A 110,916-nucleotide genomic window follows, 5' to 3' on the forward strand; every position below is an offset into this window, starting at 1 on the left:
CCGGTGAGGAGCTCAAGCTCGTTCAGCATGAGCTGGATCTTCTCGCGGGCGAGGTCCGGCGCGATCTTCTGCGGGCAGGTGCGGGAGTGGCCGTTCCATTCGACGTCCAGCACCGGCGGCAGCGCATCGGGGTCGTTCGGAATCTGCTGCTTGAACCAGACCGCCTGCTCATGTGCCGGGCGGCACCAGTAGACGAAATGGTAGGCGCCGCGCGGAATGCCGGCGCGGCGCGCGCCTTCCCAGTTGCGCTGGAAGGCAGGGTCGACATGGTCGCCGCCCTCGGTCGCCTTCATGTAGACGAAGCGCGTGCCGGCGGCCTTGACCGAGGCCCAGTCGATCTCGCCCTGCCAGCGCGAGATGTCGATGCCGTGGATCGGATAGTTGTGAGCCGCCGCGACGCCGGGGTGGGGGCGGGCGTCGCCCTTCGACGGATAGTTGTCGAGCGCCACGCAGCCGCCGAGGGCCGCGAAAGCGGCAGCAGCCAGAAAGGGCGGGAAGCGGAAACGTGACATGCGGCGGGCGTTCATCTCGCCGAGAATTGCGGAGAATGCTTGACGGCGGGTTTACGTTACCAAAGTTCTGCCGCCTGTCAGCCGAATCTGAGGCGCTGGCTCGACTTTCCTGTTCCTCAGTACCGATTCGCTTTCGCGCAAAGGGTGAGGCTTTCGCTTCAAGGCCTTCCAAACAGGCCAGAAACGCGAAAGGCGACCCGAAGGTCGCCTTTCGCTGGACTTACCGTCCGAATTTGGTGCGGTCGAGAGGACTCGAACCTCCACGGGTCTCCCCGCTACCACCTCAAGGTAGTGCGTCTACCAGTTCCGCCACGACCGCAGCTCGGTTCCGGTTGCAGGCGGTGCACCCGGTGAGCGGCGCCGATCTAGCAAATCGAATCCGTTGCCACAAGTGCATCCGCGCGGAAAAACGAGCGATCCCGGTTTTTCCCCAGATTGGCGGCTCAGGCGGCCTCGGCCACGCTCTGCAATGTGTAGATCGTCGGGCGCTTCAGCATCTGGGTGATCTCGACGGAAATCTTGGCGCCGCTGACCACGACGATTCCCTTGGCGAAGGGGTGGTTGTTCGCGAGAATCTGGACTTCGTCGGTCTCGCTGGTGTTGAGCTCGATGATCGCGCCGCGGCCGAGGCGCAGCAGCTTGTAGATCGGCATCTCGGTCTGGCCGAGCACAACGGTGAGTTCGACAGGAACGAGATCGAGATCGGCCTTCAAGTCCTGCCTCCGGAACCCTACTTCAGAATTGGACCAGCGAAACTTGCCTGCCCGCCGGTTTTGGGCGCAAGAGGCTTGGCCGTGGTCGCGCCGGATGTCTCCGGTACGGAAAGCTTGGACGGAACATGGTTAAGCCATGGTGAAGATGCGTGAGGAACTCGCCGTGTCCTTCCTTTCGGAAGCGGTCGGCGAGCCGGTCGAATGGGTCGTGGCCGAGGGGCTGATCGGCTATGACGAGGCCGTCGCCGAGATGGAGATGCGCGCCGGGCTGATCGCCGACGGAGAGGCGCGCGAGCGCGTCTGGCTGGTCGAGCACCCGCCGCTCTACACCGCCGGCACCTCGGCGCGGGACGAGGACCTGATCGCGCCCGAGCGATTCCCGGTCTTCCGCTCGGGGCGGGGCGGGCAGTTCACCTATCACGGCCCCGGCCAGCGCGTGGCCTATGTCATGCTCGACCTGAAGCGGCGTCAGCCGGATTTGCGCCGCTTCGTCGCCGCGCTCGAAGGCTGGCTGATCGGCGCGCTTGACGATTTCAACATCCGCGGCGAGCGGCGCGAGGATCGCGTCGGCGTCTGGGTCCGCCGCCCCGACAAGGGGGCGGATGTCGAGGACAAGATCGCTGCGATCGGCATCCGCGTGCGCCGTTGGGTCTCGTTCCACGGCATCTCGCTGAATGTAGAGCCGGAACTCTCGCACTTCGACGGTATCGTGCCTTGCGGCGTCAGCCAGCATGGCGTGACCTCGCTCGTCGATCTCGGCCTGCCCGTGACGATGCCTGAGGTCGATTCGGTGCTGCGCGAGGCCTTCGAGCGGGTGTTTGGCCCAACCGTCCCAGCCTGATTTACCTTTCGTTAGTCATGCCGCACCCATGCTTTCGGCCTGTTTCGAGCCAGACATGGGAATGACAGATGCGCGCTTTTCTTCTCGCCGGCGGCCTCGCTGTGCTGCTGGCGGCCTGCAACACCACCGACCAGCGCATTGCCGGCGCAGCCGCCGGAGCGGGGGCGGGCGCCCTCGTCGGCGGGCCGATCGGCGCGGTTGCGGGCGGCGCGATCGGGGCCGTCGCGGCGCCGTCCGTGACCGGGTCGATCAACAAAGCGCGCGAGTAGCATCTTCCGCCGGCGCGGATTTGCCCGGCCGCATGCGTGCGTCCGTGCCGGTTGGCGTTTTCGATACGGCGCGCCATAACCTCGGCCGAGGATTCCGCCGAGGGAGCGCGCCGTGCCGGTCATCGAAAGCAAGGTCGATCTGAATTCGGCCGAGACGCGCGCCAATGCCGACGCCTGGGCGGGCTTGCGCGACGAACTTCAGCAGCAGCGCGCGACCGCCGCGCTCGGCGGCAACGCCAAATCCCGCGAACGCCATACGGCTCGCGGCAAGCTGCTGCCTCGGGAGCGCGTTCTGCGCCTGCTCGATCCGGGCTCGGCCTTCCTCGAGATCGGCTCGCTCGCCGCCTTCGGCATGTATGAGGGCGATGTCCATGGCGCCGGCATGATCGCCGGCATCGGCCGCGTCGCCGGCCGCGAGTGCATGATCGTTTGCAACGATGCGACGATCAAAGGCGGCACCTACTATCCGATGACGGTGAAGAAGCATCTGCGTGCGCAGGAGATCGCCCGCGAGAACCGTCTGCCTTGCATCTACCTCGTCGATTCAGGTGGCGCGAACCTGCCGCACCAGACCGAGGTCTTCCCCGACCGCGAGCATTTCGGCCGAATCTTCTACAATCAGGCGACGCTCTCGGCCGAGGGCATTCCGCAGGTCGCGGTGGTGATGGGCTCCTGCACCGCTGGGGGCGCCTATGTGCCGGCGATGTCGGACGAGACGATCATCGTCAGGAAACAGGGCACGATCTTCCTGGGCGGCCCGCCGCTGGTGAAGGCCGCGACGGGCGAGGTCGTCTCGGCCGAGGATCTCGGCGGCGCCGACGTGCATGCGCGGCTTTCGGGCGTCGCCGATCACTATGCCGGCGACGACACCCATGCGCTCGCCATCGCCCGGCGCATCGCGGGCAATCTCAACAGCGTCAAGCGCCCGGATATCGACATCGCCGAGCCGGTCGAGCCGCTCTACGACCCGGCCGAGCTGGAAGCCGTGGTGCCGACCGATCTCAAGAAGCAGTACGACATCCGCGAGGTGATTGCGCGGCTGGTCGACGGCTCGGAGTTCGACGAGTTCAAGAAGCTCTATGGCACCACGCTGGTGACCGGCTTCGCCCGCATCCACGGCATCCCGGTCGGCATCATCGCCAATAACGGCATCCTGTTCTCGGAAAGCGCGCTCAAGGGCGCTCATTTCATCGAACTGTGCTGCCAGCGGCGCATTCCGCTGCTCTTCCTGCAGAACATCACCGGCTTCATGGTCGGCCGCGATTTCGAGACGCGCGGCATCGCCAAGGACGGCGCCAAGCTCGTCACCGCCGTCGCCTCGGCGCGGGTGCCGAAGATCACGGTGCTCGTCGGCGGCTCCTTCGGCGCGGGTAATTACGGCATGTGCGGGCGAGCCTACAGCCCCCGCTTCCTGTTCACCTGGCCGAACTCGCGGATATCGGTGATGGGTGGCGAGCAGGCGGCGAGCGTGCTCGCCACCGTGCGCCGCGACAACATCGAGGCCGAGGGCAAGAGCTGGCCGGCGGCCGACGAGGAGGCCTTCAAGGCGCCGATCCGCAGCCGGTACGAGGAAGAAGGCTCGCCCTATTTCGCCACGGCACGGCTCTGGGACGACGGCATCATCCTGCCCTCCGAGACCCGCCGCGTGCTGGCGCTGGCCGTCTCCGCTACGCTCAACGCGGAGATTCCCGAGACGAAGTTCGGCGTGTTCCGGATGTGAGGAGCGGGGCGCAGCCTCCGTCATGCTCGGGTCAAGCTCGAGCATGACGGCAAGTCCTACCGCAGCTCGATTCTCGTGACTTCGTAGACGGCGCGCGCGCCGCGCTTGTCGCCGGGCGCGACAAGGCGCCAGCCGCCATCCAGCGGCTTGCCATCGACTTCGGCGACGAGGATGAGGGGCATGTTGCCGAAGTCGGGATGGATTTCTCCGATCGAGAAGGCGATCTGATAGCCGTCCTTTGCGCTCGCGATGAACGTCTTCCTGAGCTGGTCACCGGGCTTGAGGCCGTCGAGGGCCTTGTGCGCCTGCAGGACATCCCAGAACAGGACACCCTTGTAATGGCGCGTTGCCGGCCCCTTCGAGGTCTCGAAGGTCACGTCGCGTTCGGCGACGGGCAGGCTCGACAGGGACTGCGACGAGAGCCGGATCGTATCGGCTCCGATACCGACGATCTCGATCGCGGGCTCCTGCGCGCGCAGGGGCGGGGCCATCGCCAGCATGACGATCAGAATCAGCAGGGAGCGCAGCAAGGCGATGATCTCCGTTGGATGTCCGACGATAGCATGCCGTCGTTTCTCGGGTGGCTTGGATGACCCGAGTGCTTCGTCTGCCCGGGTTGAAGCAGGCGCGGTTCAAAGCGCGGGGTCCTGCGACCTGACCGGGCTCCGAAGTTTTCTGTTTTCGGCCTAGGCGGATGAGGCAGAGGACAGTTTCGCGGCAGCCGCCGATCGCACGGCCTCGGTCAGGCGGTCGAGCAACCGAGCGGCCAATCTGGTGCGCTGCCAGTAGAGCGTGACGGCGATCCGCGTGTGCGGCGGCAGCTCGACCAGTCGGCCGGCCTCCAGATGTGGCGCGGCGAGCGACAGGGGCGCCATCGACCAGCCCAGCCCGGCGAGGGTCATGTCCAGCATGCCTTGAGTCGACGGCGTCCAATGGGTTGGGGGCGAGATGGATGTTCCCCAAGCGGCCTGAGCCCATCGCGCCTGAAGCTCGTCGCGGCGGTCGAACCGCAGCATCGGCACCCTTTGAAGGCTTGCTGCGTCGACGCCGGCGTAAAAGCAGCGGTTCATGAAGTCGGGATTGGCCACGGCCAGATATTCGATGGCGCCGAGGGGATAGATCCTGCACCCGACGACGGTGGCAGGATCGGCCGTGACGGCGGCGAGGACCTCTCCGCTGCGGAGCCGCTGCGCGGTGTGGGCTTCATCTTCGAGGACGAGATCGAGCATCGCGCCGGTTTCCGTTGCGAACTGCGCCGCTGCCTGCGGAAACCAGGTGCTGACGCTATCGGCGTTCACGGCCACCCTCACCGAGGAGGGGCCGGGCTCCTGTCCCGCCAGCCCAGGCAGGTTGTCGACGACTTCGCTTTCAAGCAGGCGGACCTGCTCGACATGGGCACAGAGCTTGGCGCCGGCTTCGGTAGGGCGGCATGGCGCGCCTCTGGTGAGCAGGATCGCCCCGAGCCGTTCCTCGATCCCCTTCACGCGCTGGGACACTGCCGAGGGCGTGACGCCCAAGCTCGCCGCCGCCTTCTCGAAACTGCCCTCGCGTGCGACCGCGGCCACCGCCGCCAAAGATAGATAATCCAACATTAGCCCGCCTAATTCAGGGTAAGCAGGTTTAGTTAGACTACATCTGCGGCGCCCGTCATCAAGCCCGCATGACCAGCACCCTTCTTCCTGCCTTCACCAAGGGCTTTGCTCTTTCCGCCGGCCTGATCGTCGCCATCGGCGCGCAGAATATGTTCGTCCTCCGGCAAGGCCTGAAACGCGAGCATGTCTGGCCGGTCGTCCTGTTTTGCGCTGCGGCGGATGCGGCGCTCATCATTGCCGGGGTCAGCGGCCTGGGTGGCATGCTCGCTCTCGTCCCGGGGCTGTCGCTCCTTCTCGGCCTGGGTGGTGCGGCCTTCCTCAGCTGGTACGGCGCTCTCGCCTTGCGGCGGGCCGCCAATCCCTCAGTGCTCATCGTGGACCATCAGGCCAGCATGACGCTCGGGGCCGCACTGGCAGGAACCGCCGCCTTCACCTTCCTCAACCCTCACGTCTACATCGACACGGTGATGCTCATGGGGGCGGTCGGGGCGAGCCTTCCGCCTATCGAACGACCTCTCTTCATGGCGGGGGCGGCGAGCGCGAGCTTTGCCTGGTTCGCCTCGCTTGGCTTTGGCGCCCGCTTCCTTGCTCCGATTTTTACGCGCCCGGTGGCCTGGCGCATCCTCGACCTCGGCATCGGCCTCATGATGCTGGCGCTTGCCGTGAGCCTTCTCCGCGGCGCGCTGATCGATTGATCGTCGCGCTTCAGGGTGCGACGTAGAAGGATCGGCTGCTTGATCGCGCATCGCGAACGGAGATTTTCATGACTGCTGGTTCGGTTTTCAGCGGGTTGTCCGCATTTCCGCTGACCCCCGCCGATGCGGATGGAGTGGTCGATACCGAAGCCTTTGCCGCGATGCTCGAGCCGCTCGTCGCGGCCGGGGTCGATTCCATCGCCGTGCTCGGAAGCACTGGCACCTATGCCTATCTGGAACGCACCGAGCGGGCGCGGGCGCTGCGCGCCGCCGTGGAAACGATTGCCGGTCGCGTTCCGCTGATCGCGGGTATCGGATCCCTGCGAACCTCGTGGTCGACCGAGCTTGCCAGAGATGCCGAGCGGGCCGGGGCCGATGCGCTGCTTCTGGCACCGGTCTCATACACGCCGCTGACCGAGGCAGAAGTGTTCGCGCACTTCCAAGCCGTCGCGAGCTCATCCGGCCTGCCGCTGTGCATCTACAACAATCCCAGCACGACCCATTTCACGTTCTCGGCGGAACTGATCGCTCGGCTCTCGCTGATCCGGAACATCGCGGCCGTCAAAATGCCGCTGCCCGGCAGTGGCGACTTTGCAGGCGAGATCGGCCGATTGCGCCCGGCCTGCCGTGAAGGATTCACGGTCGGCTATAGCGGCGACTGGGGAGCGGCTGCGGCGCTTCTCGCGGGCGCCGACGCCTGGTACAGCGTGGTCGCCGGTCTGTTGCCGGCGGCTGCACTGCGACTGACCCGCGCGGCGAGGGCCGGCGATCGCGATGCGGCGCTGGCTGCCGATGCCGCCTTCGAACCTCTGTGGTCGCTGTTCCGGGCGCATGGAAGCCTGCGCGTGATGTATCTCATCGCAACGCGCCTTGGCCTCCGGCCGGGCTTGCCGCCACTGCCCATCCAGCCGCTCGATGCCTCCGTCGAACACGCCGTCGCCGAAGCGTTGGAGGCCGTCAGGCAGTAAGCGCCCTCGCAGAAGCACCGAGGGGGCTCACCCCAGCGTGAAGGCCTCGTGCACCGCGCTCTGCACGCCGCCGCCCATGATCGGACCGCCGCCGGCGACGTGGATCGCGTCGCCGACGAGCGCGGCGCCCAACCCGTGGCGAGGTGTGACCATCGGCGCATATTGCTCCCAGCCATCGGCCGCCGGGTCGTAGGCCTCCATCTGGCCGAAGACGCGGTTGGTGCCTTCCCCGCCCATCACGAAGACCTTGCCGCGATAGAGCACGGCGCCGTGGCCGGAGCGGCCCGTCGGAGCCGGCGCGCGCATCGTCCACTTGTCCGCCGCCGGGTCGTAGGAATGGTGCAGGTTCGAGTTGGTGTGGAAGGAATCGACCCGGCCGCCGATGACGTGGATCAGCGGGCCGATAGCGAGCGTGCCGGTGTGGTCGCGCGCGGTGGGCAGGGGCGTGCGCTCGCTCCAGCGATCGGCTTTGGGATCATAGACCAGATGCCAGTCGACCGAGCGTTTCGTCTCGGTGGTCTCGCCGATCGCGCCGCCGATGACATGCAGCACGCCGCCGAGGCCGACCACGGCGGTCGAGCCGGCCGGGCGGGGCAGGGCGGCGATCTCGGCCCAGCGATCGGCCTTGGGATCGTAGACGAAGCAACGCGGATGCGGCTTGCGGTTCTGCTCGAGGAAGCCGCCGATGGCGTAGAGCCTGCCGTCGAGGAAGGCGACGCCGACATGGTTGGCGCCCTGAGGCAGCGGCGCGCCATCATCCCATTTGTCGGCCTTGGGATCGTAGACATGGTGATAGGCCCGGTCGGTGCGCTGCTCGCCATAGCCTCCGACGACATGCATCCTGTCTTCGAAAGCCGTCGCCCAGGCCATCTCCGAGCGCGGCAGCGGCAAGGGCGCCTTGGCGGTCCAGCGGCCGGGCGTGGCGGCCTTCGGCGCGGGTGAATCGAAGACGTTCTGGGTCGTCGCAAGCTCAGGCTTGCCGATCCGCCCCGGCTGGGTGAGCCGCTCATATTGCGGGCCGTGATGCTCGTGCCCCGGCTGCTGGGCGCGCGCCGGGCCGGCGAGCGTGGCGGCGCCGGCAGCGAGCAGGTGGCGGCGGTTCAGGCTGGTCATCGCGTCGTCCTCCCGACTACAACGATAAGGCAGAGGCGCCGGGCGGCAAGCGCATGAATTGCCGATGGTTGCGCAGTTTCCCCGCGCGTTCTCGCCCGCTATGGTCGGTTGCCATCTCAAACGATTTAGGCTGCAGGAAACACGGGGAAACGCATGTCTGGGCATAACAAGGTCGCGATCATCACCGGTGCCGGTTCGGGCGTGGGCCGGTCGGTCGCCATCGCCTTCCTGAAGGACGGCTACCGCACCGTGCTGGCCGGTCGCCGGGCCGATGCACTGGAGGAGACGATCGCTCTCTCCGGCGCCGACAAGGGTCGGGCTCTCGCGGTCTCGACGGATGTCACCGACAAGGCCTCGGTCGAGGCGCTGTTCGCGAAGACGAATGAAGCCTTCGGCCGGGTCGACGTTCTCTTCAACAATGCCGGCGTCAACGCACCGGGCGGCGTGCTGCTGGAGGACCTCTCGCTGGAGGACTGGCAGAAGGTCGTCGACACCAACCTGACCGGTCCGTTCCTCTGCACCCAGGCGGCCTTCAAGGCGATGAAGACGCAGGAGCCGCGCGGCGGGCGCATCATCAACAACGGCTCGATCTCGGCGCAGGCGCCGCGGCCGAACTCCGCCGCCTACACCGCGACCAAGCACGCCATCTCCGGCCTGACCAAGACCGCCTCGCTGGACGGGCGCAAATACGACATCGCCGTCGGCCAGGTCGATATCGGCAACGCGCTCACCGACATGGCCAAGAAGATGACGACCGGCGTGCCGCAGGCTGATGGTTCGGTGAAGGTCGAGCCGGTGATGGATGTCGACCACGTCGCGAGCACGGTGCTGCACATGGCCGGGCTGCCGCTGGAGGCCAACATCCTCTTCGTCACGGTGATGGCGACCAAGGCCCCGCTCGTCGGGCGCGGGTGAGGCTACCCCTCTTCCGTCATGCCCGGGCTTGACCCGGGCATCTCGTCCAGATGGATGATGAGATTCTCGGGTTTCCGCTGCGCTGCGCCCGAGAATGACGGGAGGTCGCATGGCCGCGATTGACAACGGTTCTGATGCCGCCTCGGGCCCGGCCACCCACCCCTCCATCGCCCGCGCCTATACGCTGACGATCTGGGGCATCGCGCTCGGCATCCTCATCCAGGCGGCGGCGACCGTCGTCTGGGCGCTCACCATCGGCAATGCCCAGCTCTTCAAGGACGGAGTCGACTGGGTCTACGACGTCGCGCTCTACGGCATCGCCGCCATCGTCTTCGGCCGCGATGCGCGGGCCGAGCGGCTGGCGGCGGTCGCGATCGGCGCGGTGATGGCCGTCGCCGGCCTGCACTCACTCTACGATCTCTGGGACAAGATCGTCCGGCCGCGGCCGATCGAAGTGTGGACGCTCGGTTTCGCGGCCGCGAGCGCCATCGTCATAGCGCTCATCGTCATCGGCGTGCTCTGGCGCTTCCGCCGCGAGGACAATCCGGTGATCAAGGCGACCTGGCTGTCGAGCCGCAACGACGCGATCTCGACGACCGGCTTCGCGCTGGTCGGGCTCGCCGCGCGTGTCGCGCCGGTGCGCTGGCCGGAATACCTGTTCGACCTCATCGTCGCCGGGATCTGCTTCCAGGCGACATGGGCGATCTGGCGCTCGCTGCGGCAGGGCCCGGATTCGGAAGCGGCCCAGCCGGGTTTGCGCAACAAGGCGCAGACAGACGCGGCGGGCGGGCTATAAAGGCGGCAACCCTTTCGAGGACGCCGCCGCCATGACGATCGCCGCCAAGCTGCCTTCCATCCTGATCGCCAATCGCGGCGAGATCGCCTGCCGCGTGATCCGTACCGCGAAGCGGCTCGGGCTGCGCACCATAGCGGTCTATTCGGATGCCGACGCGGAGGCGCTCTTCGTGCAGATGGCCGACGATGCCTACCATATCGGGCCCGCCCCGGCCCGCGAGAGCTATCTCGATGCCGGCAAGATCCTCGCCGTCGCCAAGGAGGCGGGTGCCGCCTGCATCCATCCGGGCTACGGCTTTCTTTCAGAGAACGCCGACTTCGCCGATGCCTGCGCCAAGGCCGGGGTCGTCTTCGTCGGCCCGCCCGCCTCGGCGATTCGGGCGATGGGTTTGAAGGATGCCGCCAAGGCGCTGGTCGAGAAGGCTGATGTGCCGGTGGTGCCGGGTTATCACGGCGCCGAGCAGGGCGTCGATTTCCTGAGCCGGGAGGCCGAGCGCATCGGCTATCCCGTGCTGATCAAGGCGGTCGCCGGCGGCGGCGGCAAGGGCATGAAGAAGGTCGAGCGGCCCGAGGAGTTCGCGGACGCCCTAACCAGCGCCCAACGCGAGGGGCAGAATGCCTTCGGTGACGCCCGCGTCCTCGTCGAGAAATACGTGCTCTCGCCCCGCCATGTCGAAATCCAGGTCTTCGGCGACAGCCACGGCAATGTCGTCCATCTCTACGAGCGCGACTGCTCGCTGCAGCGGCGCCACCAGAAGGTTATCGAGGAGGCGCCGGCACCGGGCATGAGCGCGGAAGTCCGCGCCGCCATGGGCAAGGCTGCGACCGAAGCCGCGAAGGCGGTCGGCTATGTCGGGGCCGGCACGGTCGAGTTCATCGCCGATGGGCGCGACGGTCTGCGGGCCGACCGCTTCTATTTCATGGAGATGAATACGCGGCTCCAGGTCGAGCATCCGGTGACGGAGGCGATCACCGGGCTCGATCTCGTCGAATTGCAATTGCAGGTCGCGGCCGGCGAGCCGCTCGGATTCACGCAGGCCGAGGTGAAGGCAAACGGCCATGCGGTCGAGGCGCGGCTCTATGCCGAGGACCCGGAGAAGGGCTTCCTGCCGTCGACCGGCAAGCTCTGGGCGCTGCAATTCCCGGAAAGCGAGGGCATCCGCATCGATACCGGCGTCGAGGCCGGCGATACGGTGACGCCGTTCTACGATCCGATGATCGCCAAGGTGATTGCCCATGGCGCGACGCGCGACGAGGCGCTCGACCGGCTGGGCGCGGCGCTGGGCGAGACGGTGGTCGCCGGCCCGCGCACCAATCTCGCCTTCCTGAAGAAACTGACCGAGGCGGAGGGCTTCCGAAAAGGGCCGTTCGACACCGGTTTCATCGACCGCAACATCAGCGCGCTCGGCGCCGAGCCGCAGCCGCTCGATGCGGCAGCCGTCGCGGCGGCTGCCTTGCAGCTCGAAGAGGAGCGCCAGGCGGCGGGCATGATCGAGGCGGCTGGCCGGGCGGAAGGCGAAGCGCGCTCACCCTGGCTCGATCCCGACGCGTTTTCGCTGATGCCGCGCCAGCCGCTCGGCCTTCCGCTCACGGTCGATGGCGAGCGCATCGAAGCGCGGATCGAATGGCATGGCGAGGATGCGCGCGTCAGCCTGCCCGGCCACGAGATCGGCGAGGGCGAGCATGAGATCGCTCTGGCCGAGGGTGAGGGCGGCATCTGGTTCGCGCTTCATCGCGGCAGGCAGACCGCCGTGTCGCTGTTCGATCCGTTCTCGGTCGATCTCGATGCGGCTGCGGGCTCCGGCGGCGTGATCAAGGCGCCGATGCACGGCAAGCTCGTCGCGGTCTTCGTCGCGCCGGGCGAGACGGTGCTCAAGGGCCAGAGGCTCGCCATCGTCGAGGCGATGAAGATGGAGCATGTGCTGACCGCCCCGCGTGACGGCACGGTGAGCGAGGTTGTCGGCGAGCCGGGAGCGCAGGTCGCCGAAGGCGCGAAGGTCGTGGTGCTCGGCGAATAGGTGAATCGGTGGAATCGCTTGCGGGCGATGGTTGAGGTTTTGATTCAGGGCTCTGCCGTCATGCTCGGGCTTGACCCGAGCATCTCGGAAACACGAGCCTTCTTGTCCTGAGATTCTCGGATCCCCGCTTCGCTCCGTCCGAGAATGACGAGGGTTGGGAAAGCGGAAGCCTCATTGGCCCAACGCTGCCGCCGCCTTTTCCAAGATCGTGAGATTGACCTTCGCCAGCGGGTCGTCGTCACCCAGGAACCAGGCCGCCGAGAGGCCGCACCAGGCGACGATCCAGCGCAGCAGCCGCTGCCGCTCCAGCCCCGATTTTGCCAGCACGATCGCCAGTCGCCGCTCGAAGGTGCCCGGCATGATCGCGACGGGCGGTTCGGGGTCGGCGAGGTCGGGGTCGCAGAACAGGATGGTATATTCGAAGGCGCGATCGCCGATGACGCCTTTCGGGTCGATGGCGAGCCAGCCGCGCTCCTCGAAATCGAGCACGTTGTCGTGGTGGCAATCGGCATGGAGCGGCAGGATCTCCCGCTGCGCCACCAGCAATTCGCTCGCTACCGCTGCCGAGCGGGCCAGCAATCCGCCGTGCTCCGCCGCCATCGGGAAAAGATCCTTGAACCAGGTTTCGAGCGGGATCAGCCCGGCCGGGGCCGGGCCGCGCGGCTTCTGCAAGGCGGCGATGGCGTCGCAGAGAATCGCGGTCGCCTCGTCGTCGGCGCCGTTTCGGGCCATCGCGGCGAGCGACCGGCGGCCCGTGGCGCGCTCGATCAGCATCGCGCTGCCCTCGTCGCCTTGCGCCAGCAGGCGCGCGGCGCCGTCGCCGCTCCAATATTCCAGCAGCCGATAGCCGAGGCGTTCGTCCTCGACCTCGGGCAGCTTCAGCATGGCGGGGGCGCCATCTTGCCTGACCGGCAGCAGGCGGCTGGCATGCGTCCTGACCGGCTTGCCGTCAGGGACCAGATGCCAGCGCGACAGCCAGGGCTCGAAGTCGGCCCGGGAAAGACCGCTCATCCGCGGCCGATGATGGGGAACTGCTCGGCCTCGTAGATCTGGCCGGAGACGGGCGCGCTGTCGTCCGAGAGCCAGAAGGCCGTGTGGGCGGCGATCTCTTCCGGCTGCATGATGCGCCCGGTCGGGGCGTGGCGGAGCGGCACATGGTTCTGCCAGCCCGGCGGCTGGCCCTCGCGCTGCTGCGTCGCGTCTTCGTTGGCGGTCCAGGTCCAGCCGACATTGAGCTGGTTGGCGCGGATGCGCTCGGGGCCCAACGTATTGGCGAGGTTGCGCGTCATCGTCATCAGCGCGCCCTTCGACATCGAATAGACGGTGAGGTTGGAGAGCCCGCAATAGGCGTTGATCGAGCCGACGGTGACGATGGCGCCGCCCGATTTCTGGGCGCGGAAAGCGCGGATCGCGGCCTCGGCGCAAAGCAGGGGCGCGCGGGTGTTGATCGCGAACATATGGTCGAAGAAGGCGGCGGTGGTCTCAGCCAGGATGCCGCGCGGATAGATGCCGGCATTGTTGACGAGGCCGTCGATGTGGCCGAAGGCGGAAACCGTGGCGTCGACGATGGCCTGTGCCGTCGCGGGATCGGCGAGATCGCCGGTTGTCCCCTGGGTGGAGGAGCCGAGGCGGGCGACGGCGGCATCGACCTCTGTGGGATCACGGCCATGGATCAGCACTTTCGCACCCTCGGCGATCAGCCGCTCGGCCATCGCATGGCCGATGCCGGTCGAGGAGCCGGTGACGAGAATGACCTTGCCTGCTAGTCCGCGCATGGGGAGCGTCCGTGTCTCAATCGGGAGGTCGGGATGACTGTGAAGCGCATCGTGGCCAACATGGCAACCGGGGAACCGGGGCTGGCACGCGCATTCTACGGCGGCATTTTTGACATGCACCCCGTCATGAACCACGGCTGGATCCAAACTCTCGCCGCGGATGGCGAGCGGGCCGGGCCGCAACTCAGCTTCGCCAGCGAGGGCGGCTCGGGCGCGCCGGTGCCCGATCTGTCGATCGAGGTCGACGATCTCGACGCCGTGCTGCGCAAGGCCGAGGCGGCGGGCCTCGCGATAGAATACGGGCCGGTTGACGAGCCCTGGGCCGTGCGGCGCTTCTTCCTGCGCGACCCGTTCGGGCGGCTTGTCAACGTGCTGGCGCACCGCGCCTGAACCAGCTCTGTGGAGAAACCTCCGAAAGGCTGGCCGACCGGTCTGGCCGAGCCTATTTTACCCGCCATGTCGCTTCATATTCTCAAGCTCTGCGTCGGCGCGGAATCGATCGTCGATCTCGAGGAATGGATCGAGGAGCGCATGGCGCTGGAGCGTCGCCTTGGACGGCCGCAAGAGCAGACGCATACCACGCGCATGGTGCCGAAGAGGATCGAGGAGATCCTCGATGGCGGCTCGCTTTACTGGGTGATCAAGGGGCAGGTTTCGGCCCGCCAGCGCCTGACCGATATCCGCCCCTTCACCGATACGGACGGCATCGGCCGCTGCCATCTGGTGATGGAGCCGGTGGTGATCCCGGTCGAGCCGCGTCCGTTCCGCCCCTTCCAGGGCTGGCGCTATCTGCAGGCGAAGGACGCACCGCGCGATCTCTCCCACCATGGCGGCGATGTCGGCGAGATGCCGGAGGCGTTGAGGCGGGAGCTGGCGGGGCTCGGGCTGCTGTAGTTGCAGGTCATGGTCGGGATTGACCCGACCATTTCGGAAACCAGCGTTATTAGTCGGGAGATTCTCGGGTCTTCGCTTCGCTGCGCCGAGAATGACGCCAGCTCACACCGCGATGTTGTCGATCAGCCGCGTGCTGCCGATGCGGGCTGCGAGGATCAGGCGCACCGGGCCATCGGCCAGCGAGGTGAGCGGTGCCAGCGTCTCGGCGTGGCGCGCTTCCAGATAGTCGAGCTCGAATCCGGCGGTGATGATCGCGTTCTGTGCATCGGCGACCGCCTTGAACAGGTCGTCGCGGTTGCGGATGCGCGCGGCGAGATCCTGCATCACGCGATGAAGCGCAGGCGCCAATGCCCGGTGCTCGGCCGAGAGGTAGCAGTTGCGCGAGGACATGGCGAGACCGTCCGCCTCGCGGATCGTCGCGAGCGGAACGACGGTGATGCCGAGGTCGAGATCACCAGCCATGCGGGTGACGACCTTGAGCTGCTGGTAGTCCTTCTCGCCGAAGATCGCGAAATCGGCGCGCGATTGCGTGAAGAGCTTGCAGCAGACCGTGGCCACGCCCTCGAAATGCGTCGGGCGGAAGCGATCCTCCAAACCGACGGCAGCCGGGCCGAGCAGCAGCACGCGGGTGGCGAAGCCGGCCGGATACATCTCCTCGACCGGGGGGAAGAACACCGCATCCGCACCGGCCGCGACAAGCTTGGCGCAGTCGTCGTCGAAGGTGCGCGGATATTTCTTGAAGTCCTCATGCGGCGCGAACTGCGTCGGGTTGACGAAGATCGAGACGATGACGCGCCGCGCATGGCGCTGGCCCTCAGTGACCAGCGCGATGTGGCCCTCGTGGAGCGCGCCCATGGTCGGCACCAGCGCGACCTTCTCGCCGGCCGCATGCCAGCCGGCGACGGCCTCGCGCATTGCGGCGACCGTCTCGAAAATCGTGATCCCAGCCATGGCCTTCTCTTTCTCGTCTGCGTCGATCTTCGGCCTGCATCGTGAGGGCCGCATGGCAGCGTCTCGCAGGGTGCTTCAGGAGGTTGCGGAACCATCTGAAACAGCCTTCGAGACGCGGACTTCGTCCGCTCCTCAGGATGAGGGCCGAGAGGAACAGGCCAACCCCTGTCCGGGACGGGTAGCAAATGCGGCGGCGATGGCCAATATCAGGAGGATGAGAACGATTCAGCCGGATCGAAGGGATTGATGAGCGACAGGAACGAGCGTGCCGTCGGCAAGGCTGCTGCGACCGCGCCAGCCGAACATTCGCAGCCGGGCGAGATCGACCGTTTTCTCGGCGCGGCGAAGCGGCTGGCGCCGTTGGCGACGGGGCAGGCGGGTCGGCTCGTCTTCGCCCTCGACGCCACGATGAGCCGCCAACCGAGCTGGGACCTCGCCTGCTCGCTGCAGGCGCGCATGTTCGAGGTGACCGGGCAGAGCGGTGGGCTCGCGGTGCAACTGGTCTATTTCCGGGGCATCGGCGAGTGCCGTGCCTCCGGCTGGGTCGGCGAGCCCGAGCGGCTGACCGGGCTGATGCGCAGGATCGCCTGCGAGGGCGGGCAGACGCAGATCGCGCGCGTGCTGCGCCATGTCCGCGATGAGGCGAAGAGCGTGCCGCTACGCGCTTTCGTCTTCGTCGGCGACGCGATGGAGGAGGATGTCGATGCCCTCGCGGCTCTGGCCGGCGAGCTTGGCCTGCGCGGCATCCGCGGCTTCGTCTTTCAGGAAGGGCAGGAGCCGGCGGCAAGCGCGGCCTTCGCGACGATCGCGCGGCTGACGGGTGGGGCGCATGCGCGTTTTGACGTTAACGCACCTGCCTCGCTTCTCGAGCTTCTGCGCGGAGCGGCCGCCTATGCAACTGGGGGGCGCGAGGCGATGCTGCGGCTAGCCGGATCGAGCCCCGCGGTGAAGGGGCTGATCGCGGCCATGGATGGAGGCCGGCGGTGAGCCTGCTCTACGGCGTTGCCGTCCTGATCCTGATCTGGTGGCTGGTGAAGCTGTTCGCCGGCGCCAACCCTAAGGTCGTGGCGCGGCTGGCGAAGACGGTCGGGGGCGTGGCCTCGCTCGGCGTCGCCGGGCTCCTGATGGTGCGCGGCCGGCTGGACATGGCGATCTTTCTCGGTGGTGTCGGCGCTTGGCTGCTCGGCTGGAGCGCGACGGGACCGGGGGGCATTCGCTTCCCCTGGGCCGATCGGAGCGGCCCGACGGCGGGTACGACCTCGCAAGTGCAGTCCGCGCTGCTGGATATGGAGCTCGACCACGACAGCGGCGCTATGAAGGGTCGGGTCAAGGCCGGCGCCTATGCCGGCCGCGACCTCGACGGCCTGGGCATGGCCGATATCAGCGCGCTGCTGCGCGAATGCCTGGCGCGCGACCCGGATGGGGCACGCCTGCTAGAGGCATATCTCGACCGCCGGTCGCCCGGCTGGCGTGAAGACGCTCAGCGTGACGGCGACACGGGGCAGGGCGGCACGCCGGGCACGGGCGCGATGACGCAGCAGGAGGCCTACGAGATCCTGGGGCTTCAGCCGGGGGCGGGCGAGGAGGCGATCCGCGAAGCCCACCGGGCTCTGATGAAGCGCATCCACCCGGACGCCGGGGGCACCAGCGGTCTTGCCGCTCGCGTCAACCAGGCCAAGGACGTCCTTGTGAAGCAGCGATAGCGAGGGGTTCGGGAAGTGCGTCTGCGACATGGCGGGAACTCCTTTCCCTGACCGATCAGCTGCGGGTTGCGAAGCAGGAGAAGCCGCCGCGCTTCAGCTGCGTGCAGGCGTTCTGCGCGTCCTTCGAGTCGTCGAAGCCGGCGAAGCGGGCACGGAAGAGCGTGGAGCCGCCCTTCTCGACCTTCTCGGTGAAGGGCGAGGCGCTGGCGAGCGAGCCGATAGCCTTGGCACGGGCGCGGGCCAGGATTTCCTTGGCCTTGCCCTCGTCATCGGTGGCGCCGAGCTGGATCACCCATTTCCCGGAGGAGACGACGGCGGCCTGGTGGGACATCGCAGGGGTGGGCTCGGGAGCCTGCACCTTGGCCGGGGCGGCCTCTGCCTTGCGGGCGACGCTGGTGGCCGGAACTTCGATCGTGGCGTCGGCGACCTTCACCGGCTCGGCGACGGGTTCCGGCGCCCTGGCGATCGAGGAGGTGACGTCGACATTCGCCGGCGGACGCAGGACCTTGGCATCGGCCGGCTGGGCGCCGATCGACCAGCGCATGGCTGATGGCGTCGTGGTCGCGGCGACCGGCCGCATGCCGGAGAGCTGGACCGGCTGGCCGGCGGTAGCGACCGGACGCGGCGGGGCGATCGGAGTCGTCGTCGGCATAGGCGCATAGGCGCGGGCGGCGGCCGGCAGGGGCTGCTGCTCCTCGACCTGCTGGCGCGGACGCGGCACCGGCACCGGGACCGGCATCGGCTCGGCGACGGCGGCCTGCTGAACCGCTACGGCGCGTGGACGCTCTTCCATGCGCGGGCGCTCTTCCGGCTCGGGCGCCTCGGCGACCATCACGGAGGAACGGCCGCTGGTCGTGGCGCGGGGCAGGCTGGCCAGCACGAGATCGGTCATGATCTTGTCGCGGGAGGCGCCGGAGCGGCCGCCGAGCACGACCGAGACGATGTGGCGGCCTTCCGCCTTCGCCGAGGTCATCAGGTTGAAGCCGGAGGCGCGGGTATAGCCGGTCTTGATGCCGTCGACGCCCTCGACCTTGCCGAGCAGGCGGTTATGGCCGCGGATGGTGCGGCTGCCGTACTGGAAGGCGCGCATCGAAAACAGCGGATAGTATTTCGGAAAGCGCTCCTGCAGGGCGCGGGCGAGGATGGTGAGATCGCGTGCCGTGGTCAGGTTGGGCGGGGAATGCGGCAGGCCGTGAGGATTGTAGAACCGGGTCGAGCCCATTCCGAGCGCGCGTGCCCTGCGCGTCATCTGATCGGCGAAGGCCTCCTCGGAGCCGGCGATGTTCTCGGCGACGACGACGGAGGAGTCATTGGCCGAGAGCGTGATCATGCTCTTGATCGCGTCCTCGACCGAGATGGTCGAACCGGCGCGGAGGCCTAGCTTGGTCGGTGGCTGCGAGGCCGCATAGGACGAGACCTTGAGCTCGGAATCCATCGAGAAGCGGCCGCGCTCCATCTGCTCGAACAGCATATAGAGCGTCATGACCTTGGTGAGCGAGGCCGGGATGCGGGCGGCATCCTCGTTGACCGCGTGCAAGGTCCGGCCGCTCCTGGCGTCGACCACCATCGCGGCATAGGGCGGCGTGTAGCCGCCGCCTCCTGCGTGATGACGGCGCTTGCGCGCCTCGGCAGGGGAGGTCGCGATCGTCGCCGCCACAGCGGCGATGCCGATCAGCCCGACGACGGCCCGCAGACGCGGCCGCTGAAACCCAACGCAACCCAGAACCATGAACTCGCCTCGAACTCGTACTGTTTGGTTCTGCCCCGCTGCCGGCTCCATCGTGGCGCGCAGGACACAGTAGAAGGAGGTTAGGTGGATGCGGTTACGGAGCCGTTAAAACTTGAACGGTTGCGATCGGAACGATCTGCGTTTGGTGCATTGCAGCGTTCTCTTGACATTCATGTTGCAATGCACAATATACGGGCAGTCCCCGGTGATGATCTCTTCATACGACCTTGGGGCGATACATCCGGCCGTATGGCCCATTCACCTAATGGGGCACCTCAGGTGCTCAGGAGACGACCCATGATCCAGCAGTTCGACACCATCCAGAAGGCTTCCAAAGAGAACGTCGATGCCGCTCTGAAGGCTTTCGGCGCCACCTCCAAGGGCGTGCAGACGATCGCCGTCGAGGCGACCGACTACGCCAAGAAGTCCTTCGAGGCTGGCACCGCCGCGCTCGAGAAGCTCGCCGGCGTGAAGACCTTCGACAAGGCGCTCGAGATCCAGGCCGACTATGTCAAGACCTCGTTCGAGGGCGCCGTCGCCCAGCTCACCAAGATGGGCGAGCTCTACACCGCTCTGGCCAAGGACGCCTACAAGCCGTTCGAGGGCATCGTCTCGAAGGCTGTCCCGGCCGTGAAGGCGTGATGCCTGCCGGCCGCCGAAAGGCGGCCGAGACCGAGTGAGTTCAGTTGCGTTTGAAAACCCCGGCCCCCAAGGCCGGGGTTTTTCACTGGCTGGAGTGGCTCTTCGTGTCCGAATGTCCGCCACTACAGGTTTCGGATATTCCCGCGCGGCGCGGCCTGGTTGCGCGTAGACGGTATCCCATGCACTGATTGGGCTTCGTCGGGAGGCCAGCATGGTAATTCGATCGCAGATTTCCGCTTTAGCGCTATGCATTTTCATGGTCGGCGCGGCCCACGCCCAGACGCCAACCTCCAAGGCCGCAGGCATCCCGGTGACGCCCGACAATTTCGCGCGCGCCGAGACGGATATGTACTTCGGCAATTTCGTGAAGGATGGGGCGCTCGGGAAATTCATTCATACGCGTGAACCGGCGTCGATCGACAACCAGACCGTGATCCGGATGAACCGCGACACGCTCTATTCGTTTGCTGCTTTCGATCTCGATGCGGGACCCGTCACCGTCACGCTTCCGGATGCAGGCAAGCGTTTTCGCTCGGTGCAGGTCGTCGATCAGGATCAATTCACCCCGCGCGTGATCTACAAGTCCGGCACATACACCTTCACGCGAAAGGAAATCGGCACGCGCTACATGGCGCTGCTGATGCGCACGCTGGTTGATCCGGCCGATCCGGAAGACGTGAAGAAGGTCCACGTCCTGCAAGACGGGGTGCGCGTGACTCAAAACGGGCCGGGCAAGTTCGAGGTGCCGAATTGGGATCAGGCAAGCCAGAAGAAGGTGCGCGAAGCGCTGCTGGTGCTGGCGTCCACGATGAAAGACTTCAAGGGCTCGTTCGGTCCGAAGGGAGCGGTCGATCCGGTCCATCGGCTGATTGGCGCTGCAGCCGGCTGGGGCGGAAATCCGGACAAGGATGCGACTTATGTCGGCCTGACGCCTGAGAAGAACGACGGCAAGACAATCTACAAGCTGAATGTGAAGGACGTGCCCGTCGACGCGTTCTGGTCGATCAGCGTCTACAATGCGCAGGGTTATTTCGAGAAGAACCCGCAGAACGCCTACACGATCAACAATATCACCGCGAAGCGTGAGCTCGATGGCTCGGTCAATGTCCAGTTCGGCGGCTGCGACGGCAAGATCGTCAATTGCTTGCCCATCACGAACGGCTGGAACTACCTTGTTCGGCTTTACCGCCCGCGCGCAGAAATCCTGAGCGGCAAGTGGACGTTTCCGGAGGCCAAACCAGCCAACTAAGCCTTCCGGCTTTGGGGTGATCTACGGGGCCGCGACGGGTCGAAAGCCGGCCAAATGACAAGCCACTGGCTTTACGCCTTATCACGACTGCGCATGGCCGTTTTCTCTTTTGAACCGATTGAAAACGCGGCTCGATGAGCGCATTTCTATGAGGACGCGCTTTTTTCGCGCCCAGAGGTTTCCGGTCCCGCCATGCTCGACAAATCAGTGCCGCCCCGCACGCTCAAGCTCAACGCCGCCGACAATGTCGTCGTCGCGGTCGATCCGGTCGATCTCGGTGTGAGTGCCGCCGGCGTCGAGGCGCTGAAGCGCATTCCGCGCGGGCACAAGATGGCGATCGCACCGATCGCCAAGGACCAGCCGATCCGCAAGTTCGGGCAGATCATCGGCTTCGCCACCGTCGATATTCCGCCGGGCGAATGGGTCCACGAGCACAATACCGGCTTCCATGCCTTCGATCGCGACTACGCCTTCAGCGCCGAGGCCAAGCCCGAATTCGTCCTGCCGGTCGAGCAGCAGGCGACCTTCGAGGGCTTCCGCCGCGCGGGCGGCAAGGCTGGTACGCGCAACTATGTCGGCATCCTGACCTCGGTGAACTGCTCGGCCTCCGCCGCGCGCTTCATGGCCGAGGAGGTGAAGCGCTCCGGCCTGCTCGACGATTATCCGAATGTCGACGGCGTGATTGCGCTGACCCACGGCACCGGCTGCGGCATCGACTACAATGGCGAGAGCTTCGAGGTGCTGAAGCGCACCACCTGGGGCTATGCCTGCAATCCGAACATGGCGGCGGTGCTGGTCGTCGGCCTCGGCTGCGAGGGCTTCCAGATCAGCCGCATGAAGGAAGCCTATGGCATCAGCGAGAGCGACGTCTTCCGCACGCTGACGATCCAGGAGACCGGCGGGACGAAGAAAGCGGTCGCGGCCGGTATCGATGCGCTCAAGGTCATGCTGCCTATCGCCAACCGGGCGAAGCGCGAGACGGTGCCGGCCTCGGAACTGATGCTTGCCCTGCAATGCGGCGGCTCGGACGGCTATTCCGGCATTACAGCCAACCCGGCGCTCGGTGCGGCGGTCGACATCCTGGTCGAGCATGGCGGCACGGCGATCCTCTCCGAGACGCCGGAGATTTATGGCGCCGAGCATTTGCTGACCCGCCGCGCTGCGACACGCGAGGTCGGCGAGAAGCTCGTCGGCATCATCAAGTGGTGGGAGGATTATACCGCCCGCGCCCGGATGGACATGAACAACAACCCCTCGCCGGGCAACAAGGCGGGCGGGCTGACCACCATCCTGGAGAAGTCGCTGGGCGCAGCCGCCAAGGGCGGCACCAAGACGCTGGCGGCCGTCTACCACTATGCCGAGCCGGTGAAGGACAAGGGCTTCGTCTATATGGACACGCCTGGCTACGACCCGGTCGCGGCGACGGGGCAGGTGGCCGGCGGCGCCAATATTCTCGCCTTCACCACCGGGCGCGGCTCCGCTTATGGCTGCAAGCCCACGCCTTCGATGAAGCTCGCGACCAACACGCCGATCTACGAGAGGATGATCGACGACATGGACATCAATTGCGGCGACGTGCTCGACGGCGTTTCGCTGGAGCAGAAGGGCCGCGAGATCTTCGAGAAGCTGCTCAAGGTCGCCTCCGGCGAGAAGACCAAATCCGAGCAACTCGGCTATGGCGACGCCGAATTCGTGCCCTGGCAGATCGGCGCGACGATGTGACATCGGGCTTGGTCGATCCCGGGCCCATTGAACCCGACCGAAGTCTGGCGCGACCTATGCACAGGGGCCGGAACCGCTGCAAAGCGGGCCGGCCCTCTCATTGTCGGTTGGGGTTATCATGAAGACCATTCTGCTCGTCACCATCCCGCGTATCCTGCTCGGGTTGCTTTTCCTCGTCAGCGCCATCGACGGCTTCTGGTGGCTGGCGACCGGGACCAATTTCATCCATCCGCCGACCAGCGAGCGCGGGCTCGCTTTCGAGGCTGCCTTGCAGAATTCGGGCTTCATCTGGCCGATGATCAAGGTGGTGAACCTCATCGGCGGCCTTAGCCTGCTGTTCAACGTGGTGCCGGCCTTCGGCCTGGCGCTGATCGCGCCGATCATGACGGTGATCGTGTTCTTCCACCTCGTGCTGAATCCGCAGGGCCTGCCGGTCGCGGCCATTCTCGTCGTGCTGGGGCTGCTGCTGGTCTGGGCCTATCGGGATCGCTACGCGGCGCTGTTCCGGTAAGCTTGCGCGTCATTCTCGGGCGAAGCGGAGCTTCGATCCGAGAATCTCGTTCAGGAAGAGGCGGTTGGTTTCCGAGATGCTCGGGTCGAGCCCGAGCAGGACGTCGCCGAGACTTTAGACCGAGAAGCCCTTCAGCCGCTCGCCGAGCAAGCCGATCCGCTCGGCGGCGACATTGGCGATGGCGATGCGCAGGTGGTTCTCCTGCCCGGGGCCGAAATAGGGACCGGGCAGGGCGAGCACGCCGCGCTCCTCGACCAGCCGACGGACCACATCGGCCGCCGGTGCGCCCTCGAAGGGATGCGCGACATAGGCGAAATAGGCGCCGGCCGAGAGCACCCGCCAGTCGTTCAACGGTGCCATCGCCGCACGGAAGAGCGCGGCGCGGTCGTTGATCTCGGCGCGGTTGCGCTCGCGCCATTCGCGGATGCCGTCGATGCCCCAGGTCACAGCTGCCTGACCGGAGCGGACCGGGCTGATCTGGACGCAGTCGAGCACCTTGCCGATCTGCGCGATGACCGGCTCGCTGGCGGTAATGGCCCCGAGCCGCCAGCCCGGAACGGCATAGGCCTTGGAGAAGCTGTAGAGACCGATCACGGAATCCCGCCAGTTGCTTGCGGCAAAGACTTCGTGTGGCCCGGCAACCGTGGCCGGCAGGAAATCCCGATAGGTCTCATCGAGCACGAGCCAGATGCCGCGCCGGGCGCAGAGCGCGGCAAAGGCTGCGATGGTTTCGGGAGGATAGACAGCGCCGGTCGGGTTGTTGGGCGTGACCAGCACGATCGCGCGGGTGCGGGCGTCGATCAGCGCCTCGGCCGTCGCGACATCCGGCACGAAGCCGGCCTCCGGCGCGCAGGGCAGCGGCCGGGTCTCGACGCCGAGCATGGTCAGCGTCATCTCGTGGTTGAAGTACCAAGGCGTCGGCAGCAGGACGTTGTCGCCGGCGCGGGCGAGCGCCATCATCGTCACGACATAGGCTTGGTTGCAACCCGAGGTGATGGCGACCTCGCCGGGCGTGAAAGAAGCGCCGTAAATCCGCGATATCTCGGCCGCATAGGCCTCGCGCAGGCTGGCGTCGCCGGTGATGCCGCCATAGCGCGTGGCGGAGGGATCGGCGGCGGCTTCCGCGAGCTTGTCGAGCAGCTCCTGCGGCGGTGGCGAACCGGGCACCGCCTGCGAAAGATCGATCAGCGGGCCGAAGCGGCCGTCATAGGCTCGCGCCCAGCCCTGCGCCTCCGGGATCGGCGGCGTGCCGGTGTCGATGAGGTCGGGGTTGAGCGGGGCGTGGGTGGTCGTCGACATGGTTCGTCTGCTTTGCGGCGCGCATCGGTTTCCGTCAATCGCCTTGGAAGCGTCGCAGGTCCGGTCCATATCTGGAAGGCTTCCAGTTCAACCACGGGGCCGGCCCATGCAGGACGAGACCGAGGACGCGATCGCCGAGCTCCATGCGATGCTCCAGCGAGCCGACAGCATCGTCAGCTTCACCGGCGCGGGCATCTCGACGGAATCGGGCGTGCCGGATTTCCGTACGCCCGGCTCGCCCTGGATGGTCAACAAGCCGATCCCCTTCGAGGCCTTCGTAAAGAGCCCGGAGGCGCGGATCGAAGCCTGGCGCCGCAAGTTCGCGATGGACGACCATTATCGCGATGCGCGACCGAACATCGGTCACCAGGCGCTCGCGCGGCTGGTGACGGAGGGGCGTTCGCCCGCGATCGTCACCCAGAACATCGACGGGCTGCACCAGGCCTCGGGCGTGCCGGACGAGCAGGTGGTCGAACTGCACGGCAACGGCACCTACGCGACCTGTCTGAACTGCGGCTGGCGACACGAGCTCGACGCGATCCGCCCAGTCTTCGAGGCGACAGGAGAGCCGCCGAGCTGCATCATGTGCGCCGCGCCGGTGAAGTCGGCTACGATCTCCTTCGGCCAGGCGATGCCGCAGGAGGCGATGATGCGGGCGCAGGCGCTGGCGCTGGAGTGCGACCTGTTCATGGTCGTCGGCTCCTCGCTCGTCGTCTACCCGGCGGCGACGCTGCCGGTGATCGCCAGGCGGCAGGGGGCGAAGCTCGTCATCCTCAACCGCGAGCCGACCGAACTCGATCCCATCGCCGATCTCGTCATCCGTGCCGAGAGCGGTGTGGCGCTGGCGCCGTTGCTGGATTGACCGGGCTTAGTCGCGCGATGCGAGCGCGAGCCTGATCGCGAGACCGCCGAACACGGCGCCCATCAGCTTTTGCGGCATGCGCGCCAATGAGGGCCGGTTTGCCAGCACGCGCCCGATGCGGCTGGCGGCGAGGATGACGACGCCGTTCGCCAGCAAGCCCATCGCGTTGAGGATCGTCGCGAGGACCATGACCTGTAGCGCGATGGAGCCGGCTTCCGGCTTCAGGAACTGCGGCAGCAGCGCCAGCATGAAGAGCGCCATCTTGGGGTTGAGCAGGTTAGTCCAGAGCCCCTGCAGGAATATCCTCCGCAAGGAGACGGCCGGCACACGGCCCGGCGCGAAGAGCAGCGCCTGCGAGCGCAGGGTCGTCCAGGCGAGATAGGCGAGATAGGCTGCACCCAGCCAGCGCAGCACGTCATAGGCCGTCGGCACGAGGATGAAGAGCTGCGACAGGCCGAACGCCGCGGCGAAGGCCTGCAGATAGCTGCCGACCGCGATGCCGGCATAGGTGAGGAATCCGGCCGCCCGCCCCTGGCCGAGACTGCGCGACGCGATAAGCAGCATGTCCGGCCCCGGCGTTGCCGTGAGCACCGCCGCCGCGGCGGTGAAGAGCGCGAGCGTGGACAGATCGAGCATGGGGCCTCGGCGGGATGCATCGGGCGCTGGCGACAGGCTAGCACGCAGCCGGCGATTGGATCAGCGCTGCACGCGCAGCGGGCCGATGCGTTGATGTGGACGACCTGATGCGGGCTGTAGCCCGAAACCACAGCAGTGTTATCTTGATGGCGCGAATCAAGCGTTGCGCATGGGGGTGAGCGGTACATGTCCGACGAATTCGGTGAGAGCGGGCGGCCACCGATGGGTCCCATCCAATCACTCAATCGTGTCGTAAGGCTCGATGGGCCGAGCAGCCAAGCGACGGAAATCGCCGTCGAGGTCGCTGGCTACGTCAAATGGTTCGACGTCTCAAAGGGCTACGGCTTCGTGGTTCCCGAGTCGGGCGGCACCGATATCCTGCTGCATGTCACGATCCTGAAGCGCGATGGATTCAACACGATAGCCGAGGGTGCTCGCATCGTGCTCGAAGTGATCGATAAGGCGCGGGGCCGCCAGGCCGTGCGCGTACTCTCGATCGACACCTCGGCCGGGCGGCATCCTTCCGAAATGCCGATGGCCCGCACCAATGTCGCGGTGACGCCGACGAGCGGTCTCGAGCGCATGGTGGTGAAGTGGTTCAACCGGCTGCGCGGGTTCGGCTTCGTCTCGAAGGGTGAAGGCGCGCCGGACATCTTCGTCCATATGGAGACGCTGCGGCGCTACGGTCTCGTCGAGCTGATCCCGGGGCAGGCCGTGCTGGTGCGCTACGGGCCCGGTCCCAAGGGACTGATGGCAGCCGAGATCCGGTTGGAACAGGGCGGCCCCGCCGCTTCGCATTGACGAACGGCTAAGCATAATCGCGGGATCGGACGTTTCGCCGGCCTGCTGGCGCCGATTTTTCGGCGATTAGGCGAAGTGGCGCCGTAGCTTTTACGGTTCCTCAATTGGCACGGCTATGATGGGGCCTCTTCGGAGGCCCTCATCATTTTCCTCGTCAGCGATCACGATGGTCGGCGCCAGTCGCTGCAGCGCACGCTCTCCCTCTGGGGATCGTGCCGGCCATGCGATCTGAGCGAGCTCGCGGGCACGGGCTCTCAACCAGGCCGGCTGCTCGTCGCTGATCTCGATCTGTCGAGGCGGGAAACCATCGAAGCGGCACGTCTTGCGCTTACGCCCTATAGGCAGGCAGGAACGCCCTGCCTCTTCCTGTTGAGGGATATGTCGCCGCGCTGCCAGACGCAGGCGAATGCGCTTGGCGCGACGGCGATCCTGCCGGCCGAAACTCCGCGCGCCGTCCTGCTCGACAAGGTCGATGCGATGCTGGGTCCGGGCGCGGCGAACGCGCCCGCCGGGCTGCACCGCCGTTTCATCGCCGCCTCCGCTGCTCTCGGCGACCTGCTCGATTCCGCTGCGAGCGGCGGTCATTTGCCGGCCTCGGCGATCGACGACAGCGTCGAGGCCCTCAACCGGGCGGCCGAAGGCGGCGATCTCGACGCCTGGCTCGATCTCGTATGGCAGCATGACGATGCAACCTACCAGCATTGCCTGCTGGTCTCAGGCCTGGCTGCCGCCTTCGCACATCGCCTTGGCTTCGGCGAGGCCGACCGAAGGCTGATCACCGGCGCGGCGGTGCTGCACGATATCGGAAAGGCTCGGATCCCGCTGGATATCCTGCGCAAGCCGGGCAAGCTGAGCGCTGAAGAACACGAGATCATCCGGCAGCACCCGCGCATCGGGCACGAGATGCTGACGGCGCAGGGGGGATTTGCCCCGATGGTTCTGGCTGCGGTGCTCTCGCACCACGAATATCTCGACGGCACCGGCTATCCGCAGGGGCTGCGGGCGGGTCAGATTCCCGACCCGGTCCGGATCATCACGATCTGCGACATCTATGCCGCCCTGATCGAGCGGCGATCCTACAGGGCACCCAAACCCCCTGAAGAGGCTTATGCCATGCTGGTCGGGATGGCGGAGAAGCTCGATCTCGATCTGGTGCGGGTTTTCGGAGAGGTGATCGTGGCGGCCTCCGCAGCCAGGCTGGGCCGGCAGGCCGAAGCCACGACGGCTTCGGGCCGTCGAACCGGGACCGCCGCCTAGACGGCGAAGGAGGTTCCGCAGCCGCAGGAGCTCGTCGCGTTCGGGTTGGTGATGCGGAAGGACTGGCCGATCAGGTCGTCGACGAAGTCGATGGTGCAACCTTCGAGCAGATCGAGGGAAGTCTCGTCGATCAGCACGGTCGCGCCGTCGCGCTCGATGACGAGATCGTCCGGGGCCTGCTCGCGATCGACGTCGAAGATGTACTGGAAGCCGGAGCAGCCGCCGCCGGCGACGCTGACGCGCAGCATCGAGCCCGGTGGCTCCTTGGCCATCACCGAGAGAATCCGCTTGGCGGCGTTCGCGGTCACCGCGATGCCGCGCGGGTTGACCGCAAGATCGGTCGACATGATCAGACTCCTCGGGCAGATGCTCCTTGCACCCTGCTTGCCCGCAAAGGTAATGGCCCCGGAGCGCCTCTACAAGCACGGGGCCGCGACGGGGCAGCCATGCCGCATCCACAGAGCCCGCCTTTCGGCTTTTTTCCTGCGCCCGGCGCCGAACCCGGCGAGCGCTGGCGCGCGCCCTATGCGTGCCGTTCCAGCAGGAGCCGCGGGCGTCTCGTCGCCGAACCCGCTTCCGCGACGCGCGGCGAGTTCCAGCGCGACCGCGACCGCATCATCCACTCGACCGCCTTCCGGCGGTTGAAGCACAAGACGCAGGTCTTCGTCTCGCATGAGGGCGATCATTATCGCACGCGCCTGACCCATACGATCGAGGTGGCGCAGATCGCCCGTGCGCTCGCCCGCGCGCTCGGCCTCGACGAGGATCTGGCCGAGGCGCTGGCGCTGGCGCACGACCTCGGCCACACGCCCTTCGGCCATACCGGCGAGGATGCGCTGGAAGAGTGCATGGCCGGCTTCGGCGGGTTCGACCATAACGCGCAGACGCTGCGGATCGTGACGCGGCTGGAGCGGCGCTATGCCGATTTCGACGGGCTTAACCTGAGCTGGGAGACGCTGGAAGGGCTGGTCAAGCATAACGGCCCGCTGCTCGATGGCCATGGGCAGCCGACCGCGCGCTATGCGAAGGCCGGCATCCCGGTCGCGATTGTCGAGTACCAGCAGCGCCAGGATCTCTGGCTCGACAGCTATGCCTCGGCGGAGGCGCAGGCGGCCGCGCTGGCCGATGACATCGCCTATAACGCGCACGACATCGATGACGGCCTGCGGGCCGGGCTGTTCGGCCATGCCGAACTGCGGGCCGTGCCGTTCCTGGCGGATCTGCTGGACGAGATCGAGCGGCTGCATCCGGGGCTGGAGCGGGCGCGTGCTACCAACGAACTGGTCCGGAGGGTCATCACGCGCTTTGTCGAGGACGTGATCGGTGAATCGCAAAAGCGCCTGACGGGGCTGGCGCCTGTGGATGCCGACGCGATACGGCGGGCTGACGGGCCGGTCGTCGCCTTCTCGCCGGCGATCGAAGCCGCCGACCGCGACATCAAGGGCTTCCTCTATCCCAACATGTACCGCCATCCGCGCATCGCGCCGATCCGCAAGCAGGCCGCGCAGGTGGTGCGGGACCTGTTCGCGCGCTTCAGCGCCGACCCTGACGCGATGCCGGCGGAATGGGCGGCAGGCTGCGACCCCCTCGACGAGCACCGTCGTGCGCGGCGGATCGCCGACTATATCGCCGGCATGACCGACTGGTACGCGCTGGACGAGCACCGGCGCCTGTTTGACGCCACCCCCTCGCTGCGATAGGGCCGGGCGGCTTTCCTTCCGCAACCGTGGCCGCAATGAACCTGTTCGAGATCTATTCCGCCCGTCTTCACGCCGCGCTTTCGGCTCTGGCCGAGCGAGGAGCGATCCCGGCCGGCCTCAATCTCGCGCGCGTCGTGGTCGAGCCGACCAAGGACCCGGCCCATGGCGATCTCGCCACCAATGCGGCGATGGTGCTGGCCAAGGATGCCGGCACGAACCCGCGCGCACTGGCGACGCTGCTGGTCGAGGAGCTTGCGAAGGACCCGGAGATCACCAAGGCCGAGATCGCCGGCCCCGGTTTTATCAACCTGACGCTGCAGCCTGCGGTGTTCACGGCGGTGCTCAAGACAGCGATCGAAGCGGGGCTGGATTACGGCCGCGGCACGCCGAAGCCCGAGCCCAGGGTCAATGTCGAGTACGTCTCGGCCAACCCGACCGGGCCGATGCATGTCGGCCATGGCCGCGGCGCGGTGTTCGGCGATGCGCTGGCGAGCCTGCTCGCCTTCGCCGGGCATGACGTCACCCGCGAATACTACATCAACGATGCCGGCGCGCAGGTCGACGTGCTCGCCCGCTCCGCCTTCCTGCGCTACCGCGAGGCGCTGGGCGAGGATATCGGCGCCATTCCGGAAGGGCTGTATCCGGGCGATTATCTGAAGTCGGTCGGCGAGGCGCTGGCGAAGGCGCATGGCCCGGCGCTGAAGGACAAGCCGGAGGCCGAGTGGCTGACGCTGGTCCGCAAGGCCGCCATCGACGGAATGATGGCGATGATCCGCGACGATCTCGCGGCGCTCGGTGTCGTCCACGAGATCTTCTTCTCGGAGCGCTCCCTGCAGAAGATCGACGGCAACAAGGATGCGGTCGCCGAGACGATCGAGGACCTGCGCTCGCGCGACCTCGTCTATGAGGGCCGCCTGCCGCCGCCGAAGGGCCAGAAGGACGAGGATTGGGAAGATCGCGAGCAGACGCTGTTCCGCGCCACCGCGTTCGGCGACGATGTCGACCGGCCGCTGCTGAAGTCCGACGGCAGCTACACCTATTTTGCCAACGACATCGCCTATCACCGCTCCAAGTTCGTCCGCGGCTTCCCCGAGATGATCGACGTCTGGGGCGCCGACCATGGCGGCTATGTCAAGCGCATGCAGGCGGCGGTGAAGGCCGTGACCAACGGGCACGGCGCGCTCGACGTCAAGCTCTGCCAGCTCGTGCGGCTGCTGCGCAATGGCGAGCAGGTGCGCATGTCCAAGCGCTCCGGCGATTTCGTGACGCTGCGCGAAGTCATCGACGAGGTCGGCCGCGACGCAGTGCGCTTCATGATGATCTTCCGCAAGAACGACGCGACCTTGGACTTCGATCTTGCGAAGGTGGTCGAGCAGTCGAAGGACAACCCGGTCTTCTACGTCCAGTATGCGCATGCGCGCTGCGCCTCGATCTTCCGGCAGGCGCGCGAGGTCTATCCCGATCTCGACGTTACGCCGGAGGCCCTGGCCCAGGCCGACCTCTCGATCCTGACCGACGAGGCCGAGGTCGGCATCGTCAAGTCGCTCGCGGCCTATCCGCGAATCATCGAAGCCGCGGCGGCGGCGCATGAGCCGCACCGCGTGGCATTCTTCGTGCACGAACTGGCGAGCGCTTTCCACTCCTTGTGGAACAAGGGCAAAGACTCGCCGCAATTACGGTTCGTTAATCAAACTGATCGAAAGTCGACCTTGGCAAGATTGGCGTTTGTGCATGCAGTGCGCAGCGTCCTTGCTTCCGGTCTGGCTGTCGCCGGAGTTGCGGCGCCGGAAGAGATGCGCTGACGGACGCTTTCCGGCGGCGCGCACAAGGTCAGGTTGACCGCGCGGGTTATCGCTTTCTCCGTAGGGGAGGCGGCTTGTGCTGGAATGGATCGTACCATGAGTGAGCCCGCTAGGAATCGTTTCGCGCTCGATCTCGAAGATCTTGAGCGCCAGCTTCGTGGAGCCGGGCAGGCGCCGCGTCCCGGCCAGTCGCCCGATCCGCTGGCGGAGCTGACCCGCATCGTCGGCCAGGACGATCCGCTGAAGGACATCTTCGCCGAGCGCCGCGCGCAAGCACCGCGTCCGGCGATGCGTCACGAGCCGAGCTTCGAGGTCGTGCCGCAGGCGCCGGCCCCGCTCGCCCCCGAGCCGGCCGCTCCGCCGGCCGAGCTGCGCGGCGCGCTCGACGAGTTCGAGGCTCTGCTCCGCCGCACGGAGCCGAAGCGCCCCGAGGCCGCTCCGGTTGTGCAGCAGCAAGCCTACATCGCGCCGCAGTACGACGATTTCGATCAGCCCGAGCCCGTGCCTTATGCGCGGCCGGTGCCGATGCAGGGCGCTGCGCCGGTCCGCGACCTCGACGAGGAAGCCCGGGCGCATGCGATGCCGGCCGCCTATGACGATGAGCCTGCCCATCATCAGTATGCGCAGGCCCAGTACGGCGCCCCGGTCCATGAATATGCCGAGGACGACCTGCCGGATCTGGAGCCGCGCCGCTCGCGCAAGGGGCTCTGGGCTGCTGCGGCCGTCATCGCCGTCGGCCTCATCGGTGTCGGCGCGACCTTCGCGTTGCGCGGCGGCGGTTCCGCGGCCAACAACGGCCAGCCGCCGGTGATCGCGGCCGATCGCGGCCCGGTCAAGGTCGAGCCGGCCAATCCCGGCGGAGCCGAGATCCCCAACCAGAACAAGCAGATCTACGAGCGCAGTGCCGAGGCCCCGCAGGGCCAGAGCAAGATGGTCAACAACGAGGAGCAGCCGGTCGACGTCCAGCAGGCTGCCCGCTCGATGCCGCCCCGCGTCGTCATGCCGGGGCCCGGCTCCGCCCTGGCGGCTGCCCCGACTGCACCCGATCGCAGCATCACGCCGGCCGAGCCCGGCCTGACCCCGATGCCGCCGGTTCCGGGGCTCGGCGAGCCGCGCAGGGTCCGCACGGTCGCGATCCGCCCCGACGGCACGCCGGCCGGGAACCCCGTGGCGGTCGACCAACCGATCGCGACCGGCTCGGCGCCGACCCGTTCGATCGGCAACGCGCCTTCGAGCACGCTGCCCGCGGCACAGCGCCCGACCACGGCGGCAGCACCCGCCGCTCCGGCCGCCCCCAAGGTCCAGGAGCGCGCGACGACACCGCCGGCCGCGACGACACCGGCCACTCCGCTGCGGCTCGCCAGCGCGGCCCCGGCACCTGCCGCTGCCCCGCCTGCTCCGGCGACGGCAGCCATCCGGGCCGGCACGGGCGACTTCGTGGTCCAGCTCGGCGCGCCGGGCAGCGAGTCCGAAGCGCGTGCGACCTTCGCGGCGCTCCAGCGCAAATATCCGCAGCAGCTGGGCGGGCAGGCGCCGATCGTTCGCAAGACCGATCTGGCTGGCGGCAAGACCGTCTATCGCCTGCGCGTCGGCCCTTATTCCCGCGAGGATGCCTCCTCGATGTGCACGGCGCTGCAGGCTGCCGGCGGACAGTGCTTCATCGCGAAGAACTGACGCCGCGCGAAACGACTTGGAAAAAGGGCGGCGGCATCCGGCAGGGTGCCGCCGTTCTGCTTTGAATCCGACGCATGGCACGATGCGGGGCCGTGCTTGTTTCGCCGGCCGGCCCATGCGAGTAGCCTCCCAACAACAGAAGCCGCTCCGCTCGTCGGGCGCTCGTCTTAAAGCTGGAGGTTACCCATGGATCGCCGTCGTTTCGTCAAGGTCGCGGGCGCTGGCGTGGCCGGCAGCGCGGCCATCGCCGCCCCCGCTATCGCCCAGTCACAGCCCAAGGTCTCCTGGCGCCTGACCTCGAGCTATCCGAAGAGCCTCGACACGCTCTACGGCATCTCGACCCATGTCGCGAAGCGCGTGGCCGAAGCCACCGACAACAATTTCCAGATCCAGGTTTTCGCGCCGGGTGAGATCGTGCCGGCGCTGCAGGCGCTCGATGCCGTGCAGAACGGCACCGTGGAGTGCAGCCACACGCTCGCGAGCTTCTATATCGGCAAGGACCCGGCCTTCGCGTTCGAGACCTCGCTGCCCTTCGGCTTCAACGCCCGCCAGCAGAACGCCTGGCTCTATCAGGGCGGCGGCCTCGAACTCTGCCGCGCCTTCATGAAGGGCTACAACGTCTACACCATCCCGTCGGGCAACACCGGCGCGCAGATGGGCGGCTGGTTCCGCAAGGAGATCAAGTCGCTGGAGGATTTGAAGGGCCTGAAGTTCCGCATCGCCGGCCTCGGCGGGCGGATCATGGCGCGCCTCGGCGTCGTGCCGCAGACCATCGGCGGCGCCGACATCTACCCGGCGCTTGAGCGCGGCACGCTCGATGCCGTCGAGTTCTCCGGCCCCTATGACGACGAGAAGCTCGGCTTCGTGAAGGTCGCGAAGTATTACTACTATCCGGGCTTCTGGGAGGGGAACGCCAATGTCAGCTTCCTCGCCAACCAGGACAAGTGGAACGAGCTGCCCGCATCCTACAGGGCGATCGTCGAAGCGGCCTGCGCCGAGGCCAACGCGCTCTGCCTCGCGAAATACGACCATCACAATCCCGATGCGCTGATTCGCCTGGCCGGCACCGGCGCCGAGCTGCGGCCCTTCCCGCAGGAGGTGATGGCGGCGGCGTTCAAGGAAGCCTATGCGATGTATGGCGAGCTCGCGGCCAGCAACCCGAACTTCAAGACCTTCTACGATTCCTTCCTGCCGTACTGGAAGAAGGAGCAGCTCTGGTTCCGCATCGCCGAGCTGCCGTTCGACGCGTTCAACGCGCAGAACTACCAGCAGGTGAAGTGAGGGCGCGCTTCCGTCCCATCACATGTCGTCCCGGGCGACCGCAGGTCGACCCGGGTTTCATGCCTGAACTTTCGTCGGGAGCGCTCCGGCATGGATCCCGGATCGGCGCCGCCGAAGGCGGCTTGTCCGGGATGACGGGGATGATGCGAAGGCCGTGCTCGACCGCGCCATTGCCTTGCGGCGCATCGACGTTATCCGAAAACCGCATTCCCCTTTTCGGGCCGATGCCCTAACCCGGTGCCATGACCTCGCGCGCCTTCATCGCCGGCTGTCTCGGCACGAGCCTCACCCCGGATGAGCGGGCCTTCTTCCGCGACGCCCGGCCCTGGGGCTTCATCCTGTTCAGGCGCAACACGCAGACGCCCGAGCAAGTCGCGGCGCTGACGGCGGAAATGCGCGAGACCGTGGGCTGGCACGCCCCGATCCTGATCGACCAGGAGGGCGGGCGCGTGCAGCGCATGGCACCGCCGAACTGGCCGAAATACCCGCCGGCGCGCGCCTTCCTCGCCATCAACGACCCCATCCGCCAGCGTGAGATCGTCCGGCTCTCGGCGCGCCTGATGGCGCACGACCTGAAAAGCGTCGGCATCGATGTCGACTGCCTGCCGGTGCTCGACGTGCCGGTCGCCGGCAGCCACGATGTGATCGGCGACCGCGCCTATGCCCATGACCCCGACCAGGTCGCTCGGCTAGGCCGGGCGGCTGCGGAGGGGCTGATCGCCGGCGGCGTGCTGCCGGTCGTCAAGCACATGCCCGGCCATGGCCGGGCGCGGGCCGACAGCCACCACGACCTGCCGGTCGTCGATGCGACGCTCGACGAACTCAGGGCGCATGATTTCCGCCCGTTCCGGCACCTCGCCGACATGCCGCTCGCGATGACGGCGCATGTGGTGTTCACGGCGCTCGACCCGAAGCATGCGGCCACGGTTTCGCGGACAATCGTGCGCGAGATCATGCGCGGCGAGATCGGCTTCGACGGGCTGATCATGACCGACGACATCTCGATGAAGGCGCTTTCAGGCTCGTTCGAGGCCAAGGCCCGAGCCGCCATCCGCGCCGGCGTCGACGTGGTCCTGCACTGCCACGGCATCATGGACGAGATGGTCGCGATCGCGGGCGCCGTCCCGGAGATGACCGGGGCACGGGCGCGCCGCGCCGCAGCCGCGCTCGGGCGCATCCGGCACGAGCCGGAGCCGGTCGACCTGGCGGCCGCGCGTGCGGAGCTGGTCAGCGCCCTTGCGCTGGACGCCTGAACGGCGGAACCTGCATCCTCGGGGATGACAGGCGGGGCAGGGCCTCAGATGACGGCCGAATTGCCATTCGAGGAGGATAACGGCCGGCGCGCGGGCGAGCCCTCGCTCGTCGTCGATGTCGATGGCTATGAAGGGCCGCTCGATCTGCTGCTCGATCTCGCACGGCGCCAGAAGGTCGACCTCCATCGCATCTCGATCCTGGCGCTAGCGGAGCAGTACCTCGCCTTCGTCGAGGAGGCGCGGGCGCTGAGGCTCGAACTCGCGGCCGACTATCTCGTGATGGCGGCCTGGCTCGCCTATCTGAAGTCGCGTCTGCTGCTGCCGGAGCCGCCGAAGGGCGAGGAACCGAGCGCGGCGGACCTCGCGACCGCGCTGGCGCTGCGCCTGCGCCGGCTGGAGGCGATCCGCGCCGCCGCCCGCAAGCTCGCCGCGCGCGAGCGGCTGGGGCAGGACGTGTTCGCCCGCGGCGCGCCCGAGGACATCGTTGCGGGCGCGCGGCCGGTTTGGGAGGCCGAGCTCTACGATCTGCTCGCGGCCTATGCACAGCAGCGTCAGAAGCGGGTGCAGGGGCATATCTCGGTCGGCCATCGCGTCGTCTGGTCGCTGGTCGAGGCGCGTGAGGCGCTGCAGCGCCTGATCGGCGAGGCCGGGGACTGGACCGAGCTCGACGGCTATCTGACGCATTACATGGCGGCGCAGGGCCTGCCGGTGCGGGAGATGCGGGCGACGGTGCGCGCCTCGGCCCTGTCGGCGATGCTCGAAATGGTCAGGGAAGGGGTGCTCGACCTGCGGCAGGACGAGGCCTTCGCGCCGATCCAGGTGCGCCGCCGCTCGGAGCGGCCGGCGATCCTGCCTTTCGCCGGCCGGGATGCGTCATGACGCGTGCGACGGCCGAGACCATCGAGGAGGAGGATGGCGGCGGGGCGGAGGCTTTCGCCCAGGCGCTGCGCATCGTCGAGGCGCTGCTCTTCGCCTCGGCATTGCCATTGTCGGCGGAAGTGCTGGCCCGATCGGTCCCGGCCGGCATCGTGGTCGAGCAGGTGATGGCCCGGCTCGCGGAGGCCTATGCCACGCGCGGCGTCAATCTGCGGCAGGTCGCGGGCGGCTGGGCCTTCCGTACGGCGCCGGACCTCGGCTACCTGCTCGCGGCCGAGGCCGAGCCGCCACGCAGACTCTCCCGCGCCGCGCTCGAGGTGCTCTCGATCATCGCCTATCATCAGCCGGTGACACGCGCCGAGATCGAGGAGATACGGGGCGTGGCCACCGCCAAGGGCACGCTCGACATCCTGCTGGAAGCCGGCTGGGTGCGTCTGCGCGGACGTCGCCGTTCGCCGGGGCGCCCGGTCACCTACGGCACGACGCCGGGCTTCCTCGACCATTTCGGGCTGGATCGTATCGACGATCTGCCCGGGCTGGAGGAGCTGAAAGGCACGGGCTTCATCGAGGGCCAGCTGACGCGGGACCTCACCATGCCCGTGCCGGACGATGATCCTGGCTTGCGCGACGACGAGGACCCGCTCGGCGATCTATTCAGCCCGCTTGACGATGGCGAGGGCGGACCGCAACAGGACGGTTGAGCAAGCGCGGAGGGCTTTCCGCACTGGCCGTCATCCCGGACAGCCGCGAAGCCGCGCCGATTCGGGGTTATCGCAGGACTCCGGAGCTCAGCGATGGATCCCGGATCTCCGCTTCGCTGCGTCCGGGATGACGGCGCGGTTTGTGAAAGGTGGGACAGGGATTGGCGCGCAGCGACATCAAAGCGGGATGGCTCGGCTGGGGCCGGCGCGGGACGGCCGGCGCCGCGATTCCGATGGCGCTCGGTTTTGAGGGCGTGACGCAGCGCTTCGGCGCGGTGACGGCGCTCTCCGATGTCTCGCTTGCCGTCAAACCCGGTGAGATCGTCGCGCTGCTCGGCCAGTCGGGCTGCGGCAAGACGACGCTGCTGAGGCTTGCAGCCGGTGTCGAACGGCCGAGTGCGGGCAGGGTGCTGCTGGAAGGGCGGGACGTTTCGGCGCCCGCGAATTTCGTCGAGCCGGAGCATCGCGGCGTCGGCTTCGTCTTTCAGGATTATGCGCTGTTCCCGCATCTGACCGTGGGCGAGAATGTCCGCTTCGGCTTGCGTGGCCGGAGCGCTGCGACGGCGGAGGCCACGGCCCTCAGGGCGCTCGAGCGCGTCGGACTCGCCGATTTCTACGGGGCCTATCCGCATATGCTGTCCGGCGGCGAGCAGCAACGCGTGGCGCTGGCACGCGCCATCGCGCCGCGGCCGGGCGTGCTGCTGATGGACGAGCCCTTCTCCAATCTCGACCGGCGCCTGCGCGACGTGGTGCGCGACGAGACCGCGGCGCTGCTGGAGGAAACCGGCGCCACCTCGATTATCGTGACGCATGATCCCGAGGATGCGATGCGCATCGCCGACCGGATCGTGCTGATGCGGGCCGGGCGCATCGTCCAGGTCGGCACGGGCGAGGAGCTCTACCGGAGGCCCGGCAGCCTCTTTGCCGCCCGATTTTTCTGCGATTTTACCGAGATCGAGGGCCGCGTTTCCGGCGGGGCGATCGATACGGCGTTCGGCCGCTTTGCGGCGCCCGGGCTGGCTGATGGCGAGGAGGCGATCGTCTGCATCCGGCCGCACCGGGTCCGGATCGTGCCGAAGGGCTATTATCTGCCGGGCCGGCTGGTGGCGCGGCGCTTCCTTGGCGAGGTCGATCACCTGCTGGTCGCGATCGAAGGCTTCGACCGGGCGCTTTCGGTGCGCGCGCCGCTGTCGGACGAGATCGAGGTGGGCGACGAGGTCGGGGTCGAGATTCCGTCGGACGAAGTCCTTGTGTTTCCCGCGGCGGATCAATAGGTTCCGCCGCCGAGCAATCGACCGGGTCAGGACTTGGTTGGGGACGGCCCCCGGTCGGAGCAATTTCGGAGGAGTTCGCCATGGGTGGCGTGAGCATTTGGCATTGGATCGTCGTCGGCGTCATCGTGATGCTGCTCTTCGGGCGCGGCAAGGTGTCCGAGCTGATGGGCGATGTCGCCAAGGGCATCAAATCGTTCAAGAAGGGCATGGCGGAGGATGACGAGCCGGCGCCGAGCGCGACCAATGTCGATCCCAAGGTGATCGACCACACGCAGGCCAGCAACGCGGCCGCGCAGACTCAGGCCAAGGCCGAGAACAAGGCCTGATGCCGCTGCGCTGCAACGGCGTAGCCTGAGAGGACGAGCCGTCGATGTTCGACATCGCCTGGAGCGAAATGGTGCTGATCGGCGCAGTCGCGCTCGTCGTGATCGGCCCCAAGGATCTGCCCAAAGCCCTGCGCACGGTCGGCCAGACGATCGGCCGGGTCCGGCGCATGGCGTCGGAGTTCCAGGGGCAGTTCAACGAGGCGATGCGCGAGGCCGAGCTCGCCGATCTGAAGAAGCAGGTCGAGGATGTCGGCGGATCGGTGTCGAGCGCGCTGAACAACGACTTCAAGCCGATCGATCCGATCAAGGATTTCGAGGCTTCGAAAACCGATGCCGCGAAGCCGGACGATGCCGCTCTGAAGGAGGCCGAGGCCAAGCTCGCTTCGCTGCCCCCGCCGGGTCCGCTGCCGCCGGTCGAGATTGCCCCGGAAACGCAGAAGCCGAAGCGGGTGCGCAAGGCCAAGGTGGAGGCTGCGCCTGTCGCTGAGGCGCCACCTGCGCCTGCTCCCGTGGTCGAGCCCGCTCCTGCCGAGCCGATTGTCGCCAAGCCTGCCCGCCCCCGTTCCGCCAAGGCTTCTGCGCCGGTTGAAAGCGCCGTCGCTGCCGAGCCGGTGAAGGTGGCAAAGGCTGCGCGCAAGCCCAAGACCGCGAGCGCTGCTGCGGCACCTGCCGAGCCCGTAGTCGAAGCTGCCAAGCCTGCCCGCAAGCGCAAGACCGCCAAGGGCGAGGAGACTTCTGCATGAGCGTCGCCAATCCTCGCGATGGCGAAGACGAGATCGAAGCCTCGCGCGCACCGCTCATCGAGCATTTGATCGAGCTGCGCTCGCGGCTGATCAAGTCGCTGATCGCTTTCCTGATCATGTTCTTCATCTGCTTCGGGTTCTCGACGCAGATCTACAACATCCTCGTGCTGCCCTATGTCTGGGCCGCCGGCAGCGCCGCCAACGCGCAGCTGATCTATACCGGCCCGCTCGAGCTGCTGTTCACGCACATCAAGGTCGCGGCCTTCGGTGCCGGCTTCTTCGCCTTCCCGGTGATCGCGACGCAGGTCTACAAATTCGTGGCGCCCGGCCTCTACAAGAACGAGAAATCGGCCTTCGCGCCCTATCTCGTGGCGACGCCGGTGTTCTTCACGCTCGGTGCGGCGCTGGTGTTCTTCTTCGCCATGCCGGTGCTGATGAAGTTCTCGCTCGGCATGCAGCAGGCCGCGACCGAGACGCAGGCCGGCATCGCCCTCCTGCCGAAGGTCAGCGAATATCTATCGCTGATCATGACGCTGATCTTCGCCTTCGGCGTCGCCTTCCAGCTGCCGGTGATCCTGACGCTGCTGGGGCAGGCGGGCATCATCGATTCGCAGTTCCTCAAGGACAAGCGCCGCTACGCCATCGTCTTCGTCTTCGTCGTGGCGGCGGTGCTGACCCCGCCGGACGTGATCTCGCAGCTCATGCTGGCCGTGCCGATGCTGCTGCTCTACGAGCTCTCGATCTTCTCAGTGCGCCGGGTGGAGAAGAAGGGCGCGGCGGTAAAGGCCGAAGACGAGGCAGCGGAATAGGGCGCTGTTGTCATGCTCGCCCTCGTGGCGAGCATCCATGTCTTGAGCGCTGCTCGTCAGCGACGAATACGTGGATGGTCGGGACAAGCCCGACCATGACGGGAGAACCGTACGCAACGCCGACGAGAGTGGTTCCCTCGCGCGTCGTCCCGGTCTAGAGCATCCTGCGCTGTATTCCGCAGCGATGCATGGCCGGACGACGATGTACGACATCAGATGGATTCGCGAGAACGCCGCGGCGTTCGATGGAGGCTTGACGCGACGGGGCCTGGAGCCGCTGTCGTCGTCGCTGCTCGCGCTCGACGATGTCCGCCGCTCGGCTATCGCGAAGGCTCAAGGCGTGCAGGAACGCCGCAACGCGCTCTCCAAGGAGATCGGCAAGGCGATGGGCGCGAAGGATGTCGCGCTCGCCAACCAGCTCAAGGCCGAGGTCGCGGCGCTCAAGGAAGAGCAGCCGGCACTCGAAGCCGAGGAGAAGGCAGCCAAGGAGGCGCTCGACGAGACGCTCGCGGCGATTCCGAATGTGCCTTTCGACGATGTGCCGGATGGTGCCGACGAGCACGGCAACGTCGTGTCGCATGTCCATGGCGTGAAGCCGGAGGAGCGCGGGCTACTCAGGGGCATCAACGACCCCAAGCAGCATTTCGAGCTCGGCGAAGCGCTCGGCCAGATGGATTTCGAGAAGGCGGCGAAGCTTTCCGGCTCGCGCTTCGTGGTGCTGCAGAACCAGATCGCGCGGCTCTCGCGCGCGATCGGGCAGTTCATGCTGGATGTGCACACCGAGGAGCACGGCTACACCGAGGTGAATCCGCCGCTGCTGGTGCGCGACGACGCCATGTTCGGCACGGCGCAGCTGCCGAAGTTCCGCGACGACCAGTTCCGCGCCGGCGATGAGCATTGGCTGATCCCGACCGCCGAGGTGCCGCTGACCAATCTCGCAAGGGAATCAATCCTTTCCGAGGAAGAGCTGCCTTTGCGATTCACCGCGCTCACGCCCTGCTTCCGGTCGGAAGCAGGCTCGGCCGGGCGCGATACGCGCGGCATGCTGCGCCAGCACCAGTTCGAGAAGGTCGAGCTCGTCTCGATCACGGCGCCGGAGAAGTCGCGGGAGGAGCATGAGCGCATGCTCGCCTGTGCCGAGGCGGTGCTGAAGAAGCTCGACCTGCATTATCGCGTGATGACGCTGTGCACCGGCGATATGGGCTTCGCCTCGCAGAAGACCTGGGACATCGAGGCCTGGTTGCCCGGGCAGAAGACCTATCGCGAGATCTCGTCCTGCTCGGTCTGCGGCGATTTCCAGGCGCGGCGGATGAATGCCCGCTACAAGACCAAGGACGGCAAGGGGCCGTTCTTCGTGCACACCCTCAACGGTTCGGGCACGGCGGTTGGCCGCGCGCTGATCGCGGTGATGGAGAATTACCAGAACGCCGACGGCTCGATCACCGTGCCCGACGTGCTGGTGCCTTATATGCGCGGCGTGACGAAGATCGAGAAGGCTGCCTGATATGCGTATCCTTGTGACCAACGACGACGGCATTCATGCCGAAGGCCTCGAGGTGCTGGAGCGGATCGCGCGCCAGCTCTCGGATGACGTCTGGGTCGTGGCGCCGGAAAGCGACCAGTCCGGCGTTGCGCATTCGCTGTCGCTGTCGAACCCGCTCAGGCTGCGCCAGATCAGCGACAGGCGCTTCGCCGTGGCGGGCACGCCGACCGATTGCGTCATCATGGCCGCGCGCTCGATCCTGGCCGAGGCGAAGCCCGATCTCGTGCTCTCGGGCGTCAACCGCGGCTCGAACGTCGCCGAGGACGTGACCTATTCCGGCACGATCGCTGCGGCGATGGAGGGCACTCTGCTCGGCATTCCCTCGATTGCGATCAGCCAGGCCTATATGCCGGGCAATCGCGACGTGATCCATTGGGACTGCGCCGAGCACCACGCGCCCGGCATCATCCGCCGGCTGCTGGAGGAAGGCATTCCGGAGGACGTGCTCTTCAACCTGAACTTCCCGAATGTCGGGCCGGGCGAAGTGAAGGGCGTCTCCGTCACGGTGCAGGGCCGGCGCGACCAGGAACTGGTCAAGCTCGAACCCCGCAAGGACGGGCGCGGCAATCCCTATTACTGGATCGCCTTCCAGCGCTCCCGCAAGGAGCCGGCGAACGGCACCGACCTGCGCGCCATGGCCGAGAACCGCATCTCGATCACTCCGCTCGAACTCGACCTGACGCATGAGCCGACGCTGACGCGCTTCGCTCAAGTCTTCGCCTGAGAGGCGGCGGGGAGGGGACATGAGCGAAGAGGCGCCGGCCAGCGAGGGCGAGCGCACCGTTGCCTTCCTGCTGTCGCTCAGGGCGCGGGGCGTGCGCGATCTGCCCCTGCTGCGCGCGATGGAGCGGGTGCCGCGCGATCGTTTCGCCCCCGCGCGCTTCGCCGATCTGGCGCGCGAGGACGTTTCGGTGCCGCTGCCCTGCGGACAGACGATGACGGCGCCCTACACCGTCGCGAATCTGCTCGGCGCGCTCGACATGCAGACGGGCGCGCGCGTCCTCGAAGTCGGCACCGGCTCCGGCTATGTCTCGGCGCTGCTCGCGGCACTGGGCGGCGAGGTGGTTTCGCTGGAACGCTATCGCTCGCTCGCGCTTGCCGCGCATGAGCGCGTCAGTGCGAGCGGCTTCGGCAAGATGATCGATCTGCGCCATGCCGACGGCTTCCAGCCCGACCGCACGCTCGGCCGCTTCGACCGCATCCTCGTCAACGGCGTTACCCATGCGGTGCCGGAGGCGCTGCTGATGCGGCTGTCCAATGGCGGGCGGCTCGTCGGCGCCTTGCGCATCGAGGGCGTGGCGCGGCGCGTCGTGGTCACGCGGCTCGATGACGGGCAATTCGACCACGCGACCGGGCCGGTTCTGCGCCTGCCGCCGCTGACGCCGGGGATTTCCCGCGCGCTTTGAGGTTCTGCCGGGCAACCGAGCTGCCTTGCAGGAGCATGATGGGCGCCGGTGGCTTCCGCCGGAAAATCCAAAAAAGTGAAGACGGCTTCGCGAGCGAAACGCTTTCGTAACCTCAACGGGACTTTAATGGCTCCCATCGAGTTGCGTCGTTCGCGAGTACTCTGTTCATGCGTAGCCAAGCCGAATCGATCAATCATCGCGCATTCCGCCGCCTGTCGACGGTCTGCCTGCTTGCCGTCGGTGTCAGCGCCTGTTCCTCGGACACGATGCGCTTCACCGAAACCCCCTTCGACAATCCGTTCAGGACGGCGCAGGCGCCTGCTCCGGCACGCGACCCGGCGACCACCGGCTCGATCGGCCGGTCCGCCAGCGCGCCGCTGCAGCCGGTCGCGTCTTCGCCGGTCGTGAGGGCGCAGCCCCTGCCGCCCCCGCAATCGGCCGTCGCGCTGAGCGCCGCGCCGCCGCAGGCAGTCTCCGGCAGCGCTGCCGGCTGGTCGGCGCAGGGCGGTACGCCGATCGTGCTCGCCCAGGGCGAAAGCCTCGACATGATCTCGTCGCGCTACGGCGTGCCCCGTGCGGCGATCATGTCCGCAAACGGGCTCAGCAGCGCCAATGTCACGCCCGGCACCCGCATCATGATCCCGGTCTACAATGCCGGCGGTGGCTCGGCTTCGGCTGCGCCTTCCGCGCCGGCTCCCCAGGTTGCGCAGGCTCCGGCCACGTCGCAGCGCTTCGTCGCCGGGCCGGCCCCGTCCCGCCAGCCCGCTCCGGCCGTCGATCCGAAGGCTCAGGCCAAGGCCGCTGCCGAGGCGAAGGCCGCTGCCGCCACTGAGGCCAAGACCAAGGCGGCCGCCGATGCCCAGGCGATGCGCGAATCGCGTGCCCGTTTCGCTGCCGAGGCGAAGGCCAAGGCCGACGCCCGCAAGGCCAGCCCTGCGGTGCCCGCCACCAAGCCCGTCGCCGAGGCGAAGCCTGCCCCCGCTCCGCAGCCTGTGAAGACCGCTGCGCCTGCGCCGGTTAAGCCGACCGTGGTGGCGAGCGCGCCTGCCACCGAGCCGAAGCCGGCCGCGATCCCGCGGGCGGAGCCTGTGGCCGAGCCCAAGACCACCGCCAGCCTGCCGAAGCAGGAAGAGGAAGCGGGTTCCTCGGCCGACAAGGCGGATTTCCGCTGGCCGGCGCGCGGCCGCGTGATCTCCGGCTATACCAAGGGCAGCAATGAGGGCATCAACATCGCGGTTCCCGAGGGCACGCCGGTCAAGGCGGCCGAGGGCGGCACCGTCGCCTATGCCGGCAGCGAGCTGAAGGGCTACGGCAACCTGGTGCTGATCCGCCACCCAAACGGCTACGTCTCGGCCTATGCCCATAACGGCGAGCTGAAGGTGAAGCGCGGCGACACCGTCAAGCGCGGCCAGGTGGTGGCGAATTCCGGCCAGACCGGCAACGTCTCCTCGCCACAGCTGCATTTCGAACTGCGCAAGGGCTCCAGCCCGGTCGATCCGACGCCTTATCTGAACAACTGAGCCGGATTCGAAGCGACCAGAGTTTCAAATTTCGATCGGTTCGCGAGACCCTCCCGATCGAAAAAGGAACGGGGCGGCCCCAGAAAGGGCCGCCCCGTTCTTGTTCTTTGCGCCACCGTCATGCTCGGGCTCGATCCGAGCATCTCCTGAGCGAGTTTCTTGGAGCGCGCTGCATCTTCATAGAAGCGCTGGTGATCCCTGACGCAGCGAAGCGGAGATCCCGGACCATGCCTGAACCTCGTTCGGACAGGCTCTGGCATGGCTCCCGGGTCAAGCCCGGGATGACGGCGTAGCTCCGCGAAAAATCAGCATGCCGTAGGGCTCGGCCGTTGGTCCGTCCGGGAATGCGCCGAAGGCGTCGACCAGCGGCTAAGACCTCACGGGGGCTCAGCCCTCGAGCTTCCGACCCAGCCGGCCGGCGAGGTCCTGGATGTATTGCCAGGCGGTGCGGCCGGAGCGCGAGCCGCGGGTCGTCGCCCATTCGAGCGCGTCGCGGCGCAGTTCGTCGGGCGCGACGTCGAGCCCGAAATGACCGGCATAGCCGTTGATCATCTCCAGATACTCGTCCTGGCTGCATTTGTGGAAGCCGAGCCAGAGCCCGAAGCGGTCCGAGAGCGAGACCTTCTCCTCGATCGCCTCGCCCGGATTGATCGAGGTCGAGCGCTCGTTGTCCATCATGTCGCGCGGCAGCAGGTGGCGGCGATTCGAGGTCGCATAAAACACGACGTTCTCCGGGCGCCCCTCGACGCCACCGTCGAGCACCGCCTTCAGCGACTTGTAGGACGTGTCGTCGCTGTCGAAGGACAGATCGTCGCAGAAGACGATGGCGCGATGGGCATCGGCACGCAGCTGGCCCATCAGCGCCGGCAGGCTCTCGATGTCCTCGCGGTGGATCTCGATCAGCTTCAGCGGCAGCTCGCTCTTGGCGAGGTGAAGGTTGGTGTCGGCGTGCACGGCCTTGACCAGGGAGGACTTGCCCATGCCGCGCGCACCCCAGAGGAGCACGTTGTTGGCCGGCAGGCCCTTGGCGAAGCGCTCGGTGTTCTCGGCCAGCGTGTCGCGCACGCGGTCGACGCCGCGCAGCAGCGAGAGCGCGACGCGGTTGACCTTCGGCACCGGCACGAGCTCGGAGCCCGCTGCGTGCCAGACGAAGGCATCGGCGGCCTTGAGATCGGCGGCCTTGCGCGGCGGCGGGGCGATGCGCTCCAGCGCATCGGCGATCCGCAGCAGCGTCGCCAGGGTCTGGTCGGGGGCGGATAGGGTCGTATCGGTCATGGCACTGGCGCCTTCGCTTCGTCGCTTCCAACCGTACCGTAACGTCCGGTACGGTTACTGCGGCTAGCTAAACCGCGTCGTGGATCGAGCGCAAGAGGCATTGCGCGAATGGCAGCAAGCCCATAGGTGAGGAGCCGTGTCTGGGAGACTGGGTACGTCCGATTGATTTCACAGCGTCGCTGGCTATAGTCCGCGCGATTTTCCGGCCAGACGATGCTTTTGCCGTGTCTTGCGGCCGGCGGCGTGCTGCGTCGTCGTTCCAGAGGAGTCCTTCAGTGATTACCCCCGCTTTCGCCCAGGCGACAGGAGCCGGTGGCGGCACCGACATGCTGATCCAGCTCGTGCCGTTCCTCCTCATCTTCGTCATCATGTGGTTCCTGATCATCCGGCCGCAGCAGCGCCGGGCCAAGACCCATCAGGAGATGATCAAGAACGTGCGCCGCGGCGACACGATCGTGACCTCCGGCGGCTTGATCGCGAAAGTGTCGAAGGTGGTCGACGACGGCGAACTCGAAGCCGAGATCGCCGATGGCGTGCGCGTGCGCATCGTCCGGAGCATGATCCAGGACGTCCGCTCCAAGAGCGAGCCGGTCAAGAGCTGAGAATATGACGGCTGGGCCCCTCGAGGGGCCTGGCGCGCATTTTCGTTCGGCTGTCAGCAGAACGAGAAAATCCGCGCAGGATCAAAAGCCGAGCATGGTCTCACCGCTGAAGTGATTTCCACTTTTGCGGAACATGCTCCAAGGCACGACAACAAGGCTGTTCACGCAGATGCTTCGTCTCCAGGCCCGCAAGGTCATTCTCGTCCTGCTCGTGCTGATCGTCGGCTGCGGGCTCGCCGTGCCGAACCTGTTCTCGGCGGAGACGCGCAAGGCCATCGCCGACAACGCGCCGGCCTGGATTCCGCGCGCCTTCCTGCCGATCCATGCGGTGGTGCTCGGGCTCGATCTGCAGGGCGGCTCGCACGTCCTGCTGGAAATCGATCGTGCAGAACTGGTGCGCAGCCAGGTGACGCAGCTGCGCGACGATGTCCGCCGCATCCTGCGCGAGGAGCGCGCCAGCTTCCAGGGCGGCATCCAGACGACGACGCGCGGCGTGCAGGTCCGTATCCCCGACGCCGCCGAGCGGGCCCGCGTGCTGCCGAAGCTGCGCGAGCTCGCCCAGCCGGTCGGCACGCTCGGTGCCTTCGGGCCGTCGGGCAACCAGTCGATCGCCATCACCGAGCAGCCTGACGGGCTGGTCCAGCTCACCGTGACGGAAGCCGGCTCGAACGAGCGCATCCGCCGCGCGGTCGAGCAAGCGATGGAGGTTCTGCGCCGGCGCGTCGACGCGCTCGGCACGACGGAGCCGAACATCCAGCGCCAGGGCCTCGACCGCATCTTGGTGCAGGTGCCGGGCCTGCAGGACCCGCAGCGCCTGAAGCAAATCCTCGGCGATACCGCCAAGCTCGAATTCCGGCTCGTCGGCGAAGCGAGCAGCAGCGATGTCGACATGCTGCCGTCGCAGGATGCCGGCGGCCAGCCCGTCCCGGTGCTGCGCCAGCCCTCGGTCGACGGCGCCGACCTGATCGATGCGCAGCCGGCCTTCGATTCGCGCTCCGGTACGCCGATCGTGAACTTCCGCTTCAACATCCGCGGCGCCCAGCGCTTCGGCCAGATCACCACCGAGAATCTCGGCCGCCCGCTGGCGATCGTGCTCGATAACAAGGTGATCTCCTCGCCCGTCATCCAGTCGCCGATCACCGGCGGCTCCGGCCAGATCTCAGGCAACTTCACGGTCGAGCAGGTCAACAACCTCGCGATCCTGCTGCGCGCCGGCGCGCTGCCCGCCAAGATGACGATCGTGGAAGAGCGGACCGTCGGCCCTGGCCTCGGCGCCGACTCGATCCAGGCCGGCAAGATGGCGACGCTGATCGCGACCGTGCTGGTAGTGATCTACATGCTCGCGACCTACGGCATCTTCGGCATGATCGCGAGCATCGCGCTGGTCGTCCATGTCGGCCTGATCTTCGGCCTGATGTCGTTCCTCGGCGCGACGATGACGCTGCCCGGCATCGCCGGCATCGTGCTTACCATCGGCACGGCCGTCGACTCCAACGTGCTGATCTATGAGCGCATGCGTGAGGAGGAGCATCAGGGCCGCAGCCTGGTCTCGGCACTCGAAGCCGGCTTCCAGCGCGCCTTCGCGACGATCATCGACTCCAATGTCACCATGCTGATCGCAGCGGTGGCGCTGTTCTCGCTCGGCTCCGGCCCGGTGCGCGGCTTCGCGGTCGTGTTCATCCTCGGCATCCTCACCACCGTCATCACGGCGGTGACGCTGACGCGGATGCTGATCGCGCTCTGGTATCGCTGGGCCAAGCCCAAGCACCTTCCGTTCTGACGCTGCCAACCCCTCAGGAGATTGGCCATGCGCATGCGCCTGCTTCGTATCGTCCCCGACAACACCCGCTTCAAATTCGTCTGGTTCCGCCGCTTCAGCTATCCGCTCTCGGCCGCCTATTCGATCCTGGTGATCACGCTGTTCCTGACAGTCGGCCTGAATTTCGGCATCGACTTCAAGGGCGGCACGCTGATCGAGATGCAGTCGAAGGCGGGCGCCATCGACATCGCGCAAATCCGCCACACCGCCAACGGGCTCGGCTTCGGCGAGGCGGAGGTGCAGGAGTTCGGCGCCGCCGGCGAAGTCTCGATGCGCTTCGGCATGCAGCCGGGCGGCGAGACCGCGCAGCAGGCGGTCGTCGTCAAGGCGCGCGAGGCCTTCGCCTCGAACTATGATTTCCGCCGTGTCGAGACCGTCGGCCCGCGCGTTTCGGGCGAGCTGGTGCAGGCCGGCACGCTCGGCGTCGTGCTCGCGATCGTCGGCGTGCTGATCTATCTCTGGTTCCGATTCGAGATGCCGCTGGCGATCGGTGCGATCCTCGGCACGCTGCACGACATCGTGCTGACCATCGGCTTCTTCCTGATCACGCAGCTCGAATTCAACCTGACCTCGATTGCGGCGATCCTGACCATCGTCGGCTACTCGCTGAACGAGACGGTCGTGGTGTTCGACCGCACGCGCGAATTGCTGCGCCGCTACAAGACGATGCCGATCGCCGAACTGCTCGACCTCTCGGTCAACTCGACGCTGTCGCGCACGGCGATGACGGCGACGACGACCTTCCTGTCGCTGCTGGCGCTGGTGCTGTTCGGCGGCTCGGCGATCGAGGGCTTCGCGCTGGTCATGCTGTTCGGCGTCGTGGTCTGCACCTATTCGGCGATGTTCATCTCGACGCCGGTGCTGCTCTACATGGACGTCCGCTCGGCCGGCGCCCGCGAGGAGGCGCAGGAGGCCGCGCGCACGAAGGCTGCGGCCGCCAAGGCCAAGGCCTGATCGCGGCCGATGCCGCGCTTCGACGGCTTCGTTCCCGGCCGCTTTCCGCTCGACGCGATCGGAGCCGGCGGCTTCCGCTTCGCGGAGATGAGCCACAAGGGCTCGGTCATCGCGACGCCGGCCGGCATCCGCATCTGGCCGGTGACGCGTTTTTCCGAGGTGACGGTCGAGAGCCTGCAGTCGGTGCTGGACGAGGCAGAGGGCATCGACTTCCTGCTGATCGGGACAGGCGCCGATATCGCCTTCATTCCGCCCGCTCTGCGTGATCCGCTGAAGCAGGCCGGGATCACGGTCGAGGGTATGGCGACAGGTGCAGCCGCCCGGACCTACAATGTCCTGGTCGGCGAGGACCGGCGTGTTGCCGCGGCGTTGATCGCGGTCGACTAGTACGGCCTGCCGGCAATCTTGTAAGCCAGCCATGTAAGTGGTGCGTAGCGGCGATGCCGTGCTTGGCCTAAACTGGGCGAGGGCCGGGAGCGAGTGATGACGGGCCGAGGCGGGACCATGCCGCAGACCGAGACCGACGACCGCAGGGAAACCGCGCCGGCGCGCCTGCCGGAGGCCTATGCCCATTGCGCCGCGCTGGTGCGCGAGCAGGATCAGGATCGCTATATCGCCGGCCTCTACGCGCCGGAGGATCGGCGGGCGGCGCTGTTCGCGCTTTACGCCTTCAGCCTTGAGATCGCGCGGGTGCGGGCGCTGGTCAGCGAGCCGCTGCCGGGCGAGGTCAGGCTGCAATGGTGGCGCGATGTGCTCGAGGGCGAGCCGGCCGGCGAGTCGCAGGCGCATCCGGTAGCTGCCGCGCTGCTCGACACCGTCAAGCGCTACCGCCTGCCGATTGCGCCGCTGACGGCGCTGATCGATGCGCGCATCTTCGACATCTACGACGACCCGATGCCTTCGCTGCGAGACCTGGAAGGCTATGCGGGGGAGACCGCGAGCGCGTTGTTTCGGCTTGCCAGCATCATTCTGGCGGGCGGGCGCGACCCGGGCGGAGCGACGGCCTGCGGCCATGCCGGCGTCGCCTATGCGCTGACCGGGCTGATGCGCGCCTTCCCCTGGCATGCGGCGGAGGGGCAGGTCTATCTGCCGGCCGACATCCTGACCCGCAACGGCGTGACGCGCGACGACATCGTGCGCGGGCGTGGCGGGCCGGGCGTGCTCTACACGCTCAAGGAGTTGCGCGAGATCGCCCGCGGCCACCTCAAGAAGCTCACCAGCCTGCGCGAGACGATTCCGCCGGCGCTGAAGCCGGCCTTCCTGCCCGTCGCGCTGGTGGAACCCTATCTCAAGCGGATGGAAGCCGGGGGGTACGATCCCTACCGCACCATCATAACCCTGCCGGCCTGGCGCCGGCAGTGGGTGCTTTGGCGGGCGGCACGGTCGCGCTGACCGCACCGCCTTTCTTGTCCCTTATTCGTGGACCGAGCGGTGCTGGATCGTCAGCACGGCGATGATCGTCAGCGCGCAGCAAGCCATCAGATAGGCCGCGACATAGATCGGCTTGCCGTCGGCGGCAGCGACCAGCGTGGCCGCGATGAACGGCGTGGGTCCGGCGACGAGGACGCCGTTCAGTTCACGCGACATCGCCAGCCCCGAGAAGCGGTAGCGCGTCGGGAACAGGTTCGCGAGGAACGCGCCCTGCGCGCCGGCCATGGCGCCGAAGCCGATGCCGTAGCCGAGGCTGATGCCGACCGCCGACCAGAACAGGCTGCCGGTGTCGAGCATCAGGAACAGCGGATAGGCCAGCAGCAGCACGAAGAGCGCGCCGCCCATATAGACCTTGGCGCTGCCGATCCTGTCCGCGAGCGTGCCGAGGAAGGGCACGCCGATGATGCCGAAGAGCGAGCCGATGGTGACGGCGATCAGGCCGTCCGAGCGAGCCATGCCGACCGTGTTGGTCATGTAGCTCAGCGAGAAGGTCGAGAGGATATAGGCGTTGGCGTTGTGGCCGGTGACCGACAGGAAGCCGAACAGCACTTCCTTCGGGCTTTCGCGGAAGAGCTGGCCGATCGGGACCTGCTGCTCGTGCTTGCGCTCCTCGGCGCGGGCCATGGCCTCGACATATTCGGGCGTCTCGTCGAGATGCTTGCGGATATAGAGCGCGACGAGGAAGAGCACGCCCGAAAGCAGGAAGGGCACGCGCCAGGCCCAGCCCAGCAGCGTCTCTTCCGGCAGGTAGGAGATGAAGAGGAAGGACAGCGTGGCCAGCATGATGCCGACCAGCGTCGCGGCGTTGGGCAGGCCGGTATAGAAGGCACGCCGGTTCGGCGGGGCATACTCGGCGACGAGCACGATCGCGCCCGCCAGCTCCGCGCCGGCACCGAAACCCTGGATCAGCCGCATCAGCACGAGCAGGACCGGCGCCAACGCGCCGATCTGCCCATAGGTTGGCAGCAGGCCCATGCCGACAGTGGCGAGGCCCATCAGGGCGATGGTCAGGATCAGTGCCGGCTTGCGGCCGAACTTGTCGCCGATATGGGCGATGACGATGCCGCCGACCGGGCGGGCGAAATAGCCGACCGCGAAGGTGGCGAAGGCGGCGAGCACGCCGGCGACCGGCGACAGGTTGGGAAAGAACAGCTTGTTGATGATCAGGCCCGAGGCCGCGCCGTAGAGCGCGTAATCGTACCACTCGATCACGGTGCCGACCGTCGCCGCGGTCACCGCCTTGCGGATGCTGGCCGGGCTCGCGCTCGCGCGGCCGGCCGTCGTTGTCGTTACCATCGTCCTAGGGCCTCCAGATATTCTTGGAGACCTGTTAGTCGACAATTCCGGAGCGACCCATGCCGGGAAGGCGTGGCGCCCATGCGGAACCTTTTGCGCCGTCCGCTGGACGCATGGCGTGGCTCAGGCCGCGGCTGATTCCGCCAGGCTGGAAACCCAGCGTTCCATCTCGGTCTTGGCCCGCGCCGTCAGCGCCTGCTTGCGCGCGAGGCTCTTGGCCGGGCCCTTCAGGCGCTTGCCGTCCGGGCCAGTTTTGGCAACGCCTTCGATATGCGGGAACAGCCCGAAATTGATGTTCATCGGCTGGAAGGAACGCGGCCCCTCGTCGATCGTGACGATGTGGCCGCCGGTGATGTGGTTGACGAGCGCGCCCAGCGCCGTCGTGGCAGGCGGCAGCGGCAGTTCGCGGCCGAGCCGTTCCGCCGCCGCCATCCGGCCGGCGAGCAGGCCGGTCGCCGCGCTCTCGACATAGCCCTCGCAGCCGGTGATCTGGCCGGCGAAGCGCAGGCGCGGATCGGCCTTCAGGCGCAGGGCCGCATCGAGCAGCTTCGGCGAGTTGAGATAGGTGTTGCGGTGAATGCCGCCCAGCCGCGCGAACTCGGCGTTCTGCAGACCGGGAATCATCCGGAAGATCGCGGCCTGCTCGCCATATTTCAGCTTGGTCTGGAAGCCGGTCATGTTGAACAGCGTGCCGAGCGCATTGTCTTGCCGGAGCTGCACCACGGCATAGGCCTTCACGGTCGGGTTGTGCTTGTTGGTCAGGCCGACCGGCTTCATCGGACCCCAGCGCAGCGTCTCGCGGCCGCGCTCGGCCATCACTTCGATCGGCAGGCAGCCGTCGAAATAGGGCGTGCCCTCCCACTCCTTGAACTCGGTCTTCTCGGCGGCGAGCAGCGCGTCGATGAAGGCCTCGTACTGGTCGCGGTCGAGCGGGCAGTTGATATAGTCGGCGCCGGTGCCGCCGGGCCCGGCCTTGTCGTAGCGCGACTGGAACCAGGCCTGGTCCATGTCGACCGACTCGAAATGGACGATCGGCGCGATCGCATCGAAGAAGGCGAGCGAATCCTCCGATGTCAGCGACTGCAGGCCCTGTGCGAGCGCGGGCGAGGTGAGCGGGCCGGTGGCGACGATCACATTGCTCCAGTCGGCCGGCGGCAGCCCGGAGATCTCGCCGCGCGCGATGGTGACGAGCGGGTGCGCCTCCAGCGCGGCGGTGACGGCCTGGGAGAAGCCGTCGCGGTCGACGGCGAGCGCGCCGCCCGCGGGTACCTGATGGGCGTCGCCCTTGGCCATGATCAGGGAGCCGAGCCGGCGCATCTCCCAATGAAGCTGGCCGACGGCATTGCTCGACGAATCGTCGGAGCGGAAGGAGTTGGAGCAGACGAGCTCGGCCAGTCCTTCAGTCTTGTGGGCGTCGGTGCCGCGCTCGGGGCGCATCTCGTGGATGACGACCGGGACGCCAGCCTCTGCGACCTGCCAGGCGGCTTCGGAGCCGGCGAGCCCGCCGCCGATGATGTGTACGGGTTGAACTGCTGGGGTTTCCATGGCTGCGATGTGTCCGCAGCGGGGACGCAGGTCAAGGGAAAGGCACCCAGAAATGCAAAATGCCCGCCGTGAGGCGGGCATTCGCTCTTCGACCGAAGCTCGAGGGGAGGGGAAACACGAGCCTCAGGAGAAACTACTCGGAACGCACCGCGCCCTGTGCGCGGCTGTTCTCATTCAGAGACTTCAGGCCGCAGCGTGCGAGCGGGCGATGAAGTTGATCTCCGAGCGCGACAGGCCGAGATCATCGAGCTCGCGGTCGGTCAGGCGGGACAGCTCGCGGACGGTCTCGCGATAGCGGAGATAGGCGCGAATCTTGGCAGCAATCATGGTGACGAACATGGCGATATTCCTTGCGGTTTCCGGAGCGGGACGGTGCCCACAGCGATAATTTCGTTGTGCACTGCATATAAGTCAGACGGAGTGCCTCAAATAGGGGCTGCCAATCAGCTCTGTTATGCTCCATGCGCATGGCGAATTAAGTTTTCGGTCATTTTCGTGAGATCGACCTGCGCTGGTGTAACGCTTGCGGCCAAAATGTGGTTGCCGGGCAGCTTAATAAGTAGGCAATCGACGAAATTCACTCGGCGTGACGCTGTTGCTGATTATCTGTTGAGCATGTTGCAGGTGCTAAATCGCGCATCGGTGCGCGCAGGCAATTTTGCGTTGCAAAAGACAGGGCATCGCCCCGGCGGAAGGCGTTGTCGGGCGCCGTCATGAGCCAATCCGTCGCAGGCTCGCATGCCGTGCCGGATCATGTTTGCCGGGCAGAAATTGCCGGATTCTCCCTGTGGGCCGGGTTCCGCCAGGCGGCGGTCTCGGCAAGATATTGAATTGTATTGCTATTCTGAATTGCGAGGCTCGGCCTGGAGCTTGCCTGTGCGCTTGACGCAAAACAGGAGCACGCGATGTCGATCTCGTTCTCGACCTCGAACTGGCCGACCAATCTGCCGGTCACCAACCCGATCAAGCCGACCGCAAAGGACGAAGCGAAGCAGGATGCGACCGCTTCCGCCTCGGCTTCTTCCTCACCCTCCGCCGATTCGATTCAGGCCGAGTTCCTCAAGTTCGCCCGGATGACGCCCGAGGAGCGGGTTCAGAAGGCGATCCTGGACAAGCTCGGCATGACCGAGGAGCAGTTCAACAAGCTCGATTCGAAGGCCAAGGCGGATGTGATGGCCAAGGTCCGCGACGAGATGCTGAAGCAGATGGAAGAGAAGGGCGAGCAGCGCACCGGCGCGCTGGCCGACATCACGGTCTGAGTCGCGCGCGAGGCCGGGCTTGGCGCCCGGCCTCGCAGTTCGTTTTGACGACCCTGCCGCTCAGCCGGTCTTGCTGGCGTCGAAGCGCAGGAGCCGCAGCGCATTGGCGGTGACGATCACGGTCGCGCCGGTATCGGCCAGGATCGCGACCCAGAGCCCGGTGTAGCCCAGCACGCTTGTCACGAGGAACACGGCCTTCAGGCCAAGCGCGATCGTGATGTTGGTGTGGATGTTGGCCATCGTCCCGCGCGCCAGCCGGATCAGGGCAGCGACATCGCGGACCCGGCTCTTCAGCACGGCACCATCAGCCGTCTCCAGCGCGACATCGGTTCCCGAGCCCATGGCGATGCCGACACCCGCGGCCGCGAGGGCAGGGGCGTCGTTGATGCCGTCGCCGACCATCATCACGGATGTCTCGGCGGCGAAGGCCTTGATCGCCGCGACCTTGTCGTCGGGCATCAGCTCGGCCTTGTGCTCCATGCCGAGGCTGCCGGCGATAGCGGCGCCGGTGCGGGCATTGTCGCCCGTCAGCATGGTCGAGCGGATGCCCATAGCCTTGAGCTCGGCGATGGCCGCGGCGGCGTCCTCGCGCGGTTCGTCGCGCAGGGCGATGAGGCCTGCGAGCGCGCCGTCGACCACGACGGCCGCGACGGTCTTGCCGGACGCTTCCAGCTCGTTCGCGGCAGCCTGCGCCCGTCCGTCGAACGGCGCGCGCGCGCTGGCATGGCGGGGGGCGCCGACGAAGACGGCGCGGCCATCGACCTTGCCGGTGACGCCCTGGCCGGCGATCGCCGCGGCCTCGGCTGCCGGCACATAGGCGATGCCGTCGGTGCGGGTGCGTTCGAGCACGGCTTCGGCGAGCGGGTGGGCGGAGCCGTGCTCGACGGCAGCCGCGAGAGCCAGCACCTCCGCTTCGCTGCCGGCGAGCGCCACGACATCGGTGACGCGCGGCTTGCCCTGGGTCAGCGTCCCTGTCTTGTCGAAGGCGACGAGACCGGTCTTCGCGGCGGTCTCGATGACGACACCGCCCTTCATCAGCAGGCCCTGGCGCGCGCCGGCCGAGAGCGCGGCGGCGATCGAGGCCGGCACGGAGATGACGAGCGCGCAGGGGCAGCCGATCAGAAGCAGGGCCAGCGCCCGATAGATCCAGACCGACCATTCGCCGCCGAGCAGGAGCGGGGGCACCAGCGCGACCAGCAGCGCGAGGCCGACGATCGCCGGCATGTACCAGCGCGAGAAGCGGTCGATGAAGCGCTCGGTCGGGGCCCGCGCCTCCTGCGCCTCCTCGACGAGGCGGATGATGCGGGCGATGGTGTTGTCCTCGGCCGCCTTGTCGACGCGCACGCGAAGCGCCGCTTCGCGATTGACCGAGCCGGCATAGACGGGTTCGCCGATGCCCTTGGTCTTCGGGATGGATTCGCCGGTGACCGGGCTTTCGTCGATGCCCGAGGTGCCGTCGGTGATCTCGCCATCGGCCGGGATGCGGTCACCGGGGCGGACCAGCACGATCTGGCCGATCGCGAGGCTGGCAGCATCGACCTGACGGGTCGTGCCGCTCTCCTCGACCAGCGCCGTCTTGGGCACGAGATTACCCAACGCCCGGATCGAGGCGCGGGCACGATCGGCCGCGACGCCTTCCAGAACCTCGCCGACCGCGAAGAGGAAGACAACCAGCGCCGCCTCCTCCGCCGCGCCGATGAAGAGCGCGCCGACGGCGGCGATCGTCATCAGCATCTCGATGGTGAAGGGGATGCCGGCGCGGGCCGCCGCGAAGGCGCGCTTCGCCACCGGCAGCACGCCGATGACGCAGGCCAGAATGAAGGCCCAGTGGCCGATGCCGGGCCAGATCAGGCCGGCGGCATAGGCGGCGCCGAGCAGCAGGCCGGTCGCGAGGACGAGGCGGCCCTTGCCAGTCTGGTACCAGCTCGCACCATCGGGCGTGCTCTCGTGGACATGGCCGGGCAGGCCGTGGCCGTGATCGCTCCCGGCCGCGGCCGGCTTCGTGCTCCCAGCGCCGTGGTCGTGACCTGAATGGTCGTGGCCGGCGTGGTCGTGCCCATGCTTGTGATCATGGGCGTGCGCATGATCCGAGCAGCAGGCGTCGCCATGCTCATGCTTGCCGTGGTCGTGTGCGCGCTCGTCATGGTCGTGCGCGTGATGATCGTGGTCGTGCCCGCCGCAGCACGCATCCTTTGCCGCCGGCTTCGCGGCAGGTGTCGTCGCAAGAGCGGCCGTGGTGTAACCTAGGCCGTTGACGCGCTTTTCGACCGCTTGGGGTGTTGTTTGCGCCGCATCGAGCGAGAGCGTCAGCGTTTCCGACATGACCGAGAGCTTCACGTCGCTGACGCCGGGCAGGCGCTCCACCGCACCGCGAATCTTGGTTGCGCAGCTCGCGCAATCCATGCCGCCGACCTTCCAGGACAGGGTCTCGGGCTCGGTTTCGGGATGGGCGGCCATGGCGTGTCTCCGTCTCGCTTCGCTACGGACACACTCTCTACAAGCTGTAGCCACTTCAGGTTCAAGAGGGAAAATCGGACTTCTGCATGCGGCTGGTTCGGAGCGGCCATGTCGGGCTAGCGAGAGGAATGCGGTACCTGTCGACATGCCTGATGCCGGCTCGCCATGCGCCTCATGACTGCATGCAGTATGCAAGTGATGATTGACGGTCCGGGCGAGGGGGCCGGATAGTTCGCTCCGGGGAAGGAGCGAACAAGAGATGGCACAGCCACGAGCGTCCACCGCCCTGGCAGGGCTCAAGGTGCTGGATCTGACGCGTGTGCGGGCCGGGCCGACCTGTGTGCGCGTCTTCGCCGATTTCGGAGCCGACGTGATCAAGGTCGAGAGCCCGCCGGGGCTCGACCCGAACGAGAACATGAGCGGGCCGCGCCTCGGCTACGACATGCAGAATCTGCATCGCAACAAGCGCTCGCTGGCGATCAACCTGAAGACGTCCGAAGGCAAGGCGATCCTGATGAAGCTGGTCGACGAGGCCGATCTGCTCGTCGAGAACTTCCGGCCTGACGTGAAGGAGCGGCTCGGCCTCGATTTCGAGACGCTACATGCGCGCAACCCGCGGCTGATCCTGGTTTCGATCTCCGGCTTCGGCCAGTCCGGTCCGTACCGGACGCGCGCCGGCTTCGACCAGATCGCGCAGGGCATGGGCGGGATGATGTCGGTGACCGGCCTTCCGGGGCAGGGGCCGGTCAGGGCCGGCATCGCGCTCGCCGATTCCTCGGCCGGGCTCTATGGCGCCGTCGGCGCGCTGGTCGCGCTGCAGGAGCGCGCCGTCTCCGGCAAGGGACAGTGGGTGCAGACCTCGCTGCTCGAAGCCCAGATCGCAATGATGGATTTTCAGGCCGCGCGCTATCTCGTCGAGGGCTCGGTGCCGCCGCAGGCCGGCAACGACCACCCCTACCAGACGCCGATGGGCGTCTACCGGACGCGGGACGGCGCGATCAATCTCGGCGTCGGCGGCGAGGAGCAATGGCGCTCCTTCTGCCGGGCGATCGAACGGCCCGAATGGGGCACGGATGCCCGCTACGACAGCACGGAGAAGCGCTTCGAGCGCCGGCCGGAGCTGCGCGAGCTGATCGAGGAGCGGCTTGGCGAGGCTGACAGTGCCGACTGGCTGGCCGTGATGGAGCGCCACAGCGTGCCGGCCGGGCCGATCTATGCGGTCGACGAGATGTTCGAGGATCCCCAGGTCTGCCATCTCGGCATCGCCAAACCGGTGAAGCATCCGGAGCTCGGCGATATCCGCCTCGTCGGTCAGCCGGTGACGCTCTCGCGCACGCCGGCCGACGTCGTGACGCCGACGCCGGCGGCCGGCGCGCATAACGACGAGATCCTGGCCGAACTCGGCTATGACGAAGCGGGGCTCGCGCATCTGCGGGCCGCAGGCGTGATCTGACGGAGGCCCGGAGTGAGCGACGACGAAATCCTGTATGCGGTCGAGAACGGGGTCGGGACGATCACGCTCAACCGGCCGCAGGCGCGCAATGCGCTGACCTTCGCCATGTATGAGCGCATCGCCGAGATCTGCCGAAAGCCGGCTGATCATGGCGACCCGCGCGTGATCATCATGACCGGGGCAGGGGAAAAGGCCTTCGGCGCCGGCACCGACATCTCGCAGTTCCGCGCTTTCGAGAGCGCCGAGGATGCGCTCGCCTATGAGGAGCGCATCGAGACGGTGATCGGGACGATCGAGCGCTGTGCGGTGCCGACTCTTGCCGCGATTTCCGGTGCGGTGACCGGCGGCGGGGCGGCGATCGCGCTTGCCTGCGATCTTCGGATCGCGAGCGTGACGGCGCGCTTCGGCTTCCCGATCGCGCGCACGCTCGGCAATTGCCTGTCGATGGAGAATTATGCGCGGCTCTACGCCATGCTCGGCCCGGCGCGGGTCAAGGACATCGTGTTCACGGCGCGGCTGGTCGAGGCGGAGGAGGGGCAGCGCTTCGGCCTCTACAGCGAGCTGCTGCCGGACCATGCCGCGCTGATGCGGCGGGCTGGCGAGCTGGCGCAAATCATCGCCGGCCACGCGCCGCTGACGATGCGCGCGACCAAGGAGGCGATGCGCCGCCTGACCGCGGCCACGGCCGAGGGGCTCGAGGGCAAGGATCTCGTGACGCTCTGCTATACGAGCGCCGATTTCCGCGAGGGCATGGAAGCCTTCCTCGCCAAGCGCACGCCCAACTGGACGGGGCGCTGATCAGAGAAAACGGGCCGCTACGGTTCAGCCGTAGCGGCTCTCCAGTCTGCGGTCGAGCACAAGCGCTGCCAGCGTGCAGAGTGCGCCGGAGAGCAGGTAGACGCCCACCCAGGCGAGGCCGAAGGTGCTCGATACCGTGAGCGCCACCAGCGGCGCGAAGCCGGCGCCGAGCAGCCAGGCAAGGTCGGAGGTCAGCGCCGCGCCGGTGTAGCGGTACTGCGTGCCGAAGCTCGACGCCACGGCGCCGGCCGTCTGGCCGTAGGAGAGGCCGAGCAGGCCGAAGCCGATGATGACGTAGATCGTCTGGCCGGCGAGGCTGTCGCCGAAGAGCAGCGGCGCGACGATGCTCGACAGGCTGAACAGGGCGATCATCGCGCCCGAGAGCAACAGCGTGTTGCGGCGGCCGATCTGGTCGGCGATCAGGCCGGAGGTGACGATCGCGCCGGCGCCGACCACGCCGCCCGCGGCTTGCACCAGCAGGAACTCCGAGACCGACCGGTCCGTGAAGAGATTGATCCAGCTCACCGGGAAGATGGTGACAAGGTGGAAGAGTGCGAAGCTTGCCAGCGGCACGAAGGCGCCGAGGACGAGCGCGCCACCGCGGGCGCGGATGAGTTCGAGAACCGGAATCGGCACGAGCTCGCGGGTTTCCATGAGCTCGGCGAACTCCTGGGTGGCGACCATGCGAAGCCGCGCGAACAGCGCCACGACATTGATCGTCAGGGCGACGAAGAAGGGATAACGCCAGCCCCAGCCGAGGAAATCCTCGTTCGACAGAGCGCCCTCGAAATAGGCGAAGAGCCCGGCGGCAAGGATGAAGCCGAAGGGCGCGCCGAGCTGCGGCAGCATCGCATACCAGCCGCGCCGGTTGGGCGGAGCGTTGAGCGCCAGCAGCGAGGACAGCCCGTCCCAGGCGCCGCCGAGTGCGATGCCCTGCAGCAGGCGGAAGCCGGCGAGGATGACGACGGACCAGATGCCGAGCGTCGCATAGCCCGGCAGGAAGGCGATGGCGGCCGTCGATCCACCGAGCAGGAAGAGCGCGACGGTGAGCTTGGTCGCCCGGCCATAGCGGCGGTCGATCCCGAAGAACAGCACCGAGCCGATCGGGCGCGTCACGAAAGCCAGCGCGAAGATACCGAAGGCGTAGAGCGTGCCGGTCAGCCGGTCGGCGAAGGGGAAGACCAGCTCGGGGAAGACCAGCACGCAGCCGAGGCCGAAGACGAAGAAGTCGAAATACTCCGACGTTCGCCCGATGATGACGCCCAGCGCGATATCGGCAGGCGTGACATGGTCGCGCCCGTGCTCGTCCGTCAGATGCCCCGATGAATGGTTCGCCGCGTCAGCGCTCATGACCGCGAATTCCTAGCTCTCTGTCCTGTCGCATTCTCTTCACGCGAACCGGTGTCCGCTTCGCTCGAAAATGCTCGAGGCTGGCGGGGTTGCCGGAGCGACCGGACTTGCCCGCGCCTCATACAAATGGATACGGTGGATAGAAGCTACCCGTCAAACCATCGCAATGGGACAGATTGTCCGATGTGCGGTGCGAAAGAATGGGAATAGGAGAGGGCTGTTCCCGGATTAGGGAGGTCTTGAGTCTCTTGCGAATCTATCGATTTCTAGCGGCTTTGCCGGCTTTCGTGCTGCTCGGCGGCTGTCAGATGGTGCTGTTGGCGCCCTCCGGCGATGTTGCGCTGCAACAGCGCAACCTCATGCTGGCCTCGGTCGCGTTGATGCTGCTCGTCATCATCCCGGTGATGGCGCTGACGATCTTCTTCGCCTGGCGCTACCGCGCCTCGGCGGAGGCCACCTACCATCCGAACTGGAATCACTCGCTGCCGCTCGAGGTAGTGATCTGGTCGGTGCCGCTGCTGATCATCGTCGTTCTCGGCGCGATGACCTGGATGGGCACGCATCTGCTCGACCCCTACAGGCCGCTCAACCGCATCAGCGCTTCCAAGCCGAGCGTCGAGGCGAAGGCGGGCGGGAACGGGGTCGCGAAGCAGCCGCTGGTGATCCAGGTGGTCGCGCTCGACTGGAAATGGCTGTTCCTCTACCCGGGACAGGGCATCGCCTCGCTCAACGAGGTGGTGGCGCCGGTCGACCAGCCGATCGAGTTCCGCATCACCTCCTCCTCGGTGATGAACTCGCTCTTCATCCCCGCGCTGGCCGGCCAGATCTACGCCATGCCCGGGATGCAGACGAAGCTTCATGCCGTGATCAACCATGCCGGCGACTTCGAGGGCTTCTCCGCGAATTACAGCGGCGCCGGCTTCTCCGACATGCGTTTCCGCTTCCGCGGCGTCGACGAGAAGGCGTTCGGGGATTGGGTGCAGGGTGCCATCGGCAAGGGCAGCCCGCTCGGGCGCGACGAATATCTCGTGCTGGAGAAGCCGAGCGAACGCGAGCCGGTAAGACAGTTCCGTGACGTCCCGCCCGATCTCTTCGGGGCCATCCTCAACATGTGCGTCGACCGGGCCAAGATGTGCACGCGCGACATGATGGCGATGGACGCCAAGGGCGGCGGCGGCAAGGAAGGCATCCATATCGTCGCGCAGCTCGAATACGACAAGAGCGTGCGCCGGGGCGGGCAGCCGATGCCGCCGCGCCCGTTCGTGACGGCGATCTGCACCCCTACCGACGTCTACGGCACCGCGGGCGTGACCGCCCGCATCGCCAACTGAAGCGCTTCCGCGCTAGCGAGACGAGGAACCCATGACCTCCTATCCCGAATGGTGGAAGCTCGTATTCGGACGCTTCACGCTCGAGGCGATCCCCTATCACGAGCCGATCCTGATCGGGACCTTCGCGGCTGTCGCGCTCGGCGGCCTGGCACTCGTCGCGCTTGTCACCCGGCTGAAGCTCTGGGGCTATCTCTGGCACGAGTGGTTTACCAGCGTGGACCACAAGAAGATCGGGATCATGTACATGATCCTGGGCGTGATCATGCTGCTGCGCGGCTTCGCCGACGCGCTGATGATGCGCGGCCAGCAGGCGATCGCCTTCGCCGGCAATGAGGGTTACCTGCCGCCGCACCATTACGACCAGATCTTCACGGCGCATGGCGTGATCATGATCTTCTTCGTGGCGATGCCCTTCGTCACCGGGCTGATGAACTATGTCGTGCCGCTGCAGATCGGCGCGCGCGACGTCGCCTTCCCCTTCCTCAACAATTTCAGCTTCTGGATGACGGTCGGCGGCGCCGTGCTGGTGATGGCCTCGCTCTTCGTCGGCGAGTTCGCCAAGGTGGGCTGGCTGGCCTATCCGCCGCTCTCGGGGGCGGCATACTCGCCCGGGGTGGGCATGGACTATTACCTCTGGGCCCTGCAGATCGCGGGCGTGGGCACGACGCTCTCGGGCGTCAACCTGATCGCGACCATCGTGAAGATGCGGGCGCCCGGCATGGACATGATGAAGATGCCGGTCTTCACCTGGACGTCGCTGTGCACCAACGTGCTGATCGTCGCGACCTTCCCGATCCTGGCGGCGACGCTCGCGCTTTTGACGCTCGACCGCTATGTCGGGACCAACTTCTTCACGAACGATCTCGGCGGCAACCCGATGATGTACGTGAACCTGATCTGGATCTGGGGGCACCCCGAGGTCTACATCCTGATCCTGCCAATCTTCGGCGTCTATTCGGAGGTGGCCTCGACCTTCTGCGGCAAGCGCCTCTTCGGCTACGCCTCGATGGTCTATGCGACGGTGGTCATCACCATCCTCTCCTACCTCGTCTGGCTGCACCACTTCTTCACGATGGGCTCCGGCGCCAGCGTGAACTCCTTCTTCGGCATCACGACGATGATCATCTCGATCCCGACGGGGGCGAAGATCTTCAACTGGCTGTTCACGATGTATCGCGGGCGCATCCGCTTCGAGCTGCCGATGATGTGGCTGCTGGCGTTCATGCTGACCTTCGTCATCGGCGGCATGACCGGCGTGATGCTCGCCGTGCCGCCGGCCGATTTCGTGCTGCACAACAGCCTGTTCCTGATCGCCCACTTCCACAACGTCATCATCGGCGGAGTGGTCTTCGGCGTCTTCGCCGGCATCGCCTACTGGTTCCCGAAGGCCTTCGGCTTCAAGCTCGACCGTTTCTGGGGCGTGCTCTCGTTCTGGTTCTGGGTCATCGGCTTCTATGTCGCCTTCATGCCGCTCTACGTGCTCGGCCTGATGGGCGTGACGCGGCGCCTCAGCCGCTTCGAGGACCCTTCGCTGCAGATCTGGTTCGTGGTCGCGGCGTTCGGCGCGGTGCTGATCGCCCTCGGCATCCTGTGCTTCCTGATCCAGATCGTCGTCAGCATCCTGCGCCGCGAAGAGCTGCGCGACACGACCGGCGACCCCTGGGACGGGCGCACGCTGGAGTGGTCGACCTCCTCGCCGCCGCCGGCCTACAACTTCGCCTTCACGCCGATCGCGCATGACCTCGACGCCTGGGCCGACATGAAGAAGCGCGGCTACCGGCGCCCGCTCGGCGGGTTCCGGCCGATCCACATGCCCAGGAATACCGGCGCCGGCGTCATCATCGCGGGGCTGGCGACGATCTGTGGCTTTGCACTGATCTGGTACATCTGGTGGCTGGCGGCGCTGACCTTCGTCGGCGTGGTCGGGACGGCGATCGCGCACAGCTTCAACTACGACCGCGACTTCCACATCCCGGCCGAAGCCGTTCTGCGCGAAGAGGATTTGCGCAGCGAGCAACTGCGTGGAGCCTGAGGGGCGATGATGGCTAAGGCGAAAGCGCAGGCGCAGGCCGCGGCGAGCGTTCCGGCGTTCTACGTCACGGAAGACGAGCACGAGCACTCCGGCGGCTCGACCATGCTCGGTTTCTGGCTCTATCTGATGAGCGACTGCCTGGTTTTCGCAGTCCTCTTCGCGACCTTCGGCGTGCTCGGGCGCAACTACGCGGCCGGGCCGTCCGGCGCCGACCTGTTCGACCTCAGGCTGGTCGCGGTCAACACCGCCATGCTGCTGTTCTCCTCGATCACCTACGGCTTCGCCATGCTGGCGATGGACAAGGGCCGGCAGGCGGCGATGCAGGGCTGGCTCGTGGTGACCGGGCTCTTCGGCCTCGCCTTCCTCGCGATCGAGCTCTACGAATTCGCGCACCTCATCCATGAGGGTGCGACGCCGATGCGCAGCGCCTTCCTGTCGTCCTTCTTCACGCTGGTCGGTACGCACGGGCTGCACGTCACCTTCGGCCTGATCTGGCTGACGGTGCTGATGTTGCAGGTCTCGAAGCGCGGTTTGATCGAGGCCAACCGGCGCCGCTTGCTGTGCCTGAGCATGTTCTGGCACTTCCTCGACGTCGTCTGGATCGGCGTCTTCACCTTCGTCTACCTGATGGGCGTGCTGAAATGAGCGGTAGCCAGAACCACGCCGAGGCACATACCGACCACCATGACGGGCACGGCGCGCCGCATGGCAGCCTGCGCGGCTATGTCACCGGCTTCGTGCTCTCGGTCATCCTGACGGCGATCCCGTTCTGGCTCGTCATGAACGACGTGCTCGGCAACTCCGTGCTGACGGCGATCGTGATCATGGCCTTCGCCGCCGTGCAGATCGTCGTCCACATGGTCTACTTCCTCCATATGAGCAGCCGTGCCGAAGGCGGCTGGAGCATGATGGCGCTGATCTTCACGATCATCATCGTGGTGATCGCGCTCTCGGGCTCGCTGTGGGTGATGTACCACCTCAACACCAACATGATGCCGAGCGACCTACACAAGATGTGAGAGACCGTTTGGCAACTCTACTGCGGCGGTCGACTGACGGTGTTTTCTGTGCTTCCGGTGCTCACGTGAGGAAGTGCGCTCCGCTCCGGTTTTCGAAAACACCGCCATGCGACTCCCCACAGCGGGTTGCCAAACAGTCTCCGGGGGCGCCGCGATGACGCCGCCGGAAACAGGAGCGTGGGGCCGCCCGTGCACAGGACGTTTCGTCTTCGCCGCTGCGCTCTGCCTGTGTACGCTGGTCTTCGTCGCGCTCGGGATCTGGCAGGTCCAGCGGCGGAGCTGGAAGCTCGACCTGATCGCCCGCGTCGAGGCGCGCATCCATGCGCAGGCCGTGGCTGCGCCGGGGCCGGCGGAGTGGCCGGCGATTGATCCAGCCAATGACGAATACCGCCGCGTCGCCTTGCAGGGGCGCTATCTCGATTCTCCGGAGACGCTGACGATGGCCGTGACCGAACTTGGTCCCGGCTTCTGGGTCCTGGCGCCGTTCCGGGCCGATGCCGGCTTCACCGTCCTCGTCAATCGCGGTTTCGTGCCGGAGGATCGGCGCGGCCCGGACGAGCGGCGCAAGGTTGCCGGCGAGACGAGAGTGGTCGGGCTGCTGCGGCCGAGCGAGCCCGGAGGCGGCTTCCTGCGCGCCAACGACCCTGCTGCCGGGCGCTGGTACTCGCGCGACGTGGCGGCGATCGCCGGGGCGGGGAGCCTTGGTGCTGTCGCGCCTTATTTCGTCGATGCCGATTCGGCTTCGGAGCCCGGCCCACTGCCGCAGGGCGGCATGACCCAGGTCGGCTTCCGCAATACGCATCTGGTCTATGCGCTGACCTGGTTCTGCCTGGCTCTGATGAGCGCCGGGGCAGTGGTCTTCCTGTTGAGGGGCAAGGCCGACGAGGGATCGTCGGCCGCATAGGTTCGGCGTGGTTCCAGCATGATTCAGAAACACGTCGTCATTCCGGCTTGACCCGGAATCCATCGTAGAGCGCCGAGACCTCCGATGGATGCCGGATCGGCGCCGCTTCGCGGCTTGTCCGGAATGACGAGTTTTAGACCAGGCTCAGCCCTCGTTCTGCAACTGCCCAAGCTCGTGCAGCAGCGCCGCGCCCGTCCTGATGCCGCTCTGGAAGCAATCGAGCGTCATGTTTTCGTTGGGCGCGTGGTTGGCCTCGTCATGGTTGGCATAGGGCGTGACATAGGCGGGGATGCCGAGGATCTTGGTGAACACGTAATTCGGCAAGCTGCCGAAGCCGGCGGGGATCAGCAGCGGCTCCTCGCCATGGGCGGCAACGAAGGCGCGGCGCAGGGGCGCGGTATAGGCCGAGGCGATCTGCGTCTTGGAGGGCTGCATGCCGGTTTCCTCGACGATGAACTCAACCTCCGGCGCGTGCTTGGTGACATGGGCCGCGATCTTGCGCAGGATGTCCTGCGGGTCCTGCGCCTCGACGAGGCGGATGTCGCATTTCACCAGCGCTTCGTTCGGCAACACGGTCTTGGTGCCGGGCCCGCCATAGCCGCCGTGGAAACCGTTGATCGTCAGCGTCGGCTGGAAGCAGAGGCGGTCGTAGAAGGGCCGGTCGAGCGGCGCATCGAGACGGGTGAGGCCGAGCCCCTGCTTGAACGCGTCGAGATCAAGCGGCAGGCGCCCGATCGCTTCGATATCTTCGGCCGTGGGCGGCTCGACTGCATCGTGCAGGCCCTCGATGGTGATCTCGCCGGCCTCGTTCTTCATGGTGGCGAGCAGGTGGACCAGCGTCCAGATCGGGTTCGGCACGACGCCGCCGAAATTGCCGGAATGGACGTCGCGGCTGGCATGGCGGCAGCGCAGGTCGAAGGAAACGACGCCGCGCGAGCCGAACTTGATGGTCGGCGCGCCGCTGGCATGGCGCGGGCCGTCGGCGGTGACGGCGAGGTCGGCCTGCAGCAATTCCTTGTTGGCGCGCACGAAGCCCGCGATGCGGGGGCTGCCGATCTCCTCCTCGCCCTCCAGCAGCAGGATGACGTTGCAGGGCAGTTCGCCATGGACTTTGAGATGGGATTCGATGGCGAGGATCTGGGCGAAATGCTGGCCCTTGTTGTCGCCGACGCCGCGCGCATAGAGCCGGCCGTCACGGATGGTGGGCTCGAAGGGCGGCGAAATCCACTTCTCGAGCGGGTCCGGCGGCTGCACGTCGTAGTGGCCGTAGAGCAGCACGGTCGGCTTGCCCGGCGCCTTTTCCCAGCGGGCGACGACCATGGGATGGCCCTCGGTCTGGATGAGGCTGGTTTCCAGTCCGATCTCGGTCAGCATCTCGACCAGCAGCGCACCGACCTCGGCAATGCCGATGTTCTCGGCGCTGATGCTTGGATGGCGCAGATAGGCGATCAGCCGGTCGAGGAAGGCGCCGCGGTTGGCTTCGATGTGATCGAAGACCGGAGCCAATGCGTTGGAGGAAGCCATTTCTGTGCAGGCCTTTGCGAGGAAGCGTTGAGATTATGAATCAGGGAGCAGGCCGTCATGACGGGCCGGCTCCCAGGCGCGACCAGCCTAAGGGGTGATACCGCGCCTCTCAACGGCTACGCCTCTCCATTCCCGCCGCAGCGGCCATGCGGCGAGCTCAGGCCGGGAGATCAAACTGACCCCGGCTCAATGGGCGTAGGGGTCCGCTTCCGTCTCTCCGCCACGCTCGCGGGCCTCGTGCCAGGCGAGCCAGTCCGCCAGCCCGGCCGTCTCGGGCGCAACGACGGCGAGCTGGCGCAGCGCGACGCGCAAGGCGTGGCGCTCGAACTTGGTCGCCGGCACGGCAAAGGCTTCCGGCGAACCCCCTTTGTCGACGGCCTCGCGCAGCGCCTGTTTCACCGTGGCGATTGCCGGGTCGCCGAAACGGGCAAGCAGGCTTTCGAAGCCTTGGTGGGCAGCGGCGTCGAAGGGGCGCGTGTGCGCCATCGCGTCGCGGACCGGATGAGCCGGAACGAGATGGGCGCAGGGCACGTAGCCCTCTGGCACGGGCTCAGTCGCGGCATGGGTGCGGCCGCTACGCAGCAACTGCGGCAGCACATGAGTATGCGGGCCCTCGGGGCTCTTGCCGCCGGCCGGCGGGATCGGCTGGTAGACCTCGCCGCGGCCGATGCGGGCGAGGAAGACGCGATGCGGCCCGGCAGCGACGATCGCCGGCATCGCCGGATTGCTGGCCTCGAACAGCGAGCGGCCGGCCTGGGCGCGCAGCAGCGCGATCAGTTCGGGATCGCCGGTGCGGATGCAGATGTCGGTCTGCAGGGTGCCGAGCCCCATGTCGAACAGGATCGCGTTGGCATCCTCGGTGCGGAGCGCCTGGGCATCCGGGCCGAGTTCGGTGAGAACGGTGCGCCGGTTCATAGCGCAGGCGTCTTCCAGCAGGCAGAGCGAGACGCGGTGGCTCCAGCTCGTGCCGACGGCGCTTTCCGAGGCGAAGAGGCGGGCGCCGTCGAGATCGTCGAAGCCGATGCCGCCGCGCGCGGTCGTGGCGGAGAGGCGGGAGGGCTCGTCGACGATCGCGACCTCCTCGTCGGGATCGCGCATGAACTCGGCGATCGCGCCGAAGGTGCCGAGATTCCACTGGCTCGATGCGTCATGGATGTGCTCGCGCAGCACGGCGCGGATGGTTTCGCTATCGCTCATCGTTGGATCTTCCGTGGCTCAGGGCCCGCCAGGGCAGGAGGAAGGGCTCGTCGTCATGGCTGCCGCGCAGGGCGCTGACGCTGAAGACGCTGCGCAGGCGCGCGTCGTCGAGGACGGCTGCCGGCTTGCCCTCGGCGACCAGCCGGCCGTTGTCGAGCAAGGCGAGCCGGTCGCAGAAGCGGGTTGCCAGCGTCAGATCGTGCAGCACGACCACGACGCCGGCGCCGCGTCGCGCGGTCTGCCGCAGCAGCTCCATCACTTCGAGCTGGTGCAGCGGGTCGAGGCCGGCGAGCGGCTCGTCGGCGAGTAGATAGGGCGCTTCGACCGCGAGGGCGCGGGCCAGCAGGACGCGGCGGCGCTCGCCACCCGAGAGCGTACCCATGGTGCGATCGACGAAACCCGCGACGTCGCAATGGTCGAGCGCTGTGGCGATGGCCGCCCTGTCGGCTTCCGAGAGGCCGCCGAAGGGGCGGCGGTGCGGCAGGCGGCCAAGCCCGACCACGGTCTCGACCGAGAGCGGCCAGGAGGTATCGCCGCCCTGGGCCAGGAACGAGACGCGCCGGGCCAGCGCCTGCCGGCCGAGCGCGCGGGCGCTCTCGCCGTCATAGTGGACGGCGCCCCGCGCCGGGGCGAGCAGGCCGGCCATGACGCGCAGCAGCGTCGTCTTGCCGGCGCCGTTGGGGCCGACGAGGCCGAGGAGTTCTCCGGGTCGAACAGTGAGATCGGCTTCTTGGATTATCGCTTTGCCGCCGAGCTCGACGGTGATGCCGTGCGCTTCGATGGCCATCACGCCTCCCGCCGCATGCGATTGACGAGGCTGAAGAGGAAGGGTGCACCGATCAGCGCCGTGACCACGCCGAGCTTCAGTTCCGGCCGGATCGGCGCGAGCCTGAGCGCGGTATCAGCCAGCAGGACGAGGATGGCGCCGCCGAAGCCGCTGACCAGCAGCAGCCGGCCGGGGCGGTTGCCGACCAGCGGGCGCAGCAGATGCGGCACGACGAGGCCGACGAAGCCGATCGCGCCGGTGACCGCGACCGCGCTGCCGACGGCGAGCGCCGTGCCGCCGATCAGGCGGGCGCGCAGCCAGGTGAGATCGAACCCAAGGCTGGCGGCCGTGTCCTCGCCCAGCGTCAGCGCGTCGAGGGCCGGTGCGGTCGAGAGCAGCAGCGCCCAGCCGACGAGCATCAGGGGCAGGGCGAGCAGGACATGGTTCAGGCTGCGGTCGGCGAGCGAGCCCATCAACCAGAACACGATCTCCAGTGCCGCATAGGGGTTGGGCGCAAGGTTCAGTGCCAGCGAGGTGGCGGCACCGGCGAAGCTGTTGAGGGCGACGCCGGCGAGGATCAGCGTCGTGGTGCCGGCGCCGCGTCCGAGCAGGATGAACAGCAGGAGCGTGGCGACGATGGCACCGGCGATGCCGCCGAGCGGCAGGGCGAGCGCGACGCTGGCTGAAAGCCCGCTGTAGAAGGCGACAACTGCGCCGAAGGCGGCGGCGCTCGAAATGCCGACGACACCGGGCTCGGCCAGCGGATTGCGTAGCAGGCCCTGCATGGCGGCGCCCGACAGGCCGAGGCTGAAGCCGACCAGCGCGCCAAGGATCGCGCGCGGCAGGCGCAGCTCCGTCAGTACGAATGCGGGCAGGCTCTGTCGCCCAGCCAGACAGTCGCGGATCGCCGCGCCGAGATCGAGCGGGGCGTAGCCGACCGCCGTCGAGAGAGCAAAGACGGCGAGCGTCGCGAGCGCGAGCAGCGCGATGAGAAGCGCCAGCGATGGCGGCTGGAAGGGCAAGGTCTTCATCGGTCCTCTTCGGCAGCGCGCGCGAGCAACTCGATGGCGTCGAGCACGCTCGGACCGGCGCAGGTCCATAATCGTGAGGGCAGGGCGACCAGCTTCAGGCGCTCGCGGAGCCTCTCGATCAGCGGATGGTGCAGCACCTCATGGGCGAGCGAGGGCGGCCCGCCCGGCGTATCGTTGAGGATCAGCATCTGCGCGCCGCCGAGCGCCACCGTCTCCAGCGCGATCTGGCCGTAGCTGTCGATGCCGAGGCCGGCGACGATGTTGTCGAGCCCGGCCAGCGTCAGGATTTCGTCGACCAGCGAGCCGCGCCCGACCGTGAAGCCGTTCGGCCGGAGCACGATGGCGCGGCGGCGCTCGGTCGGACGCTTCGCCGCGAGAACGGCGAGGCGCGCGTCGATGTCGGCAACGAGCGCCGCGCCGCGGTCCTCCTCACCGAGCAGCGCCGCCATCTCCGCGATCTGCGCTCGCATTTCGGCAATGTTGCGGGGCACGCCGAACTCGCGCACGGGCATCCCCACCCGCTTGAGCAAGGCGACGGTCGCGCGGGTGGTGTAGGCGCCGGCGATGACGAGGTCGGGCCGGGAGGCGAGCACCTGCTCGACGAGGCCGTGATTGACCGGGATCGCGCGTGCCGCCTCTGCCATATTGGCGTTGCGTGGATCGCGCGAGAGCCAGGTGATGGAAGCGATATGTTCGGGCGATGCGAGGCGCAGGACGAGTTCGTCCGTGCACATGTTGAGCGAGACGATCCGCGCCGGCTTCGCCGCCGCTGGCGACGCGCCAAACGCCATGGCGGCGACGGCCGCCATGGCGAGAGCGCGCAAGCTGATCAGCCAATGCCCGGCGCGGAACGGCGTCATCCGCCGATCGCTACCTTGATGCCGGCATAGGCGCCGAAGCCCGGGACGAGGAAGCCGACGGGGTTCTCCCAGCGCTTGTCGAAGAGATTGTCGATCCGCCCGAACACGGTGACCTTGTCGGTCGCCTTGTACTCGGCGGCGAGATTGACCAGCGTCGCGCCCTTCGCGTTCATGCGGGGGACCGAGAAGTCGCGATTGCCGTCGACCCAGGAGCCGACATAGAGCAGCGTCGCCGAGAAGGTGAGCTTGTCGGTGGGCGTCCAGGTCGCGGTGGCGCTCGCCTTGTGGCGTGGGCGGCGCAGCAATTCCTGCCGCGCGATCTCGTCCTTGGCGAGGGTGAAGGTGTAGTCGGCGCGGATGCGGAACTGGGGCGAAATCTCCAGCGCGGCGAAGGCTTCGACGCCCTTGGTCTGCGCCTTGCCGATATTGGCGTAGGAGTTGCGTGCCGTGTTGGTGACGATCAGGTTGTCGATGTCGTTCTGGAACCAGGTCCCGCCGAACTGCAGGCGCTTGTCGAAGAGCGGCTGCTCGAAGCCGATATCCCAGCCGCGGCTTTCTTCCGGGCTCAGGTTCGGGTTGCCGAAGAAATTGAAGCCGGGGCGATAGTCGATGAAGAGCTCGCTCAGCGTGGGCGCCTTAAAGCCGGTGCCGTAGCTCGCCTTCAGCTTGGTCTCGATGCCCGGGACGATCACCGCGGGCGCGATGCGATAGGTGGTGTGGCCGCCATAGCTGTCGTCATTATCGTGGCGGATGTTGGCCGCCAGGAAATAGCGGTCCTGAATATTGCCCTGGTATTCGAGATAGGCGGCCTTGTTGCCGTTGGAAGCGACGAGGCTCGCGGTGTCCAAGCGCTCGCGCTCGTACTGCAGGCCCATGATCAGATTGTGGCCCTTGGTGATCTCGAGATTGCCGCGCCAGTCGACCTTGGTGCGCTCGCCCAGGTTTTCGTTGGGCAGGCCGAGGATGCCGGTCGTGCCGTTGGCCGTTCGCGTCGCCCGGTCCTGGTTCGTGTAGGAAACGCCGAAGGTGTTGACGAAACGTCCGCCGAACGGATCCCAGACGACCTCGCCGCGTGTGAAGGCCTGTGCGTAGTTCTGCAGGGAGCGATAGGGGGCGGGGCGGCTCGGGAAGCCGGTGTCGCCGGTATAGCGCAACTGCCCGTCCTGATAGCGGCCGACCCAGTTGAGCGTCAGCGTGTCGCCGAGCGCGACGCCGATGCGGCCGGAATAGCTGTAGTTGTCGAAGGCATTCGGATTGATGCGGCGGCCGGGCGGGACGAGGTTCGGCGGCGTGACGTCGGTCGCGTCGGTCCGGAAATGGGCGACGTTGAAGGCATAGTTGAAACGATCGTCGCCACCGCTGAAACCGGCGGACTGGTTGAAGGTGCCGTGGGAGCCGGCTTCGACCCGCGCGGTCGCCCTGGGCGGCCCCTCGCCGCGCTTCGTCGTGACCGAGATGACGCCGCCGATCGCATTGGCGCCGTAAAGGCCGCTCTGCGGGCCACGCAGCACCTCGATGCGCTCGATGTCGTCGGTCAGCATCGAGCCGAAATCGAAGGAGCGGTTGGGCGTCGAGGGGTCGTTCGCCTCGATGCCGTCGATCAGAACCTTGACGTGATTGGAGTTGGTGCCGCGCATGAAGACCGAGGTCAGGCCGCCCGGTCCGCCTGTCTGGACGATGTTGAGGCCGGGCACGGTGGCGAGAGCCTGGGGCAGGGTGCGGCGCTGCTGCTGCTCGATCTCCCTGGCGGTGATGACGGTGACGGAGCTCGCGATCTCGCGCGCCGGGGTCGGCGTGCCGGTCGCGCTGACAACGATCTCGTCGAGCGCGAGCGGGGCGGGTGCGTTCTGGGCGAGTGTCGGGGCGGAGCAGGCCAGTGCGAGGAAGGAAACGCATAGCAGCAGGCGGCCGCGTTCTGCGGCTGGAAGGGCGGGGATCACGATGGAGACCTCGGGCGTTGACGTCAGTGGCACGTCACCGCGAACGCGATCTCCCATTGCCGCGCAAAAGGCGGCAAACAGTCAAATCAGCGATCGGCGCACCCCGTCCGAACGTGTTCGCGTGTGACCACGGCTGACGGCAGGTCTCCTGGCTCGCGGGTCCATGCCCTTTGCCGCCTTCCCAGGTCCGAGGTCCCAGTGGCGTATGGCGAAAGGCTCGCCGCTTACAGTTGCGGGGGCAGCCGCGGCATGGGGTGGCTGGCCACCCGCACCGCGTTCCCTTTTGATCCCGTGAGGGAACCGTCCCGGTGACGATTACGGCGGAAAAGTGTCGTCGTCAAATAGGTTTAACCAAAGGTAAGGACGGGGGCGGGAGATCGCGCGCCATGTCGTATCCGGAGGCCAGCCGTCGCGATCGCGCCGGTTTACGCCCGCGAGCCGGCGCGGCAGAACAGAAGCCACGGGCCGGGTCGGAATCACCATCTCTCGGCGCTTTCCGCGGCTTGGCCGCTCTGCTGTTGCCGAGGATGACGATGCTTAGGTTGCCGGACTTCGACGAGCAGATCGACCGCCGCGGGACCCATTCGGCCAAATGGGACACGATGGAGAAGTATTATGGCGTGGCCGCTTCCGACGGCATCGCCATGTGGGTGGCCGATATGGATTTCCGGCCGCCGCCTTGCGTCCAGCAGGCGGTCGAGCGCATGGCGGCTCACGGGGTCTATGGCTATTTCGGCGACGACCGCACCAATAGCGACGCCATCCGCTGGTGGATGAAGACCCGCCATGGCTGGGACGTGGCGTCGGAAGCGATCTTCACCACCCATGGCCTCGTCAATGGCACGGCGCTCTGCGTCGATGCCTTCACCGCGCCGGGCGATGGCGTCGTGCTGATGACGCCGGTCTACCACGCCTTCGCCCGCATCATCCGCTCGGCCGGCCGGGAGGTCGTGGAGTGCCGGCTGCCGATCGAGGAGGGCCGCTACGTCCTCGACATCGCCGGCTGGGACGCGCAGATGACCGGCCGCGAGCGGATGCTGATGCTGTGCTCGCCGCATAATCCGGGCGGGCGCGTCTGGACACGCGACGAACTCCGCGAGATCGCGGCCTTCTGCAAGCGCCACGACCTGATCCTCGTCGCCGACGAGATCCATCATGATCTGGTCATGCCGGGAGCCAGGCACACCGTCATGCCGCTGGCTGCGCCTGAAATCGCGGACCGCCTCGTGATGATGACGGCGACCACCAAGACCTTCAACATCGCGGGCGCCCATGTCGGCAACGTCATCATTCCCGACGAGCCGCTGCGCGAGCGGTTCCGCGCCCGGATGAACGCCCATGGCATCTCGCCCAATTCCTTCGGCATGGCGATGGCGACCGCCGCCTACAGCCCCGAAGGTGCGGCCTGGGTCGACCGGCTCGTGGCCTATCTCGACGGCAACAGGAAGCTGTTCGACGACGGGGTGAACGCCATTCCCGGCCTGCGTTCGATGCCGCTCGAGGCGACCTATCTCGCCTGGGTCGATTTCGGCGGGGCTGGCATGGAGCCGGCGGAATTCACCGCCCGCGTCGAGAAGCAGGCGAAGATCGCGGTGAACCATGGCGCGAGCTTCGGGGCGGGGGGCGACAGCTTCCTGCGCTTCAACCTCGCCACGCCGCGCGCCACCGTGATCGAGGCCGTCGAGCGGCTGAAGGAAGCGTTCCGCGATCTGCAATAGCGCCGAATGCGGGACGGTTCTGTCGTCCCGCGCCATCTCCCCGCTTCTCGCAAAGGCGGCACTGGCTTATTGGTGAAGCGGGAGAACTCATGAGACGCATCTCCAGATATCGCCGTCGCAGCCTGTTTCAGGTTGGGTAGCCCATGACGGCCGGCACGCCCCATCACATCGTCATCGTGGGAGCCGGCTTTGGCGGGCTGGAGGCGGCGCGAAATCTCGCCGGCGAGCCGGTCAGGATCACGCTCATCGACCGGCGTAACCATCACCTCTTCCAGCCTTTGCTCTATCAGGTCGCGACGGCGTCGCTGCCGACCTCCGAAATCGCCTGGCCGGCCCGTTCGCTGCTGCGGCGATACAAGAACGTCACCACGCTGCTGGGCAGCGTCGTCGGCGTCGATGCGGGGGTGAAGACGGTGCTGATCGAGGGCGAGCCGCCGCTTGCCTTCGACAGCCTGATCCTGGCGACCGGGGCACGACACTCCTATTTCGGCCATGACGAGTGGGAGCCCTACGCACCCGGGCTGAAGACGCTCGAAGACGCGACGAAGATCAGGCGGCGTATTCTCTCGGCCTTCGAGCAGGCAGAATGGGAGACGGACGCTGCCCGGCGCGCCGAGCTCCTCACCTTCGTGATCATCGGCGCAGGTCCGACCGGGGTGGAGCTTGCCGGCACGATCGCCGAGCTGGCGCATGACACGTTGCGCGGCGATTTCCGCAACTTCGATACGCGCTCCGCACGCGTCATCCTGGTCGAGGCCGGCCCGCGCATCCTGGCTGGCTTCACCGAGGACCTCTCGGCCTATGCGGAGCGGGCGCTGATCGGGCTCGGCGTCGAGATCAAGCTCGGTCACGCTGTCTCGAACTGCACCGCGGACGGGATCGAACTCGGCGGCGCCTTCCTGCCGGCCAGGACGATCCTCTGGGCGGCGGGCGTCGCTGCTTCGCCTGCGGCGGAGTGGCTCGGCGCGCCGGCCGACAGGGCCGGGCGGGTGATGGTCGAGCCCGACCTCACGGTACCCGGCCAGCGCGATATCTTCGTCGTCGGCGACACGGCCCATGTCGTCTCGGCCGATGGCAAGCCGGTGCCCGGCGTCGCGCCAGCGGCCAAGCAGGAGGGGCGCTACGTCGCCGGAGTGATCAAGGCGCGGCTGAAGGGCGAGGCCGCGCCGCCGCCCTTCGCCTACAGCAATGCCGGCAATCTCGCGACGATCGGCAAGCGCGCGGCGATCGTCGATTTCGGCTGGATCAAGCTGAAGGGGCGCATCGCCTGGTGGACCTGGGGCGTCGCGCACATCTTCTTCCTGATCGGCCTGCGGAACCGCCTCGCCGTCGCGCTGAATTGGCTGTGGATCTATGTCAGCGGCCACCGCAGCGCCCGCCTGATCACGCAAGGGCAGGCGAAGAGCGGCGAAGCCGACGCGCCCCGCTGATCGCGTTTCTGTCCCGCATCAGGAGCGCGCGAAATCCTCCGGCCGGAAGAAGGGCGTGTCCTTCAGTTCGGCCTCCTCGAAGGCTTCGAGATCGCGCCTGATTGTGGCGCTGTCTTCCCTGAAGAAGGCGGCGGCGAGGGCCTGCGCGACACGCTCGCCGGCGATCGCGACGCCCGGAATGTCGCTCGCGATCGCGCCATGGCTGACATTGGCTCCGTGGTTGACGAGATGGATGCGGGAGAGTTCGGCCGGCGCGGTGGCATCCCTGGGCAGGAGCTCGAATCCCGGTCCGAGATAGGGCGCCTGCGCCAATGTCGGGCGTGCAAGCTCGGCCGGCGGCGTATAACGGTCGCTCCAGCGCGCGATATGTCCGGCGAATTCCGACAGTTCCTGAATACGCGCCGCGTCGACCTGAAAACCCGTGGCGACGATGAGGAAGTCGTGGCGGCGCTCGATGCGGCCCTCGGGCATGTCGATGTCGAGCACGACCTGCCCGGACTCGCGTCTGACCGAAGCGACGCGATGCCGGAAGCGGATGCCAAGCCCACTGGATTTCAGCGCACGCAGCACGGTCTCGTGCGGTGGCGGCGCGAGCATGTCGTCGAGATAGGCGGCGAGTGCCCAGCGGTCGGCGTCGGTGAGGGTGCTCCAGCCGTGGAAGAAGCCCTGGGTCGCCGAGCCGCGGCCCTTGTTGATCTGCGGCAGATGCGACCGGCGCAGATACATCTCTACGTTCGCCGCGCCTTGCTCGAGAGCGGTGGCAGCATTGTCCCAGGCCGAGGCGCTGCCGCCGATGACGCCGATCGACTTACCGCGCAGTCGCTCGAAATCGATCGGGTCGTTGCTGTGGGCCGCGAAAGCGGGTTTGAGGTCGCGCGGGACGATATCCGGCCAGAGATCGCCGCCCGCGCCGCCGCGTCCGGTGGCGAGGACGACATGGCGGGCGAAGCTGGTCTTCGCTCCCTCCGCCGTCTTCATTTCGAGGGCGAGCAGGCCGTCATGCGGGCGCAGCTTCGTCAGCGCGGTGCGATGCTGCACCGGCAGGGTGAGTACGCGCTGGAGCCAACTGAGATAATCGACCCAGACTGCGTTCGGGATTTTGTAGAGCGTCTCCCAGGCGGCTTCGCCGAAGCTCGCCATGTACCATGCGGCGAAGGTCAGCGACGGGATTCCGAGCGCAGGCCCCGTCAGCGTCTTGGGCGAGCGCAGCGTGTCCATGCGCGCATAGCTGTTCCACGGGCCTTCGCGGCCGGGCTCGTTGGCGTCAAAGAGGCGGGTATTGACGATGCCCTTGGCCAGCAGGGCCGACGCTGCGGCGATGCCGTTCATGCCGGCGCCGACGATGGCGACGTCGAGGACCGGCTCGCCATCTGCCGTCGTGCGTGGATGAAGCCAAGGCTTGGCCGGGATGCCGAGCAAGGCCAGGTCGCGCTTCACCTGCGCTTCGTGGCGGGCAAGACCGTCGGCGATCGGCACTGGCGTTGCGATGCGCTTCATCACGAAACCTCCGCCGACTCGCGGGTGGCTTCGGTCGTGCCGAAGCCTTGCCCGGGGATCGAGGCGAGCAGGGCCTGCGTATAGGGGTGCCGGCGTTGGCCGAAGACCTCCGCCACCGTCCCTGCCTCGACGACCTCGCCGTTCTTCATCACCGCGATCAGATCGCAGACCTGTGCGGCGACACGCAGGTCGTGGGTGATGAAGACGATGGAGAGGCCGAGCCGCTCACGCAGATCGGCAAGGAGCTTGAGCACCTGCGCCTGTACGGAGACGTCGAGCGCCGAGACCGGCTCATCGGCGACGAGGACATCGGGTTCGAGCGCCAGAGCACGCGCCAGGCCGATGCGCTGGCGCTGGCCGCCGGAGAACTCGTGCGGGTAGCGGTCGACCGCAGCGGGATCGAGCCCGACGAGGCCGAAGAGTTCGCGGGCGCGCTCGAGCGCCTGCCTGCGCGGCATGCCGTTGACGACGAGCCCCTGCGCGACGAGATCGCCGGCCTTGCGGCGCGGGTTCAGCGAGGCGAAGGGGTCCTGGAACACCATCTGGATATGCCGGCTGCGCGCGCGCATCTCGGCGCGGGACAGCTTGGTCAGATCCTCGCCCTGGAGGCGGATCGCGCCGGTGTCGGGGTCGATCAGCCGGATGATGCAGCGTGCCAGCGTCGACTTGCCGGAACCGGATTCGCCGACGATGCCGAGCGTCCCGCCCTTCGGCAGGGTGAGCGTCACGTCCTTGACCGCGTGGGTGACGCGCTGGCCACGGCCGAGGAAGCCGCCGGTGCGATAGGTCTTCGAGACGTTCTCGATCGTCAGGATCGCCTCGTCCGAAAGCGGGCGCGGCGGCGGCGGCTTCAGCGCCGGCACGGCGGCGATGAGCTGGCGCGTATAGGGGTGGCTGGGGTGATTCAGGACGGTTTCGGGCTCGCCCTGCTCGACGACGAGGCCGTGCTGCATCACCACGACGCGATCCGCGATCTCGGCGACGACGCCGAAATCATGCGTGATGAAGAGCACGGCGGTGCCCTTGCGCGCCTGCAACTCGCGGATCAGCTTGAGGATCTGCGCTTGGGTGGTGACGTCGAGCGCCGTGGTCGGCTCGTCGGCGATCAGCACCTTCGGATCCAGCGCGAGCGCCATCGCGATCATGGCGCGCTGGCGCTGCCCGCCCGAGAGCTCATGCGGATAGGCCTTGGCGGCGCGCTCCGGCTCGGGGATTTGCACTTCCACGAGCAGCTCCTGAACGCGGGCCGCGATCGCGCGCTTGCCGAGATCGGTATGGATGCCGAGCATCTCGCCGATCTGGTCGCCGATGCTGCGCAGCGGGTTCAGCGCCGTCATCGGCTCCTGGAAGATCATCGCGATGCCGGCGCCGCGAATTCTGCGCATCTCAGCTTCGCTGGCGGCCGCGATATCGCGGCCCTCGAAGAGGATGCGGCCGCGCTCTATCGCGACGCCTGTAGGGAGCAGGCGCATGATGGCATTGGCCGTCATCGACTTGCCGGAGCCGGATTCGCCGACGACGCAGACGATCTCGCCCGCATTCAGCTCCAGCGAGACATCCTGCATTGCATGTGGCCGGTCGGCGCCCTCCGGCAGGCCGACTGTCAGTCCATCGAGGGTGAGGATCGCGCTCATCGTCCCTTGAGCCTCGGATTGAGGGCGTCGTTCAGCCCTTGGCCGACGAGCGAGACGCCGAGCACGGTGAGCAGGATCGCGACGCCGGGAATGGCCGAGACGTACCACTGCACGCGCAGCACATCGCGGCCGAGCCCGATCAGATTGCCCCAGGAGGCGACGTTGGGATCGGAGAGCTTGAGAAAGGCGAGCGAGCTTTCGAGCAGGATCGCGACCGCCATGACGACGCTGGCGTAGACGATCACCGGCGGCAGGGCGTTGGGCAGGATCTCGCCGAAGATCAGCTTGATGTCGGGCAGGCCGATGGTGCGGCCGGCCTGCACGAATTCGCGGTTGCGCAGCGACAGGAACTCGGCGCGGGTGAGGCGGGCGGGAGCCGGCCATGAGACGATGCCGATCGCCACCATCACGGTCGTCAACGTCGAGCCGAAGACCACGACCAGCACGAGCAGCAGCAGGAAGTTCGGCAGGGTCTGGAAGGCCTCGGTGATGCGCATCAGCACGGTATCGACCTTGCCGCCGTAGAAGCCGGCGAGCGCGCCGATGACGATGCCGATCGCGACTGCGATGACTGTCGCGACGATGCCGATCAGCAGCGAGATGCGCGCGCCGTAAAAAATCTGGGCGGCGATGTCGCGGCCGGAATTGTCGGTCCCGAGCAGGAAGCGCGGATTGGCGAGCGGCCATTGCAGCGGCCGGCCGGCGAGCGCGAGGGGATCGCGCGGGAAGAGCCAGCCGGCGCTCGCCGCCATCGCGATGACGATCAGCAGGAGGATGAGGCCGATCACGGCGGCCGGACTGCGGAGATAGCGCTTGAGGATGTCCATCGCCTCAGCCCTCCGGCGCGATGCGCGGGTCGAGCCGCGCATAGAGCAGGTCGACGATGAAGTTCACGACGATGACCAGCAGCGCCGAGACGAAGACGATGCCGAGCAGCGTGTTGAGGTCGCGCTGGATCACGGATTCATAGGCGAGGCGGCCGAGCCCCGGCAGCGAGAAGACGCTTTCGACCACGACGGAGCCGCCGAGCATCGTGCCGGCCTGCAAGCCGATCAGCGTCACCATCGGCAGCAAGGCGTTGCGCAGGACGTGGCGGGTGATGACGCGGGTCTCGTCGAGGCCCTTGGAGCGGGCGGTGCGGACGAAGTCGAGGTTGAGCACCTCAAGCATCGCGCCGCGCATCAGCCGCAGATAGATGGCGAGATAGATCAGCCCAAGCGTCAGCGTCGGCAGGACGAGGTGGCGCGCGATGTCGAGCGTGCGGGCGAAGCCCGTCAGGCCAGCGCCGATATCCTCGAAATCGCCGGCCGGCAGCCATTGGAGATGCACGGAGAAGACGACGATCGCCATCAGCCCGAACCAGAAGGAGGGGGTGGCGTAGAAGATCAGGCCGAGCGTCGAGATCAGCGTGTCCTGCCAGCGATTGACGTCGCGCGCCGCGAGCACGCCGAGCACGATGCCGGCGAAGAAGGCGAAGGAGAGGGCGGAAACCATCAGCAGCAGGGTCGCGGGCAGGCGCTCGGCGATGACGCTGGCGACCGGCTTGCCGTAGATGGCGGAGTGGCCGAGGTCGAAGCGGATCAGCCGCCAGAGATACTGTCCGAGCCGCTCGGCGGTCGAGAGGTCGAGCCCGTAGAAGCGGCGCAGTTCCTGCGCGAGCTTGGCGTCGCCGCCGCCCATCTGCGCCATCATGGCGTCGACGGTATCGCCGGGTGCGAACTGCAGCAGCAGGAAGATGCCGATCAGGATCAGCAACAGGGTCGGGACCGAGGCGGCGAGCCGCCGCCCCGCAAGGGTCAAGATACGCATGATCGACGCGCCGTGTTGTCGCGGGCCGTGCGAAGGGCCGGCCCGCTCTCCTGTTCTTATTCGGCCAACCAAAGGTCGTGCCAGCTCGACGAGCCCCAGCGCGGGGTGTTCGAGTGGTTACGGGCCTTGGCGCTGATCGTGGTGACGAAGATCTGCTCGATCGGGGTCCAGATCGGCAGTTCCGTGTTCACCTTGCGGACGAAATCGCCATAGAGCGCCTTGCGCTTGGCCGGATCGACCTCGGTCGCTGCGTCGTCGATGATCTTGTCGACGGCCTCGTCCTTCCAGTCCCACTGGTTGGTCCAGGGCGCGCCCTTGGGCTGGCCGGAACGGTACCAGACCGTGGTCGAGACGGCCGGGTCGTTGCGGTACTGGTGCCAGCCGGTGGCGAGGTCGAAATCCCAATCGTTGTAGACGCTCTTCAGGAATCCGCCGCCATCGACGCGCACGATGTCGACCTTGATGCCGACCTGCGCCAGTGACTGCTGGATGAAGGTCGAGAACAGCGAGATGTCCTCGCCCCATGGGGCAGGGGTGAGCCTGAGCGAGAAGCGGGTCCCGCCGGCACCGGGCTTGTAGCCGGCCTCGTCCAGCAGCTTGACCGCGAGCGCCTTGTCGAACGGATATTGCGGGCCGTTGTCGGCCGGGTAGAAATCGGTCGAGACCGAGGGGATCGGCCCGGTGCCGCGCTTGGCGAAATCGCCAAGGAAGTTCTCGATGAAGAACGGGATGTCGAGCGCATGCGCGATGGCGCGGCGCACCCGGATGTCGGCGAGTTCCTTGCGGCGGAAATTGAATTCGATCGTGTTGGTGCGGGCGTTGCCCTCATTGCCCTTGGTCGAGACGATGAAGCGCTTGTCCTTGGACAGGCGGGCCATGTCCGAGATCGTCAGGCCCGAGAATGGGCTGTAGTGGAGCTGGCCGGCTTCGAGCTGGGCGGCGGCGGCCGAACGGTCGGTGATCACGCGCCAGATGATGCGGTCGAGATAGGGCGCATTCTCGCGCCAGTAGTTCGGGTTGCGATCGGCGATGACATGCTGGCCGCGCTCATAGGAGACGAACTTGAACGGGCCCGTGCCGATCGGCGCGAGGTTGACCGGGTTGTTCCGGATGTCGCCCTTGCCCTCGTAGAGATGGCGCGGCGAGACGTAGCCGAGATCGGGCAGGGCGCGCAGCAGCAGGTTCAGCGGCATCGGCCGCTCGTAGCGGAAGACCGCGGTCAGCGGATCGGGCGTATCGACGGCGGTGAGGAAGAGCTGCAGCGTGGTGCCGTAGTTCAGGATCTTCTTCCACATCTCCATCGCGGTGAACTGGACGTCCGCCGAGGTGAAGGGCTGGCCGTCATGCCAGGTCACGCCCTTGCGCAGCTTGAAGGTGATGGTCTTGCCGTCGGGCGTGTTTTCCCAGCTCTCGGCGAGGACGCCGACCGGGTTGCCGTTGGCATCGAGATCGACCAGCGGCTCCTGGATCTTGCCGCCGATAATGTAGACACCGGTCGAGGCCTGCAGGCTCGGGTTGAGCTGGCGCTGCTCGGCACCATAGTGGACGCCGAAGACGCCGCCCTTGCGCGGGGTCTCCTGCGCGAAGGCCTTGAACGGGTTGACGACATTGGCCGCGATGGCGGCTGAGGTCATCAGGATTGAGCGACGGGTGAAGTCCATGGGGATCCTCGACGATCTGAGCTCGGAGGCTGAAAGACGGAATGCAGGAGTCGTGCCGGTCAGGCCGGCACGAAGCTGAGCACCGAGCCGGAGGCGCGAGCGGCGGGAACGCTGGCTACTTCGCCGTGGCGGATCGCTCCGAAGGCCCTGGCGGCGGCATCGAGATCGCGCGTGGCGAGCACGAGCGCCGCGACGCCTTGGCTTGCGGCGCCTTCACGCACGGCGTCGGGATAACGCTCGGCGAAGGTCTCGGCGGTGTAGAACAGGATGTCGGCGCGCGAGCGCCCGGAGGCGACCCGCCAGACCGCGCCTTCCTGCTGCGCCGGCTCGTCGATCAGCCGCGAGAGATGCGCCGCGGCAGCCTGCGGATCGGCGGACAGGATCTCGACGCGACGCAGCGCGACGGCGCCGTTGGCGTGCTGCTGGAGAACCGGAATCCAGACGTTCTCACGCGTCAGGTGCTGGCAGGCGAAGATGCGGATGCCGCCGGGCTGCTCGTCGAGCGGCCAGCGGAAGACGTTGAACTTGGCATCGGCCTCGCCGCCGCCGGGCAGCGGCACCGGCCGGCCGAAATGCACAGGGCCGATCGCCGGAAAGCCGCGCGCCGTGATCTCGGCCGCGCCGGCCGCGGCGTCGTCCGTGGTGAAGGCGATGCGCTCGATGCCCTCGTGCTTCGTCAGGAAATCGCGCGTGGGCTTGTTCTGGTCGGTGTCGGAGACGATCCCGAGCAGTTCGAGATAGTCGTCCTGCAGCATGATGGTGTGGTTGGCCGAGCCCATATGCGACGAATGAAGGCCGCGCGGCGAGACGGTGAAGCCGAGCTCTTCCCAGGTCTTGGCCGAGAGAGCGAGATCGCGAACGGCGACGACGACATGGTCGACGCCCAGAATATGATTGAGAGACATTCAGCCGGTCCGAGATAATGCCGCTTGCGGCGGCTCAGGCGAAGAATTTCCTTCTTCGGTCGGCAATCTAGTCGGGCGATATGGGGAATGTCCTTATCGTTATTTTCTGTTTTTGGAGATGAATGATCTCCTTTTCGTGGTCGGCAATATGCGGACCGGTTGTGCTGGATAGGTCGCGGCCTGGTGATCGGATCGCGCTTGATTTCCGATCAAAGCGGGCATATACCCGCAACTATGTCCATTGCCTGCTACTGCACGCGCCTCAAGACCGTGACCCGCAAGATCGCGGGGCTTTATGACGTCGCTTTGGCGCCGGTGGGGATCAACATCGCCCAGTTCGCCATCCTCAGAAACGTCCGCAGATACCAGCCGGTCAGCCTGACGGAGCTGGGCCGGCTTCTGGAACTCGATCGATCGACCATGGGGCGCAATATCCGCGTGGTCGAGAAGATGGGCCTCGTATCGCTGGGGCGCGGAGACGATCAGCGGGAGCTGGTCGTGTCATTGAGCTCTCAAGGAGAAGCGGTTCTGGAAGAGGCGTCGCCGCTCTGGGAGACGTGCCAGCAGGACATCACCGGGCGCCTCGGCACCGAGCGTCTCAAGGCTCTCAACGAACTGAGCGACCTTCTCTGATCGTTTAATCTTAAGCGGGTATATACCCATAAATTGGATGCTCTCATGTCGCAGATAGCCGCCTCCGCCGACAATTCGGCGCTTCCACGCTTCTTTGCTCGACGCGGCATCCACTATGGCTGGGTGGTCGCGGCTGTCACCTTCCTGACCATGCTGGTCACTGCCGGCGCCGTCGGCGCGCCGGGCGTGCTGATCGGCCCCCTGCATCAGGAGTTCGGCTGGTCGACCTCGGAGATTTCCTCCGCCTTCGCGATCCGGTTGGTGCTGTTCGGGCTGATCGGGCCGTTCGCCGCTGCGTTCATGAACCGCTTCGGCGTCAGGCGCGTCGCGGCCGTGGCCTTGACGCTGATCGCAGCCGGCGTGCTCGGCTCCTTCGTCATGACGACGCTCTGGCAGCTGATGCTGTTCCTCGGCGTCGTCGTCGGCTTCGGCACGGGGCTGACCGCCATGGTGCTGGGGGCGACGGTGGCGACGCGCTGGTTCTCGGCACGGCGCGGCCTCGTGATCGGCCTGCTCACGGCCAGCACGGCGACGGGCCAGCTCGTTTTCCTGCCGCTGCTCGCCTCGCTGACGGAGACGCTTGGTTGGCGCAGCGCGCTCACGGTCGTGCTGGTGATGCTGCTGCTCGCCGCCATCGCGGTGCTGGTGCTGATGCGGGACCGTCCGTCCGACATCGGGCTTGCCCCCTATGGCGCGACGGCCCCAGTAGCTGCGCCGCCGGCGGCGCCCGCGACGTTCCGCGCCATGCTGGCTTCGCCGCTGATCGCGCTGAAGGATGCCTCGCGCTCCGGCATCTTCTGGGCTCTGTTCGGCACGTTCTTCGTCTGCGGCGCCAGCACGAACGGCCTGGTGCAGACCCATTTCGTTTCGCTCTGCGGCGATTTCGGCATGGCGCCGGTGGCTGCGGCCGGCATGCTCGCGGTCATCGGCATCTTCGACTTCGCCGGCACGGTCGGCTCGGGCTGGCTGTCCGACCGTTTCGACAGCCGCAAGCTGCTGTTCTGGTATTATGGCCTGCGTGGGCTCTCCCTGATCTATCTGCCCTTCACCAGCTTCAGCTTCTACGAACTCTCGATCTTCGCCGTGTTCTATGGGCTCGACTGGGTCGCCACAGTGCCGCCGACCGTGAAGCTTGCGGCCGATCGCTTCGGCGAGCGCGCCAATCTCGTCTTCGGCTGGATCTTCGCGGGGCACCAGCTCGGCGCCGCCACCGCGGCCTGGGGGGCGGGCTTCAGCCGCACGGTCTATGCGAGCTATCTGCCGGCCTTCTTCATTGCCGGCGTGCTCTGCCTGATCGCCGCGGTCGCGATCGTCGCGGTGCGCGAGCCCCGCGAGCGGGACCTCGTGCCGGCGGCGGCCTGATCGCCCGTGTTGCGACATCGCGGCTTATGCCTATCTACAAGCCATGACCGCGATTCCGTTCGACAACTCCTATGCGCGCCTGCCCGAGCGGTTCTATGCCGCGGTCGATCCGACCGCGGTCGCCGCGCCACGGCTTATCAAACTGAACGAGACGCTGGTCTCTGAGCTCGGCCTCGATCCGGATTGGCTGAAGGGGCCGGACGGTCTCGCGATGCTGGCCGGCAACAGCATCGCCGATGGGGCAAGCCCGATCGCGACCGCTTATGCCGGCCATCAGTTCGGTGGCTTCAGCCCACAGCTGGGCGACGGGCGGGCGATCCTGCTCGGAGAGGTGGTGGATCGCGAGGGCCGGCGACGCGACATCCAGCTCAAAGGCTCCGGTCCGACGCCGTTCTCGCGCCGGGGGGATGGCAGGGCAGCGGTCGGCCCGGTTCTGCGCGAATACATCGTCAGCGAGGCGATGGCCGCGCTTGGCGTGCCGACGACGCGTGCACTTGCCGCCGTTCTGACCGGCGAGGTCGTCAGGCGCGAGACGCTCCTGCCGGGCGCCATCTTCACCCGGGTCGCTTCCAGCCATATCCGGATCGGGACCTTCCAGTTCTTTGCGGCTCGCCGCGATGTCGAGGCCCTTCGCCTCCTGGCCGACCACGTCATCGCCCGGCATTATCCGGACGCTGCCAACAGCGAAGCGCCGTATCTCGCCTTGCTGGAAGCCGTCATCGCTGCGCAGGCGGATCTCATCGCGCGCTGGATGCTGATCGGCTTCATCCATGGGGTGATGAACACGGACAACATGTCGATCGCGGGCGAGACGATCGACTACGGGCCGTGCGCTTTCATGGACAGCTACGATCCCGCGACCGTGTTCAGCTCCATCGACGAACACGGCCGCTACGCCTATGGCAACCAGCCGCCGATCGCGCTGTGGAACCTGACTCGCCTCGCCGAGGCGCTGCTGCCGCTGCTGTCGGATGACCAGGAGAGGGTGGTGACGATCGCGCAGGACGCGCTCAACCGATTCAACGATCTGTTCCAGAGCCGACTGGTTGCCGGTTTCCGCCGCAAGCTCGGCCTCGTCAGCGAGGCGCCGGACGATGTGCTGCTCATCAAGGCGCTGCTCGAGACGATGCAACGAGGGCAGGCCGATTTCACATTGACGTTCCGGCGGCTCGGAGACGACCTCCTTGAGGGCGGGCGGCGCTGTCGCGAGCTGTTTGCCAATGCAGGCGAATTCGACGGCTGGCTGAGCCGCTGGCATGAGCGCCTGCAGCAGGAGACCTTGTCCGCGGAGGAGCGGCAGCGCCTGATGCACGGCGTCAATCCGCTGTTCATTCCCAGGAACCATCGAATCGAGGCGGTGATCCAGGCCGCCGTGGAGCGCGACGATCTGGCGCCGTTCGAGGAGCTGCTGGCCGTTCTGGCGAACCCCTATGACGATCAGCCCGGGCGAGAGGCCTACACGCTGCCGCCCGCCGCTCACGAGCGTGTGCTGGCGACCTTCTGCGGCACCTAGGCGTTTCAGTTTTGCGGCATGGCTGACGTCTGTCTGTCTGCCTGCGACCTCAGCCGGCAGCTGTGCCGCCGGCATTGCTGCGCCTATCGCGTTGCAGGGACAGGATGGTGTCGGCAACATCGAGACCCGTCCGATAGGCGCCGTGAGCGGTCGAGAAGTCCTGCGCCGAGCAGGCTTCACCTGCGAAGAAGATGCGTTCGTCCCAGGGACGCGCCAGAACGGAACGGGCCGTGGCATGGCCCGGAAGGGCGTGGCTGTACGATCCGCGCGCGAAGGGCTGCCGGGCCCAACGCGACTGAGCGACCGGCTTCAGCTTGAGCCTCATTCCGGAGCCGAACAGGCCTGAAAGCTCATCCAGCGCGAAGGCGGCCATCGCACCGTCCTCTTCGAGTTCACGCGCCGTGGCGCCGCCCAGAAAACCCTCGATCAGCGGGCGGCCGAACGGGCGCAGATGGTAGCTCGCCGTCCTGGACAGATGGGGATTGCCGAGGACCTGGGTGTCCGGTTCCAGATCGTTCGGTTCGTCGATATGGAAGACGATCTTGTCGGCAAGCCCCAGGGGCAGCCGGCTTGCGGCCTCGATCCAGTCGTCGAGTGCGTGGGGCAGCTCGATGACGCCGGCCGCCAGCACGTCGGTGGGTACGGAGACGATCGCTGTCCGGGCCCGGATGGTGCCGGTTTCCGTGACGATCGCGAGCCACTGTGCATCCGCCCGGATCGCGGTGACGGGGGTGCCGAGCGCGATCGGCAGCTCTGCGGCAGCCGCGGCGATGAGGCTGCCATAGCCCTTGACGACCCGCCAGTTCACGCCGGTATCGGCGTTGACATAGGCGAGGTAGTCGCGGATCGACAGCGCCTCCAATTCCACGCCGTTGACGTAGCTGCTGAGGGCTTCGAGATAGGGCTTCCATGGATGCCCGGGCGTCAGCAGATCGGCCGCCCGGTCGGTTTCGACAGGAGCATGCCGTAGATCGACTTCGAAGCGGGCCGAGGCGGCCCGTGCTGCTGCCTGCTCGGCTTCGGTGAAGCCGAGATTGCGGAACTGGCGGCCCCAAGGCGGGAGCGTTCGATCGACCGCGAAGCCGAGGGTCGGGGCAAGCGCGGCCCAGGGGTTCCGGTCGGCCGAATGCAGCCAGCCGCAGCCGAGATCGATCGGCAGCCCGTCGTGATGGATGGTCCAGGCGCGGCCGCCGATCCGGTTCTCGGCTTCGACGACGAGAACGGAAAGCCGCGCCTGCGCAAGCCGCCGGGCGGCGGCGATGCCGGCGGCTCCGGCCCCGATCACGACGACATCATATTCGCTGTTCATTCCACCGCCCTCGGCGCTGCGCCGAGCTCCAGCCAATCGAGTTCTTCCTCGAGCCGATGGAACGCATCGTCCCCGATGGTGCCGTCGCGTCGCAGCGCCAGCGCCGTGTCGCGCGCCGCGGCGAGGGCGTCGCGCCGGAAGCGGTTCTGCGCGGTGTCGAATTCCGCGCCGTCGCGCGTCTGTTCGAGCATAGCGCCGTATTCCCGGCGTATCGCCTCGGCGACCTCCGACGGAGCTTCGCCGATCGTTGCGATCGCCGCCTTGAGCGCGAGCTTGCGGGCCATGCGGAACTCGTGCTCGACCGTCCGGTCCTCCACCGGGGCGAGCCGCTTGAGCAGCAGCGGCAAGGTGAGGCCCTGGATCAGAAGCGTGCCGACCACGACGACGAAGGCGCACATCAGGATCAGGTCGCGATAGGGAAAACCTATGGGCAGGGCATAGGCCGCCGCCAAAGTGACGATGCCGCGCATGCCGCACCAGGCGATGATCAGGCCGTCGCTCAGCGTCGAGGTTCGGGGGGCCTCCTCGCCGGCCGAGTGGGCGACGGCGCGGCCCGCCTGCTTCGCGACGATCTGATAGGCCATCACCCAGCTCAGGCGCACGACGATCACCGTCGCCAGCACGGCCAGCGCGATGCCGACATAGGCGGCACTTCGCTGCGGGCCGAGATCGGCGAGGATCGGCCGCAATTGCAGGCCGACCAGCACGAAGGCCATGGTCTGGAGCACGAATACGGTGGTTTCCCACACCGCATAGGATGGAATGCGCAGACGGGCGCTCGTGCGGGCAGGGGCCGTGCGCGCCAGCACCATGGCATAGACCACGATGGTGATGATGCCGGAGAGATGGAGTTTTTCGGCCAGGATCCAGACGCCGAAGGTCGTGATGAACTGGAGGATGATCGCGCTCGGCGGATCGTTGAAGCGTCCGAGGAAACGGACGAAGAACGAGCCGAGCAGCGCGCCGAGGACGAGGCTTCCGACGACCACGAGGCCGAAGGTCGGCAGGGCGGAAGCCGGCGAGAAGCTGCCGGCGATCATAGCGGCGACCGCGACCCGGTAGATCAGCAGCGCCGTGGCATCGTTGAGGAGGCTTTCCCCCTCCAGGATGACGACGAGGCGATGCGGCGGGCGCACGCGCCGCAGGATGGCGGTCGCGGCGACGGCATCGGGAGGGGCGACGATCGCGCCCAGCGCCACCGCTGCCGCCCAGGGCAGATCCGGCAAGAACCATCTGGCGACGGCGGCAACGGCGATCGTCGTTACGCCCACGGCGACGACGACCAGGCTCCCGACAGTCCGCCATCTCTTGCGAAGATCCCGCACGGAGGTGTCGAAGGCGGCGTCGAGCAGGATCGGCGCGACGAAGAGCGCCAGCACCAGCTCCGGGTCGAGCGCGATCTCGGGCGCGTTGGGAATGAAGGCGATGCCCGTTCCCGCCACCGCCAGCACCACCGGATAGGGAATGCCGACACGACGCGAGGCCGCCGAGAGCAGGACGGCGGCCAGCATGATGATCAGGATCGATTCGAACAGGACCATCGTCGGCCGTTCCATTGGGGCGAGCCGGCACCTTAGCGAAGCCGCTGCGGGATCGCGACCGGTTTGCTCACAGTGCAGAGCCAGCTCCAGATTGACCTTTCGCTCTGGTCATCGTACTGGTCTTACCAGAACAAAAAAATGATGGTTCAGGGAATGGAAGCTCAGGGTTCCGACAGCGCGTCGGGTTTCGAGCGCGTCTTCGCCTACCTGCAGGAGCGGCTTCTCGACGGCACGCTGAGGCAGGGCGAGCGGCTGATGGCCGAACGCGAACTCGCTACACAGCTTGGCGTCGGCCGGCCGGTCGTGCGCGAGGCGCTGCGGGCGCTGCACATGCTCGGCATCGTCGAAATCCGCGAGCGCGTCGGCACCATCGTGAAGCGGCCGGACGCCTCGATGCTGCGGGATTTCTTCACCCTCGCGCTGGCCCAGCAGGCCGAGCTCATCGACGACGTGATGGAAGCGCGCATCGCGATCGAATGTCAGGCCGTGCGCCTGGCCTGCGAGCGCGCCACCATCGCCGATTTCGAGCGTTTGCAGCGCGCGCTGGTCCGGATCGGCGAGACGATCGACGATGCCGATGCGGGCGGCTCCGCCGACTTCGATTTCCACCGTGCCATCGTGCTGGCGTCGCGCTCGCCGACGCTCGCGGTGCTGCATGAATCCATGTCGACGCTGCTGGCGCGCTCGCACCGCAGCCGCCGCGAACTCGTCCAGCAATTCAGCTCGATGAAGAGCTACCTGATCGACGACCACAAGCGCGTTTTCGACACCATCGTCGCACGCGATCCCGATCGCGCCGAGGTGACGCTGCGGCGCCATTTCGCAATCGGCGACGAATACCGGCGCCGCGCCGTTACCGGCGAGGGCGACAGGCCGGAGACGCTGAGCGCACAGGGAGCCTGAGGCTCCGGATTCACCAGAAAAGATGCCGAGAGAGCAGAACATGGCAGGGAACGAAAAAGGCAGCGTCGGCTTCATCGGCCTCGGCACGATGGGGCGCGAAATGGCGCGCAACCTGATGAAGGCGGGGCATCCCGTCGTCGTCTTCGACATCATCGGCGATGCGGTCGCCGCATTGGTAGCAGAGGGTGCGAAGCCGGCGAAGAGTCCGGCCGAGGCGGCGGCGAGCGCCGATATCGCGATCACCATGCTGCCCGATACACCGCAGGTCGAGGATGTCATCTATGGCGAGGGCGGGCTGCTGGCTGCGCCGCCACGCGGGCGTCTCATCGTCGACATGAGCACGATCTCGCCTGTCGCCGTCCGCAGGATGCATGCCGATCTCAAGGCTGCCGGGACCGATTTCATCGATGCGCCGGTTTCGGGCGGACCGCTCGGCGCCAAGAACGCGACGCTCACGATCATGGCCGGCGGCGAGGCCGCGGCCTTCGCCAAGGCAGAGCCGTTCTTCCGCGGCATGGGTACGACGATCACCCATGTCGGGGCGCCCGGCGCCGGCCAGGCGGTCAAGCTCTGCAACCAGCTGATCTGTGGCATCAACATCCAGGCCGTCTGCGAGGCGATCGCGCTCGGCCGGGCCTCCGGCGTGGATCTGGAGCAGATGCGCAGCGTGCTGCTCGGCGGCTCGGCGGCATCCTGGATGCTCGACAAGCTCGGCCCGGCGATGATCGCGGGCGATGCCGGGGCCGGCTTCCGCATCGACCTGATGCTGAAGGATCTGCGCCTCGTGCAGGAGCAGGCGCAGGCGCTCTCGGTGCCGCTGCCGGGCACCGCGCTCGTCACCAGCCAGTACATCGAAGCACGGGCTCATGGCGAAGGCGGCAACGGCAATCAGGCGCTGTTCAGGGTCTATGACCGCATGACGAACCGGGCCTGACCGCGGCCATGGGTCTCAATCTCGACTTCTCCGTCGTTCTGGAGCGCTGGCCGCTCTTCCTCGACGGCGCGGTGATGACGCTGCAGCTCGCTTTCATGGCGATCCTGATCGGCGGCGCGATCGGCACGTTCTGTGCCATCGGCCGCGGCAGCAGCAATCGCTTCATCGCGGCGCTCTGCGCCGGCTATGTCGAGACGATCCGCAACACGCCGCTGCTCGTCCAGATCTTCCTGGTTTATTTCGGTCTCGCCAGCATCGGCCTCAAATTCTCGGCCTTCTCTGTGGCGGCGGCGGCGCTCGCGATCAATGTCGGCGCCTATACCGCCGAAATCATGCGGGCGGGTTTCGAAGCGATCCCGCCCGGCCAGATCGAGGCGGCGGAAGGTCTCGCGCTCTCGCGCTTCCAGATCTACTGGCACGTCATCCTGCTGCCGGCGGTCGAGAAGGTCTATCCGTCGCTGACCAGCCAGTTCGTGCTGCTCATGCTGGCGTCTTCCGTCACCTCGCAGATTTCGGCCGAGGAGCTGACCGCGGTCGCCAACTACGTGCAATCCGACACCTATCGCGCCTTCGAGACCTACATCCTCGTCGCGCTCGCCTATATCGCGCTCTCGCTCGTCCTGCGCGCCGGCTTCTGGGCGCTGGGGCTCGTGCTCTTCCCGCGCCGCCGGCGCCTCGGCACGTCGCTCTAGAGGTCGATGATGGGCGGCTCCCTCAACGCGAACCATCTCCTCTTCCTCGGCCAGGGCGCGCTCTGGACCATCGGGCTGTCGGCGATCGCGCTGATCGGCGGCGGTCTCGTCGGTTTCCTGATCGCGCTCGCCCGGGTCTCGCCGAGCAAGGCCGTGCGCCTGCTCAGCGGCGCCTATGTGCAATTGATCCAGGGCACGCCACTGCTGGTGATCATGTTCCTCGGCTATTTCGGGCTCTCGGCGCTCGGCTTCTCGATCACGCCGCTCTGGGCCGCCGGGGCCTCGCTGACGATTTATGTCGGCGCCTATTTCGGCGAGATCTGGCGCGGCTGCATCCAGGCCGTGCCGCGCCCGCAATGGGAGGCGGCCGAGGGGCTGGGCCTCAGCCGCACGCAGCGCATGCTCAAGGTCATCCTGCCGCAGGCCATGCGCATCGCCACGCCGCCGACCGTCGGCTTCATGGTGCAGATCATCAAGAACACCTCGCTGGCCTCGGTCGTCGGCTTCGTCGAGCTCGCCCGCTCCGGCCAGATCATCAACAACTCGCTGTTCGAGCCCTTCCTGATCTACGCGATCATCGCCCTGATCTACTTCGCGCTGTGCTTCCCGATCTCGCTCCTCAGCCGGCGCCTCGAGCGTCGCATGGGCGTGGGCCGCGCGAAGCTGATGCCGGCCTGACGAGATGTGAAAGCCATGAGCCAGGAAAATCCCATCATCGAACGCCACACCGCTGAGCGCCCCATCGTCGTCCTCGACAAGGTCCATAAGAGTTTCGGCCCGCTCAAGGTGCTGGACGGCGTCAGCTTCACCGTCGCGCGCGGCGATGTGCTGGTGCTGATCGGCCGCTCCGGCTCCGGCAAAAGCACGGCGCTGCGCTGCATCGACCGCTTCGAGAAGATCGATTCAGGCGAGATCCGCGTCTGCGAACACCGCGTCGACGCCGCCGATATCGACCTGCGCGCCCTGCGGCAAGATGTCGGCATCGTCTTCCAGAGCTACAACCTGTTTCCGCACCTGACGATCGAGCAGAACATCACGCTGGCGCCGGTCTCGGTGAAGGGCATCAAGAGGGCCGAGGCCCGCGAGCTCGCCAAGGCGATGCTCGCCAAGGTCGGGCTGTCCGAGAAGCTCGACGCCTATCCCGAGCAGCTCTCCGGCGGCCAGCAGCAGCGCGCGGCGATCGCCCGCTCGCTCGCCATGCAGCCCAAGGTGATGCTGTTCGACGAGGTCACCTCCGCGCTCGATCCGGAGCTGACCGGCGAGGTGCTCAAGGTCATCGAGCAACTCGCTGCCGATGGCATGACCATGGTCATGGTCACCCATGAGATGGGGTTTGCACGGGGCATCGCCGACCAGGCGGTGTTCATGCACGCCGGAAGGGTCCACGAGGCCGGAAGTGCCTCGATCCTTTCCGCACCGGCGACGCCGGAACTCGCCCAGTTCGTCGGAACCGGGCTCTAACAACCAAAAACGGGAAGGACACCAAGGATGAAACATTTTCTCGCCATCGCCGTGCTCGGCACGACGGCTCTCGTCGGCGCAGGCCAGGCCGCCCGCGCCGACATGCTCGACGACATCACCAAGGCCGGCAAGATCCGCATCGCGACCGATCTGGCGATCCCGCCCTCGGGCATGATCGACGGCGCCATGAAGCCGACGGGCTCGGATGTCGAGACCGCCGAGCTGCTCGCCAAGGATTGGGGCCTGCAGCTCGAATTCGTGCAGACCACGGGTGCGACCCGCATCCCCAACGTCCAGACCAACAAGGCCGACATCATCATCTCGACGCTGTCGGTCACGCCGGATCGCGCCAAGGTCATCGACTTCTCCAAGCCCTATGCGGCGCTGCAATCGGTCGTCGGCTGCCTGAAGTCGCTCGATGTGAAGGGCTGGGACGACCTGAAGGGCAAGACGATCGCCGTCTCGCGCGGCACCACGCAGGACACGACGCTGACCAATATGAAGGAACGCGACCTCAAGCTCGCCCGCTTCGAGGACGACGCGACGATGGTCACGGCCGCCATCTCCGGCCAGGCCGACTGCGTCGCGACGTCGGCGACGATCGTCTCGCAGATCGGCGTCAAGGCGCCGGCGCGCGCCTTCGAGCCCAAGGTCTCGATCACCAATTTCGACCTCGCCATCGGCGTGAAGAAGGGCGAGCCCAAGCTGCTGGAGAAGCTCGACGCCTGGGTCGAGCAGAACCTCAAGAACGGCAAGCTCAACGCGATCTACAAGAAGTTCCACGGCACCGAGCTGCCCGCGAACATGCGCGGCTGATCGCTCCTCAAGCCGGCGCCCGCCCTGGGCGCCGGCCCCTTGCTCCAACCACAACAGGAAAACCCATGCGTCTCGTCATCGGCTCCGACCATGCCGGCTGGTCCCTCAAGCAGCACGTCATCGACCACATCAAATCGCTGGGTCATGAGGTCGTCGATGTCGGCTCCCATGACGACAAGCCGGTCGATTTCCCCGATATCGCCCGCGAGGTCGCCCGCAAGGTCACCTCCGGAGAGGCCGAGCGCGGCATCATGGTCTGCGGCACCGGCGTCGGCGCCTCGATCGCCGCCAACAAGATGAAGGGCATCCGCGCCGCCGTCTGCCACGACATCCACTCCGCCCATCAGAGCGTCGAGCATGACGACGTCAACGTGATGTGCATCGGCGCCAAGATCGTCGGTCCCTGGCTCGCCAGCGACCTGATTTCGTCCTATCTCTCGGCCGAATTCTCGACCGACGAGGACTTCCGACGCCGCGTCGAGAAGCTGCATCAGATGGATGCCGAAGGCTGAGCAGAGGATGGGCGCTCTATGATCCTGGTCTTCGGATCGATCAATGTCGATCTGGTCGCGCGGGTCGCGACCATTCCGGGGCCGGGCAAGACGGTGCTCGCTCCGTCCTATGAGCGCCATTTCGGCGGCAAGGGCGCGAACCAGGCCGTCGCGGCCGCGCGCCTTGCCGCGCCCGGCCGGGTCGCGATGGCGGCCTGTGTCGGCGATGACGGCTTCGGCCGGGAGTCGATCGACAACCTCGCCGCCAACGGCGTCGGGATCGAGCTGGTCCGGGCAGACGCCTCTCCGACCGGCTGCGCCTTCATCACCGTCGATGCGCGAGCGGAGAATGCGATCACGGTTGCCAGCGGCGCCAATCTTTCGCCGAAAGCGGAGGATGTGCCGGACGCGCTGCTGACCTCCGACGCGACGCTCGTGCTGCAGATGGAAGTCCCCTTCGCGCAATCGATTGCGCTCGCACGGCGCACGCGGCAGGCCGGCGGCAGGGTCATCTGGAATTGCGCGCCTGTGCCGGACGGTTTCAGTGCGGAGGATGCCAGCGCGCTGCTTGCCGCCAGCGATGTCCTGATCGTCAACGAGCACGAGGCGGCCGACATCGCCGCCATCCTTGGCAATTCTGGCGCCGGGATCGCCGGCTTCATCACGGGAACCACGACGAGCTGCATCGTCACGGCCGGCGCCGATGGTGCCTTTGCTCACACACCCGACGGCGAGACTTTTCATGTTCCGGCGCCGCGCATCGAACCCGTCGATACGACCGGAGCCGGCGACACCTTCGTCGGTGCCGTCGCCGCTGCGCTCGACGAGGGGCTCGGCCTCCGGCAGGCGCTCGACCTCGGTTGCCGCGCCGCCGCGCTATCCTGCCTCGCCCCAGGCGCGCAGGCCGGGATGCCGCACCGAAGCGCGCTCGGCTGAAAATGACGCGCTAGGATTCCGCACGCCGCCTGCGCCTTTCCAGCCAATCCAGGATTCGGGTGACCAGCCGCGCCATCGGGCGCTGCAGGAGCGGCGTGTCCATCGCCAGCAGCAGGAGGCCCAACGGCAGCATCCAGAGCCCGAGGACCGGGAGGATCGACAGGCATCCGCCGATGATGAGCAGCGCTCCCGCAGGCAGTCGCACCCACCGCGACGCCGGGTGGCGAAGCCACCGCATCCAGGCCGCCAGACGCGGCGGCAGTTCGCGATCCAGGCGCTTGAACGCGCGCCGCAATTCTTGCTGTCCCAGGTTCATGAGGGAACGATGACGCCCGAGTGGGGCGGGAATGCAGATGGAACTCTCTCGCTGACGCATGGGAGGGATCAAAGATCGTGGGTTGCGCGTTCATCCGTCATCGAGACGAACGGTCGAACCATGACGATCGAGACGGAAGAACAGTACCGAGAGGCTGTCGAGCGATTGGAAGCCTTGGCGGAGACGCCCGACGAGGCGCGGGACGAAGCCGCATTTCTCGACCTGTCCGCCGCCATGCTGGCCTATGAGATGCGGCCGGCCTCGGTCCCGAAGGAATAGGAGGCGACATGTTTTCATTCTTCTCCTCCAACCCCTGGCGCGAAGCGAATCCCGGGCGCGCCATCGTCCGCTGCGAGGATGATTACGAGCGCGCGGTCCAGCGAGTCGCCGAACTGGGAAATCCTGCTGCCGGTTCGCCGGAGGAGCTCGAGCTGATCGGTCTCCTCGAAGCGATCGAGAAATGGGAAGCCCGCCACGACGACGATGACGACTGGTCCTAGGAGGTTCAGCCCGCGTCGCGCCCGGCCCAGCGCTCGACGGAATGGTTGATCGCCAGCAGCAGGATGGCGAGAGCCGTTGCCGAGAGGACGATCGCATGATCGCCGAGGCCGGCCGCGCAGCCCAGCGCTGCCGTGACCCAGACGGCCGCGGCTGTGGTCAGGCCCCTCGGCGCCTCATCGCCCTTCCGCAAGACGATGACGCCCGCGCCGAGGAAGCCGATACCGGTCAGCAATCCTTGCACGACCCGGCTCGCGGCGTCCGCCTCATGCGGTTCGCTGAAGATCGTGGCGGCCGCGGCCGTGCCGAGGCCGACAAGCCCGAAGGTGCGGATGCCGGCAGCCCGCTGCTTGATGGTTCGTTCCCAGCCGACGACGATGCCCGCCGCCATGCCAGCGAGCAGCCGCAGCACGAGATCGACTTCGCCCCAGACATCGAAATTCATCATCATTCTCCGCGGTTGCTCGGTGCGGAGAGTGCAACGCGCCTGGCGTGATTCCGTTCGATGGACGCTGGGAAGAGGAGCTGCGCGCGATGAAACGAGCGCCGCCTTGAGAGCGCGTTCGCTTCTCGCACCTCAGCCTGAGGCCGCCATATGCCGGCGCGCCTTACCGGAACGGCGGCGAGTATTGCAGCCCGCCTTGCGTCCAGAGTGCATTGGGGCCGCGCTGCAGCTTCATCGGCGAGCTCATGCCGAGATTGTGTTCGAAGCTCTCGCCGTAATTGCCGATCGTGGCGATGATCCGCACCGCCCAGTCGTTGGTGACGCCGAGCCCCTCGCCATATTTGCCGTCCTTGCCGAGGAAGCGGCGGATCTCCGGATTGGTCGAGGTTTCGGCGAGCTCCCTGACATTGGCCTTGGTCACGCCGAGCTCCTCGGCATTGATCAGGGCGAACAGCGTCCAGCGGACGAGATTGAACCAGCTGTCGTCGCCGCTGCGCACCCACGGGCCGAGCGGCTCCTTCGAGATCACCTCCGGCAGCACGACATGCTCTTCCGGGTCGCGGAACTTGAGCAGGTTCGCCGAGAGCGCCGAGACGTCCGTGGTGTAGGCGTCGCAGCGGCCGGACTCATAGGCCTTGAGGGCATCCTCCGCCGTGCCGAAGGCGGCGACCGCGTATTTCATCCTGGTGCGGCGGAAATAGTCGGCGAGGTTGAGCTCGCTCGTCGTGCCCTGCGCGACGCAGATCGAGGCGCCGTCGAGCTTGCTGGCGCTGGCGACGCCGAGCTTCTTTGGCACCATGAAGCCCTGGCCGTCATAGTAATTCACCCCAGTGAAGGTGACGCCCTGGCCGGTGTTGCGCGCCAGCGTCCAGGTGGTGGTGCGCGGCAGGACGTCGACCTCGCCGGCCTGCAGGGCGATCAGACGGTCCTTCGAGGTCAGCGGAACGAAGGCGGCCTTCTCCGTATCGTTGAAGAGCACAACGGCGAGCGCACGGCAGATGTCGATGTCGAAGCCCTGCCAGCGGCCGTTGGCGTCCTGCGTCGAGAAGCCGGCGACCCCGGTGCTGGTGCCGCAGATGATCTTGCCGCGGTCGCGGACCGTCTTGAGCGTGTCGGCCGATACAGCCGTCGTTGCCAGGCCCGCCGCGGCCAGAGCGATTCCAAATCCGGTGATGATGGTCTTCATCAGACTTCCCCTTTTTATGGTTGGTTTTCGACAAAGCAGTTCCTGCGCGGCGGGAACGGCCCGCCGCGTTCGCTTTCCTTTTTCTGTCGTTGGCTTCAGGCGGCGCTGGCCGCCGGCACTCTTTCCAATTTCACGAGCAGGGCATCGAGGTCGTTCCAGAGGTCGTCGGGATCCTCCAGTCCGATGCTGATGCGCAGGACCGTGCCCTCGTAGGTCCAGGGATTGACCGTGCGGTCGCCAGCCACGGCCATCGGGGCGATGAGGCTGCGCGTGCCGCCCCATGAGGCGCCGATGGCGAAGACCTTGAGCGCGGTCAGCGCCGCTTCGAGCGTTGCCTCCGCGACCGGCCTCAGCACGGCGCTGAACACGCCCGAGGAGCGGCCCATGTCGCGCTTCCAGATATCGTGGCCGGGGCAGGAGGGCAGGGCGGGATGCAGCACGGTCTCGACCGCGGGCGATTTCGTCAGCCGGCGCGCGAAATCCTCCGAGACTTTGCCCATATGGGCGACGCGCAGGCCCATGGTCTCGATGCCACGCAGAGCGAGCTGGCATTCGTCGGGCGAGACGCCGACGCCGAAGGCGCGCAGCGTCTCCTTCATCTTTTCGCGCAACGCCATGTCCTTGACCGTGACCGAGCCGAGCAGCAGGTCGGAATGGCCGCCGACATATTTGGTCAGCGCCTCGCAGGCGAAATCGGCGCCATGCTCCAGCGGCTTGAAGATCAGCGGTGTCGCCCAGGTGTTGTCGCAGCCGACCAGCGCGCCCTTTGCCTTGGCCGCTGCGACAATGGCCGGCACATCCTGCACCTCCATCGTGCCGGAGCCCGGCGACTCGACCCAGACCAGCTTGACGGTCTCGTCGATGAGATCGGCGATCCCTGAGCCGATCAGCGGATCGTAGACGCCATAGGCGATGCCGCGCGGCGCCAGATATTCGGCACAGAAGCTGCGCACCGGCGGGTAGACATGATCGGGGATCAGCACCTTGTCGCCCGGCATCAGCACCGAGAGCATGACGATGGTGACGGCAGCTTGGCCCGAGGGGACGAGCACCGTGCGCACGCCGCCATGGAGCGCGGTGAGCTGCGCCTCCAGCGTCCGGGTCGTCGGGGTGCCGTGCAGCCCATAGGTATAGCCGTCGAAGCCGCGATATTTGCGCGCGGCGAAAGTCTTGGCGTCGGGATAGACGATGGTCGAGGCGCGGTGTGTCGGCACGGCGAGGCTGGCGTAGCCGTCCTCGTTGACGCGGGGGTGGTGAACGCAAAGTGTCAGGTCGTGCATGGTCGTTTCCCTTGCCGGGCGGTGTCGTCGCGCTCTTCAAAACGCGTTCAGGCAAGGGTAGCGGCGCAGCAGCGCGTTACAATTCGAGCCAAGGCATAGCTCGATGCCGAATTATTATACCTCGTCAGCGGGCTTCCATGAGGCAGTCGATGAAATCGCGCACGAGCTGCGACTTCGGCCTGTCGGGAGGGAGAATGAGCAGGCTGCGGCTCTGCACTGCCGGTTCGAAGGGCCGCAGGACGAGGCGGCGCTGGTCATGGCCGGCGATCGCATAGGGGCTGACCAGCCCGACGCCGACGCCCTCCGACACCAACGCACAGACCGTCGCGGCGTAGATCGTCTCGACGACCACGCGGGGTGGCGCCGCGCCTGCCTCCGACATGATCATGTCGAAGCGCTGGCGCGCGCGATCCTCCGGCACATAGGCGACGAAGTCGACGCCCGACAGGTCATGCGGGCCGATCGTCTCCCGCTCCGCCAAGGGGTGGCCGAGCGGGATGGCGCAGAGAGCACGCGGCTGGACGAAGGGCTGATGCACCACGCCGGTCACATCGATCTCGTCGGCGGCGAGGCCCACGTCGAAGGTGCCGGCGGCGATGCCGTCCCTGACATCGCGCGACGGCAGGACCATGAGCGTCACCGTGGCGTCCGGGCGCAGATGGCGGAAGCGCAGCACGGCATTCGGCACGATCGAGGAACTCAGGGCCGACAGGGTGGCGACGCGCAGTTGCCCGGCGCCGTAGTCCCGGATACGGGCGGCGCTCGCCCGCAGCCTGTCCATGCCCCGGAAATTGGCTTCGACTTCCGCGAAGAAGGTTCGCCCTTCCGGCGTCGGCACGATCCGGTTGCGCACGCGGTCGAACAGCGCGAAGCCCAGCGATCTTTCGAGCTCTGCGATCAGCCGGCTGATACCGGGCTGGGTGACCCCGAGGATCTCGGCCGCGCGCGAGATGGTCCCCGCCTTCATCACGGCGGCGAAGACCTCGATCTGGCGGCTATTCATCCTGATGGCCCCGAAACTTTCGCCGAGGCCACTCTTAGCCGCATCGAGGCGCCGTCACCAAGATGCAAGGAGGTCCTGCGCCGAGGTCGACGTGCGTCCGCATCTCCATTCGGTATCGTCGCTGGACCGTTTCGGGTGGCGCTTACGGGCCGTAGACCGTCTTCCAGTCGTTCTTCATATCGACGACCAGCCAGCCCCTCGACGGAGCTTCGTCCAAGGCCTTGTCGAGCTTTCCGATATGGGATTGGCGATCATAGGCATATTCGCGCTCGGCGTCGGTGTGGTGAACGATGAGCGCGAAGCGCGGGCCGGTGTTGAGGGTCGTCCACTGCAGCATCTGCAGATCGCCGTCGGAGTTGCCGGCGGCGAAGACCGGTCGCCGGCCGATGAATTTGGCGATGCCGACGGGCTTGCCCGGGCCGTCGTCGACAAAGTCGACCTCGGGCAGCCGTTGCAGGGCCGGCTTGTCGCCGGAGAGCTCGTATTTGAGCTTGATGCTCGACCCGACGACCTGTTCGGGTGGGATGCCGTAGGCGGCCTCGACCCAGGGGCGCATGAACTCCAGCCCGCCGCCGGACACGATATAGGTCTTGAAGCCGTTTGCCCTGAGATAGGCGAGCAGCTCGACCATCGGCTTGTAGACGAGCTGGTTGTAGGGCCGGTTGAACTTCGGATGCCTTGCGTTCGCCATCCACTCCCTGACGATCCGCTCGAACTCGGCGCTGTCCATGCCGGCATGGGTCGCCATGAGGAGTTCTTCGATGCCCTTGACGCCGGTGGCGGCGACTCCCTTCAGATCCCCGGCAAGCAGCGACTTGAAGGGCTCCTGCGTCTGCCATTCCGGCTTGCCGGGCGCCAGCGCCTTGACCCGGTCGACCAGGAACATGCCCTGGAAGTAGTTCGGCTGCTCCGACCAGAGCGTTCCGTCATTGTCGAAGGTCGCGATGCGCTCTGCCACCGGAACGAAGTCCGGGCCGCCTTCCTTGGTGACCTTCTCGACGAAGGCCTTGATCGCCTGCTTGGCGCTGCCCTCGTTCCAGGATGGAAGCGGATCGGCCTGCGCCGCGACGGGGCCGACGCCGAAGGCAAGCCCCATGGACACGAAAGCGGCTGCGGCAAGGGTTTTCCGTCTCGTGACGGGCACTGGAGATGAGACGGATTGATCCATGATGTGCCTCGCCGCATGTGTCATCGCGACGGACATCGAACTACATCCGGCTCTGGTCAGAAAGCTTGTAACTGTTACGGAGCGCTTGAGGGCTTGCCCCCGCTTGGGACAGCCGTCCGCTCAATCCGCTTCGGCGGGGGCAGGGGCAATCTCGGCCAGCGACAGCTCCATGACGGCCTGCGTGCCGCGGCCGCCGGTGTCGTCGTAGCGAAGCTCGGTGCCCAGGCTTTTCGCCATCGCGCGGACGATCTTGCTGCCGAGACCCGTTCCCTTCACCGTGCCCGAGCCGTTCCAGCCGATCCCGTCATCGAGCACCTTCAGCGTGGCTCTGTCAGCCGTGGAGGACAGGCTCACGCGCACTTCGCCCTCGCCGTTCGGATAGGCGTATTTGAGCGCATTGGTGACGAGCTCGGTCGCGATCAGCCCGATCGAGATCGCCTTGTCGGTCTTCACCAGCACCGGCTCGGCGTCGAACCGGATGGTCGGCATCTGGCCGGAGCTGCCCAGCGACTGGGCGAATTCGTCAAGCAACGAACGGAGATAGCCGGCGAGATCGACCGCCCGGACATCATCCGAGGTGTAGAGGCTGCGGTGCAGGTTGCCGATCGCGGTGATGCGAGCCTGCGTCTCGGCGAGGGCGGCCTTGGCGCCGGGGTCCTCCACGGAATTGGCCTGCATCCTGACGAGCGAGCCGACGAGCGACAGGCTGTTGGCGACGCGATGGTTGACCTCGGCCAGCAGCATGACGGCGCGGTCACGCGCCGCGCGGACATCCCGCTCGGCCTGCTCGCGCGCCCGCGTCAGGCGGGCCTTGGCGACGGCATGCTCCAGCGCCGAGGTCAGCAGGATCTCGAAATCCTCGCCGACCGTCTTGACGACGTAGTCCATCGCGCCCGCCTTCAGGGCGGTGACAGCGATCGACAGCTCCGAAGATGCCGTCACATAGATCACGGGCAGGGGGGCTTCGCTGGTCGCGAGTGCCGCCAGAACGTCGAGGCCCGAGGCCGTGCCGAGGTCGTGGTCGAGGATGACCACGTCCAGCTCTCCTGCAGCGGCGCGAGCAAGGCCGGCCTCGGCGGTCTCGACATGCTCGACGACGTAGCTATGGCGCGCCAGCATGCGCTGCACGAGCCGTCCGAGCGTGGCGTCGTCGTCGATATACAGAACGTTGATGGGCCGATTCGGCATCAGCAGCGGCCACGCAAGGTGGTCATGGTGTTTCCGGGACCTGAATGACGGCGAAAAACAGCCCGAGCTGGCGGATCGCATGGGCGAAGCCGTCATAGTCGACGGGCTTGGTGATGTAGACGTTGGCGCCGAGATCGTAGCAGCGCTGGATTTCGCGGCTGTCGTCCGTCGTTGTCAGCACGACGACGGGGGAGCGCTTGGTGTGGATGTTCGCCTTGACCTTCTCCAGGATGTCGACGCCGCCCATGTCGGGCAGGTTCAGGTCGAGCAGGATCAGCAACTGGCGGCCGGCGCTGACGCTGCCGGAGCCGTCCGGACCCAGCAGATAATTCAGCGCATCCGTTCCGTTGGCGAAGGGGATGATCTCGTTGCTGACCCCCGCACGGCGAATGTTCTTCTCGATGAGGCGGGCATGGCCCTCGTCATCCTCGATCATGACGATCGATACGGGTTTTCCGTTGGTCACGCTTCGGCACTCCGTTTGTAGGCCGCAAGGTCCGGCGGCAGGGTGACCGTAAAGGTCGTGCCCTTTCCAAGTTCTGAGCGCACGCCGATGTCGCCGCCCAGATTGCGCACCAACGTCCGCACATGGGCGAGGCCGATTCCCTCGCCGGCGGTGTTCTGGACGCCGGACCGGCGGAACAGCTCGAAAATGCGCTCGCGGTCGCTGGCCGCGATGCCGCGGCCATTGTCCTCGATCTCGATTCTGACCCAGCCGCCGCGCTCGCGCCGCGTCCGGACGGATATCTGGATCGGCCGCTCCGGCGCCCGATACTTGATGGCGTTGTCGAGGAGATTGCCCATGATCTGGTCGAGCGAAAGGCGGTCGCTGACGATGCGCGGCGCCTGGGAGTCGATCGTGATTCCGCCGCCGTCCTCGTCGCTCGCCTGGTGATGGACCGCTGCGGCTGCGGCCTCGATCAGCGCCGTAAGATCGACGCTCTCGATACGCAGCTCCCTGCGCCCTTCGCGCGAGATCTTGAGGATGGCGTTGATCAGCCCGTCCATCTTGCGGGTCGAGGACCGGATGAAGCCGATCGCCTCGGTCACGTCGACGCGCAGCGCTTCCTCGGCTTCGGCCTTCTGCTCGGGCGAGGCGGCTGGGCCGGCGGCGACATAGGTGTCGATCGGCTTGAACATCGCCTCCAGCTCGCTGGTGAAGCCCATGATGTTGACGAGCGGCGCCCGCAGGTCATGCGTCACGATGTAGGCGAAGCGCTGGACCTCCTCATTCGCCTTCACGAGCGCATCGGTTCGCTGGCGGACCCGCTCCTCCAGGCCGACATTGAGTGTCTCGACCTCGCGGCGGGTGGCGACCAGCTCGCGCGTGTAGCTGATGATCGTCCAGCTTGCCGCGCCTGCCATCGCCAGGATCAGGATGGCGCCGATGATCGTCGTCCAGCGCAGCCGGGTGGAGGCCGTGATCTGGGCGTCCATCGCCTCCCGCAGTTCCGCTTCGGACTTGTTCAGGATCGCCGCGAGGTCAGTCCGGATCTCGTCCATCAGCTGCTTGCCGGCTCCGGTTCCGACCACGGCGAGTGCCGCTTCGAAATCGCCGTTGCGCGCCGGCGCGAGCGTCGATGCGAGCTCCGCCATCTTCTGGTCGAGGCGGCTCGACAGCCGCTTTACGTTCGGCTCGACCTCGCGCAGGTTTGCAACCGCCCGTTCAAGCCGCGCCTTGTTATCCGGCAGATTGGCGACTGCAGCCGTATAGGGCTCGAGATAACTCTCGTCGCGGGTGAGCAGATAGCCGCGTTGTCCCGTCTCGGCATCCTGAACGCGCGAAAGCAGATCGGCAGAAGCGCTGCGAACCGCGCGCGCCGCCGTGACCTCGCCGAAATAGCGCTCGCTGGCGGTCGTAAGCCACAGCGAGGTCGAAACGATGATGACCAGTACGGCGATGCCGACGGCCAACAGAAAGGCGTTCGAGCGTCGGAAGAACGCCTGGGAAATCGGCATCGAGCAAACCAGTGGGGGATCGTTCCGGTGTCTTGGCCAATTGCGCAGCGCAGGGCAATAGCAAATGACATTGCGCAGACGGACCCGGCGTGCAGCGCAGAATGCGCGGGGCCGATTCTGCGGGCGATGCGTCGTCTCGCCCTCGTCAGCGACGAAAACAGCTCCGGTTCGCATGGAATCAGTTGAGAACGGCTTGGCCGAACCGGCCGGGATCGTGTCAGATGGCGGAACCGCAACGGACGTGGCCGACCGATGACGCTCGCCTTGATCAAGCGCCTTCTCGAGCCCGCCACGACGACCGTGATCGGCGGGTCTGCCGAAACGGATGAGCTGGCGAGGCAAATCCGTGCCGGGGGATATCGCGGCAATCTGGTCGTGCTCGCGGGGGTGGACGAGCTGCCATCGATGCCCCCGACCGATCTCGTCATCGCCTCCAGCGAGGCTGCGGAGAGGACCTTGGCCGCGGCGACACAACGCGGATGCGCTGGTTTGCTTGTACCAGACGGGGAGGCTGCCGACCGCGCCCGCCTGCGCGTGGCCGCCCGCGCGGCCGGCATGAGACTGGTCGGGCCGTCATCTCTCGGCATCGCCGCGCCGCGCCTCGGCCTCAACGCGACCGCGGTGCCCGTACAGCTTTCCGCGGGAACGCTCGCGCTGGTCGCGCAGTCCAACTCCGTGGCTGCGGGCATCCTGGCCTGGGCCGCGCGGCGCGAGATCGGCCTGTCCGGAGCCGTGGTGGTGGGCGAGGGGGCCGATGTCGATATCGCCGACTGCCTCGATCATTTCGCGGCGGATCCGGTGACGCGCACCATCCTGCTGGCCATCGACGACGTCACCGATGCCGGGCGCTTCCTGTCCTCGGCGCGGGCTGCCGCGCGAATCAAGCCCGTGCTCGTGCTGCGACCGCCGCGCCTGGAGGTTGCGTCGTCTGCCCTGACCCATGCCGGGTTGATCGTCACGAGCGATGGCGCGCATGACGCGGCCTTTCATCGGGCCGGACTGCTGCGTGTGAACGATCTCGACGAGCTCTTCGCGGCGGCGGAGACGCTCGGGCGTACGCGTGCGGCCGCTGCCGGCCGGCTCGCCATCGTGAGCAACGGCGAAGGACTTGCAGCCCTCGCCGCCGGCCGATTCCGTCAGGCCGGAGGCGCGCAGCTACCGCGCGCGGAGCCCGAGATCGTCCGCAGCGCGCAGGATTATCACGACGCGGTCTCTCGCCTGCTGGCGGAAGAGACGGTCGATGCGGTGCTCGCGCTCAACGCGCCGGTTGCTCCCGCCGATCCGCTGGATTGCGCCCGCGCGGTCGCCAGCGCTCGCGGCACCTCTCGGACCAAACCCGTCCTCGCGGCATGGATCGGCGCGGGCGAAAGCGCTGCAGCGATCTTCGCCGCAGCCGGGATTCCCTCATTCTCCACGGAACAGGAAGCAGTGGTGGGGTTCCAGCATCTCACCCGCCACGCCCGGCTGATCAAGGAGCTGATGGCGACTCCGCCATCGATCGACGAACAATATCTGCCCGATGTCGCCGCCGCGGAGGCGATCATCGAGCGGGCGCTCGGAGAACATCGGAGCTGGCTCGAACCGGACGAGGTCGCGCGGCTGCTCACGCTGTTCCGGATTCCCATGCTCGATCTCGTCATTGCTCCGGATGTCGAGGCGGCCGTCGCGGCGGCAGAGGTGCAATTCGGTGCAGGGCGGACGGTCGCTCTCAAGATCGTCTCTCCCGACATTCCGCATAAATCCGATATCGGCGGCGTCGAACTGGACCTGGCCAATGTCGGCGCGGTCCGTGCGGCCGCAGAGAATATGACAGAGCGTCTCCGCCGGCTGCGACCGGAGGCTGACTTGGCCGGCTTCATGGTGCAGCCGATGGCCCATCGCGCCAAGGCACGGGAGCTGATCGCCGGCTTCGCCACGGATGCCTGCTTCGGGCCGGTGATCGTCTTCGGCCGTGGCGGCACGGCGGCCGAGCTGATCGCCGATACGCATGTCGCGCTGCCGCCGCTTGATCTCGCTTCGGCCGAGAGCCTGATCTCGCGCACGCGGGTTTCGCGCATCCTGGCGGCCTATCGCGACGTGCCTGCCGCTGACCGGCGGGCGGTCGCCACCGTGCTGGTCGCGCTGGGGCAGATGGCGTCCGAGCTGCCGCAGATTCGGGAGCTCGATCTCAACCCGGTGCTTGCCGATGCGAACGGCGCCATCGCGGTCGATGCCCGCATCGCGCTCGAACCAGACCCCACACGCCGCCGCCGCCCGGCGATCCGTCCGTATCCTGCCGCCTGGACAAGGCGGCTGATGCTGGGTGACCGCAGCTTTTCGGTGCGCCCGATCAAGCCGGAGGACGAACTCCTGATCGGCGCGATGCTGAACCGGGTCACCCCGGAGGACCTGAGGCTACGGTTCTTCGCGCCGCTGAAATCCTTCAGCCACACGTTCCTGGCGCGCCTGACCCAGCTCGACTATGCGCGGGAAATGGCGTTCCTCGCCATCGAGGACGAGAACGGCGAGGCGGCCGGCGCGGTCCGGCTGCATGCCGACCCCGGTCATGTCGAGGCCGAATACGCGATCCTGCTTCGCTCGGACCTGAAAGGCATGGGCCTCGGCCGCGCATTGATGCTGTTGATGATCGACTGGGCCAGAGCCGAAGGCATCCGGCGCGTTCATAGCCAGGTGCTGGCGGAGAACGGGCCGATGCTGACGCTCTGCCAGAGCCTCGGCTTCGAGATCGCCTTCGACCCGGATGACATATCGGTCAAGCGCGTCACCCTGCGCCTGGATACGCCCGGTCGTTCCGATGGGTGAAAGCCTGTCAGCCTGAGCCTATCGCTTCGCCCCTCCTCGGGAGGAGGGGCCGAGTTCCGGACATCAGAAGCGATAGTTGAGGCCCGCCTTGAGCACATGGCCGCCATTGGAGCCTTCCGAACGGCCGAAGGGCAGGATCGCCTTGACCCCGTTCGAGCTGACGTAGTTGTACTCGGCCTTTGCCGAAAGACCGCCCGCAAAGGCCTGCTCGAGACCGGCGCCGACGAGATAGCCGCCTTTCCACCCGTCCGAGACGCCGGAGCCGCTCGGCGCTTCGAACTCCGTCATGGCATAGCCGGCCGTGGCGTAGAGCAAGGTTCGATCGAAGCTGAGACCGAGCCGCCCCTTGCCGGCAATGCGCCAGTTCTGCTCGACGCGGGCTCCGTCGATGAGCCGCTCGGAGCCGCCCATGTACGAGCCCTCGACCTCGACGCCCGCGACGGCCGGACCGAACTGCATGTTGTAGCCGCCCTGAAGACCGCCGACGAAGCCGTTGCGGTCGGACGAGAAGCTGAAGCTCTTGCCGAAGGCGAGGCCGCCATGGGCGCCGAGATAGAAGCCCTGCCAGCGATAGGCGGGTTGCTCATAGTATTCCGCGGGCGGGTTTTGATAACGGCCGCGAAAATCGGCGGCGCTGGCCGTCAGCGGCAACAGGCCGCCGACCATGGCGAAGGCAAACAGGGAACGAAACATCGAACTCTCCATGACGATCCCGGCGCGTGGAGGAGATATGTTTACGCGCCGTCGATGCATTCATGGTCGAGCCGCTGCATTGCAGCTAAATTGGACGCCCTGAGTATTTACATGATTATTGTGAATTTATTTTAGATAAAATGCCGTTCTTGTTAGTATTTATTTAGTCTTTTGTTTTGTCGCGTCGACGAGAGGCAGTGTCAACCTGAAGCATGCTCCACCGAGCGGGCTTTCGACGACCGAAACCTGGCCTGCATGCCGATGCACGATCTCGCGGACGAGGTTGAGTCCCAGCCCGGCGCCATGGTCGCGTGGCTGCAGGCGGTGAAACGGTTCGAAGATCGCGTCGCGTTCAGCTTCCGGAACGCCTGGCCCCTCGTCCATGACTTCGACGGTGCCGGCGGCTTCGACATTCACGAGGATCCGGCCGCGGCCGCCGCCATGCTCGATCGCATTCTGGATCAGGTTGGTGACGACGCGCTCGAGAGAGCCTGAATCGCCTTCGACGACAACGGGGGCATCGGCCCCTTCGAGGGAGAGTTCGTAGCCGCCGGCGATCGCCAGCGGGGCGAGGTCGGCGACGACGGTTCGGCACAAGGCCACGAGATCGAGATGGCGAAAGCGCGTCTCGTCATGGCTGAGGCGCTGCATGTCCAGCAACTGTTCGGCAAGGCCGGTGATCCGGGCCGTATCCGTCTGCAATTTCGTCCTGAGCGCGTCCGGGGGCATCGAGTCCAGCCGGGTCTGCAGAATGGCGATCGGGGTCCTCAGTTCGTGGGCGGCATCGAGGATGAAGCGGCGCTGGCGCTCGTAGCCCTCGTCGAGCCGCTGCAATGCGCCGTTGATCGCGCTGACCAGAGGGTGGATTTCCGTCGGCACGTCGGCCCTGGGCAGACGATAGCCACGCCGGTCGACATCGATGAACTCGGCCGCCTTCGCAACCACGGCGACGCGGGAGAATGCGCGGCTGACGATCCAGGGGATGACGATGACCGTCACGATCACGAGGAGGATGAGGATCGGGATCATCAGCAGATTCGACAGGAGCAGGACGGCAAAAGTCATGCTGAAGACAGGGCCTTTGCCGATCACCGTGAAGTCGCCGGCCGGCCCGGAGGCGCGCCGCGCCACGGCGAGATAGGTGAAGGGCGGCTGGCTGTCGCGAATGTCGACGAAGTAAATGCTGTCGAGGTGGCGCGC

General features: G+C 66.9%; 105 protein-coding genes, 1 tRNA gene, 2 pseudogenes and 1 riboswitch (2 of these 109 running past the window's edge). Of the genes and pseudogenes, 63 read left to right on the forward strand and 45 right to left on the reverse strand.

The window, feature by feature from the left end; genetic code table 11:
* The 3 genes and pseudogenes from AC2FAN_RS16235 to AC2FAN_RS16245 all read right to left on the reverse strand — a co-directional run.
* Positions 1-527, reverse strand: a pseudogene (locus AC2FAN_RS16235) (glycoside hydrolase family 25 protein) (its annotated part extends 247 nt beyond the left edge of the window); the annotation flags it as partial.
* 219 nt (positions 528-746) lie between these two features.
* A tRNA-Leu gene (locus AC2FAN_RS16240) sits at positions 747-831 on the reverse strand.
* A gap of 124 nt (positions 832-955) precedes the next feature.
* The gene (locus AC2FAN_RS16245) at positions 956-1,225 is read right to left on the reverse strand and encodes a FliM/FliN family flagellar motor switch protein (RefSeq protein WP_265053722.1); all 270 of its coding nucleotides are present in this window, start codon (positions 1,223-1,225) and stop codon (positions 956-958) included.
* A gap of 136 nt (positions 1,226-1,361) precedes the next feature.
* On the opposite strand from AC2FAN_RS16245, the gene lipB reads away from it, so the two are divergent.
* The 3 genes from lipB (at position 1,362) to AC2FAN_RS16260 (ending at position 4,055) form a co-directional block, all read left to right on the forward strand.
* Positions 1,362-2,066: a lipoyl(octanoyl) transferase LipB gene (gene lipB / locus AC2FAN_RS16250; RefSeq protein WP_485175352.1), complete on the forward strand. Its 705-nt coding sequence runs from the start codon at positions 1,362-1,364 to the stop codon at positions 2,064-2,066.
* Positions 2,067-2,134: 68 nt separating this feature from the next.
* Positions 2,135-2,335, forward strand: a complete 201-nt coding sequence (locus AC2FAN_RS16255; protein WP_265053720.1) for a hypothetical protein — start codon at positions 2,135-2,137, stop codon at positions 2,333-2,335.
* A 112-nt stretch (positions 2,336-2,447) separates the two neighbouring features.
* The gene (locus AC2FAN_RS16260) at positions 2,448-4,055 is read left to right on the forward strand and encodes a carboxyl transferase domain-containing protein (protein WP_485175354.1); all 1,608 of its coding nucleotides are present in this window, start codon (positions 2,448-2,450) and stop codon (positions 4,053-4,055) included.
* A gap of 56 nt (positions 4,056-4,111) precedes the next feature.
* Here AC2FAN_RS16260 and AC2FAN_RS16265 read toward each other — a convergent pair whose 3' ends face one another.
* Both AC2FAN_RS16265 and AC2FAN_RS16270 read right to left on the reverse strand, forming a co-directional pair.
* Positions 4,112-4,585, reverse strand: coding sequence for a hypothetical protein (locus tag AC2FAN_RS16265; RefSeq protein ID WP_485175356.1), 474 nt, complete (start codon positions 4,583-4,585; stop codon positions 4,112-4,114).
* 156 nt (positions 4,586-4,741) lie between these two features.
* Positions 4,742-5,647, reverse strand: a complete 906-nt coding sequence (locus AC2FAN_RS16270; protein WP_485175357.1) for a LysR family transcriptional regulator ArgP — start codon at positions 5,645-5,647, stop codon at positions 4,742-4,744.
* Between the two features lie 68 nt (positions 5,648-5,715).
* Between AC2FAN_RS16270 and AC2FAN_RS16275 the strand changes: the two genes are divergently transcribed.
* Positions 5,716-6,342 carry a LysE/ArgO family amino acid transporter gene (locus AC2FAN_RS16275; RefSeq protein ID WP_485175359.1) on the forward strand — a complete coding sequence of 209 codons (627 nt, stop codon included), beginning with the start codon at positions 5,716-5,718 and terminating at the stop codon, positions 6,340-6,342.
* A 68-nt stretch (positions 6,343-6,410) separates the two neighbouring features.
* Positions 6,411-7,310 (forward strand): dihydrodipicolinate synthase family protein, encoded by a 900-nt coding sequence (locus AC2FAN_RS16280; protein WP_485175361.1) that lies wholly within the window; start codon positions 6,411-6,413, stop codon positions 7,308-7,310.
* A 27-nt stretch (positions 7,311-7,337) separates the two neighbouring features.
* On the opposite strand, the gene AC2FAN_RS16285 is transcribed toward AC2FAN_RS16280, so the two are convergent.
* The gene (locus AC2FAN_RS16285) at positions 7,338-8,423 is read right to left on the reverse strand and encodes a Kelch repeat-containing protein (RefSeq protein WP_485175363.1); all 1,086 of its coding nucleotides are present in this window, start codon (positions 8,421-8,423) and stop codon (positions 7,338-7,340) included.
* A 153-nt stretch (positions 8,424-8,576) separates the two neighbouring features.
* On the opposite strand from AC2FAN_RS16285, the gene AC2FAN_RS16290 reads away from it, so the two are divergent.
* From AC2FAN_RS16290 to AC2FAN_RS16300, 3 genes are all read left to right on the forward strand, one after another.
* Positions 8,577-9,338: an SDR family oxidoreductase gene (locus AC2FAN_RS16290; RefSeq protein ID WP_485175365.1), complete on the forward strand. Its 762-nt coding sequence runs from the start codon at positions 8,577-8,579 to the stop codon at positions 9,336-9,338.
* 109 nt (positions 9,339-9,447) lie between these two features.
* Complete coding sequence (locus tag AC2FAN_RS16295) at positions 9,448-10,134, forward strand: cation efflux transmembrane domain-containing protein (RefSeq protein ID WP_485175367.1); 687 nt, start codon at positions 9,448-9,450, stop codon at positions 10,132-10,134.
* Positions 10,135-10,165: 31 nt separating this feature from the next.
* A complete protein-coding gene (locus AC2FAN_RS16300; RefSeq protein ID WP_485175369.1) occupies positions 10,166-12,151 on the forward strand; it encodes an acetyl/propionyl/methylcrotonyl-CoA carboxylase subunit alpha in 1,986 nt (661 codons plus the stop codon).
* Between the two features lie 171 nt (positions 12,152-12,322).
* Here AC2FAN_RS16300 and AC2FAN_RS16305 read toward each other — a convergent pair whose 3' ends face one another.
* Both AC2FAN_RS16305 and AC2FAN_RS16310 read right to left on the reverse strand, forming a co-directional pair.
* Complete coding sequence (locus AC2FAN_RS16305; RefSeq protein ID WP_485175371.1) at positions 12,323-13,162, reverse strand: aminoglycoside phosphotransferase family protein; 840 nt, start codon at positions 13,160-13,162, stop codon at positions 12,323-12,325.
* Entirely contained in the window at positions 13,159-13,926 is a 768-nt protein-coding gene (locus tag AC2FAN_RS16310; protein WP_485175373.1) for an SDR family NAD(P)-dependent oxidoreductase, read from the reverse strand. The genes AC2FAN_RS16305 and AC2FAN_RS16310 overlap by 4 nt, the downstream gene beginning before the upstream one ends.
* A 33-nt stretch (positions 13,927-13,959) precedes the next feature.
* Here AC2FAN_RS16310 and AC2FAN_RS16315 point away from each other — a divergent pair, with 33 nt between their 5' ends.
* Both AC2FAN_RS16315 and AC2FAN_RS16320 read left to right on the forward strand, forming a co-directional pair.
* Positions 13,960-14,316, forward strand: a complete 357-nt coding sequence (locus AC2FAN_RS16315) for a VOC family protein (RefSeq protein ID WP_476805709.1) — start codon at positions 13,960-13,962, stop codon at positions 14,314-14,316.
* 66 nt (positions 14,317-14,382) lie between these two features.
* On the forward strand, positions 14,383-14,820 hold the full coding sequence (locus AC2FAN_RS16320) for a DUF1489 family protein (protein ID WP_485175376.1): 438 nt from the start codon (positions 14,383-14,385) through the stop codon (positions 14,818-14,820).
* A 102-nt stretch (positions 14,821-14,922) separates the two neighbouring features.
* On the opposite strand, the gene panC is transcribed toward AC2FAN_RS16320, so the two are convergent.
* Entirely contained in the window at positions 14,923-15,771 is an 849-nt protein-coding gene (gene panC / locus AC2FAN_RS16325; protein WP_485175378.1) for a pantoate--beta-alanine ligase, read from the reverse strand.
* Between the two features lie 246 nt (positions 15,772-16,017).
* On the opposite strand from panC, the gene AC2FAN_RS16330 reads away from it, so the two are divergent.
* The gene (locus AC2FAN_RS16330) at positions 16,018-16,758 is read left to right on the forward strand and encodes a VWA domain-containing protein (RefSeq protein ID WP_485175380.1); all 741 of its coding nucleotides are present in this window, start codon (positions 16,018-16,020) and stop codon (positions 16,756-16,758) included.
* Positions 16,755-17,474 (forward strand): DnaJ domain-containing protein, encoded by a 720-nt coding sequence (locus tag AC2FAN_RS16335; protein WP_265053704.1) that lies wholly within the window; start codon positions 16,755-16,757, stop codon positions 17,472-17,474. The genes AC2FAN_RS16330 and AC2FAN_RS16335 overlap by 4 nt, the downstream gene beginning before the upstream one ends.
* Positions 17,475-17,529: 55 nt before the next feature.
* Here AC2FAN_RS16335 and AC2FAN_RS16340 read toward each other — a convergent pair whose 3' ends face one another.
* Positions 17,530-19,203 carry an SPOR domain-containing protein gene (locus tag AC2FAN_RS16340; RefSeq protein ID WP_485175382.1) on the reverse strand — a complete coding sequence of 558 codons (1,674 nt, stop codon included), beginning with the start codon at positions 19,201-19,203 and terminating at the stop codon, positions 17,530-17,532.
* Between the two features lie 297 nt (positions 19,204-19,500).
* Between AC2FAN_RS16340 and AC2FAN_RS16345 the strand changes: the two genes are divergently transcribed.
* The 4 genes from AC2FAN_RS16345 to AC2FAN_RS16360 all read left to right on the forward strand — a co-directional run bounded on the left by AC2FAN_RS16345 (position 19,501) and on the right by AC2FAN_RS16360 (position 23,327).
* Complete coding sequence (locus AC2FAN_RS16345) at positions 19,501-19,845, forward strand: phasin family protein (RefSeq protein ID WP_265053702.1); 345 nt, start codon at positions 19,501-19,503, stop codon at positions 19,843-19,845.
* Positions 19,846-20,056: 211 nt separating this feature from the next.
* Complete coding sequence (locus AC2FAN_RS16350) at positions 20,057-21,094, forward strand: DUF1254 domain-containing protein (RefSeq protein ID WP_485175384.1); 1,038 nt, start codon at positions 20,057-20,059, stop codon at positions 21,092-21,094.
* A gap of 192 nt (positions 21,095-21,286) precedes the next feature.
* Complete coding sequence (locus AC2FAN_RS16355) at positions 21,287-22,816, forward strand: UxaA family hydrolase (protein WP_485175386.1); 1,530 nt, start codon at positions 21,287-21,289, stop codon at positions 22,814-22,816.
* 118 nt (positions 22,817-22,934) lie between these two features.
* Entirely contained in the window at positions 22,935-23,327 is a 393-nt protein-coding gene (locus AC2FAN_RS16360; RefSeq protein WP_476805703.1) for a hypothetical protein, read from the forward strand.
* Positions 23,328-23,441: 114 nt separating this feature from the next.
* On the opposite strand, the gene AC2FAN_RS16365 is transcribed toward AC2FAN_RS16360, so the two are convergent.
* Positions 23,442-24,626: an aminotransferase gene (locus tag AC2FAN_RS16365; RefSeq protein ID WP_485175388.1), complete on the reverse strand. Its 1,185-nt coding sequence runs from the start codon at positions 24,624-24,626 to the stop codon at positions 23,442-23,444.
* A gap of 106 nt (positions 24,627-24,732) precedes the next feature.
* On the opposite strand from AC2FAN_RS16365, the gene AC2FAN_RS16370 reads away from it, so the two are divergent.
* Positions 24,733-25,488, forward strand: coding sequence for an SIR2 family NAD-dependent protein deacylase (locus tag AC2FAN_RS16370; protein ID WP_485175390.1), 756 nt, complete (start codon positions 24,733-24,735; stop codon positions 25,486-25,488).
* A 6-nt stretch (positions 25,489-25,494) separates the two neighbouring features.
* On the opposite strand, the gene AC2FAN_RS16375 is transcribed toward AC2FAN_RS16370, so the two are convergent.
* A complete protein-coding gene (locus tag AC2FAN_RS16375; RefSeq protein WP_485175392.1) occupies positions 25,495-26,124 on the reverse strand; it encodes a LysE family translocator in 630 nt (209 codons plus the stop codon).
* 186 nt (positions 26,125-26,310) lie between these two features.
* Between AC2FAN_RS16375 and AC2FAN_RS16380 the strand changes: the two genes are divergently transcribed.
* Together AC2FAN_RS16380 and AC2FAN_RS16385 are read left to right on the forward strand one after the other, a co-directional pair.
* Positions 26,311-26,925 carry a cold-shock protein gene (locus AC2FAN_RS16380; protein WP_485175394.1) on the forward strand — a complete coding sequence of 205 codons (615 nt, stop codon included), beginning with the start codon at positions 26,311-26,313 and terminating at the stop codon, positions 26,923-26,925.
* 378 nt (positions 26,926-27,303) lie between these two features.
* Positions 27,304-28,182 carry an HD-GYP domain-containing protein gene (locus AC2FAN_RS16385; RefSeq protein ID WP_485175396.1) on the forward strand — a complete coding sequence of 293 codons (879 nt, stop codon included), beginning with the start codon at positions 27,304-27,306 and terminating at the stop codon, positions 28,180-28,182.
* Here AC2FAN_RS16385 and AC2FAN_RS16390 read toward each other — a convergent pair.
* Entirely contained in the window at positions 28,179-28,529 is a 351-nt protein-coding gene (locus tag AC2FAN_RS16390) for a HesB/IscA family protein (protein WP_265053693.1), read from the reverse strand. The genes AC2FAN_RS16385 and AC2FAN_RS16390 overlap by 4 nt on opposite strands.
* A gap of 99 nt (positions 28,530-28,628) precedes the next feature.
* Here AC2FAN_RS16390 and AC2FAN_RS16395 point away from each other — a divergent pair, with 99 nt between their 5' ends.
* From AC2FAN_RS16395 to AC2FAN_RS16465, 15 genes are all read left to right on the forward strand, one after another.
* Positions 28,629-29,882 carry a deoxyguanosinetriphosphate triphosphohydrolase gene (locus AC2FAN_RS16395; RefSeq protein ID WP_485175398.1) on the forward strand — a complete coding sequence of 418 codons (1,254 nt, stop codon included), beginning with the start codon at positions 28,629-28,631 and terminating at the stop codon, positions 29,880-29,882.
* Positions 29,883-29,917: 35 nt separating this feature from the next.
* Positions 29,918-31,684, forward strand: a complete 1,767-nt coding sequence (gene argS, locus AC2FAN_RS16400; protein WP_485175400.1) for an arginine--tRNA ligase — start codon at positions 29,918-29,920, stop codon at positions 31,682-31,684.
* Positions 31,685-31,780: 96 nt separating this feature from the next.
* Positions 31,781-33,358 (forward strand): SPOR domain-containing protein, encoded by a 1,578-nt coding sequence (locus AC2FAN_RS16405; protein ID WP_485175402.1) that lies wholly within the window; start codon positions 31,781-31,783, stop codon positions 33,356-33,358.
* 186 nt (positions 33,359-33,544) lie between these two features.
* Entirely contained in the window at positions 33,545-34,639 is a 1,095-nt protein-coding gene (locus tag AC2FAN_RS16410; RefSeq protein ID WP_265053689.1) for a TRAP transporter substrate-binding protein, read from the forward strand.
* Between the two features lie 242 nt (positions 34,640-34,881).
* Positions 34,882-35,892, forward strand: coding sequence for a beta-N-acetylhexosaminidase (nagZ, locus tag AC2FAN_RS16415; RefSeq protein ID WP_476805693.1), 1,011 nt, complete (start codon positions 34,882-34,884; stop codon positions 35,890-35,892).
* Between the two features lie 48 nt (positions 35,893-35,940).
* Complete coding sequence (locus tag AC2FAN_RS16420; RefSeq protein ID WP_265053687.1) at positions 35,941-36,771, forward strand: segregation and condensation protein A; 831 nt, start codon at positions 35,941-35,943, stop codon at positions 36,769-36,771.
* A complete protein-coding gene (gene scpB, locus AC2FAN_RS16425; protein ID WP_485175405.1) occupies positions 36,768-37,469 on the forward strand; it encodes an SMC-Scp complex subunit ScpB in 702 nt (233 codons plus the stop codon). Before AC2FAN_RS16420 ends, scpB begins: the two co-directional genes overlap by 4 nt.
* Before the next feature lie 233 nt (positions 37,470-37,702).
* Positions 37,703-38,743, forward strand: a complete 1,041-nt coding sequence (locus tag AC2FAN_RS16430) for an ABC transporter ATP-binding protein (protein ID WP_485175688.1) — start codon at positions 37,703-37,705, stop codon at positions 38,741-38,743.
* Between the two features lie 80 nt (positions 38,744-38,823).
* On the forward strand, positions 38,824-39,069 hold the full coding sequence (locus tag AC2FAN_RS16435) for a twin-arginine translocase TatA/TatE family subunit (protein WP_476805690.1): 246 nt from the start codon (positions 38,824-38,826) through the stop codon (positions 39,067-39,069).
* Positions 39,070-39,113: 44 nt separating this feature from the next.
* Positions 39,114-39,812, forward strand: a complete 699-nt coding sequence (gene tatB / locus AC2FAN_RS16440) for a Sec-independent protein translocase protein TatB (protein ID WP_485175407.1) — start codon at positions 39,114-39,116, stop codon at positions 39,810-39,812.
* Complete coding sequence (gene tatC / locus AC2FAN_RS16445) at positions 39,809-40,621, forward strand: twin-arginine translocase subunit TatC (RefSeq protein WP_485175409.1); 813 nt, start codon at positions 39,809-39,811, stop codon at positions 40,619-40,621. The genes tatB and tatC overlap by 4 nt, the downstream gene beginning before the upstream one ends.
* A gap of 202 nt (positions 40,622-40,823) precedes the next feature.
* Complete coding sequence (gene serS / locus AC2FAN_RS16450) at positions 40,824-42,125, forward strand: serine--tRNA ligase (protein ID WP_485175411.1); 1,302 nt, start codon at positions 40,824-40,826, stop codon at positions 42,123-42,125.
* Position 42,126: 1 nt separating this feature from the next.
* Positions 42,127-42,888 (forward strand): 5'/3'-nucleotidase SurE, encoded by a 762-nt coding sequence (gene surE, locus AC2FAN_RS16455; protein ID WP_476805687.1) that lies wholly within the window; start codon positions 42,127-42,129, stop codon positions 42,886-42,888.
* 19 nt (positions 42,889-42,907) lie between these two features.
* Positions 42,908-43,570: a protein-L-isoaspartate O-methyltransferase family protein gene (locus tag AC2FAN_RS16460; protein ID WP_265053679.1), complete on the forward strand. Its 663-nt coding sequence runs from the start codon at positions 42,908-42,910 to the stop codon at positions 43,568-43,570.
* Between the two features lie 167 nt (positions 43,571-43,737).
* The gene (locus tag AC2FAN_RS16465) at positions 43,738-45,090 is read left to right on the forward strand and encodes a peptidoglycan DD-metalloendopeptidase family protein (RefSeq protein ID WP_485175414.1); all 1,353 of its coding nucleotides are present in this window, start codon (positions 43,738-43,740) and stop codon (positions 45,088-45,090) included.
* Positions 45,091-45,477: 387 nt separating this feature from the next.
* On the opposite strand, the gene AC2FAN_RS16470 is transcribed toward AC2FAN_RS16465, so the two are convergent.
* A complete protein-coding gene (locus tag AC2FAN_RS16470; protein ID WP_485175415.1) occupies positions 45,478-46,365 on the reverse strand; it encodes an ATP-binding protein in 888 nt (295 codons plus the stop codon).
* 326 nt (positions 46,366-46,691) lie between these two features.
* Between AC2FAN_RS16470 and yajC the strand changes: the two genes are divergently transcribed.
* The 5 genes from yajC to AC2FAN_RS16495 all read left to right on the forward strand — a co-directional run bounded on the left by yajC (position 46,692) and on the right by AC2FAN_RS16495 (position 51,132).
* Positions 46,692-46,967, forward strand: coding sequence for a preprotein translocase subunit YajC (yajC, locus tag AC2FAN_RS16475; RefSeq protein ID WP_265054837.1), 276 nt, complete (start codon positions 46,692-46,694; stop codon positions 46,965-46,967).
* Between the two features lie 169 nt (positions 46,968-47,136).
* Positions 47,137-48,747: a protein translocase subunit SecD gene (gene secD / locus AC2FAN_RS16480; protein WP_476805684.1), complete on the forward strand. Its 1,611-nt coding sequence runs from the start codon at positions 47,137-47,139 to the stop codon at positions 48,745-48,747.
* A gap of 33 nt (positions 48,748-48,780) precedes the next feature.
* Positions 48,781-49,740 carry a protein translocase subunit SecF gene (secF, locus tag AC2FAN_RS16485; protein WP_476805727.1) on the forward strand — a complete coding sequence of 320 codons (960 nt, stop codon included), beginning with the start codon at positions 48,781-48,783 and terminating at the stop codon, positions 49,738-49,740.
* Between the two features lie 9 nt (positions 49,741-49,749).
* Positions 49,750-50,127, forward strand: a complete 378-nt coding sequence (locus AC2FAN_RS16490; RefSeq protein WP_485175418.1) for an Mth938-like domain-containing protein — start codon at positions 49,750-49,752, stop codon at positions 50,125-50,127.
* Between the two features lie 117 nt (positions 50,128-50,244).
* Positions 50,245-51,132 carry a phytoene/squalene synthase family protein gene (locus AC2FAN_RS16495; RefSeq protein ID WP_265053674.1) on the forward strand — a complete coding sequence of 296 codons (888 nt, stop codon included), beginning with the start codon at positions 50,245-50,247 and terminating at the stop codon, positions 51,130-51,132.
* A 21-nt stretch (positions 51,133-51,153) separates the two neighbouring features.
* On the opposite strand, the gene AC2FAN_RS16500 is transcribed toward AC2FAN_RS16495, so the two are convergent.
* From AC2FAN_RS16500 to AC2FAN_RS16515, 4 genes are all read right to left on the reverse strand, one after another.
* The gene (locus AC2FAN_RS16500) at positions 51,154-52,467 is read right to left on the reverse strand and encodes an MFS transporter (RefSeq protein ID WP_476805683.1); all 1,314 of its coding nucleotides are present in this window, start codon (positions 52,465-52,467) and stop codon (positions 51,154-51,156) included.
* 123 nt (positions 52,468-52,590) lie between these two features.
* On the reverse strand, positions 52,591-54,012 hold the full coding sequence (gene trmFO, locus AC2FAN_RS16505) for a methylenetetrahydrofolate--tRNA-(uracil(54)-C(5))-methyltransferase (FADH(2)-oxidizing) TrmFO (RefSeq protein ID WP_485175420.1): 1,422 nt from the start codon (positions 54,010-54,012) through the stop codon (positions 52,591-52,593).
* 183 nt (positions 54,013-54,195) lie between these two features.
* Positions 54,196-54,351: a DUF1127 domain-containing protein gene (locus AC2FAN_RS16510; RefSeq protein ID WP_081925531.1), complete on the reverse strand. Its 156-nt coding sequence runs from the start codon at positions 54,349-54,351 to the stop codon at positions 54,196-54,198.
* Positions 54,352-54,589: 238 nt separating this feature from the next.
* The gene (locus AC2FAN_RS16515; protein WP_476805681.1) at positions 54,590-54,727 is read right to left on the reverse strand and encodes a hypothetical protein; all 138 of its coding nucleotides are present in this window, start codon (positions 54,725-54,727) and stop codon (positions 54,590-54,592) included.
* A gap of 190 nt (positions 54,728-54,917) precedes the next feature.
* Between AC2FAN_RS16515 and AC2FAN_RS16520 the strand changes: the two genes are divergently transcribed.
* The gene (locus tag AC2FAN_RS16520) at positions 54,918-55,271 is read left to right on the forward strand and encodes a hypothetical protein (RefSeq protein ID WP_265053671.1); all 354 of its coding nucleotides are present in this window, start codon (positions 54,918-54,920) and stop codon (positions 55,269-55,271) included.
* Positions 55,272-55,331: 60 nt separating this feature from the next.
* Here AC2FAN_RS16520 and AC2FAN_RS16525 read toward each other — a convergent pair whose 3' ends face one another.
* Entirely contained in the window at positions 55,332-57,728 is a 2,397-nt protein-coding gene (locus AC2FAN_RS16525) for a heavy metal translocating P-type ATPase (RefSeq protein WP_485175423.1), read from the reverse strand.
* Positions 57,729-57,987: 259 nt separating this feature from the next.
* On the opposite strand from AC2FAN_RS16525, the gene AC2FAN_RS16530 reads away from it, so the two are divergent.
* Together AC2FAN_RS16530 and AC2FAN_RS16535 are read left to right on the forward strand one after the other, a co-directional pair.
* A complete protein-coding gene (locus AC2FAN_RS16530) occupies positions 57,988-59,181 on the forward strand; it encodes a CaiB/BaiF CoA transferase family protein (RefSeq protein ID WP_485175425.1) in 1,194 nt (397 codons plus the stop codon).
* A gap of 12 nt (positions 59,182-59,193) precedes the next feature.
* Positions 59,194-59,979 carry an enoyl-CoA hydratase/isomerase family protein gene (locus AC2FAN_RS16535; protein WP_485175427.1) on the forward strand — a complete coding sequence of 262 codons (786 nt, stop codon included), beginning with the start codon at positions 59,194-59,196 and terminating at the stop codon, positions 59,977-59,979.
* A 24-nt stretch (positions 59,980-60,003) separates the two neighbouring features.
* Here AC2FAN_RS16535 and AC2FAN_RS16540 read toward each other — a convergent pair whose 3' ends face one another.
* Entirely contained in the window at positions 60,004-61,329 is a 1,326-nt protein-coding gene (locus AC2FAN_RS16540) for an MFS transporter (RefSeq protein WP_485175429.1), read from the reverse strand.
* A 200-nt stretch (positions 61,330-61,529) separates the two neighbouring features.
* Between AC2FAN_RS16540 and cyoA the strand changes: the two genes are divergently transcribed.
* The 5 genes from cyoA (at position 61,530) to AC2FAN_RS16565 (ending at position 66,615) form a co-directional block, all read left to right on the forward strand.
* A complete protein-coding gene (gene cyoA / locus AC2FAN_RS16545) occupies positions 61,530-62,660 on the forward strand; it encodes a ubiquinol oxidase subunit II (RefSeq protein ID WP_476805677.1) in 1,131 nt (376 codons plus the stop codon).
* Between the two features lie 31 nt (positions 62,661-62,691).
* Positions 62,692-64,692, forward strand: coding sequence for a cytochrome o ubiquinol oxidase subunit I (gene cyoB, locus AC2FAN_RS16550; RefSeq protein WP_476805676.1), 2,001 nt, complete (start codon positions 62,692-62,694; stop codon positions 64,690-64,692).
* A 9-nt stretch (positions 64,693-64,701) separates the two neighbouring features.
* Positions 64,702-65,337, forward strand: a complete 636-nt coding sequence (gene cyoC / locus AC2FAN_RS16555) for a cytochrome o ubiquinol oxidase subunit III (protein WP_485175432.1) — start codon at positions 64,702-64,704, stop codon at positions 65,335-65,337.
* Positions 65,334-65,711 carry a cytochrome o ubiquinol oxidase subunit IV gene (cyoD, locus tag AC2FAN_RS16560; protein WP_485175434.1) on the forward strand — a complete coding sequence of 126 codons (378 nt, stop codon included), beginning with the start codon at positions 65,334-65,336 and terminating at the stop codon, positions 65,709-65,711. The genes cyoC and cyoD overlap by 4 nt, the downstream gene beginning before the upstream one ends.
* A gap of 154 nt (positions 65,712-65,865) precedes the next feature.
* Entirely contained in the window at positions 65,866-66,615 is a 750-nt protein-coding gene (locus tag AC2FAN_RS16565) for an SURF1 family protein (RefSeq protein WP_485175436.1), read from the forward strand.
* Positions 66,616-66,759: 144 nt separating this feature from the next.
* Here AC2FAN_RS16565 and AC2FAN_RS16570 read toward each other — a convergent pair whose 3' ends face one another.
* The 6 genes and pseudogenes from AC2FAN_RS16570 to AC2FAN_RS16595 all read right to left on the reverse strand — a co-directional run bounded on the left by AC2FAN_RS16570 (position 66,760) and on the right by AC2FAN_RS16595 (position 73,966).
* The gene (locus AC2FAN_RS16570) at positions 66,760-68,139 is read right to left on the reverse strand and encodes a M20/M25/M40 family metallo-hydrolase (RefSeq protein ID WP_485175438.1); all 1,380 of its coding nucleotides are present in this window, start codon (positions 68,137-68,139) and stop codon (positions 66,760-66,762) included.
* 186 nt (positions 68,140-68,325) lie between these two features.
* On the reverse strand, positions 68,326-69,336 hold the full coding sequence (locus AC2FAN_RS16575) for a DUF6925 family protein (RefSeq protein WP_485175440.1): 1,011 nt from the start codon (positions 69,334-69,336) through the stop codon (positions 68,326-68,328).
* Positions 69,326-70,057 (reverse strand): annotated as a pseudogene (locus tag AC2FAN_RS16580) (ABC transporter ATP-binding protein); the annotation flags it as partial. The gene AC2FAN_RS16575 and the pseudogene AC2FAN_RS16580, both read right to left, overlap by 11 nt.
* 65 nt (positions 70,058-70,122) lie before the next feature.
* The gene (locus AC2FAN_RS16585; protein ID WP_485175442.1) at positions 70,123-71,133 is read right to left on the reverse strand and encodes a FecCD family ABC transporter permease; all 1,011 of its coding nucleotides are present in this window, start codon (positions 71,131-71,133) and stop codon (positions 70,123-70,125) included.
* A complete protein-coding gene (locus AC2FAN_RS16590) occupies positions 71,130-71,993 on the reverse strand; it encodes an ABC transporter substrate-binding protein (RefSeq protein ID WP_485175443.1) in 864 nt (287 codons plus the stop codon). The genes AC2FAN_RS16585 and AC2FAN_RS16590 overlap by 4 nt, the downstream gene beginning before the upstream one ends.
* Positions 71,990-73,966 carry a TonB-dependent receptor plug domain-containing protein gene (locus AC2FAN_RS16595; RefSeq protein ID WP_485175445.1) on the reverse strand — a complete coding sequence of 659 codons (1,977 nt, stop codon included), beginning with the start codon at positions 73,964-73,966 and terminating at the stop codon, positions 71,990-71,992. The genes AC2FAN_RS16590 and AC2FAN_RS16595 overlap by 4 nt, the downstream gene beginning before the upstream one ends.
* Before the next feature lie 88 nt (positions 73,967-74,054).
* Positions 74,055-74,252, reverse strand: a riboswitch (cobalamin riboswitch).
* A gap of 214 nt (positions 74,253-74,466) precedes the next feature.
* Here AC2FAN_RS16595 and AC2FAN_RS16600 point away from each other — a divergent pair.
* Together AC2FAN_RS16600 and AC2FAN_RS16605 are read left to right on the forward strand one after the other, a co-directional pair.
* Positions 74,467-75,651 carry a MalY/PatB family protein gene (locus AC2FAN_RS16600; protein WP_485175447.1) on the forward strand — a complete coding sequence of 395 codons (1,185 nt, stop codon included), beginning with the start codon at positions 74,467-74,469 and terminating at the stop codon, positions 75,649-75,651.
* A 143-nt stretch (positions 75,652-75,794) separates the two neighbouring features.
* On the forward strand, positions 75,795-77,081 hold the full coding sequence (locus AC2FAN_RS16605; protein WP_476805667.1) for an NAD(P)/FAD-dependent oxidoreductase: 1,287 nt from the start codon (positions 75,795-75,797) through the stop codon (positions 77,079-77,081).
* Positions 77,082-77,099: 18 nt separating this feature from the next.
* Here the strand turns inward: AC2FAN_RS16605 and AC2FAN_RS16610 are convergent, their stop codons facing one another.
* Genes AC2FAN_RS16610 through AC2FAN_RS16635 form a run of 6 tightly spaced genes read right to left on the reverse strand, consistent with a single transcriptional unit; the run spans position 77,100 to position 84,587 of the window.
* Positions 77,100-78,578 (reverse strand): NAD(P)-binding domain-containing protein, encoded by a 1,479-nt coding sequence (locus AC2FAN_RS16610; RefSeq protein WP_485175450.1) that lies wholly within the window; start codon positions 78,576-78,578, stop codon positions 77,100-77,102.
* Positions 78,578-80,320, reverse strand: a complete 1,743-nt coding sequence (locus AC2FAN_RS16615; protein WP_485175452.1) for an ABC transporter ATP-binding protein — start codon at positions 80,318-80,320, stop codon at positions 78,578-78,580. Before AC2FAN_RS16615 ends, AC2FAN_RS16610 begins: the two co-directional genes overlap by 1 nt.
* A complete protein-coding gene (locus tag AC2FAN_RS16620; RefSeq protein WP_265053651.1) occupies positions 80,209-81,039 on the reverse strand; it encodes an ABC transporter permease in 831 nt (276 codons plus the stop codon). The genes AC2FAN_RS16615 and AC2FAN_RS16620 overlap by 112 nt, the downstream gene beginning before the upstream one ends.
* 4 nt (positions 81,040-81,043) lie before the next feature.
* On the reverse strand, positions 81,044-82,021 hold the full coding sequence (locus AC2FAN_RS16625; protein WP_485175454.1) for an ABC transporter permease: 978 nt from the start codon (positions 82,019-82,021) through the stop codon (positions 81,044-81,046).
* 56 nt (positions 82,022-82,077) lie between these two features.
* Positions 82,078-83,682 carry an ABC transporter substrate-binding protein gene (locus tag AC2FAN_RS16630; protein ID WP_485175456.1) on the reverse strand — a complete coding sequence of 535 codons (1,605 nt, stop codon included), beginning with the start codon at positions 83,680-83,682 and terminating at the stop codon, positions 82,078-82,080.
* A gap of 59 nt (positions 83,683-83,741) precedes the next feature.
* On the reverse strand, positions 83,742-84,587 hold the full coding sequence (locus AC2FAN_RS16635) for a VOC family protein (protein ID WP_485175458.1): 846 nt from the start codon (positions 84,585-84,587) through the stop codon (positions 83,742-83,744).
* A gap of 270 nt (positions 84,588-84,857) precedes the next feature.
* On the opposite strand from AC2FAN_RS16635, the gene AC2FAN_RS16640 reads away from it, so the two are divergent.
* From AC2FAN_RS16640 to AC2FAN_RS16650, 3 genes are read left to right on the forward strand one after another with little or no spacing between them, the layout of a single operon-like run.
* Positions 84,858-85,220 carry a MarR family winged helix-turn-helix transcriptional regulator gene (locus tag AC2FAN_RS16640; RefSeq protein WP_485175460.1) on the forward strand — a complete coding sequence of 121 codons (363 nt, stop codon included), beginning with the start codon at positions 84,858-84,860 and terminating at the stop codon, positions 85,218-85,220.
* Between the two features lie 45 nt (positions 85,221-85,265).
* Positions 85,266-86,582, forward strand: a complete 1,317-nt coding sequence (locus tag AC2FAN_RS16645; RefSeq protein ID WP_485175462.1) for an MFS transporter — start codon at positions 85,266-85,268, stop codon at positions 86,580-86,582.
* 43 nt (positions 86,583-86,625) lie between these two features.
* The gene (locus AC2FAN_RS16650) at positions 86,626-88,095 is read left to right on the forward strand and encodes a protein adenylyltransferase SelO (RefSeq protein ID WP_485175464.1); all 1,470 of its coding nucleotides are present in this window, start codon (positions 86,626-86,628) and stop codon (positions 88,093-88,095) included.
* 49 nt (positions 88,096-88,144) lie between these two features.
* Here the strand turns inward: AC2FAN_RS16650 and AC2FAN_RS16655 are convergent, their stop codons facing one another.
* Both AC2FAN_RS16655 and AC2FAN_RS16660 read right to left on the reverse strand, forming a co-directional pair.
* The gene (locus AC2FAN_RS16655) at positions 88,145-89,404 is read right to left on the reverse strand and encodes a flavin monoamine oxidase family protein (protein ID WP_485175466.1); all 1,260 of its coding nucleotides are present in this window, start codon (positions 89,402-89,404) and stop codon (positions 88,145-88,147) included.
* Positions 89,401-90,945, reverse strand: coding sequence for a cation:proton antiporter (locus AC2FAN_RS16660; protein ID WP_485175468.1), 1,545 nt, complete (start codon positions 90,943-90,945; stop codon positions 89,401-89,403). The genes AC2FAN_RS16655 and AC2FAN_RS16660 overlap by 4 nt, the downstream gene beginning before the upstream one ends.
* Positions 90,946-91,083: 138 nt before the next feature.
* Here AC2FAN_RS16660 and AC2FAN_RS16665 point away from each other — a divergent pair, with 138 nt between their 5' ends.
* The 8 genes from AC2FAN_RS16665 to AC2FAN_RS16700 all read left to right on the forward strand — a co-directional run bounded on the left by AC2FAN_RS16665 (position 91,084) and on the right by AC2FAN_RS16700 (position 97,178).
* Positions 91,084-91,848, forward strand: coding sequence for a FadR/GntR family transcriptional regulator (locus tag AC2FAN_RS16665; RefSeq protein ID WP_485175470.1), 765 nt, complete (start codon positions 91,084-91,086; stop codon positions 91,846-91,848).
* A gap of 40 nt (positions 91,849-91,888) precedes the next feature.
* Positions 91,889-92,782 carry an NAD(P)-dependent oxidoreductase gene (locus AC2FAN_RS16670; protein WP_485175472.1) on the forward strand — a complete coding sequence of 298 codons (894 nt, stop codon included), beginning with the start codon at positions 91,889-91,891 and terminating at the stop codon, positions 92,780-92,782.
* Between the two features lie 8 nt (positions 92,783-92,790).
* Positions 92,791-93,474: an amino acid ABC transporter permease gene (locus AC2FAN_RS16675; protein WP_265053640.1), complete on the forward strand. Its 684-nt coding sequence runs from the start codon at positions 92,791-92,793 to the stop codon at positions 93,472-93,474.
* Positions 93,475-93,483: 9 nt separating this feature from the next.
* The gene (locus tag AC2FAN_RS16680) at positions 93,484-94,152 is read left to right on the forward strand and encodes an amino acid ABC transporter permease (RefSeq protein WP_265053639.1); all 669 of its coding nucleotides are present in this window, start codon (positions 93,484-93,486) and stop codon (positions 94,150-94,152) included.
* Between the two features lie 15 nt (positions 94,153-94,167).
* Positions 94,168-94,935: an amino acid ABC transporter ATP-binding protein gene (locus tag AC2FAN_RS16685; protein ID WP_485175474.1), complete on the forward strand. Its 768-nt coding sequence runs from the start codon at positions 94,168-94,170 to the stop codon at positions 94,933-94,935.
* Between the two features lie 27 nt (positions 94,936-94,962).
* Positions 94,963-95,751 (forward strand): transporter substrate-binding domain-containing protein, encoded by a 789-nt coding sequence (locus tag AC2FAN_RS16690; protein WP_485175476.1) that lies wholly within the window; start codon positions 94,963-94,965, stop codon positions 95,749-95,751.
* 65 nt (positions 95,752-95,816) lie between these two features.
* Entirely contained in the window at positions 95,817-96,263 is a 447-nt protein-coding gene (gene rpiB / locus AC2FAN_RS16695; protein WP_149128891.1) for a ribose 5-phosphate isomerase B, read from the forward strand.
* Positions 96,264-96,281: 18 nt separating this feature from the next.
* A complete protein-coding gene (locus AC2FAN_RS16700) occupies positions 96,282-97,178 on the forward strand; it encodes a ribokinase (protein WP_265053636.1) in 897 nt (298 codons plus the stop codon).
* Positions 97,179-97,188: 10 nt separating this feature from the next.
* On the opposite strand, the gene AC2FAN_RS16705 is transcribed toward AC2FAN_RS16700, so the two are convergent.
* Positions 97,189-97,494: a hypothetical protein gene (locus tag AC2FAN_RS16705; protein ID WP_485175479.1), complete on the reverse strand. Its 306-nt coding sequence runs from the start codon at positions 97,492-97,494 to the stop codon at positions 97,189-97,191.
* A gap of 120 nt (positions 97,495-97,614) precedes the next feature.
* Between AC2FAN_RS16705 and AC2FAN_RS16710 the strand changes: the two genes are divergently transcribed.
* Both AC2FAN_RS16710 and AC2FAN_RS16715 read left to right on the forward strand, forming a co-directional pair.
* On the forward strand, positions 97,615-97,773 hold the full coding sequence (locus tag AC2FAN_RS16710) for a hypothetical protein (RefSeq protein ID WP_265053634.1): 159 nt from the start codon (positions 97,615-97,617) through the stop codon (positions 97,771-97,773).
* Positions 97,774-97,781: 8 nt separating this feature from the next.
* Positions 97,782-97,994, forward strand: coding sequence for a hypothetical protein (locus tag AC2FAN_RS16715; protein ID WP_265053633.1), 213 nt, complete (start codon positions 97,782-97,784; stop codon positions 97,992-97,994).
* A 5-nt stretch (positions 97,995-97,999) separates the two neighbouring features.
* Here the strand turns inward: AC2FAN_RS16715 and AC2FAN_RS16720 are convergent, their stop codons facing one another.
* The 8 genes from AC2FAN_RS16720 to AC2FAN_RS16755 form a co-directional block, all read right to left on the reverse strand.
* On the reverse strand, positions 98,000-98,437 hold the full coding sequence (locus AC2FAN_RS16720; protein WP_476805651.1) for an MgtC/SapB family protein: 438 nt from the start codon (positions 98,435-98,437) through the stop codon (positions 98,000-98,002).
* Between the two features lie 163 nt (positions 98,438-98,600).
* The gene (locus AC2FAN_RS16725; RefSeq protein ID WP_485175482.1) at positions 98,601-99,623 is read right to left on the reverse strand and encodes an amino acid ABC transporter substrate-binding protein; all 1,023 of its coding nucleotides are present in this window, start codon (positions 99,621-99,623) and stop codon (positions 98,601-98,603) included.
* 95 nt (positions 99,624-99,718) lie between these two features.
* Positions 99,719-100,903 carry a cystathionine beta-lyase gene (metC, locus tag AC2FAN_RS16730; RefSeq protein WP_485175484.1) on the reverse strand — a complete coding sequence of 395 codons (1,185 nt, stop codon included), beginning with the start codon at positions 100,901-100,903 and terminating at the stop codon, positions 99,719-99,721.
* Positions 100,904-101,027: 124 nt separating this feature from the next.
* Positions 101,028-101,906: a LysR substrate-binding domain-containing protein gene (locus tag AC2FAN_RS16735; RefSeq protein WP_485175486.1), complete on the reverse strand. Its 879-nt coding sequence runs from the start codon at positions 101,904-101,906 to the stop codon at positions 101,028-101,030.
* Positions 101,907-102,048: 142 nt separating this feature from the next.
* A complete protein-coding gene (locus tag AC2FAN_RS16740; protein WP_485175691.1) occupies positions 102,049-103,002 on the reverse strand; it encodes an HAD family hydrolase in 954 nt (317 codons plus the stop codon).
* A 192-nt stretch (positions 103,003-103,194) separates the two neighbouring features.
* Entirely contained in the window at positions 103,195-104,262 is a 1,068-nt protein-coding gene (locus AC2FAN_RS16745; protein WP_476805647.1) for a histidine kinase dimerization/phosphoacceptor domain -containing protein, read from the reverse strand.
* 22 nt (positions 104,263-104,284) lie between these two features.
* The gene (locus AC2FAN_RS16750) at positions 104,285-104,698 is read right to left on the reverse strand and encodes a response regulator (RefSeq protein WP_476805725.1); all 414 of its coding nucleotides are present in this window, start codon (positions 104,696-104,698) and stop codon (positions 104,285-104,287) included.
* A 26-nt stretch (positions 104,699-104,724) separates the two neighbouring features.
* Positions 104,725-106,221, reverse strand: a complete 1,497-nt coding sequence (locus tag AC2FAN_RS16755; RefSeq protein ID WP_485175488.1) for a sensor histidine kinase — start codon at positions 106,219-106,221, stop codon at positions 104,725-104,727.
* Positions 106,222-106,473: 252 nt separating this feature from the next.
* On the opposite strand from AC2FAN_RS16755, the gene AC2FAN_RS16760 reads away from it, so the two are divergent.
* A complete protein-coding gene (locus tag AC2FAN_RS16760) occupies positions 106,474-109,023 on the forward strand; it encodes a bifunctional acetate--CoA ligase family protein/GNAT family N-acetyltransferase (RefSeq protein WP_476805645.1) in 2,550 nt (849 codons plus the stop codon).
* Between the two features lie 63 nt (positions 109,024-109,086).
* Here AC2FAN_RS16760 and AC2FAN_RS16765 read toward each other — a convergent pair whose 3' ends face one another.
* Positions 109,087-109,716, reverse strand: coding sequence for an outer membrane protein (locus AC2FAN_RS16765; RefSeq protein WP_476805644.1), 630 nt, complete (start codon positions 109,714-109,716; stop codon positions 109,087-109,089).
* 159 nt (positions 109,717-109,875) lie between these two features.
* A protein-coding gene (locus tag AC2FAN_RS16770) for a sensor histidine kinase (protein WP_485175490.1) crosses the window boundary here: on the reverse strand, positions 109,876-110,916 show its 3' portion. 324 nt of this gene lie beyond the right edge of the window; only the last 1,041 of its 1,365 coding nucleotides appear in the window; its start codon lies beyond the right edge, outside the window; its stop codon occupies positions 109,876-109,878.

Source organism: Allobosea sp. RIT-PG3_2, assembly GCF_057321085.1.

Bases quoted from the DNA above. Each gene is read 5' to 3' on its own strand.
- AC2FAN_RS16420 (WP_265053687.1), top strand. From the start codon at position 35,941: ATGACGGCCGAATTGCCATTCGAGGAGGATAACGGCCGGCGCGCGGGC.
- AC2FAN_RS16650 (WP_485175464.1), top strand. From the start codon at position 86,626: ATGACCGCGATTCCGTTCGACAACTCCTATGCGCGCCTGCCCGAGCGG.
- AC2FAN_RS16575 (WP_485175440.1), bottom strand. From the start codon at position 69,336: ATGAGCGATAGCGAAACCATCCGCGCCGTGCTGCGCGAGCACATCCAT.
- rpiB (WP_149128891.1), top strand. From the start codon at position 95,817: ATGCGTCTCGTCATCGGCTCCGACCATGCCGGCTGGTCCCTCAAGCAG.
- AC2FAN_RS16405 (WP_485175402.1), top strand. From the start codon at position 31,781: ATGAGTGAGCCCGCTAGGAATCGTTTCGCGCTCGATCTCGAAGATCTT.
- cyoB (WP_476805676.1), top strand. From the start codon at position 62,692: ATGACCTCCTATCCCGAATGGTGGAAGCTCGTATTCGGACGCTTCACG.
- AC2FAN_RS16275 (WP_485175359.1), top strand. From the start codon at position 5,716: ATGACCAGCACCCTTCTTCCTGCCTTCACCAAGGGCTTTGCTCTTTCC.
- tatB (WP_485175407.1), top strand. From the start codon at position 39,114: ATGTTCGACATCGCCTGGAGCGAAATGGTGCTGATCGGCGCAGTCGCG.
- tatC (WP_485175409.1), top strand. From the start codon at position 39,809: ATGAGCGTCGCCAATCCTCGCGATGGCGAAGACGAGATCGAAGCCTCG.
- AC2FAN_RS16570 (WP_485175438.1), bottom strand. From the start codon at position 68,139: ATGGCTTCCTCCAACGCATTGGCTCCGGTCTTCGATCACATCGAAGCC.
- AC2FAN_RS16510 (WP_081925531.1), bottom strand. From the start codon at position 54,351: ATGTTCGTCACCATGATTGCTGCCAAGATTCGCGCCTATCTCCGCTAT.
- AC2FAN_RS16300 (WP_485175369.1), top strand. From the start codon at position 10,166: ATGACGATCGCCGCCAAGCTGCCTTCCATCCTGATCGCCAATCGCGGC.
- AC2FAN_RS16370 (WP_485175390.1), top strand. From the start codon at position 24,733: ATGCAGGACGAGACCGAGGACGCGATCGCCGAGCTCCATGCGATGCTC.
- AC2FAN_RS16465 (WP_485175414.1), top strand. From the start codon at position 43,738: ATGCGTAGCCAAGCCGAATCGATCAATCATCGCGCATTCCGCCGCCTG.
- AC2FAN_RS16665 (WP_485175470.1), top strand. From the start codon at position 91,084: ATGATGGTTCAGGGAATGGAAGCTCAGGGTTCCGACAGCGCGTCGGGT.
- AC2FAN_RS16725 (WP_485175482.1), bottom strand. From the start codon at position 99,623: ATGAAGACCATCATCACCGGATTTGGAATCGCTCTGGCCGCGGCGGGC.
- AC2FAN_RS16710 (WP_265053634.1), top strand. From the start codon at position 97,615: ATGACGATCGAGACGGAAGAACAGTACCGAGAGGCTGTCGAGCGATTG.
- AC2FAN_RS16705 (WP_485175479.1), bottom strand. From the start codon at position 97,494: ATGAACCTGGGACAGCAAGAATTGCGGCGCGCGTTCAAGCGCCTGGAT.
- secD (WP_476805684.1), top strand. From the start codon at position 47,137: ATGCTTCGTCTCCAGGCCCGCAAGGTCATTCTCGTCCTGCTCGTGCTG.
- AC2FAN_RS16525 (WP_485175423.1), bottom strand. From the start codon at position 57,728: ATGGCCGCCCATCCCGAAACCGAGCCCGAGACCCTGTCCTGGAAGGTC.
- scpB (WP_485175405.1), top strand. From the start codon at position 36,768: ATGACGCGTGCGACGGCCGAGACCATCGAGGAGGAGGATGGCGGCGGG.
- AC2FAN_RS16500 (WP_476805683.1), bottom strand. From the start codon at position 52,467: ATGGTAACGACAACGACGGCCGGCCGCGCGAGCGCGAGCCCGGCCAGC.
- AC2FAN_RS16645 (WP_485175462.1), top strand. From the start codon at position 85,266: ATGTCGCAGATAGCCGCCTCCGCCGACAATTCGGCGCTTCCACGCTTC.
- AC2FAN_RS16295 (WP_485175367.1), top strand. From the start codon at position 9,448: ATGGCCGCGATTGACAACGGTTCTGATGCCGCCTCGGGCCCGGCCACC.
- AC2FAN_RS16350 (WP_485175384.1), top strand. From the start codon at position 20,057: ATGGTAATTCGATCGCAGATTTCCGCTTTAGCGCTATGCATTTTCATG.
- AC2FAN_RS16390 (WP_265053693.1), bottom strand. From the start codon at position 28,529: ATGTCGACCGATCTTGCGGTCAACCCGCGCGGCATCGCGGTGACCGCG.
- AC2FAN_RS16715 (WP_265053633.1), top strand. From the start codon at position 97,782: ATGTTTTCATTCTTCTCCTCCAACCCCTGGCGCGAAGCGAATCCCGGG.
- AC2FAN_RS16385 (WP_485175396.1), top strand. From the start codon at position 27,304: ATGTCGCCGCGCTGCCAGACGCAGGCGAATGCGCTTGGCGCGACGGCG.
- AC2FAN_RS16610 (WP_485175450.1), bottom strand. From the start codon at position 78,578: ATGAAGCGCATCGCAACGCCAGTGCCGATCGCCGACGGTCTTGCCCGC.
- AC2FAN_RS16635 (WP_485175458.1), bottom strand. From the start codon at position 84,587: ATGTCTCTCAATCATATTCTGGGCGTCGACCATGTCGTCGTCGCCGTT.
- AC2FAN_RS16315 (WP_476805709.1), top strand. From the start codon at position 13,960: ATGACTGTGAAGCGCATCGTGGCCAACATGGCAACCGGGGAACCGGGG.
- AC2FAN_RS16285 (WP_485175363.1), bottom strand. From the start codon at position 8,423: ATGACCAGCCTGAACCGCCGCCACCTGCTCGCTGCCGGCGCCGCCACG.
- secF (WP_476805727.1), top strand. From the start codon at position 48,781: ATGCGCCTGCTTCGTATCGTCCCCGACAACACCCGCTTCAAATTCGTC.
- AC2FAN_RS16690 (WP_485175476.1), top strand. From the start codon at position 94,963: ATGAAACATTTTCTCGCCATCGCCGTGCTCGGCACGACGGCTCTCGTC.
- AC2FAN_RS16630 (WP_485175456.1), bottom strand. From the start codon at position 83,682: ATGGACTTCACCCGTCGCTCAATCCTGATGACCTCAGCCGCCATCGCG.
- AC2FAN_RS16345 (WP_265053702.1), top strand. From the start codon at position 19,501: ATGATCCAGCAGTTCGACACCATCCAGAAGGCTTCCAAAGAGAACGTC.
- AC2FAN_RS16680 (WP_265053639.1), top strand. From the start codon at position 93,484: ATGGGCGGCTCCCTCAACGCGAACCATCTCCTCTTCCTCGGCCAGGGC.
- trmFO (WP_485175420.1), bottom strand. From the start codon at position 54,012: ATGGAAACCCCAGCAGTTCAACCCGTACACATCATCGGCGGCGGGCTC.
- AC2FAN_RS16750 (WP_476805725.1), bottom strand. From the start codon at position 104,698: ATGATCGAGGATGACGAGGGCCATGCCCGCCTCATCGAGAAGAACATT.
- AC2FAN_RS16675 (WP_265053640.1), top strand. From the start codon at position 92,791: ATGGGTCTCAATCTCGACTTCTCCGTCGTTCTGGAGCGCTGGCCGCTC.
- AC2FAN_RS16470 (WP_485175415.1), bottom strand. From the start codon at position 46,365: ATGACCGATACGACCCTATCCGCCCCCGACCAGACCCTGGCGACGCTG.
- cyoD (WP_485175434.1), top strand. From the start codon at position 65,334: ATGAGCGGTAGCCAGAACCACGCCGAGGCACATACCGACCACCATGAC.
- nagZ (WP_476805693.1), top strand. From the start codon at position 34,882: ATGACCTCGCGCGCCTTCATCGCCGGCTGTCTCGGCACGAGCCTCACC.
- AC2FAN_RS16625 (WP_485175454.1), bottom strand. From the start codon at position 82,021: ATGCGTATCTTGACCCTTGCGGGGCGGCGGCTCGCCGCCTCGGTCCCG.
- AC2FAN_RS16760 (WP_476805645.1), top strand. From the start codon at position 106,474: ATGACGCTCGCCTTGATCAAGCGCCTTCTCGAGCCCGCCACGACGACC.
- AC2FAN_RS16410 (WP_265053689.1), top strand. From the start codon at position 33,545: ATGGATCGCCGTCGTTTCGTCAAGGTCGCGGGCGCTGGCGTGGCCGGC.
- AC2FAN_RS16515 (WP_476805681.1), bottom strand. From the start codon at position 54,727: ATGACGGCGCCCGACAACGCCTTCCGCCGGGGCGATGCCCTGTCTTTT.
- cyoA (WP_476805677.1), top strand. From the start codon at position 61,530: ATGGGAATAGGAGAGGGCTGTTCCCGGATTAGGGAGGTCTTGAGTCTC.
- AC2FAN_RS16585 (WP_485175442.1), bottom strand. From the start codon at position 71,133: ATGAAGACCTTGCCCTTCCAGCCGCCATCGCTGGCGCTTCTCATCGCG.
- AC2FAN_RS16380 (WP_485175394.1), top strand. From the start codon at position 26,311: ATGTCCGACGAATTCGGTGAGAGCGGGCGGCCACCGATGGGTCCCATC.
- yajC (WP_265054837.1), top strand. From the start codon at position 46,692: ATGCTGATCCAGCTCGTGCCGTTCCTCCTCATCTTCGTCATCATGTGG.
- AC2FAN_RS16375 (WP_485175392.1), bottom strand. From the start codon at position 26,124: ATGCTCGATCTGTCCACGCTCGCGCTCTTCACCGCCGCGGCGGCGGTG.
- AC2FAN_RS16700 (WP_265053636.1), top strand. From the start codon at position 96,282: ATGATCCTGGTCTTCGGATCGATCAATGTCGATCTGGTCGCGCGGGTC.
- AC2FAN_RS16290 (WP_485175365.1), top strand. From the start codon at position 8,577: ATGTCTGGGCATAACAAGGTCGCGATCATCACCGGTGCCGGTTCGGGC.
- AC2FAN_RS16755 (WP_485175488.1), bottom strand. From the start codon at position 106,221: ATGCCGATTTCCCAGGCGTTCTTCCGACGCTCGAACGCCTTTCTGTTG.
- AC2FAN_RS16360 (WP_476805703.1), top strand. From the start codon at position 22,935: ATGAAGACCATTCTGCTCGTCACCATCCCGCGTATCCTGCTCGGGTTG.
- AC2FAN_RS16530 (WP_485175425.1), top strand. From the start codon at position 57,988: ATGGCACAGCCACGAGCGTCCACCGCCCTGGCAGGGCTCAAGGTGCTG.
- serS (WP_485175411.1), top strand. From the start codon at position 40,824: ATGTACGACATCAGATGGATTCGCGAGAACGCCGCGGCGTTCGATGGA.
- AC2FAN_RS16330 (WP_485175380.1), top strand. From the start codon at position 16,018: ATGAGCGACAGGAACGAGCGTGCCGTCGGCAAGGCTGCTGCGACCGCG.
- AC2FAN_RS16565 (WP_485175436.1), top strand. From the start codon at position 65,866: ATGACGCCGCCGGAAACAGGAGCGTGGGGCCGCCCGTGCACAGGACGT.
- AC2FAN_RS16435 (WP_476805690.1), top strand. From the start codon at position 38,824: ATGGGTGGCGTGAGCATTTGGCATTGGATCGTCGTCGGCGTCATCGTG.
- AC2FAN_RS16590 (WP_485175443.1), bottom strand. From the start codon at position 71,993: ATGACGCCGTTCCGCGCCGGGCATTGGCTGATCAGCTTGCGCGCTCTC.
- AC2FAN_RS16395 (WP_485175398.1), top strand. From the start codon at position 28,629: ATGCCGCATCCACAGAGCCCGCCTTTCGGCTTTTTTCCTGCGCCCGGC.
- panC (WP_485175378.1), bottom strand. From the start codon at position 15,771: ATGGCTGGGATCACGATTTTCGAGACGGTCGCCGCAATGCGCGAGGCC.
- AC2FAN_RS16430 (WP_485175688.1), top strand. From the start codon at position 37,703: ATGGCGCTCGGTTTTGAGGGCGTGACGCAGCGCTTCGGCGCGGTGACG.
- AC2FAN_RS16305 (WP_485175371.1), bottom strand. From the start codon at position 13,162: ATGAGCGGTCTTTCCCGGGCCGACTTCGAGCCCTGGCTGTCGCGCTGG.
- AC2FAN_RS16280 (WP_485175361.1), top strand. From the start codon at position 6,411: ATGACTGCTGGTTCGGTTTTCAGCGGGTTGTCCGCATTTCCGCTGACC.
- AC2FAN_RS16495 (WP_265053674.1), top strand. From the start codon at position 50,245: ATGCCGCAGACCGAGACCGACGACCGCAGGGAAACCGCGCCGGCGCGC.
- AC2FAN_RS16765 (WP_476805644.1), bottom strand. From the start codon at position 109,716: ATGTTTCGTTCCCTGTTTGCCTTCGCCATGGTCGGCGGCCTGTTGCCG.
- AC2FAN_RS16670 (WP_485175472.1), top strand. From the start codon at position 91,889: ATGGCAGGGAACGAAAAAGGCAGCGTCGGCTTCATCGGCCTCGGCACG.
- AC2FAN_RS16255 (WP_265053720.1), top strand. From the start codon at position 2,135: ATGCGCGCTTTTCTTCTCGCCGGCGGCCTCGCTGTGCTGCTGGCGGCC.
- AC2FAN_RS16660 (WP_485175468.1), bottom strand. From the start codon at position 90,945: ATGGTCCTGTTCGAATCGATCCTGATCATCATGCTGGCCGCCGTCCTG.
- AC2FAN_RS16745 (WP_476805647.1), bottom strand. From the start codon at position 104,262: ATGCCGAATCGGCCCATCAACGTTCTGTATATCGACGACGACGCCACG.
- cyoC (WP_485175432.1), top strand. From the start codon at position 64,702: ATGGCTAAGGCGAAAGCGCAGGCGCAGGCCGCGGCGAGCGTTCCGGCG.
- AC2FAN_RS16355 (WP_485175386.1), top strand. From the start codon at position 21,287: ATGCTCGACAAATCAGTGCCGCCCCGCACGCTCAAGCTCAACGCCGCC.
- AC2FAN_RS16735 (WP_485175486.1), bottom strand. From the start codon at position 101,906: ATGAATAGCCGCCAGATCGAGGTCTTCGCCGCCGTGATGAAGGCGGGG.
- AC2FAN_RS16320 (WP_485175376.1), top strand. From the start codon at position 14,383: ATGTCGCTTCATATTCTCAAGCTCTGCGTCGGCGCGGAATCGATCGTC.
- AC2FAN_RS16620 (WP_265053651.1), bottom strand. From the start codon at position 81,039: ATGGACATCCTCAAGCGCTATCTCCGCAGTCCGGCCGCCGTGATCGGC.
- AC2FAN_RS16600 (WP_485175447.1), top strand. From the start codon at position 74,467: ATGCTTAGGTTGCCGGACTTCGACGAGCAGATCGACCGCCGCGGGACC.
- AC2FAN_RS16685 (WP_485175474.1), top strand. From the start codon at position 94,168: ATGAGCCAGGAAAATCCCATCATCGAACGCCACACCGCTGAGCGCCCC.
- metC (WP_485175484.1), bottom strand. From the start codon at position 100,903: ATGCACGACCTGACACTTTGCGTTCACCACCCCCGCGTCAACGAGGAC.
- AC2FAN_RS16540 (WP_485175429.1), bottom strand. From the start codon at position 61,329: ATGAGCGCTGACGCGGCGAACCATTCATCGGGGCATCTGACGGACGAG.
- AC2FAN_RS16655 (WP_485175466.1), bottom strand. From the start codon at position 89,404: ATGAACAGCGAATATGATGTCGTCGTGATCGGGGCCGGAGCCGCCGGC.
- surE (WP_476805687.1), top strand. From the start codon at position 42,127: ATGCGTATCCTTGTGACCAACGACGACGGCATTCATGCCGAAGGCCTC.
- AC2FAN_RS16490 (WP_485175418.1), top strand. From the start codon at position 49,750: ATGCCGCGCTTCGACGGCTTCGTTCCCGGCCGCTTTCCGCTCGACGCG.
- AC2FAN_RS16365 (WP_485175388.1), bottom strand. From the start codon at position 24,626: ATGTCGACGACCACCCACGCCCCGCTCAACCCCGACCTCATCGACACC.
- AC2FAN_RS16720 (WP_476805651.1), bottom strand. From the start codon at position 98,437: ATGAATTTCGATGTCTGGGGCGAAGTCGATCTCGTGCTGCGGCTGCTC.
- AC2FAN_RS16270 (WP_485175357.1), bottom strand. From the start codon at position 5,647: ATGTTGGATTATCTATCTTTGGCGGCGGTGGCCGCGGTCGCACGCGAG.
- lipB (WP_485175352.1), top strand. From the start codon at position 1,362: ATGGTGAAGATGCGTGAGGAACTCGCCGTGTCCTTCCTTTCGGAAGCG.
- AC2FAN_RS16520 (WP_265053671.1), top strand. From the start codon at position 54,918: ATGTCGATCTCGTTCTCGACCTCGAACTGGCCGACCAATCTGCCGGTC.
- AC2FAN_RS16605 (WP_476805667.1), top strand. From the start codon at position 75,795: ATGACGGCCGGCACGCCCCATCACATCGTCATCGTGGGAGCCGGCTTT.
- AC2FAN_RS16310 (WP_485175373.1), bottom strand. From the start codon at position 13,926: ATGCGCGGACTAGCAGGCAAGGTCATTCTCGTCACCGGCTCCTCGACC.
- AC2FAN_RS16740 (WP_485175691.1), bottom strand. From the start codon at position 103,002: ATGGGGCTTGCCTTCGGCGTCGGCCCCGTCGCGGCGCAGGCCGATCCG.
- AC2FAN_RS16340 (WP_485175382.1), bottom strand. From the start codon at position 19,203: ATGGTTCTGGGTTGCGTTGGGTTTCAGCGGCCGCGTCTGCGGGCCGTC.
- argS (WP_485175400.1), top strand. From the start codon at position 29,918: ATGAACCTGTTCGAGATCTATTCCGCCCGTCTTCACGCCGCGCTTTCG.
- AC2FAN_RS16460 (WP_265053679.1), top strand. From the start codon at position 42,908: ATGAGCGAAGAGGCGCCGGCCAGCGAGGGCGAGCGCACCGTTGCCTTC.